Origin of the sequence: Pseudomonas sp. BGI-2, from assembly GCF_004310295.1 — a bacterium.
Lineage (GTDB): Bacteria > Pseudomonadota > Gammaproteobacteria > Pseudomonadales > Pseudomonadaceae > Aquipseudomonas.
The window spans coordinates 1-115,343 of the sequence record NZ_SISB01000002.1; the positions used below are offsets into that span (position 1 = coordinate 1).

Here is a 115,343-nt window from a genome sequence, read left to right on the forward strand (position 1 = left end):
CGGCGCCGGCATCGCGCACTTTGACGTGAATGCAGTCCAGATAGAGGATCGGGTACAGCGCGTCCAGCGGCCGCGCCTGCCAGAGTTTGACCTCATCACTCACCGCGTCGGTAATCGCCGAGATCAGGCTGGGAGAGACCTCGGTGCCGTACATTTCCTGCAAGTGCGCCTGAATTTCTCTGACACTCAAACCGCGAGCGTACAGCGAGATGACTTTGTCATCGAAGCCCGTCCAGCGGGTTTGATGCTTGGCCACCAACTGCGGCTCGAAGGACGCCTGCCGGTCGCGAGGGATGTCGAGCGGCAGTTCGCCGAAGTCGCCCTTCAGGGTTTTACCGCTGTGACCGTTGCGCGCATTGGCGGCGGTGTTGGTGATCGTCGCGCTTTTGTCGTGCCCCAGGTGTTCGGTCATCTCGGCTTCAAGGGCCCGCTCGACCAGCATCTTGGTGAGCTGTTTGAGCAGGCCGTTTTCGCCGATGAGATCTTCGGGCTTTTTGTAATTGGCCAACAGACTGTCGGCCAGTTTAACCAGCTCAGGATCAGGCTTGACTCGTTTGGCTCGCTTGGGTTTTGACTCGGTCATTGGATTTCCTTGGGGTAGGCAGTCTCCTGCCAAATGACCGTTTACACAAAACTAATTACACCCTCGTTTTCCAAAGGCCTCGATACTCCTACCCCGCGCATAACTGCCACCCCAGCCTGTAGGAGGGCTGATGGCAGTTCCTATTTACTGCCTCTGGAACTTGAAAATGAAAAATCTTCACCCCGATCCACCCTACGAAAAACCAATCCCCCACCCCGACAACCGCTTCATGGCCCTCACCGGCAACTGCACCGACATGCCCACGCTGTTCGTCGATACCCACGCACCGCTCGACGTTTTATACGACGCCGCCAGTTATCGAATTCGCGCCGTGACGCAGGTGCTTGAGAATCTGTCGATGCGCGGTTCGATCGAGTGTGAGTCGTTCATTCTTAGTGATTTTGCTTTGTTGTGTGCCATTCCGTTGCGGGATGGGTGTGATGTGCTGGATGTGTTGGGGCGGCGGTTGAGGGCTCGGCCTTCGGACTAAGGGCTGGATGGTTTTTGTGGCGAGGGAGCTTGCTCCCGTTCGGCTGCGTAGCAGTCGCTAAACCAAGCGCTGCGGTGTGCCTGACAAATCTGCGGTGCTGGGATTGGGGCTGCTACGCAGCCCAGCGGGAGCAAGCTCCCTCGCCACGGGGTTTGTGGTTGGCTGGGATGTTTTGGGGCTGCTGCGCAGCCCAACGGGGGCAAGCCCCCTCGCCACAGGGTTTTCGGGTTGGCGTGGGATTGTGTGGCGGCAACTGCCCGCTCGGCTGCGAACCCCTGACGTTCTGCGCCGTACAAGGTAAACTTCCCGGCCTTCGCAGGAGCAATCATGAATTATCGTCACGCCTTCCATGCCGGCAATCACGCCGATGTGTTCAAACACCTGACTTTGACCCGCCTCATCGCCTTGATGTCGCGCAAGGAGCAGCCGTTTGCCTATCTCGACACTCACGCCGGCATTGGTCTGTATGACTTGCAGGGTGATCAGGCGAGCCGTACCGGTGAGTACCTGGAAGGCATTGCGCGGTTGTGGGATCAGCCGGATCTGCCGGCGCTGACCGCCGATTACATGAAGGTGCTGCACGACATGAACCCGGATGGCCAGTTGCGCTATTACCCGGGTTCGCCGGAGCTGGCGCGGCGTCTGACGCGGCCGCAGGATCGGGTGATGCTCAACGAGAAGCACCCGGAGGACGGTGTGTTGCTCAAGGACAATATGGCTGGTGATCGTCGGGTGAAGGTGCATCTGGGCGAAGGCTGGCATGTGCCGCGTGCGATGTTGCCGGTGCAGGAGAAGCGGGCGGTGATGTTGATTGATCCGCCGTTCGAGCAGCTCGATGAGATGCAGCGCTGTGCGGCGTCGCTGAAAGAGGCGATTGGCCGGATGCGCCAAACCGTGGCGGCGATCTGGTACCCGGTGAAGGACCAGCGCATGTTGCGGCGGTTTTATCAGGATTTGGCGGGCTCGGGCGCGCCGAAGTTGTTGCGGGTGGAGTTGTTGGTGCATCCGCTGGATACGCCGAACAGTCTGAACGGGTCGGGGTTGGCGATTGCGAATCCGCCGTGGGGGCTGGAAGAGGAATTGCGTGAGTTGCTGCCGTGGTTGTCCAAGAAGCTTGGGCAGACCCAGGGTGGGTGGCAGATGGATTGGTTGATTGCTGAGAGTTGACCAGTGATCGTTCCCACGCTCCGCGTGGGAATGCAGCCCGGGACGCTCCGAGTCCCTGCCGAAGCGGACGCGGAGCGTCCATTGAGGCATTCCCACGCAGAGCGTGGGAACGATCAGTGCGGGGTTAGATCGGGCAGGTAACGCCTGTACCGCCAATCCCGCAATACCCTTCAGGATTCTTCGCCAGGTACTGCTGGTGATACGCCTCGGCGAAGTAGAACGTCGGCGCTTCGTCGATTTCAGTGGTGATTTCGCCTTTCCCTGCCTTGGTCAATTCAGCCTGGAACACTTTCTCGCTGGCCTTGGCCGCATCGAGCTGAGTCGGGTTGGTCGCGTAGATCACCGAGCGATACTGAGTGCCGATGTCGTTGCCCTGGCGCATGCCTTGCGTCGGGTTATGCAATTCCCAGAACATTTTCAGCAGCTCTTCGTAGCTGACTTTTGCCGGCTCGTAGACCACCAGTACCACTTCGCTGTGGCCGGTCAGGCCGGAGCAGACTTCTTCGTACGTCGGGTTCGGTGTAAAGCCGCCGGCGTAACCCACCGCGGTACTCACCACCCCTTCACGTTGCCAGAACGTGCGTTCCGCGCCCCAGAAACAGCCCAGGCCGAAGATCGCGAAATCCACGTCCATCGCAAACGGGCCCAGCAGCGGGGCGTCGTGGACGAAGTGTTTTTCCGGCACGGTCATTGGGGATTCGCGGCCAGGCAGAGCTTGTTCTTTGGTAGGGAGCACGTTTTTGTTCACCAGGATTTCCGAGCGCAGAACCATGATCAGTCCTCTCAGTCAGGTTGGGATGTAGGATCAGACCGCCAGTTTGCCCAATGCTGCCCGGTTACGCACTACCCCTGTAGGAGTGAGCCTGCTCGCGATAGCGGCGGGACATTTAACATTGATGGCGACAGACACACCGCAATCGCGAGCAGGCTCACTCCTACAGGGGATCGCGGTGTTATGTCAGACGAGCGGGCCGCGTGGGTAGCGTTTGAGCTTTTCGATCAGCTCGGCGCCCGGGATCGGTCGGTCGAACAGGTAGCCCTGGCCGACATCACAGCGGTGACGACGAAGGAAGGCCAGTTGCTCGGCGGTCTCGATGCCTTCAGCCACGACCTTGAGTTTCAGGTTGTGGGCCATGGCGATCACCGCGGAGGTGATTTCCATGTCGTCCTGGTTGTCCGGGATCTCGTGGATGAAGCTTCGATCGATCTTGATGATGTCGATCGGGAATTTTTTCAGGTAACTGAGCGACGAGTAACCGGTGCCGAAGTCATCCATGGCCAGGGTCAGGCCCAGGCGCTTGAGCTGATCGAGCTGCAAGTGGGTGTCTTCGGTGGCTTCCAGCAGCAGGCCTTCGGTCAGCTCAAGCTCCAGCAGGTTCGCCGGCAGCGCTTCTTCCTTGAGGATGTTGGCGATGGACGCTACCAGGTCCGGGTCCGAGAACTGCTTGGGCGACAAGTTGATCGCCACCTGGAGATTGCCCAGGCCAGCGGCGGTCAGGTCTTTGCTCATGCGGCAGGCCTGGCGGGCGATCCATTTGCCGATCGGGATGATCAACCCGGTTTCTTCGGCGACGCTGATGAACTGGTCCGGACGGATCATGCCTTTTTCCGGATGGTTCCAGCGCAGCAGCGCTTCCATGCCCAGCAGGCGACCGCTGCGCAGGCACAGTTTGGGCTGATAGAACACGTCCAGCTCGTTCTGGGTCAGGGCCCGGCGCAGGTTGTTCTCGACGAACAGTTTGTAGCTGGCCTCGGCATTTAGCGCTTCGGTAAACACCTGAACCTGATGTTTGCCGTTGGCCTTGGCCTTGTGCAGCGCCAGGCCGGCGTTGCGCATCAGGGTCTGTGGGTCGCGACCGTGCAGCGGTGCGCAGGCCAGGCCCACGGAGCCGGTGACGCTGATCAACTGGTTATCGACGAACATCGGCTTGTCGAGGGTCGCCAGCAACTGGTTGGCGACTTGCTGACCCATCGCGAGGTCGGTGTTGTCCAGCAGCACGGCGAATTCGTTACTGGCGAAACGCGCCAGGCTGCCGCTCGGGCTCAAGCTGTTACGCAGACGGCGGGCCAGACTGATCAGCAGTTTGTCGCCGGTCTGGTGGCCGAGGCTGTCGTTGATGCGCTTGAAGTTGTCGATGTCCACCAGCAGCAGGCTGATCGGCGTGTCGCTGTCTCGGGCGAAGCGTTCGTCGAGGTTACGGATGAACGCCGGGCGGTTGCCGAGGTTGGTCAGGTTGTCGGTGTAGGCCAGGCGCTCGATGCGCTGCTGGGCAAGTTTGGTCTGGGTGATGTCTTCGTAGATGCCGATGTAATGCGTCAGCTCACGGTTGTCGCCATACACCTTGGAAATCGACAACTGGCCCCAGTAGGGTTCGAGGTTTTTACGGCGGCTCTTGAACTCGCCCTGCCAGCTGTTGCTCTTGGCCAGCGCCGAGGGCGCGTCGAACAGCAGCTCGCTGAGGTTTTCCAGCGCCGGCAGTTCCGACAGCCGCTGGCCGTGGACTTCTTCGGTGCTGTATTGGGTGATCGCCGTGAAGCTCGGGTTGACGTATTCCACCACGCCATCGCAGTTGACCAGCAAAAAGGCGTTGGCACTTTGCTCGACCGCACGCTGGAACAAGTGCAAGGCGCTGGTGGCGGTGCGGCGATTGTGGTTGTTGATGACTTGGGCGAACTGGTCGGCCAACTCGCCGGCAAAGGCGATTTCGTCCGACTGCCAGGCGCGGGTTGCGCCGGTCTGTTCCAGGCAGAGGACGCCGACCACCTGGCCGTCGATGCGGATACTGGCGTCGAGCATCGCGTTCACATCGCGCGGGCGCAGGCTCTCGGCCATTTCCCGGGTGCGCGGGTCGCGCATCGCGTTGTGGGCGTCGATGGCGCGGCTGCAGTGCAAGGCGTCGAGGTAATCCGGGAAGCCGCTGACGTCGATCGGATCCGGCAGTAGGTATTCCCGGGAGGCGCGGTGATAGGCCGAAATCGGCACCAGCATCGAATTTTCGAGGTTCCACAGGCTGGCGCAGTCGATTTCGTAGATATCGCAGGCGCTGCGGGTGATCAGTTCAGCGGCTTCTTGCAGGGAATTGTTGGTGCTGTAGCGCTGGCGGGTCAGCAGCAGGATCAAATCTTGCTGGGCCCGTACTCGGTCCAGATGCTGCAGTTGTTCCAGCTGGGCGCGCTGGTTGAGTTCCAGGGCAATTTGCAGGCGCGAGTTCTGGGTTTCCAGGTCCAGCGACGGCAGCAGCGGTTCACCCTCGAACAAACCGTCCACGACCATCAGGTAGCCGCGCAGCAGGTGTCGATTGTGTTGGCGGTAGGCTTCGCCCAATTCGAGCAGGCTCAGGGAGCCTTTGGCGGTGTGCAGGTTGTAGCGGATCAGGTAATGCGGGCTGTCGCTGAGTTGCTGCTGAATCGCGTCGTGCAGTTGATAGCGCGCTTCGGGCTCCATCAGGCTGGCGTAAGGTGAATCGATCAGGGCACAAAGTTCCACGGCCGGCAGACCAAACTGTCGTTCGCAATTGGGATCGAGAAACAGGAGCGCCCAGCTAGCTTCATTCAGCCGTTCGAAACGCAGCATGCCGAGCCGCGAGGGCACAGGCAATTGCGTCACTACCTCGGCCACCATACGGCTGGCGGCATCGGGTTGGCTTTTCATTGAGGGAAACTCGCTTCGAATGTGCTGATCGCGCCGGGCTCTCGCCCTCTTTACTGTTGCCTTCGGCAAGGTTGCATCATTGCGACACTGACTGACAAGAGACATGAAGGCCAAGTGCTATAAGAATATGTCGGCAGGGGCGAAGATTTCTCCAGCAAGGGCCGAAAACTAATGCATTTGGCCTTCATCGCCTTAGCGCAACGGGATGTTGATCGATTGCAAAGGCTTGCCGTCCCGGTCGTGGTAATTGACCTGAATCTGCTCCCGATCAACCACCAGATGGGCGAAGTTGTCTTCGCTGACCACCTTGCTGGTCAATTCATGCCGGTAATCTCCCGCTGCGGTTAGCGCCAGTGCCTGATCGAGAATGAAGGTGGACGCGGAGGCGTACGGCAGCAGCTTGCTGTTGCACAGGGGTGACGACACGATAGTGTGCACTTCGAAGTCCGTATCCTCGCTGTGGGTCAGGCGACTGGTCATGGAACCGTGGACATCGCCGGAAACGAAGACGACATTCTTGATGCGATGCGTACGAATCGTCTCCAACAACCGTAGGCGTTGTTCTGGAAAGGCTTTCCAGGCGTCATCCCCGTTGAGTTTGCGGTCGGGGTAGAACATCACGCTGGTGACCACGAACTTGACCCGGGCCGGGCTGTGGATCAGCCATTTACACAGCGCCTGTTCCTGCTCATCGTCGAGGATGCGTCGATCATCGGCCGACAAGTTACGGCGGGTGCGGCTGTCGGTGATAAACCATTCAATATCGCCTTCGGCGAACTGATACCAATACTGTTCCAGCTGTCGGCTTACTTGACCGTTGGCCAATAAATGATGCGCCGGGCTGTGGCTGGCCTGGTATATCTCATAGGCTGTCATCGCGTTCTTATATAAATAAGCATCGTCCTTGCTCTCGTTGGCTGGCCAGTTATCTTCTATTTCATGATCGTCGAGGATCATGTAAGTCGACTGGTTGGCCATTAACCTGGCGATGTTCGGTTGGGAAAAAGCCGCGCGGTACTTAATGAGTATTTCCTTGTATTCCCGGTCAGGCGCAATAACGTTCAGGTCGTCCACATAAATTTGATCGCCCGTCATCAGCATCGCGCTGATGCGCGGTTCGGCGTGCTGCGCAAGATCGATGATCGACGCAAAAATCCGGTCACCGGCCTTTGGTGCGATGGCCACACCTGCAGTAAGGCGCAGGTAGCGGCATGAGCCAACGATATACGCCCGCGGCGTGTTGGCTTTGCCGGACTGGGTGCGAAAGCGATAAACCTCCCGTGGCCATTGCAGCGGCAGCTCCTGAACGGTCTCCACGGTATGCACCGGACTCATGGGGCTGAACCATCCGGCCTGGTATTCGTACTCAGTGTCGATGGCGAGGTCGTTGAGTGCAATCACATCGGCCATGTCGCGCAAGAAGGACAATTTGGCAAATACGCCATTGGACCAACGCTCTTCTCCATAACGCCGGTAGCGAATACCGGCAAAGGCCAATGAGTTGTCTTGAAGTTCGCCGCGCAGAAAAATGCGCACGTGGTTAGTTGTAGTGTGGCCAATAATAGGGCCGACAGTCGGTTTGAACATGTTCGAATCCATTCGAAATAACGCTAACTAAGCAAAAGAGGTTCGCAGTCTTCATAAGAAAATGCTGTCGAACTAAGCCTAGTTATTGAGCAGCAAAAAATATCGAGCGGAAGTGGACTTGAGTTGTGGGCGATGTAAGCCACGGCTGTAGGAAGATGCTTTATTCAAGGCAAAAAAAGCCCCGCCAAATTGGCGGGGTTGAGGTACGAGCGTGGCGCTCGGAAAACGTGGAGCGCGACAGGCCCTCCGGAGAAGGAGGGCCGGTCGGTGTTACAGCAAGATGGTGCGGATGTCTGCCAGCAGGTCGCTCAGACGCTTGGTGAAGCGTGCAGCAGCGGCGCCGTTGATCACACGGTGATCGTAGGACAGCGACAGGGGCAGCATCAGTTTCGGCTGGAAGGCTTTGCCGTCCCAGACTGGCTGGATGGTTGCCTTGGAAACACCGAGGATCGCCACTTCCGGCGCGTTGACGATCGGCGTGAAGCCGGTGCCGCCAATGTGGCCGAGGCTGGAAATGGTGAAGCAGGCGCCTTGCATGTCGTCAGCGGTGAGCTTTTTGTCGCGAGCTTTGGCGGCCAGTACGGCGGCTTCGGCTGCCAGTTGCAACAGGCTCTTCTGGTCGACGTTCTTGATGACCGGTACCAGCAGGCCTTCAGGGGTGTCGACCGCGAAGCCGATGTTCACGTACTTCTTGCGGATGATCGCTTTGCCGCTCGGTGCCAGCGAACTGTTGAAGTCCGGCAGTTCCTTGAGCAGGTGCGCGCACGACTTGAGCAACAGCGGCAGGATGGTCAGCTTGACGCCAGCCTTCTCTGCAACGGCTTTCTGAGCGATACGGAACGCTTCCAGGTCGGTGATATCAGCCGAATCGAACTGAGTCACGTGCGGAATGTTCAGCCAGCTGCGATGCAGGCTCGACGCGCCGATTTGCATCAGGCGGGTCATCGGCACTTCTTCGGTTTCACCGAAGCGGCTGAAGTCCACGACCGGAATCGGCGGGATGCCCGCGCCGCCGGTTGCGCCAGCAGCAGCGGCCGGTGCTTCCTTGGCCTTCTGCATCATGGCTTTGACGTAAACCTGCACGTCTTCTTTCAGCACACGACCGTGCGGGCCGCTTGCGCCGACCGCGCTCAGCTCGACGCCGAATTCACGGGCCAGTTGGCGTACAGCCGGGCCGGCGTGAACCTTCGCGCCCGGCTTGGCCGGAGCCGCCGCCGATGCGGCAGGCGCAGCGGCAGCTGGAGCAGCTTCAGCCTTGGCCGCCGCGGGTGCAGCAGCAGGAGCGGCGGCCGGAGCCGGTGCCGCAGCAGGCGCAGCACCTTTGACTTTCAGCTTCAGGATCAGGTCGCCAGTACCGACTTCGTCATCCAGCTTGACGGAAACGCTTTCCACCACGCCAGCGGCAGGCGATGGAATTTCCATGCTCGCCTTGTCGGATTCCAGGGTAATCAGCGACTGATCGGCGGTGACGGTGTCGCCAGCCTTGACCAGCACTTCGATGATCTTGGCCTTGCCCGACGAACCGATGTCCGGGACATGAATGTCCTGAACGCTGTCCGCAACCGGTGCAGCCGCCGGGGCCGCAGCGGCTGGCGCCGGAGCAGCGGCAGCAGGCGCAGCGGCCTGAGCTGGCGCGGCAGCAGCAGGGGCCGCAGCCCCCGCCACTTTCAGGACCAGAATCAGGTCGCCGGTGCCGACTTCGTCGTTGAGCTTGACGCTGATGCTTTCGACCACGCCAGCGGCGGGCGAAGGGATTTCCATGCTGGCCTTGTCGGATTCCAGAGTGATCAGCGACTGATCAGCCTCGACCGTGTCGCCGACCTTGACCTGGATCTCGATGATCTGAGCCTTGCCCGCCGAACCGATGTCCGGCACGTTCACTTGCTGGGAAGCGGCAGCAGCAGGTGCGGCAGCAGGCGCTGGAGCGGCGGCAGGAGCAGCAGCCGGTTTGGCTTCAGCTTTTGCAGCCGGCGCAGCGGCAGCCGCAGGGGCCGCAGTAGCGGCACCTTCGACTTCCAGCTCCAGCAGTTCGTCGCCTTCTTTCAGGCGATCGCCCAGCTTCACTTTCAGACTCTTGATGGTGCCGGCCTTCGGCGCAGGCACTTCCATGCTCGCCTTGTCCGACTCAAGCGTCAGGATGCTCTGGTCGGCTTCGATACGGTCGCCGACCTTCACAAACAGTTCAATTACTTCACCTTCACCGCTGCCGATGTCAGGTACGCGAATGAGTTCGCTCACAGAGTGTCTCCTCAGCAGTCCAGTGGGTTGCGTTTTTCCGGGTTGATCCCGAACTTGGCGATGGCTTCAGACACCACTTTAGGTTCGATATCACCACGGTCAGCCAGTGCTTCCAGGGCTGCCAACACCACGAATTGACGATCGACTTCGAAGAAGTGACGCAGCTTCTTGCGGCTGTCACTGCGGCCGAAACCGTCGGTGCCCAGGACTTTGAATTCCTTGGACGGGACCCACTGACGAATTTGCTCAGCGAACAGCTTCATGTAGTCGGTAGAGGCGATGACCGGACCTTTACGGCCATTCAGGCACTCTTCGACATAGCTCAGTTTAGGCTTCTGGCCCGGGTGCAGACGGTTGGTGCGCTCGACGGCCAGGCCATCGCGACGCAGTTCGTTGAAGCTGGTAACGCTCCAGACGTCGGCGGCAACGTTGAACTCTTCACGCAGGATCTTCGCCGCTTCACGGACTTCGCGCAGGATGGTGCCGGAGCCCATCAGCTGAACGTGGTGCGCCGCTTCGCGGGTGTCTTCTTCGAGCAGGTACATGCCCTTGATGATGCCTTCCTCGACACCGGCCGGCATGGCTGGCTGCTGGTAGGACTCGTTCATCACGGTGATGTAGTAGAAAACGTCCTGCTGCTCTTCGGTCATCTTCTTCATGCCGTCCTGGATGATCACCGCCAGCTCGTAGCCGTAGGTTGGATCAAAGGTGCGGCAGTTCGGGATGGTGCCAGCCAGGATGTGGCTGTGACCGTCTTCGTGTTGCAGGCCTTCGCCGTTCAGTGTGGTTCTGCCGGCGGTGCCGCCTATCAGGAAGCCACGGGTGCGGCTGTCGCCAGCGGCCCAGGCGAGGTCGCCGATACGCTGGAAGCCGAACATCGAGTAGAAGATGTAGAACGGCAGCATTGGCTGGTTGTGGCTGGAGTACGACGTACCGGCAGCGATGAAGGAGCTCATGGCGCCCGCTTCGTTGATGCCTTCTTCGAGGATCTGGCCCTTCTTGTCTTCCTTGTAGAACATCACCTGGTCTTTATCGACTGGCTCGTAGAGCTGGCCGACGGACGAGTAGATGCCCAACTGACGGAACATGCCTTCCATACCGAAGGTACGGGCTTCGTCCGGGATGATCGGGACGATGCGCGAGCCGATTTCCTTGTCCTTGACCAGCTGCGCCAGGATCCGCACGAAGGCCATGGTGGTGGAGATTTCACGGTCGCCCGAACCATCCAGGATTGCCTTGAGGGTATCCAGTGGCGGGGTCGGAATGTCGAAGCTTTTGGCACGACGCTGTGGCACGAAACCGCCCAGTGCAGTGCGACGCTCGCTCAGATAGCGGGCTTCGGCGCTGCCTTCTTCGGGTTTGAAGAACGGCAGGTTTTCCAGCTCGGAGTCTTTAACCGGAATGTCGAAACGATCGCGGAACAACTTCAGGCTTTCAACATCAACCTTCTTGGTGTTGTGCGCGGTGTTTTTCGCTTCGCCGGCACCAGTGCCATAACCTTTGATGGTCTTGGCCAGGATGACGGTCGGTTGTTCTTTGTGGTTGACCGCTTCGTGGTACGCCGCGTAGACCTTGTACGGGTCGTGGCCGCCACGGTTGAGCTTCCAGATCTCGTCGTCGGACAAGTCTGCAACCATCGCCTTGAGTTCTGGCGAGTTGAAGAAGTGTTCACGCACGAACGCGCCGTCTTTGGCTTTGTAGTTCTGGTACTCGCCGTCGATGACTTCGTCCATGCGACGTTGCAGGATGCCGTCGACGTCTTTGGCCAGCAGTGGGTCCCAGAAACGGCCCCAGATGACTTTGGTCACGTTCCACTGAGCACCGCGGAACACGCCTTCGAGTTCCTGAATGATCTTGCCGTTGCCGCGAACCGGGCCGTCGAGGCGCTGCAGGTTGCAGTTAATGACGAAGATCAGGTTGTCGAGCTTCTCGCGGCCAGCCAGCGAGATCGCGCCCAGGGATTCCGGCTCGTCGCACTCGCCGTCGCCCAGGAAGCACCAGACTTTTTGCTTACCTTCAGGGATGAAGCCACGGGCTTCCAGGTACTTCATGAAGCGTGCCTGGTAGATCGCCTGGATCGGGCCCAGACCCATGGATACGGTCGGGAACTGCCAGAAATCGGGCATCAGCCACGGGTGCGGATAGGACGACAAGCCCTGGCCGTCGACTTCCTGGCGGAAGTTGTTCATCTGGTCTTCGGTGATGCGGCCTTCCATGAACGCACGGGCGTAAACGCCTGGCGAGGTGTGACCCTGGAAGTAGATCAGGTCGCCGCCGTGTTCGTCGGTCGGGGCCTGGAAGAAATAGTTGAAGCCAATGTCATAGAGGGTGGCGCTGGAGGCGAAGCTGGAGATGTGACCGCCCAGGTCCGAATCTTTCAGGTTCGTACGCATCACCATGGCCATCGCGTTCCAGCGTACCAACGAGCGAATGCGGCGTTCCATGAACAGGTCGCCAGGCATGCGTGCTTCGTGGGTAACGGGGATGGTGTTGCGGTATGGCGTGGTGATGGCGTAAGGCAACTGCGAACCGCTGCGGGTTGCGAGTTCACCCATACGGGTCATCAGATAGTGAGCGCGGTCTTCGCCTTCTTTGTCGAGAACCGATTCCAGGGCGTCCAGCCATTCCTGGGTTTCGACGGGATCGAGGTCTTGCATGGCTTGCTCCAGGGCGGAAAGGCTTCCAGAATCGGTTGCCTGAGTTTGCGACTGGCCTTGTGGGCAGACGATATAAATTCTTGGATTGCCGAGAGGTTGTTCCGGCGGCGTGTAGTTTTACTACAAATCATCGGGCATTTCAGCCTTTCGAATGTATATACGAGTAGTAAAACTACAGATGAGCGGCTTGTGGCCTCCGGCTGCGTTGTGAGAATAATCGTTAAGGTTGGTCTTTTGCCAACCGAAAAAGGTGAAAGCTTGATGCTGTCTGCCAAAAAGAAACAGATTTCAGCTATTTCTAACCTTTGTTCGACAGTCGATCACGTAGTGCGATTTGAGAATTCACTACATGCCGCCCTCTACACGCCGATCAAGGATAGACCATGAGCCTTCCTCCGCTTGCCGAACTGCCCGGCATTCTCCTGCCGTTTGTCACCCGCGCCGAGCAGTCATTCCGCACCGCCGTTGGCGAGTTGGAAGACGACCATGGCCTGTCTGCCTGGACGCCTGAACGCTGGGCGCGCTTTGCCCGCGTCACCGCCGCCAGCGACTTCGTGACTGAACAGAGTGTGCGTGACCCTTTGATGTTGCTGGCACTGGTGCAGTCCGGCGAACTGGATCGCAGCTTTGCCCCCGGTGAGTTGTGCGGGCAGATCGCGGCGGCAGTGAATGCGGCCGAAACCGAAGACGAGCTCGGTCGTGCCTTGCGCCGTCAGCGAACCCGCCAACAAGTGCGCATCATCTGGCGCGACCTGACCCGCCAGGCTGATCTGGTTCAGACATGTCGCGACCTCTCGGACATGGCCGATGCCAGTATCGATCAGGCCTATCAGTGGTTGTACGCGCGTCATTGCCAGCAGTTCGGTGTGCCGACCAGCCGGCGCAGCGGCGAGCCGCAACAGATGGTCATCCTGGGCATGGGCAAGCTCGGCGCAGTGGAACTCAATCTGTCGTCGGACATCGACCTGATCTTTGCCTACCCCGAAGGCGGGGAGACCGTCGGCATGAAGCGCTCGCTGGATAACCAGGAATTTTTCATCCGGCTCGGCCAGCGCCTGATCAAGGCGCTGGACCCGATGACCGTCGACGGTTTTGTGTTTCGCGTCGACATGCGCCTGCGACCTTACGGCTCGGCCGGTGCCTTGGTGCTGAGCTTCAACGCGCTGGAGCAGTATTACCAGGATCAGGGCCGCGACTGGGAACGCTACGCGATGATCAAGTCGCGGGTGGTGGCTGGCGATCAAGTGGCCGGCGCGCAACTGCAAGAGATGCTGCGCCCGTTCGTTTACCGGCGTTACCTCGACTTCTCGGCGATCGAGGCGCTGCGCACCATGAAGCAGCTGATCCAGCAGGAAGTGCGGCGCAAAGGCATGGCCGACAACATCAAGCTTGGATCGGGTGGCATCCGCGAAGTGGAGTTTATCGCCCAGGCGTTTCAGCTGATCCACGGCGGCCGCGACCTGAGCCTGCAGCAACGCCCTCTATTAAAAGTACTGAACACCCTGGAAGGTCAGGGCTACCTGCCGCCGGCGGTGGTCAGCGAGTTGCGCGAAGGCTACGAATTCCTGCGTTACACCGAGCATGCGATCCAGGCGATTGCTGATCGTCAGACCCAAATGCTGCCAGACGGCGCGCAGGATCAGGCGCGCATTGCCTTTATGTTGGGCTTCGCTGACTGGGAGGCTTTCCATGAGCAGCTGATGTATTGGCGTGGTCGCGTGGCCTGGCACTTCGGTCAGGTGATTGCCGATCCCGATGAAGAGGAAGGCACTGAAAGCGAAGTGGTGGTCGGCGGTGAATGGCTGCCGCTTTGGGAAGAGGCCCAGGATGAAGAGGCCGCTTGCCGCCAGTTGGAAGAGGGCGGTTTTGCCGATGCCACCAAGGCCTTGAAGGCGTTGGCCGGTTTGCGCAGCAGCCCGCAGTTGCGCGCGATGCAACGCTTGGGGCGCGAACGCCTCGATGCGTTTATTCCGCGGTTGCTGGCTCAGGCTGTCGAGCATGCCAATCCGGATCTGGTGCTGGAACGTGTGCTGCCGCTGGTTGAAGCGGTGGCCCGTCGCTCCGCGTATCTGGTGTTGCTGACCGAGAACCCCGGCGCGCTGCGACGCTTGCTGACCTTGTGCGCCGCGAGCCCGTGGATCGCTGAGCAGATCACTCGCTTCCCGCTGCTGCTCGACGAATTGCTCAACGAAGGCCGGCTTTTCAAGCCGCCCCTGGCGCCGGAACTGGCCGCCGAATTGCGCGAGCGTCTGACGCGGATTCCCGAAGACGACCTCGAGCAACAAATGGAAGCCCTGCGCCATTTCAAACTGGCGCACCGCTTGCGGGTCGCCGCTTCGGAAATCGCCGGCAGCCTGCCGTTGATGAAAGTCAGCGATTACCTGACCTGGCTCGCCGAAGCGATTCTCGAACAAGTGCTGGCCCTGGCCTGGCGCCAGACCGTGGCCAAATACGGCGCGCCGCTGCGTACCGACGGCACTTTGTGCAATCCCGGCTTCATCATTGTCGGTTACGGGAAAGTCGGCGGGCTGGAACTGGGGCATGGTTCGGACCTGGACCTGGTGTTCATCCACGATGGCGATCCGCAGGCGGAAACCGACGGGCCGAAGCCTATCGACGGTGCGCAATTCTTCACCCGGCTGGGGCAACGGATCATTCATTTGATTACGACCCAGACCAACTCCGGCCAATTGTATGAAGTCGATATGCGCCTGCGACCTTCCGGTGCCTCGGGGTTGCTGGTGAGTTCGGTGGGGGCGTTTGCCCGGTATCAGGAAAACGAAGCCTGGACCTGGGAACACCAGGCGCTGGTACGGGCGCGGGTGCTGGTCGGCAGTCAGGATGTCGGCCTGGCGTTCGAGAAGGTCCGCGCGGCGATATTGGGCAAGTCGCGCGACCTCGCGACCTTGCGCCAGGAGGTGAGCGAGATGCGCGCCAAGATGCGCGATAACCTCGGTAGCAAGAGCACCGCGGCCGGCACCGCGGCAAACGCCTTCGAGGCCTCGGCGCCGTTCGATCTCAAGCAGGACGCCGGAGGTATCGTCGATATTGAATTTATGGTGCAATACGCGGCCCTGGCGTGGTCCGAAACACACCCGCCATTGCTGCGCTGGACGGACAACATCCGCATTCTGGAAGAGCTGGAGAACGAAGGGCTGATGCCTGCCGAAGACGCCAGCTTGCTGCGCGAGGCCTATAAAGCCTACCGCTCCGCCGCGCACCGGCAGGCCTTGCAGAAGGACGCGGGGGTGATACCGGGCGACCAGTTCGCGGACGAACGGCGGCAGGTATTACGGATCTGGCGCGAGCTGGGGCTAAGCTGAAACCGGACAGTGGCAGCACCGAATACCCCTGTAGGAGTGAGCCTGCTCGCGATAGCAGAGTGTCAGTCACCCTCGATGCTGGAGTGATGGCCTTATCGCGAGCAGGCTCGCTCCTACAGGTGATCTGCGTTGTTTTGTAGATTTTGGCAGCTAAGCTGCACCGCACTGGATGTGCACCAATACCCAATGTGGGAGCAAGCTTGCTCCCACAGTAGATCTGCAGTGTTTTGTAGAATTCTCGAGGCGGGGAGGCGTATGCCTCCCCGGTTCGTTTTTGGAAACCACATGAAAATTCTGATCGTTGGGCCCAGTTGGGTCGGTGACATGGTGATGGCGCAGACACTGTTTCAGTGTCTCAAGCAACGCCACCCGCAATGCGAAATCGACGTCCTGGCCCCCGAGTGGAGCCGGCCGATCCTGGAGCGCATGCCCGAAGTCCGTCAGGCCTTGAGCTTTCCGCTCGGCCACGGTGCCTTGGAGCTGGCGACGCGTCGGCGTATCGGCAAATCCCTGGCCGGCCAGTACGACCAGGCGATCCTGCTGCCTAACTCCTTGAAATCGGCGCTGGTGCCGTTCTTCGCCGGCATCCCGAAACGCACCGGCTGGCGTGGCGAGTTCCGCTACGGCCTGCTCAATGACGTGCGCACCCTGGATAAAGAACGTTATCCGCTGATGATCGAGCGCTTCATGGCGCTGGCTTATGAGCGCGGTACAGAGCTGCCGACACCGTATCCACGGCCGAGCCTGCAGATCGACCCGGTCACCCGCGAGGCGGCGCTGGCCAAGTTCGGTCTGGCCCTCGACCGCCCTGTGTTGGTCCTGTGCCCCGGCGCCGAGTTCGGCGAATCCAAACGCTGGCCGTCCGAGCACTACGCCAAGGTCGCCGAAGCGAAGATCCGCGAAGGCTGGCAAGTCTGGTTGTTCGGTTCGAAAAACGATCACGCGGTCGGCGAAGACATCCGCGCGCGGCTGATTCCCGGCCTGCGTGAAGAGTCGGTGAACCTCAGCGGCGGCACCTCTCTGGCCGAAGCCATCGACCTGATGTCCTGCGCCGATGCGGTGGTGTCCAACGACTCCGGCCTGATGCACGTCGCCGCCGCGCTCAACCGCCCGCTGGTGGCGGTTTACGGCTCGACGTCGCCGGGCTTCACGCCACCCTTGGCCGAGCACGTCGAGATCGTGCGCCTGGGCCTCGAATGCAGCCCTTGCTTCGATCGCACCTGCCGCTTCGGACATTACAACTGCCTGCGCCAGCTCATGCCGCAAGCGGTGAACGAAGCCTTGCAGCGGTTGCAGGGCACTGTGGTCGAGGTCAAATAGTTTGCGCGTTCTGTTGATCAAGACTTCTTCGCTGGGTGACGTGATTCACGCATTGCCAGCGTTGACCGACGCGGCGCGGGCGATTCCCGGCATCACGTTCGACTGGGTGGTGGAAGAAGGCTTCGCCGAAATCCCGACCTGGCACCCGGCCGTGGGCAAGGTGATTCCGGTGGCGATCCGTCGCTGGCGCAAAAACCTCTGGCAAACCATTAAAAGTGGCGAGTGGAAGCGCTTCAAGCAAAGCGTTCGCGCCACTCAATATGATCTGGTGATTGATGCCCAGGGCCTACTGAAAAGCGCCTGGTTGACGCGCTATGTCAAAGCGCCGGTCGCCGGACTCGACAAGGACTCGGCGCGCGAGCCAATCGCCTCGCGCTTTTATTCCCGTCGTCTGGCGGTGGGCCGTGGGCAACACGCGGTAGAGCGGGTCCGCCAATTGTTCGCCCTGGCGTTGGGCTACGACCTGCCCAAAGGCTTGGGCGATTACGGCCTGAACGTCGAACGCCTGGTGGAATTGCCGCGCAAGAATCCGTACGTGCTGTTCCTGCACGGCACCACGTGGGACACCAAACACTGGCCGGAAGCCTACTGGCGCGAACTGGCCGAGCGCGTGGGCTATCTCGGCGTCGCCGTGAAGCTACCGTGGGGCAATCCAGTCGAAAAAGCCCGGGCCGAGCGCATTGCCGCCGGGTTCAGGCATGTCGAAGTGCTGCCCAAACTGAACCTGGCCGGTGTCGGCAAAGTGCTGGCCGGCGCTCAAGCCTGCGTGGCAGTCGACACGGGACTCGGTCATCTGGCCGCCGCGCTCGACGTGCCGACCCTGTCGCTGTTCGGCCCGACCAACCCGGGCCTGACCGGCGCCTACGGCAAGGCACAGATTCACATCGCCAGCGACTTCCCCTGCGCGCCGTGCCTGCAAAAGAAATGCACCTATCAACCGACGGCCGAAGATGCCCGTCAGTTCGACCTGAAACGCGAGTGGCCCCTGTGCTTCACGCGTCTGAATCCCGAGCGTGTCGCGACCCGACTGAGCACGTTGTTACTGGCTGAGGAGCTGCGCTGATGCAATTGGCATTCGTCTTGTACAAGTACTTTCCGTTCGGGGGCTTGCAGCGCGACTTCATGCGCATCGCCCTGGAATGTCAGCAGCGCGGTCATCAGATTCGCGTCTACACGCTGATCTGGGAAGGCGATGTCCCGCCGGGTTTCGAAGTGCTGGTGGCGCCTGTCAAAGCGTTCTTCAATCATCGGCGTAACGAGAAGCTCAGCGAGTGGATGGAAGCGGACCTGGCCAAGCGTCCCGTGGACCGTCTGATCGGTTTCAACAAGATGCCGGGCCTGGACGTTTACTACGCCGCCGACGGCTGTTTCGAAGACAAGGCACAGAACCTGCGCAATTCGCTGTACCGCCGCTGGGGCCGCTACCGGCACTTCGCCGAGTACGAGCGCGCGGTGTTCGCCAAGGATGCAAAGACCGAAGTGCTGATGATTTCCGAGGTCCAGCAGCCGCTGTTCATCAAGCATTACGACACGCCGCTGGAACGCTTCCATTTGCTGCCGCCGGGTATCTCACAGGATCGTCGCGCGCCGCCAAATGCCGCCGAGATTCGGGCCGATTTCCGTCGCGAGTTCAACCTCAAGGACGATGATCTGCTGCTGGTGCAGATCGGCTCCGGGTTCAAGACCAAGGGCGTGGATCGCAGCCTCAAGGCGCTGGCCGCATTGCCCGCTGATCTGAAGAAACGCACCCGGCTGTTTGTAATTGGCCAGGATGACCCCAAATTATTCCAGATGCAGAGCGCCACCTCGGGGCTCGGCGACAACGTGACGTTTCTCAAGGGGCGCAGCGATATCCCGCGTTTCCTGCTGGGTGCCGACCTGTTGATCCACCCGGCGTATAACGAAAACACCGGGACCGTGCTGCTCGAAGCATTGGTCGCCGGGTTGCCGGTATTGGTGAGCGCGGTCTGTGGTTACGCCCATTACATCGCCGAGGCCGACGCTGGCCTGGTGTTGGACGAACCGTTCGATCAGGCTCAACTGACTCAGTACCTGACCGGCATGTTGAACGACGCTCAAGCACGGGCGGCCTGGAGCCGCAACGGTCTGGCCTTCGCTGAGACGGCCGACCTCTACAGCATGCCGCAACACGCGGCCGATGTGATTCTGGCGGAGCACGCTTAATGAAGTTGATGCTGGCTGAACCGTTCAAGAGCCTTTGGGCCGGGCGCGATGCGTTCACCGAAGTCGAAGGCTTGCAGGGCGAGGTTTACCGTGAACTGGAAGCGCGCCGGACGTTGCGCACTGAAGTGAACGGCAATGGTTTTTTCGTGAAGATCCACCGTGGCATCGGCTGGGGCGAGATCTTCAAGAACCTGCTGACGGCCAAGCTGCCGGTACTCGGCGCGGGCCAGGAGTGGAAGGCCATTCAGCGCCTGAAAGAAGTCGGCGTGCCGACCATGACGGCGGTTGCCTACGGCGAGAAGGGCAGCAACCCGGCGGATCAGCATTCGTTCATCGTCACCGAAGAACTGGCGCCCACCGTCAGCCTCGAAGACTTCAGCATCGACTGGATCAAGAACCCGCCCGAGCCCAAACTCAAGCGCGCACTGATCGCCGAAGTCGCACGCATGACCGGCATGATGCACCGCGCCGGAGTCAACCATCGTGACTGCTACATCTGCCACTTCCTGCTGCACACCGATAAACCGGTGACTGCCGACGACTTCAAACTCTCGGTGATCGACCTGCACCGCGCCCAGACCCGTCCGACGATCACTCAACGCTGGCGCAACAAGGATCTGGCGGCGCTGTACTTTTCGGCACTGGACATCGGCCTGACCAAACGCGACAAACTGCGATTCCTCAAAGGCTACTTCCAGCGGCCCTTGCGTCAGATTCTGGGCGAGGAAGCCGGATTGCTTGCCTGGCTCGAAGGCAAGGCCAACAAACTCTACGACCGTAAACAGCGATACGGGGATGCGCTCTGATGCCGGGTTGGAAACTGGAACCTGCTTACAGCGATCTGGCGGAAGATTTTGGCTGCCTGGAAGCGGTGTTCGCACTTCAGGGCGAGCGCCTGACCCGCGACCCGTTGTCCGAGGTCATCCGCGTCAATCGCAACGGCGTCAATTACTACGTCAAGCGCTACAGCGGCGCCGGCAAAGGCCTGCGCCGTTATCTGGGCAAGCCTCGGGTCAAGGCCGAATGGCAGAACCTCAAGCGCTTCGCCAAGTGGGGTATTCCCACCGCTGAAGTGGTTGCCTGGGGCCTGGAGCGGCGCGGCGCCGCGTATGCCCGTGGCGCGATGATTACCCGCGAACTGCCGAACACAGAAGACTTGTCGGCCCTCGCGGACCGGCACGATCCGAAGCTGGCGGACCGCGCCTGGGTCGATACCGTCAGTCGTCAATTGGCCGGTTACACCCGGACCATGCACGACCACCGTTTCACCCATAACGATTTGAAGTGGCGCAACCTGCTGGTCGACGATGAGGCCAAGCTGTTCCTGATCGATTGCCCCAATGGCGATTTCTGGCGCGGCTTCTGGCTCAAGTACCGGATCACCAAGGACCTGGCGTGTCTCGACAAGGTGGCCAAATATCACCTGTCGGCCACCCAGCGCCTGCGCTTTTACCTGCAATACCGCCAGCGTGACCGGCTGAATGCCGACGACAAAAAACGGATCCGGCACGTGGTGAGATTTTTCGAGGGACGCGAATGACTGATTTTCTGGCCGCTGAAGACCGTGCGCTGCTTGAGCGTCATGGCCTCGGCACGTTCGACGCACTCTGGGCCAAGCAGCTCGACGCGGTGGATGAACCCAACACCGTCGGTGGCGGCTGGAGCAGCGTGTTTCGGCTGGATCTGGAAGGTCATGGCTACTACCTCAAGCGCCAGAGCAACTACCTGACGCGCACCTTCCATGCGCCGTTTGGGGAGCCGAGTTTTGCCCGCGAGTTTCGCAACATCAGTCGTTATCAGAAGCTGGGCATTCCGGCGCTGCAGGCGGCGTTTTTCGGTGAGCGCAAAGTAGACGGGGAAGTGCGGGCGGTTCTGCTGACGCGTGCGCTGGATGGTTGGGATGACCTGGATTCGCTGTTGCAGCGCTGGTCGGACCTCAGCGAAGCGCAACATTCGGCCGTCATGAAAGCCTGTGGTGAACTGGCGCGGCGCCTGCACGGCGTACACCAGCTTCACGGTTGTTTTTACCCTAAACACATTTTTCTGCAGGCCACGGGCGACGGTTATCAGGCGCAGTTGATCGACCTGGAAAAGACCCGGCCGTTGCTGTTCGGTCAGCGTGACCGGATCAAGGACCTGGAGCCGTTGCTGCGTCGCGCGCCGGAGTGGACTGAAGCGCAGTTGCGCGAGTTGCTGGCGGTGTACGTGGATCAGCCGCAGGACAGTTCGCTGGTGGACAGTTGGGTTTCGCGCCTGACCGCGCGGCGCAGTCACAAGGAGACGCGCTGATGCGGTTGTCCGAACTGAAAAACGCCGGCCGCAGCCCGAGCCTGCCGATGAGCATTTCCCTGGCCGATGCCGCGGGTCCCGCCGAGTTGCAGCTGCTGAGTCTGCTGCGGGTTTTGCCGGGACAGCGTTACGTGGGTGCCGGCGTGTGGCGCGGCCGGCCGGTGCTGGCCAAGTTGTTGGTCGGCAGCAAGGCGGCGCGGCATTTCCAGCGTGAACTGGACGGCGTGCGTTTGCTCGCCGATCAGGGGCTGACCACGCCGCAGCTGCTGGTGGACGGCCTGAAAGAGGGCGAGGGTGGCTGGCTGTTGTTCGACTTCCTCGAAAGCGCCGAAAGCCTGGGGGATACCTGGAAAAAAGTCGAACACTTGCCGGTGTTGGCGGATATGCAAGGGGCCGTGCTGGCCGAGGCGTTGGGCGCCATTGGCCAAATGCATCGCAAGGGGCTCTGGCAGGAAGACCTGCATCTGGACAACCTGTTGCGTCAGCGAGGCCGGTTGTACCTGATCGATGGCGGCGGCGTCTGTGCTGAAACGCCGGGCCAGCCGCTGTCACGGCAGAAGGTCCTGGAAAACCTCGGCGTATTTTTTGCCCAGTTGCCCAAGTCGCTGGAACCGTTCACCGAAGAATTGCTGGTGTATTACCTGTTGAGCAACGGCGAGCACGCATTGCCGATGGAAGCGTTGCAGAAGCAGATCGACAAGGTTCGCAGCTGGCGCTTGAAGGATTACCTGATCAAGGTCGGCCGCGAGTGTTCGTTGTTCAGCGTTCAGCGCGGGGCGTTCGGTTTGCGTGCGATTCGCCGTGAAGAAGAAGCGGCGATGGTGCCGGTGCTGGAACAGGCCGATGCCTTGCTCGACCAGGGCCATCTGTACAAGACCGGCGGTGCGGCGAGCGTAGGAAAAGTCGAGGTTAATGGTCGGACGCTGGTAATCAAACGCTACAACATCAAAGGCTTTGCACACTGGCTCAAACGCTTCTGGCGCCCGAGCCGTGCCTGGCACTCGTGGCGCGAAGGCAATCGCCTCGCCTTCCTCGGCATCGCCACGCCCAAACCGTTGGCGTTGCTGGAGAAGCGTTTTCTGTGGCTGCGCAGTCGGGCGTATCTGGTGACCGAGTTTCTGCCGGGGCCGGACATCATCGAGCGCTTTGCGCCATACGTTGAACGGGGTGATGCGCCCGAGGCTGAACTGGTGGCGCTGGATCATTTGTTTGCCGAGCTGATTCGTGAGCGGATCAGTCATGGGGATTTCAAAGGCCACAACCTGTTCTGGCAGCAGGATCGCTGGGCGCTGATCGATCTGGATTCAATGTGTCAGCATGGCTCGACGAGCAGCTTTGCCCCGGCGTATGCGCGGGACCGGGCGCGATTCATGCGTAACTGGCCCGAAGAAAGCGCGCTCTACCAAGTCATCGATCAGCGTCTTCCCCGCAAGATTGATAGCGCCTCCTGAATCGGGTCTTCGACCCTATCGTCGGAACGCCGCCCGGAGCAAGCCCGCTCCCACACTGGCTCTGTGTTCACAGCAGATCAAATGTGGGAGCGGGCTTGCTCGCGAAGGGGCCAGAACAGTCACCCGCGATTAAGGGGACAAGTTCTTGTGAATCGTCCTACATGATCCACAGACCCCATGAACTGTGCCCTGAATAGCCACGATGCTAGTTTGCCTGACGTTCACGGAGGGCAAATTTTGACCATAAAAACGGCTGTTGCGATCGGTACCTTCTCACTGGCTTTATCGGGCTGCGGGACCGCGCTGACGGTGCTGCAAGATGACGAAGACGCCGCTCGCGGCCTGCGAAAGCAAAAAACCTACTGCCAGTCAATTCCCCGCATTTACAGCGGTCTGGCCTACGACTTCTGCATCTTGAATGCCCCGCCTGATCCCACCGGCTTCCTCGTCCCCTTCGTATTGCTGGACTTGACCCTGTCGGGTGTCATGGACACGGTTTCCTTGCCCTACACGATTTACCGCCAGGCTACAGACGGCAATCTCGGTATTTACTGGCGGGCAGGCCGCGGATAAGCAGGACGCCACGCTTTCGTCCAAGAGGGGTAATAAGCGCTGGGTCATTCCCGCCATGTTTACGCTATAATCCCGCCCTTTAGCTGTCTCTCGCCCCTTGCGAGGGGCACATTAATTTTTGAGGCGCTTGTCGCCTGCATGCAGACTAAAGAGGCTAGACCCCTGTGGCATTGACGATTCTTGGCCTGTCCGGCGCCCTTAGCCATGATCCTTCAGCAGCTTTGTACATCGACGGCAAGCTGGTCGCGGCGGCTGAAGAAGAGCGCTTTGTGCGCGATAAACATGCAAAGAACCGCATGCCATACGAATCGGCGAAGTTCTGCCTCGAGCAGGCGGGCATCAAGCCGTCCGACGTTGACGTGGTTGCGATTCCCTTCGCCCCGATCAGCCTGTTCGGCAAGGCGCGCTGGCACTACGCCAAACGTTACTGGTACGCACCGGACCGCGCCCTCGACGCGATCCTGATGGGTAACCGTCGCTACAAGCGCTATCGCAACAAGATTGTCTGGTGCCTCGAGCAACTGGGCTTCGATCCGAAGAAAATCAAGATCGAGCCAGTCGAGCATCACTTGGCCCACGCCTCCAGCGCTTACCACTGCTCCGGTTTCAAAGAGAAAACCGCGATCCTCGGGATCGACGGCAAGGGTGAGTACGCCACGACCTTCTTCGGTTACGGCGAAAACGGCAAGATCCACAAGATCAAGGAATTCTTCGATCCGGACTCCCTCGGCGGCCTGTACGGCGCGATCACCGAGTTCCTCGGTTTCGAGATGCTCGACGGCGAGTTCAAGGTCATGGGCATGGCGCCTTACGGCGATGCCAGCAAATACGATTTCTCGCGCCTGGCCTCGTTCGAAAATGGCGAATTGGTGATCAACACCGACTACGCCAACGTCATCGGCCTGCGTCGTTATAAAGAGAAGGGCAAGGGTTTCTACTTCTCGCCGAAGCTGATCGAGTGGCTGGGTCCCAAGCGCGAAGGCGATATCGCCGACGAGCCGTACATCCACTACGCCGCGAGCATGCAAGCGCTGTTCGAAAAGATCGCGCTGCAGATGATCGACTTCTACCTGGGCGACGTGCTCAAGGAAACCGGCAAGCTGGCCTACGCCGGCGGCTGTGCGTTGAACGTCAAGCTCAACCAGAAAATCATCGCTCGCGATGACGTCAAGGAACTGTTCGTCCAGCCTGCGTCTGGCGATGCCGGTACGGCGGTCGGCGCGGCGGCGTATGTGTCCCACGCTCGTGGCGTACCGGTCGAGAAGATGGAACACGTCTACCTCGGCCCGTCGTACAGCAACGAAGACGTTGTCGCAGCGTGCGCCCGTCACCCGAGCAAGCCGGTATGGCGCAAGCTTGAAAACATGCCGGAAAACATCGCCAAGATCATGGTCGATGGCAATCCTGTAGCCTGGTTCCAGGGGCGTATGGAGTTCGGTCCGCGTGCCTTGGGCGGTCGTTCGATCATCGGTTGCCCGAGCGCTGTCGGCGTGGCTGACCGGATCAACCACCAGATCAAGTTCCGCGAGCGCTGGAGGCCTTTCTGCCCGTCGATGCTCGACACCGTGGCCCCGCAGATGATCAAGATCGATCACCCTGCGCCGTTCATGACCTTCACCTTCGAAGTGGCTGAAGAGTGGAAAACCCGCGTGCCGGAAGTCGTCCACGAAGACGGCACCTCCCGGGCCCAGGTGCTCAAGCGCGAGTACAACCCGCGCTACTACGACATGATGAAGGCACTGGAAGTGCTGACCGGAAACGGCGTGTCGCTGAACACCTCGCTCAACCGTCGTGGCGAACCCATGATCTGCTCGCCGACCGACGCGCTGAACATGTTCTTCGGTTCCGATCTACAGTATCTGATCATGGAAGACATCCTGGTGGTCAAAGAGGGCGCCAACGCTTATGACACGCTCGGCTGAACGCCATGTGTTGCAGTTCTGCCACGGCTATGACGGGCCGTTTCTGGACTGCGCGCGGCAGTACGCCAGCCTGTTCGCGGGCACTGGCTATCGGGTGACCACGGTCTTTTTGACCGGGGCCGCCGATAGCGAGGTGGCCGCGAACTGCGCTTCCGATGAAGTGCTGTTCATGGAATACAGCTCCAAGGCCATTCGTGGCCTAAAGCTGGGCGCCATCAGCGATCTGCGCAAAATCGCCGCCTCGCGCAACTTCAGTTTCTGCATTGCGCACCGTTTCAAGCCGATCTACATCGCCTTGCTCGGCACCTCGCTGCCGGTGATCGGTGTGCATCACGCGTTTGACGATTACAAGCGCGGCACCCGTAAACTCTTCGCCCATCTTTTCCGCAAGCGCCTTAGCCTGCTCGGGGTCTCCGATGCGGTGCGAGACGACATGCGCCGTTGCCTGCCGAAATGGCCGGCCGGACGGATTCAGACGCTTTATAACCGTGTTGATGTGCCGGCGTTGCAGACCAGTCAGGTGTCAGTGCGTGAGGCTCGGGAAACCCTCGGTCTGTCGGCGGATGCCTGGATTGTCGGCAACGTCGGGCGGCTGCATCCGGACAAAGACCAGACCACGCTGTTGCACGGTTTTGCCGAAGCATTGCCGGGCTTGCCGGCCAACAGCCAATTGGTGATCCTCGGCAGCGGTCGACTGGAACAGGACCTCAAGGCCCTGGCCCGGGAATTGGGGATCGGCGATCGCGTGCTGTTTCTCGGTCAAGTGCCGGATGCCCGTCGCTACTTCCGTGCCTTCGATGTGTTTGCCCTGAGTTCTGATCACGAACCCTTCGGCATGGTGCTGCTGGAAGCCATGGCTGCCGGTGTACCGTTGCTCGCCACCGCGTGCGGTGGGGCGAAGGAAGTCGTTGAGGGCGTGGGCATTCTGTTCCCGCTGGGCGATGCCGAACACTTGGCCCAAGGGCTCAAACATCTGGCCGCGATGGACGACCAGCAACGTCACCAGTGTGCCGAGCTGATGCTCGATCGCCTGCGTGAGCGTTTCTCCGACCGCGCGGTACGCGATGCTTTCTGGCATTTGCCGCACGTCACCGAACTGGCACCGAGGGGCTGATGCTCAACCGATTTCAAGGCTGGCGCGAACGGGGCTGGGCGGTGGTCGACGCCTCGACTTATGCACAGGCCTGGCAACGATTTGGCGGCAGCGTCGCGACACATCCTCTGGTGGTTGAACGTCTGGCACAGCTGGCCGGGATCCCGGTGCGTTACCTGGCCTGGGAGCAAAACGGTGAAGTGAAAGCCGCTATTCCGACCTGGGGACGCGACCTGGCACTGTCCAAGGACGTGCTCAAACGCCGCGGCAAAAAGGGCTTGTTCGACCTCGGCAATGCCGAGTTGATCCTGCCGGCCGCCGCTGATGCACAAGCACCACTGCGCCATCGCGGACGTTATTTGTCGGCGCTCAGCGAAGGTCGTTTCATCGACATCAAGTTGCAGACCGAACAACTGGCCATGGCCCGCACGCCCGAAGAGTTGTCGAAGAAGTTTCGCTACAACCAGCGCCGTGAATTGCGTCTGCTGGAAGAGGCCGGCGGGGTGGTGCGGCCGGTCGCCGAGTTCTCCAGCACTGAGCTGGCCGCGATCTATTGCGACCTCTTTCAGCGCCGCTGGGGTTTCCCGGCCACTGGGGCCGAACGCATGGACGAGGTGATCGAACTGCTGCGGGACTTGCTGATCGGCTCAGTTATTTTCCTCAACGATGCACCTATTGCGATTCAACTGGTGTACCGCGTCGAGGCGCCTGAGTGGATCAGCGTCGAGTACATCAACGGCGGCGTCGATCCTGAAACGCGCGCGTTCAGCCCCGGTAGCGTGCTGAGTTTTCTCAACACACAAAGTGCCTGGGAGCATGCGCGAGCCCTGGATAAACCCTTGCGGTTTTCCTTCGGTCGCGCCGATCGAGAATACAAGGACCGCTGGTGCAATCCCGTGCCGGTCTTCACCGTGTGAGTGAACCCATGAGCCGCAAACAGCAACTGCTCAAGCGCCATCGGCGCAACAAACGGATCGGCCTGTTGATCGCGCTGGTGCTGTTGATTGCCATCGGCGTGTTGGTGGCCTGGTGGTTGCCGCTGATGCTCGCGGTGCTGGGCTGGATTGCCCACGAGGCATGGTTTGCCGACCATTTGTTCTATTCGACGAAAGACGATTACCAATACAGTTTTCCGCCGTACACCCAAAAGCCCAAGGTTCACCTGGACGGGGAGCGTTTGCGGCTGGACGAGGGGGTCATGCTGGTCGACGACGCCACGCTGGTGTTGGCGCTGCGGGTAAAAAGCACCTGGCTGGGTCGCTTTATCGACCCGGTGGTCGAGTTGGCGGGTGGCGAGAATCCCGACCGGCAAACGTTCGAGCGTGGCGTAAACGGCCTGCGTTATCTGAACCTCAGTGGTCAGTCGCAAGTGCTGTCGCGGGGTGAGTTGCGGCTGCGCGGGCGTTTCTGCCGGCTGCTCGGTGAGCCCGTGCTGTGGGCGTTCGAGCAACCGGATTATCGCCGCCAGCGAGTGATGGTGATCGCGCCTCACGCCGACGACGCCGAACTGGCCGCCTATGGTTTGTACAGCCAGGCCGATGAAGCCTGGATCGTCACCCTGACGGCTGGCGAAATCGAAGCCGAACATTATCAGCAGATCGGCCTGAACAAGGTCGAGGCCGCCCGACTCAAAGGCCGTTTGCGCGCCTGGGACAGCATCGCTGTGCCGCGTTGGGCGGGTGTGCCCGAAGCGCATTGCGTGCAACTGGGGTATTTCTGCCTGCAACTGGCGGCGATGCAGGCCGCACCGGCGCAGCCGATGGGTTCGCGTGAAGCCGAGTTGAGCGACACCCGCGCCTATCGCCAATTGAATCCATTTACTCTGCCGGGCGACATCGACGGCGCGCCGACCTGGAACAACCTGCTGGCCGATCTGCGTGAACTGTTGTTGCGCGCGCGCCCTGAAGTGATCGTGCTGCCGCATCCGACGCTCGATCCGCATCCGGATCATCTCTGCGCCCAGCAAGCGGTCCTCGAAGCCTTGAAAGGCCTTGAATGGCAGCCGACCACCTTGCTCGGCTACGCCAATCATCTGCACGATAACGATCGCTGGCCGATGGGCGATGCGGGGCATGGCATCGCACTGCCGCCGGCCTTTGACCCGGCGACGCCGATGCAGCCTTGCTGCCTGCCGCTGTCGCTGGACCTTCAGCGTGATAAGGCCATGGCGCTGGGCATGATGCACGACCTGCAACCGCGCATGCCGTTCAAGCGACGTTTGCGTCGGTCGATACAGCGGCTGTTGGCCCGTAGAGTGCCGCCCCTTTATGGCGAGAACGAATTTTTTCGCAAAGCGGTCAGGCGTCATGAATTGTTATGGCTGTTGAAGCATGGTGAAACATCTCGACAGCAGAAATGAAGCACTTCGGGGCCTAGCATGGCCGCGTCTTAAACAACTGCAGTGATTTTTCTGTGATCAACCCACGCCCGCGTATTGTTTTCCTGATTCCATATTTCGGCCAATGGCCGTTCTGGATGCCGTTTTTCCTGGAGAGTTGTCGTCGCAACGCCGATATCGACTGGTTGCTGTTCAGCGACTGCGGCACGCCCGAGAACCTGCCACCCAACGTCACCGTCGAGTGCATGACGTTCAGTGATTACTGCGCGCTTGTGTCGCAACGGTTGGATATCGACTTTGCACCGGAGGCGGCTTACAAGCTCTGTGACATCAAGCCGGCGCTGGGGCATATTCATGTCGACCGCCTGCAAGGCTATGATTTCTGGGCGTTCGGCGATATTGATCTGGTGTACGGTGACCTGCGAAGTTACTTCACCCCTGATCGGCTGGCCGGTTATGACCTGTTCTCGACTCACGAGCGACGGGTCGCAGGGCATCTTTGCCTGATGCGCAACAACGCCCGCAAGCGTGAGTTGTTCATGCAGATGAAGGACTGGCGCAAACGCTTTACCGATCAGGCGCATCACGCGCTGGACGAGGGCGCATTCAGTCGGATCTTCCTCTGGCGCAAGAATTTCCCCGAGCCTTTGTTCACCTTGGTGGGCAAGTTCAATCCGTGGCGTCGTCGCAGTGAGTTCACCGAGGCGTTCAGCACCCCGGGTGGCTGCATCAAGTGGCACGACGGCACGGATGATTTTCCGCATCGCTGGTATTGGCGCAATGGCTGTTTGAGTAATGATCGCGATGGCGATCGCCGGTTTCCGTATTTCCACTTCGTTTGCTGGAAACGCAACGAGTGGTCACGGTTGCCTCCACCCGATCCAGCCGAGGTCAGGCGTATTGCCGCCGAACCGGACTGGGTCATCGATGCGACAGGTTTCCACCGGGGAGAGTTATGAGTCAACGGTCAAAGGTTCTGCAATTGCAGCCTGACTACAACGTCAAAGCCCATGATTTTGCCGACCTCGCGGAGCAGATCGTCAAGGCGCTGCCGAGTGATCGCTATGAGGTCACTGCGGCATTCCTGCGTGGCAAGCCTGGGCCAGGCGAGGCTGTGAGCCGGGCCGACCGTTCGGTGTATTTCGAGTTTTCCGACAAGTCCCTCAAGGGCATGCGCCTGCGCGCGATGTGGCAGCTGTACAAGTTTTGCCGCGCGGAAAAGTTCGACGTGGTGATCTGTAACCGCTTCAAACCGGTGAACATGATGCTGACACTCAACCGCTGGTTGAAGGTCCCCCTGTGCATCGGCATTTCCCACGGTTTTGGCGAGTACGACCGGTTTTACCGACGCCGCCAGACCCAGCGCCTGATCGATCGTCACTGGCGCTTCGTCGGTGTGTCGCCGGCGGTCAAACAGTACCTGCTGGACTGTGACTGCGGTTTCACCGACCAGAATACCTACGCCATTACCAACGCTATCGACATCGAGCAGGCTGAAGGCTTGCAGCACAGTCGTGAGCGTGCCCGCGAATTGTTGGGCATCGATCCGTCGGTGCGCTTGATCGGGGCGCTGGGTCGCCTGGTGCCGGTCAAGGGCCATACTTATCTGTTGCAGGCGTTTGCTGCGCTCAAGGACAAGTACCCGAACACCCAATTGGCGATCATCGGTGCCGGTCGCGAAGAGTCGCGCCTGAAAGCCGAAATCGAAAGCCTGGGCCTGACCGGTCGTGCGCACCTGCTGGGCTTCAAGGAAATCGCCTTGCAGTACATTCGCGCGTTCGACGTCTGGACCATGCCATCCCTGGCTGAAGGCCTGGGGCTGGCATTGCTCGAAGGCATGAGCGGGCATCTGCCGGTGATCGCCTCCAACGTGCCGGCCATGCTGCCGCTGATCGAAGGCGCAGGAGGGCTGGCGATTACACCAAAGGACGTGCCGAGCCTGGTCGCGGCGCTGGATAACTACCTCGGGCTGTCAGATGACGAGCTCAATGCCAAGGGCGAACAGTCCTACCGTTATCTACAGCAAGAACATGACATCGAGGTGTTCCGCCAGGAGTACCTGAACTTGATCGAATCCGGCCTGGATCAGGCCCGCAAGGAACAACCATGAGCGACGCGCAACCTCTAGTAACCGTCATCATCGCGTCGTATAACCACGCTCGCTACATCGAAGAAAGCATTCTCAGCGTCCTCAACCAGACCTATAAGAACATCGAGTTCCTGGTGGTCGACGACGGTTCAAAGGATGACAGCGTCGAGCGGATCAAGGTCTTGCAGGCGCAGCACGGTTTCGATTTCCGGGTTCAGCAGAATCAGGGGCTGACCAACACGCTCAATGGCGCTATCGCGCGCTCCAAGGGTAGCCTGATCGTGCCGTTCGGTTCTGACGACATCATGCTGCCGGAGCGCATCGCGACGCAGGTGGCGTACATGGATGGCAAGCCCGAGGTGGGTATCTGCGCGGGCAACATCGAGCTGATCGACGCCGACGGCAATCTTTATCCGGAGAAGCGTCAACGCCGTGATGTGCCGTTCCGTCGTCTGGATTTCGATGACATGTTCCTGGAGCGCAAACCTTATCCACCCGCGCCAACCCTGATGATCCGCCGGGAAGCGTTGGACAAGGTGGGTGGGTTCGATCCGAGCATCCGACTGGAAGACTTGCTGATCGAGCTGAAGGTGACCCGTGCCGGATACTTTATCGATGGCCTGAATGTGCTGATGGCGCGCTATCGCAAGCACCCCACCAACTCTTACAAGAACCACCGCTTCATGGTCGACAACATCCTGCGCTCCTACGCGCTGTTCAGCGATCATCCGCTGTACGACGAGGTGCGTTACAAGTTCCTCAGTTCGATGTTCCTCAAGACCGCCAACCGAGATCGCAAGCTGGCCCGCGAGCTGCTGGCGCAGATCCCGTTCAAGGCCTGGAACAAGAAGACCTGGCGCGGTCTGGGGCGACTGTACTTCTCGCCGCTGGAAAAAGACTAAGGCCGTAACGCGATCTCTGTAGCAGCCTGCGTCCGGCTGCGAAGCAGTCGTAAACCCTGAATGCACGGTCTACCTGATACACCGCGTGCTCTGGTTTTACGACTGCTTCGTCCGAACGCGGCCCGAGCCGGACGCAGGCTGCGCCAGCTGCGACAGGGGAGGGTTGAAAGCTTCAGCGAGCGATCTTCTCCGCCAGGCTCTTGTCAGCCATCTTGCCCTGGCGCAGCCACTGCAAGACGTTCTTGCCGGCCGTCATGCCCGGTTTCTCTACGTACAGGAACGTAAAGCTGCTGATGACGATCAGCAGGCAACTGCATACGGCCAGCAGCGACAGATAGGTCCAGGTGTCACGAGCGTCCAGGTGCAGCACCAGCGGCAGGCGCTGGACCATCACCCAAAGCACGAAGCCGTGCAGCAAATAAGTGCTGTAACTGATTTCCCCGAGCCAGCGGATGCTGCGCGGTTTGAGAGCGCCGAACAGGGTGTTTCCTGAGGCCACGATCACAAAAAACAAGGAAAGCAGCAGCAGCGGCAGCAGGTTGAACGCGCGGTTGAATGCCGTAAAGGCAATCGCCAGCGCCAGCAACGCGATAATTCCCGCCAGTCGCGTCTGACCCCAGGCCATCAAGTGTGGCCGGCGTATCCAGTACGCCGCACCAATGCCGCCAAGGAAGCTCGCCAGAAAGTGCTTCTTCAGTGAGTGCTCCCAGCCGACCAATTGGTACAGGGCATAAATGCCGATCAGGCACAGCACCACTTGCAGCCAGCTACCACGATAAATGAAGACCATGCCGGCCAATGGCAGCGCCAGATAGAAAAATACCTCGTAGCCCAGGGTCCAGGTGACATTGGAGATCAGCATGCCGGTTTGGTGGTACTGATTGACGTCCGGTCGGTCGAAGGTCAGCCAGGCCAGGATCTGCCCTACGAGTCGGATGCCGGGCTCTTTGAGCTCCCAGTTCTGCAGGTAGAACACTGTGAGAAATACAATCAGCATCAGCGGCAAGTACAACGGGTATAGGCGAAATACCCGAGAGACTGCGAAGGCCAGCCAGTCGTGTTGACGTCCCTGGGTGAGCAATCGGTTCCAGAACAGAAAACCGGTGATCATGAAAAACAGCGCGACGCTGCCTTGGCCAAGCTGCAAGTAAAAGTTGCTCGGCGGGAACTCAATAACGCCGGTGCGCAGGAAGATCCAGGTAATCACCGAATGGTGCACGAACACACCGAACGCCAGATAGCCGCGTAGCCCATCAATGCTGGCATTCCGGCTTTCGCCCGAATGTTTCAGGTGGCGGGCGATTTTCGGAACTGCGCGCAGCAACAGGGCGGCGGTTACGATGGCCAGCAGATAGGCTGCCAGCGCAATGAGTGGGTTGGTTTCAGTCATCAATGAGTCCGGACCGGGGAACTCCCGGACAGCACTTGCCTGTGCAGGTTATCAACAGCGGATTTCGACGCCGTCATGGCGTATCCCTGGAGCAACGCTTCGAAGTGTTCTTCGAACAACCAGCGCTTATCCACCGTGTAGCGCTGCATATGGCGCAGATTCCGCTGCCGCAGGGACAGGCTCAGCGACGAAGGATAGATGCGCATGTCGGCCACATCGATCAGGCCGAACTCGCCATCCTCCAGCACCAGCACGTTACCCAGGTGCAGCGAGCGGAAATAGACACCTTGCTCATGCAGTTGAGCCATGAATTTGCCGAAACGCTCCACCAGTGCCTGACGCACCGCTGGCGCAGTAATGCCTTGCAGGACCTGACGCAGCGTGTTGCCCGGCAGCGGCGAATAATGGACGGCGCTACTGCCGTCTTCGTGCCGGTACAGATCAAGTATCTGCGGCGTTGGAATACCCAGGTTGCGCAGTTGAATGCTGTTGGTGGCGAAACGCTCGGAATAGGGGTTGAAACTGCCCGAGGTGTACCAGCGGCGGCGACGGAACAGCTTGAGGAAGCTGCCATCGACCAGGCGCAGGACTTTGGGGCCCAGACCATCCTCTTCTATCACCTGCGCATTGGCGGACATTTGGTGCATGACGGTCGATTTTAGTGACTTGACCGGTATCGCCAATAAACGTTTGGCGCGCTGATTGATGCTCAGCGCGGCGATGAACGCCAAAGGAATCCACAGAAGGAACCAGTGTTCTTTCGGTCGGGAAATGATTCCGCCACCTTCGGTCAAACCGGCACCGATACCAAATATCAGCCAGGTCGAGGCAATGATGAACAGCGGTTGAAGGCGATTACGCCAACTGCTCAATAATCCCCAGACCTGGAAAAACAACCACGGCAACAAACCGAAGATACCCACGTAATAGAGCACGCCAAGGGCAAAACTGTGGGGCTCCTGCAAGGAGTAGCCAACGCCGGGGTCGAGGGTCAGGTCAGCGTTGTAACCATGGCCGATCCAAGGGTGATCGGCAATTTTGTGCAGGGCCAACTGCCAGATTTCCAGGCGATAGGAGTCGCCGCGTTCGATGATCATCTGTGAAAACAATACGGTCACAGATGCTCCGCTGACGAACAGGGCGCCGAGCAAGACAACGGAGCGGCGGTTCCAGCAGATGAAAGCCAGCCACAGCGCGGCCATTGTCAGAGCAACCAGAGGGGTTCTGGAGCCGGTGGAGATTACTGCGGCGAACATTATTGCCATCGCAGGGATGCTCAGCCAGAGCATCTGCCGGCGCTTGCAAATCATGCTCAGACTCAGCCAGTAAGCACAAAAAAAGCCGTACATGTGGGAGGCAAGCAGCGGGTTATCGAACGCACCTCCGCCGATAAGGCGCAAGCCTGGCTCGTAGATGCGGGCGTATATGAACAGGTTACAGACCGTTCCGATCAGCCCGACCATCGCGGCGGTGAACAACAAAGGCTGGACGATTTCGCTGCGATAACGCACCAGCAAGTAGCAGCCGGCGAACAGCAGCAAGGTATGTAGTGGCGGTTTGAACTGGGCGGCGATGCGATCACTGCCAGGCCCCCAGCACAAACTGATCAGCGCCCAGGCGGCAAACAGCAGCACCGCAATGAAGATCGGCTCTCGGAGCAACTCCTTGAATTCGCGAGGCCGCAAGCAAAGGGCAATCAGTGCTGGAATGCTGAACAGTCCATAAAAAAGCTTGTGATGCAAACTTCGGCCCGGCAGGAAAAACAGCGCACAGAGGAGCAGGAGGTAGCCGACTGGAAGAATCCAGAGGCAGATAAAATCGAAGACTCGATTGGACACGCTATTGAAACCGCTGAGTTGCATGCTGAGAGATTCAATCCTGAAGTTGATCGGCCATTTCGGGTTGATGGCTATTTGATGCTGAATTTGATGCCTAACAATAACAGCCTTTATGCGATTGCCAGAACACTGAGGAAGCTGTGCTAAAGTCAGCGTCCTTTTTATCGACATTCGCGTGATATGACCGACTCCAGTCTCTCCGCAAGCCCATCGAGCTTGAAAATCTACTTCCGCCTGCTCGGCTATGTCCGGCCGTACATCAGTCTGTTTCTGATCAGCATCGTCGGTTTTCTGATTTTCGCTTCGACGCAGCCAATGCTCGGCTACATCCTCAAATACTTCGTCGACGGCCTGTCCAACCCCGAGGCGGTGCTGTTTCCAACCGTGCCTTACCTGCGCGACCTGCAACTGCTGCAGGCGGTACCGTTGCTGATCATCCTGATCGCCGCATGGCAGGGGCTGGGATCTTATCTGGGCAACTACTTTCTGGCCAAGGTTTCCCTCGGGCTGGTCCATGATTTACGTGTGCAACTGTTTAATAACCTGCTGGTTTTGCCTAATCGGTATTTCGACAAGCATAACTCGGGTCATCTGATTTCGCGTATCACCTTCAACGTGACGATGGTCACCGGGGCGGCCACGGATGCGATCAAGGTCGTAATCCGTGAAGGCATGACGGTGATCTTCCTGTTTGCCTCGCTGCTGTTCATGAACTGGAAACTGACACTGGTCATGGTCGCGATCCTGCCGCTGATTGCGGTAATGGTCAGTACCGCGAGCAAGAAATTCCGCAAGCAGAGCAAGAAGATCCAGGCGGCGATGGGTGACGTGACGCACGTGGCGTCGGAAACCATCCAGGGCTATCGCGTGGTGCGCAGCTTCGGCGGCGAAATCTACGAAGAAAAACGCTTCCACGAAGCCAGTCAAGGCAACACCGACAAGCAACTGCGCATGACCCGTACCGGCGCCATCTACACGCCGTTGCTGCAACTGGTGATCTACAGCGCCATGGCGGTGCTGATGTTCCTGGTGCTGTACCTGCGCGGCGATGCGTCGGCCGGTGACATGGTCGCCTACATCACCCTGGCCGGCCTGCTGCCCAAGCCGATCCGTCAATTGTCCGAAGTCAGCTCGACCATCCAGAAAGGCGTGGCCGGTGCCGAGAGCATTTTCGAGCAACTGGACGTCGCGCCTGAAATCGATACGGGCACCGTCGAACGCGATGCCGTCAGCGGTCGTCTGGACGTGCGCCACCTCAGCTTCACCTACCCCGATACCGATCGCCAGGTACTCGACGACATCAGTTTCTCGGTAGAGCCGGGGCAAATGGTGGCGCTGGTCGGGCGTTCGGGCAGCGGCAAGTCGACGCTGGCCAACCTGATCCCACGCTTCTATCACCACGACAAGGGCGAGATCCTGATCGATGGCGTTGAAGTGGAGCAGTACAAGCTGCTGAACCTGCGCAAGCACATCGCCCAGGTGACCCAGCACGTGACCCTGTTCAGCGACACCGTGGCCAACAACATTGCCTATGGCGATCTGGCGGGGGCGCCCCGTGAAGACATCGAAAAAGCGGCGAGAGACGCCTATGCGATGGACTTCATCGCGCAGTTGCCCGAAGGCCTGGACACCCAGGTCGGCGAGAACGGGGTGTTGCTGTCCGGCGGTCAGCGCCAGCGTCTGGCGATTGCCCGTGCGCTATTGAAGAACGCTCCGTTGCTGATTCTCGACGAAGCCACGTCGGCCCTCGATACCGAGTCCGAGCGGCATATTCAGGCGGCGCTGGACCAGGTCATGAAAGGCAGGACCACCCTGGTGATCGCTCACCGGTTGTCGACCATCGAGAAGGCTGACCTGATTCTGGTGATGGATCAGGGCCGGATCGTCGAGCGCGGTACCCATGCCGAACTCCTGGCGCACAACGGTTACTACGCCCGACTGAATGCCATGGGCCTTGATGCACCGGCGGAAGACATCGCCTGACCCTTGTTCACCGGGCGTGCAATGCGCCCGGTGATTTGTATCAGTTGTCGGCATTTCTGCTCAAAAAACGACCAGTTTTGATTGTCGAATCATCCCATTGCAGCCGTCGCACAAGCCAGCGCCAACCCTGTGGTAATATCGCGCCCCTGTTCATTTTGTATGTGGGTTGCTCCATGAAGTTGTCCATGCCGCGATTCGATCAAGCCCCTGTCTTGGTGGTCGGCGATGTCATGCTCGACCGTTACTGGCATGGTGGTACCTCACGGATTTCCCCTGAGGCGCCGGTACCGGTAGTCAAGGTCGAGCAAATCGAGGACCGCCCGGGCGGTGCCGCCAACGTTGCGTTGAACATTGCCGCCCTCGGCGCACCGGCCTCGCTGGTCGGCGTGACCGGCGATGACGAAGCGGCCGACAGCCTGGCCAATAGCCTCAAGGGCGCTGGCGTGCGCGCGTTGTTCCAGCGCATCGCGCACCAGCCGACCATCGTCAAGCTGCGGGTCATGAGCCGTCACCAGCAACTGCTGCGTATCGACTTCGAAGAACCCTTCGCCACCGACGCCCTGGCGCTTGGCGAGCAAGTCGACGAGTTGCTCGAAGGCATCAAGGTGCTGGTGCTGTCCGACTACGGCAAAGGCGCACTGAAAAACCATCAGGTGCTGATCCAGGCCGCCCGTGCCCGTGGCATTCCGGTGCTGGCCGATCCCAAGGGCAAGGATTTCTCGATCTACCGGGGTGCGAGCCTGATCACGCCGAACCTCAGCGAATTCGAAACCATCGTCGGCGGTTGCGCCGATGAGCATGAGCTGGTGAGCAAAGGCGCGCAGCTGATGCACGACCTGGACCTCGGTGCGCTGCTGGTGACCCGTGGTGAGCACGGCATGACCTTGCTGCGCCCTGATCATCCGGCGCTGCACTTGCCTGCCCGTGCCCGTGAAGTATTCGACGTGACCGGTGCCGGTGACACGGTGATTTCCACGCTGGCGGCCGCGATTGCCGCGGGCGAAGAACTGCCACACGCGGTGGCCCTGGCCAACCTGGCGGCGGGCATCGTCGTCGGCAAACTCGGTACGGCGGCGATCAGCGCCCCGGAACTGCGTCGCGCCATCCAGCGTGAGGAAGGTTCCGAACGCGGTGTGCTGGGCCTTGAGCAGTTGTTGCTGGCGGTCGACGATGCGCGTGCGCACAAAGAGAAGATCGTTTTCACCAACGGCTGCTTCGACATCCTGCACGCCGGCCACGTGACCTACCTCGAGCAGGCGCGCGCCCAAGGCGATCGTCTGATCGTTGCGGTCAACGACGATGCATCGGTCAGCCGCTTGAAAGGGCCGGGTCGGCCGATCAACAGCGTCGACCGTCGCATGGCTGTATTGGCCGGTCTGGGCGCAGTGGATTGGGTCATCAGCTTCCCTGAAGGCACCCCGGAAAACCTGCTGCGTGAGGTCAAGCCAGACGTGTTGGTCAAGGGCGGGGATTACGGGATCGACCAGGTGGTCGGCGCGGACATCGTGACCGCTTACGGCGGGACCGTGAAAGTCTTGGGGCTGGTGGCAAACAGCTCGACTACCGCGATTGTCGAGAAGATCCGCAAGTCCGAGTGAAGCCATAAAAGATCGCAGCCTCGTTTCACTCGACAGCTCCTACAGGGAATCGCATTTCAATGTAGGAACTGTCGAGTGAAACGAGGCTGCGATCTTTTGCTTTTAAGAGCTGACCTTCTTGCGCGGCACGATCTTCTTCAGTAATTGCTTTGCCTTGCCACGTAACCGGGCCAGGCCCGAGTCCTTCCCTGGCGGGCTCAACCCCTGCTGCCGCACCCAGTCCTTCCAGCGAATCCGCTCATCGCGCACCAGCCAGCCTTCCTGTCGGGCAAAACTCTCTGCCAGGTACAACCCGCGCGTACTCGCCGGGTACAGCTGATCCTTTTTCAAGGTATACAACTCGGCCATCGGCTGGCCGTCCTGCAGGGGCATCAAATACAAATCGGGGCGCTTGCGATCAAGCCGGGCGACCAGTTGATCGCCTTCCAATCGTTCGTCGACATGGAACAGGCTCAGGGATTTGGCTTCCTTGGGCACGTCCAGGCGCAAGTCATAAATCAATTGCAATGAGGCTGTCGGCAAGTGCACGTAAGCCCGTGGACGTTCGATCAACTGCATTTTGGCGCAGCGCACTGGCCGAGCCGAGCCGGAAAACGGCGTAAGGCGAAAGGGCAAAGCCTCGCGATAATGCAGCGCGGAAGAGTAGGGCGCCGGCAGCCAGGTTTCATTGAACTTCCCACCGAGCCAGCCTTCCGGGGTTTCCAGCAGGCACTCTTCGGCAATCTCCTGGATCGCCGTGTGCAGGGGCAGGTTCAGCTCATGGGCCGGCACGTAACCGGAGATCAACTTGAGCACCACATCGCCGCGGTCTTGGCGGCGCTGACGCACCAACACCCAGTAATCGCGATTCTGCCAATGCAGGGTCAGGCGCACCGAGACCCCGAGGTTGGCCAGTTCCAGAGCGAACCGCTCGGTGTCGGGTACCGTCACCGGGCGGCGACGTTGCAGGGTCTGGGAGAAATTGAGCGGCATCCCGACGCTCAGATAGCTCAAGCCTTCGGGAGTCGCTTCGACGTACAACGGCAGGGTCTTGAAGTTGCTCGGGTTCTTTCTTATGAGCGTACGCGGCATGTCGGCTCCTGCTTAAGGCCGCGTGGGCGGCATCAGTTTCTACGTAGGACCTGGGCAACGGTCGCGACGTTGTGGGCGAGGTGCAGCGGATTGATGGTCCCGACAATAGCACTGGCAACACCCGGGTGCCCAAACAACAACTCAAAGCTGGCACGCACCGGGTCCACGCCCGGACTCAGGCAGACGTGACCGCTGGCGAGGGCTTTTTTGACCAGAATGGCTTTACCGTGAGCAGCAGCATAGTCAATGACTGGCTTCTCGCTCTGTTCGTTCAGATTGTAGGTGACCATGGCGCAATCACCTTGTTCCAGAGCCTTCAAGCCACCCTCAACGGTTTTGCCGGAAAAACCGAAGCCGCGAATCTTGCCTTCTGCCTTGAGCGCGGCGAGGGTCGCGTAGACCTCGCTGTCATTGAGGATCGCCAGGTCGTTGCCGTCGGAGTGCACCAGCACCAGGTCGATAAAATCCGTTTCCAGGCGTTGCAGGCTGCGTTCCACTGAGCGGCGGGTGTGGGCGGCGCTGAAATCGTGGCTCGACTGGCCGTCGGCAAACTCTTCGCCGACCTTGCTCACGATCACCCACTCCTGACGCTGACCCCGCAGCATTGGCCCGAGCCGCTCTTCGCTACGGCCATAGGCCGGGGCGGTGTCGATCAGGTTGATGCCCATGCTGTGCGCGAGTTTGAGCAACATGCGCGCTTCGTCATCACCGGGAATCTGGAAACCGTTGGGGTATTTCACCCCTTGATCGCGGCCAAGCTTGACCGTGCCCAGGCCCAGCGGCGACACCAGCAGGCCGGTGCTGCCCAAGGGGCGATGCAGTTCATGCAGGGTCGGTTGGCTCATGGCAGCAGTTGCTCCCAGGCTGGAATGCAAATCGGTGGTTTTGGCAGGTCGGGCAGCGGCGCCGGATGGCTCGGCTGGATGCCATCGCGCTGCAAAGACGTGATGACCCGGTCGGCGAAGTCCGGTGCCAGCGCCAGTTTTGTCGGCCAGCCGACCAGCAGTCGGCCTTCTTCGGCAAGGAATGCATTGTCAGGGCGAGTCAGCCCCGATTGCAGCGGTTCGGCCCGATCCACGCGCAAGGTGGCCCATTGCGCGGTGCTCAGGTCGATCCATGGCAGCAACTGCCCAAGCTCTTTCTGCGCGGTGGCGATTTGCTCGGCAGGTTCGCGGGCAACCCCTTCGGCTTCGGCGATGTCGCCGCCCATGTACCAGACCCATTGGCCATCGCTGGCCGGATGGGTGGTCACGGTGATGCGCGGTTTGGTGCCGCCGCCCAGGCAATGGGCATACAGCGGTTTGAGGCTTGGGCCTTTGGCGATGATCATGTGCAATGGCCGGCGCTGCATGGCGGGCTGGCTCAGCCCCAGTGCTTCAAGCAGCGCCGCTGTGCCGGCACCGGCGCTGAGCACGATGCGCTGGGCGCGGATCTCGCGCTCGTCGACCTTCAGGCCCACCAGAACACCGCCTTCCAGCAACGGTTCGATCTTCTGACCGGCGAGCAGGCCATCACCGGCCAGATCGGCCAGGCGCTGGATCAGGCTCGGCACGTCGATCACCAGTTCCGCCAATCGGTACACCTTGCCCTTGAAGCGCTTGTCTTGCAGGGCCGGCGGCAGTTGGTCGCCCTTGACCTGATCGACACGGCCGCGCACCGCTTTGCTGGCGAAGAAGCTGGTGAGGTTGCCGGCGAGGGTGCCAGGGGACCAGAGGTAATGGGCCTCGGACAGCAGGCGCACGCCGGACAGATCCAGCTCGCCGTCGCCGGCCAAGGCTTCACGCCAGCGGCGCGGCATGTCGGCGATGGCTTCCGAGGCACCGGTCAGGGCGCCATGCAACGCGTACTTGGCGCCGCCGTGGATGATGCCCTGGGACTTCACACTCTGCCCGCCGCCGAGGCTGGCGCTTTCCACCAGCACGGTCGAAAAACCCTGGCGGCGCAGGCGCGCATTCAGCCAGAGGCCGGCGACACCAGCGCCGACAATCAGAACGTCGGTGGAAATAACGGATGGCATGCAGCGACCTCAGTGTTCAAGACGAGGGCGCAGTATACAGACTCGAAGAAGAGGCGATTTGTTGGTGATCAATAGGGCGGATGCAAAACCCTGTGGGAGCGGGCTTGCTCGCGAAAGCGGTGTGTCAGGCAACTTTTGTGTCGACTGGCACACCGCATTCGCGAGCAAGCCCGCTCCCACAATGAATCGTGTTTCAGGTCTTAGTGGCCGGCGGTTTTGGAGAACAGTTGAATCACCACCACTCCCAACACAATCAGCGCCATCCCCAGCATTGCCGGCACATCCAGTTTCTGCCCGTAGATAAACAGCGCCGCAATGCTGACCATCACGATCCCCATGCCGGCCCACACCGCGTAAGCCACGCCCACGGGAACGCTGCGCACCACCAGGGTCAGCATCCAGAAGGCAATGCCGTAACCCACAATCACCAGAATCAGCGGCAGCGGGGTGCTGAAGCCTTTGACGGCTTTCATCGAAACGGTCGCGATCACTTCGGCGCAGATGGCAATGGCCAGGTAGTAATAAGCGGTCATAGGTGCATCCTCGTGTGAAGTGTTGCTGTCTGAGTTCGGCATTTTAGAGATTCTCCAGATGCGGTAAAGTCATTACCTATCTGTTCTTAAGATGGGTTGATCCATGAATATGCAATGGAATCTGGAGCAACTGCGCTTGTTTGTCAGCGTAGCGGAGCAGCGTTCGTTTTCGGCTGTGGCGCGGGATCAGCGCAAGGCGCAGTCGGCGGTCAGCAGTTCGATTGCGCTGCTCGAAGAGGACCTCGGCGTCAGCCTGTTCGACCGCAGCAGCGGTCGTCAGCCGAAACTCACCGAGGCCGGCAATGCCTTGCTGGAAGAAGCGCGCGAAGTCTTGCGTCAGTGCGAACGCCTGAACGGTCGGGCGCTGGCGATGATGCGTGGTCAGGAGGCGCGTTTGCGGGTGGCTCAGGATGAGGCGATGCCTTATCAGCCGATCATCGAAAGCTTTGCAGCCCTGGCCGAAAAATTTCCCAGCCTTGAAGTGCAGCTGACCAGTGCTGCCCAAGGTGATGTGGCGCGCAAACTGGTGGAGCGCCGTGCCGATCTGGGGCTGCTGTTTTATCACGACCAGATTTCCGAAGCGCTGGAGCGTCGGGTACTCGGGAGCGTCGAAATGGTCACCGTGTGCGGCGTCAATCATCCACTGGCGAAACAGGCGCAGGTCGATTGTCAGCAACTGGCGCGGCATCGCCAGTTGCTGATGTCGACCCAGTCCAGCGTCTACCCCGGCAGCGAGCCGGCCAGCCCGCAGGTCTGGCGTGCCGACAGTTTCTACGTGATGGCTGAATGGCTGGTGCGCGGCCTTGGTTGGGCCTGGCTGCCGCGACACGTGGTGCAATACCCGGCGTATCAGGATCTGATGGTCGAACTGGACAGCGAATGGACCCCGCCGGCGCTGGTCGTGGAACTGGTCTGGCGCCGCGACGAGCCCCTCGGCCCGGCGGCTCGCTGGCTGGCAGAACGTTTTGCCGTGCACTTGCAGGCGATCGGCGAAAAAACCGATAAACTCCGCCGCCATGAATAGAACTCTCTACACCGCGCTGTTTTACCTGGGGCTGCCATTGGTAGCGATTCGGCTGTGGCTGCGTTCGCGCAAGGCACCGGCATATGCCAAACGCATTGGCGAACGTTTTTCCCTTGGCTTGCCGGCGATGAAGCCGGGCGGCATTTGGGTGCACGCGGTGTCCGTGGGTGAAAGCATTGCCGCGGCGCCGATGATTCGCGCCTTGCTGCAACGTTATCCACAGTTGCCCATTACCGTGACCTGCATGACCCCGACCGGGTCCGAGCGAATCCAGGCGTTGTTCGCCAACGAGCCGCGAATCCAGCACTGCTATTTGCCTTACGACTTGCCTTGCGCAGCGAAGCGATTTCTTGATCGGGTCCAGCCGAAACTGGCGGTGATCATGGAGACCGAGCTCTGGCCGAACCATATCCATCAGTGCGCCAGGCGCGGGATTCCCGTGGCACTGGCCAATGCGCGACTGTCCGAACGTTCGGCCAAGGGCTATGGCCGCTTCGGCAAACTGACTCAGCCGATGCTCGCGGAGATGAGCCTGTTCGCGGTTCAGACCGAGGCCGAGGCCCAGCGCTTCCGCGATTTGGGGGCGCGGTCGCAAACCGTGGAAGTGACCGGTTCGATAAAATTCGACCTGACCATTGACCCGAAACTGCTGCAGCGTGCCGCCGAGTTGCGTACGCAATGGCAGGCTCAGGAACGTCCGGTGTGGATCGCTGCCAGTACCCACGAAGGCGAAGACGAAGTGGTGCTGGCGGCTCATCGCCAGTTGCTGGCGAATCATCCCGACGCTTTGCTGATTCTGGTGCCGCGTCATCCTGAGCGTTTCAACTCGGTGTACGAGTTGTGCCAGCAGCAGGGGTTCGCCACGGTGCGTCGTTCCTCCGGCGAGCCGGTCACGGCCAGTACCTCGGTGTTGCTGGGCGACACCATGGGTGAGTTGCTGTTTCTCTACGCCCTGGCAGACAGCGCGTTTGTCGGCGGCAGCCTGGTGCCTAACGGCGGGCATAACTTGCTGGAACCGGCGGCGCTGGCCAAACCGGTGCTGAGCGGACCGCACCTGTTCAACTTCCTCGAAATCGCCGCGCAATTGCGCAGCGCCGGGGCGTTGCAGGAAGTGGAAAATGCCGAAGGCCTGGCGCAGGCGGTGCAGCGGCTGTTCGAATTGCCGCGTGATGCGCAACGGATGGCGGAAGCGGGATTGAAAGTGATGCGCACCAATCAGGGCGCGTTGCAGCGGTTGCTGGATGGGTTGGGGCGGTTGATCGATCGTTAGATCGCGTCGTCTGCATTCGCGAGCAAGCCCGCTCCCACATTTGATCTCCTGTGAACACAAAACTTGTGCGCGACGGAGATCAAATGTGGGAGCGGGCTTGCTCGCGAAGCTTTTGCTTTTTATTGGGGTGGATTCGCCTTCAACTGCGCCGCCGCAGCCTTGGCCAGATCCGGCGGCAGGAAGTCTTTATCCGGGTTGTAGTCAGCCTTGAGATAACGCGCCAGGTCCTGCAAATCCCCCGGGTTCAAGGTGCCGGCGGCCTGCTTCAAGCGCAGGTTGTCGAGGATGTAGTCGTAGCGAGTGTTGTTGTAGTCGCGCACCGAGGTGTACAGCTGGCGCTGCGCATCCAGCACGTCGACGATATTGCGCGTCCCCACCTGATAACCGATTTCGGTCGCTTCCACTGCGCTCTGGTTGGAGATGATCGATTGCTTGCGCGCCTGTACCTGCTCGACGTCGGTGTTCACCGCGCGGTGCAGGTTGCGCGTGCTCTCGACGATTTGGCGGCGCAGGGATTCACGTTGCTGCTCGGACTGGTCCAGTTGTGCATACGATTGCCGCACCTGGGAGTTGATCAGGCCGCCACTGTAGATCGGGATGTTCAGTTGCAGCCCAACCGTCGTCTGCTCGACGTTGCCTTTGTACGGTTGACCGAACGCGTTCGGGTTGCTGAACCCCAGCGCATCGTTGTCACCTTTCTCGTACTTCGCCACGGCATCGAAGGTCGGCGCATGGCCGGCCTTGCGTTGCTTGAGGGTTTCTTCGGCGGCGCTGACGGCGTAGTTGCTGGCCAGCAGATTGAGGTTCTGTCTGGCGGCCGTATCGACCCAGGCCTTGGCGTCGTTCGGGGCGGGGGGCAGGATCGGCAAGGTATGGGAAATGCCCCAGATCGAATTGTACTGACGGTTGGTCAGGGTGATCAGGGCTTCGAAAGCATCATCCACCTGGCGCTGCGCGACGATGCGATTGGCCCGTGCGGTGTCGTAACTGGCTTGCGACTGCAGCACGTCGGTCTTGTCCGAGAGGCCGACGTCGAAGCGTTCGTTGGACTGATCGAGCTGGCGTTTGAAGGCGGCTTCCTCAGCCTTGGTCGAGGCCAGGTTGTCCTGGGTACGCAAGACGTTGAAGTAGCTGTCGGCGGTTTGCAGGATCAGGTTTTGCTCGGTCGCCGAGAGTTGCAGTGCGGCCTGCTCGTTGACGTCTTTGGCGGCCTGGAACTGGAACCAGCGATCGGCACGGAACAAGGGTTGAGCCAACGTCGCTTGATAGGAGTGAGCATTACGGGTGGCGGTGGCCGATGGCTGATCGATTGCAGTGCGCACGTTGGCCAGCTCAGCGCCGCCCGAGAGATTGGGCAGCAGCCCGGCGCGGGCCTGAGGCACCACTTCTTTCTGGGCGCCATATTGAGCGCGGGCAGCCGCCAGGTCGGCGTTGTTGTCCACCGCTTCCTGGTAGACGCTGACCAGATCGGTTTTGGTCGATAAGGGCGCTTCTGCTGCCCAGGCCATTCCATTGGACGCACAAGACACGGCAAGGGCCAGTGAGAGTTTGCGCAGCATGTGGCCATCCCTAAAAAATTACGCTGATAATTTGAGCGCCAAGGCTACGGCGCGGCCCATACAGCGTCAAGGCGCAGCATGGCTTGGCGAGTGTAGTGGCGCCCACGCGCGGCAACAATCCTGTAATTGCGCCATTCATCATGTGTTTACCGCAGTGTTGGCGTTCTTTGCCAGTTGTGTCTAGACTGGTCTGGTTCTTGTCGGGGTGCCTTGCTATGAGGCTGAGATCGAATAATTTCGGATCCCGTTGAACCTGATCAGGTTAGCGCCTGCGTAGGGAACAAGATTTCTCGTCACCCGGCGAGTCCTCTTGTGCTTCGTCCGGGATGTTGTTCGACAATCGAACACCCCTCGAGCATTGAGCACAGCACCAACGGCTTCGTTATGGCTGATTGGTCGCGTCCATTCGTTACAGGTTCGCTCCGACAAAATTCCACTGCCTGGATGCTGTCTGGAGAGCCCGTGATGACGATAAAACTAAAAAACACTACGAACCTGAGTGACTCGGCCCAAGTCGATCAACAATCGGTTCAGCCGTTTACCCGCTCGCAAAAAGTCTATGTTCAGGGCTCCCGTCCGGACATTCTCGTGCCGATGCGCGAAATCAGCCTCGACGTGACCCCGACCGACTTCGGCGGTGAGATCAACGCGCCGGTGGTTGTGTACGACACCTCCGGCCCGTACACCGATCCCAACGTCATCATCGACGTGCGCAAAGGCCTGGCTGATGTGCGTTCGCCGTGGATCGAATCCCGTGGCGACACTGAGCGTCTGCCGGGTCTGAGTTCCAACTTCGGCCAGGAACGCCTCGCTGATGCGGAACTGACCAAGCTGCGTTTCGCTCACGTGAACAACCCGCGCCGGGCCAAGGCCGGTGCCAACGTCAGCCAGATGCACTACGCCCGCAAAGGCATCATCACCGCCGAGATGGAATACGTTGCCATCCGCGAGAACATGAAGCTTGAAGTGGCTCGCGCCGCTGGCTTGCTGGACCAGCAACACGCCGGTTACAGCTTCGGTGCCAGCGTGCCGAAAATCATCACTCCTGAGTTCGTCCGTGACGAGATCGCCCGTGGTCGCGCGATCATTCCGGCCAACATCAACCACACCGAACTGGAACCGATGATCATCGGCCGTAACTTCCTGGTGAAGATCAACGGCAACATCGGCAACAGTGCTTTGGGTTCGTCCATCGAAGAAGAAGTGGCGAAACTGACCTGGGGCATTCGCTGGGGTTCGGACACGGTCATGGACCTGTCCACCGGCAAACACATTCACGAAACCCGTGAGTGGATCATCCGCAACTCGCCGGTGCCGATCGGTACGGTGCCGATCTACCAGGCCCTGGAAAAAGTCGGCGGCGCTGCCGAAGACCTGACCTGGGAGCTGTTCCGCGACACGCTGATCGAACAGGCCGAGCAGGGTGTCGATTACTTCACCATCCACGCCGGCGTGCTGCTGCGTTACGTGCCGCTGACCGCTAAACGCGTGACCGGCATCGTCTCCCGTGGCGGTTCGATCATGGCCAAGTGGTGCCTGGCGCACCACAAGGAAAACTTCCTCTACACCCATTTCGAAGACATCTGCGAAATCATGAAGGCCTACGACGTCAGCTTCTCGCTGGGCGATGGTCTGCGTCCGGGCTCGATTGCCGACGCCAACGACGCGGCACAATTCGGTGAGCTGGAAACCCTCGGCGAGCTGACCAAGATCGCCTGGAAGCACGACGTGCAATGCATGATCGAAGGCCCGGGCCACGTGCCGATGCAGTTGATCAAAGAGAACATGGACAAGCAGCTGGAATGCTGTGACGAGGCGCCGTTTTACACCCTCGGCCCGCTGACCACCGACATCGCGCCGGGCTACGATCACATCACCTCCGGTATCGGTGCGGCGATGATCGGCTGGTTCGGTTGCGCCATGCTCTGCTACGTCACGCCGAAGGAACACCTGGGCCTGCCGAACAAGGATGACGTGAAGACCGGGATCATCACGTACAAGATCGCCGCGCATGCCGCCGATCTGGCCAAGGGGCATCCGGGCGCGCAGATTCGCGACAATGCCTTGAGCAAGGCGCGCTTTGAATTCCGTTGGGAAGACCAGTTCAACCTGGGCCTTGATCCGGACACCGCGCGTTCGTATCACGATGAAACCCTGCCGAAGGATTCGGCCAAGGTCGCGCACTTCTGCTCCATGTGCGGGCCGAAATTCTGCTCGATGAAAATCACTCAGGAAGTTCGCGAGTACGCGGCCAACCAACGCATCGAAACCGTCGATGCCGAAGTCGCCCAGGGATTGGCGGAACAGGCGGAGCGGTTCAAGCAGGAGGGCAGTCAGCTGTACAAAAAGGTTTGATCTGACCTGCAACGCCAGTCTCTCAAGGCTGGCGAAGTCCCTGTAGGAGCGAGGCTTGCCCGCGAAGGTGTTTTGTCTAACACACCGCTTTCGCGGGCAAGCCTCGCTCCTACAGGGGGCGGGTACAAAAATAATGTCCCTCTGAGATAACACCTTGAGCATCCAACCCAGCACTTATTCCCCTGATATCGCGGTGCCCACCGACAAACGTGTCTTCGGCGGTCGCGATCTGTTTTCCCTGTGGTTCTCCCTCGGCATCGGCCTGATGGTGCTGCAGACCGGTGCATTGCTCGCGCCAGGCCTGGGCCTGTCGGGCTCGCTGTTGGCCATCTTCCTCGGCACGCTGGTCGGCGTTCTGCTGCTGGCCGCTGTCGGCGTGATTGGCAGCGACACCGGCCTGTCGTCGATGGCCGCGCTAAAACTGAGCCTCGGCAAACGCGGCGCGAGCCTGCCGGCCGTGCTGAACCTGCTGCAACTGATCGGTTGGGGTTCGTTCGAAATCATCGTGATGCGCGACGCGGCCAGCCTGCTCGGTACACGTGCCTTCAGCGAAGGCAGCCTGCTGTCGAATCCGCTGCTCTGGACCTTGTTCTTCGGTGCATTGGCGACCTTGCTGGCCGTCAGCGGTCCGTTGACGTTCGTGCGGCAGATCCTGCGCAAATGGGGCATCTGGCTGCTGCTGGCCGCGTGCATCTGGCTGACCTGGAACCTGTTCGCCAAAGCGGATCTGGCAGCATTGTGGGCGCAGGCCGGTGACGGTTCGATGCCGTTCGCCGTGGGCTTCGACATTGCGATTGCGATGCCGCTGTCGTGGCTGCCACTGATTGCCGACTACTCACGCTTCGGCAAGCGTGCGAAAAACGTCTTTGGCGGTACAGCGATTGGCTTCTTTATCGGCAACTTTTGGCTGATGAGCCTGGGCGTGGCGTACACCCTGGCGTTCGCGCCGAGCGGTGAAGTGAATGCCTTGCTGTTGGCATTGGCGGGTGCCGGTCTGGGGATTCCGCTGTTGCTGATTTTGTTGGACGAGTCGGAAAACGCCTTCGCCGACATTCACTCGGCGGCGGTTTCCAGCGGGATTCTGTTGCGCTTGAAAGTAGAGCACCTGGCGCTGGCCATCGGCGTGATCTGCACCCTGATCGCGTGCCTGGCGCCGTTGGCCCAGTATCAAAACTTTCTGCTGTTGATCGGTTCGGTGTTTGCGCCGCTGTTCGGCGTGGTGCTGGTGGATCACTTCATCCTGCGCAAACGCAGTAGCCAGGTGGCGTCAGCCGCATTGCGCTGGCCGGCGTTGCTCGCCTGGTTGGGCGGGGTGAGCACTTATCACTTGCTGGCCAATCTGTATCCGGACATCGGCGCAACCCTGCCGTCGTTGATTCTGGCAGGGTTGCTCCAGCTGGTGCTGGGCCGGGCCTTCAGTTACGGCCAGGAAACAGCTCGGGCTTGAGAGTGCCGTTCAAACGAGGGTAAGGGATCTTCAGTTCGACGTGACCCAGCGCGTAAGGCGCGATGGTGCTCACTTCGTACTTGAGGATCACCCCGCCGTAGGTCAGCGCCACGTTCTGGGTTTTCTGGAACTGCCAGTTCTTCAGGAACTCCGGTTCCTGATCGAGCTTGGTGCTGATCAGCCAGCTGTTGTGCGCCACTTGCGCGGCTTTCCAGAATGCTTCTTCCTGCCCCGGCACCAACATGTCCGGCAGGGTCAGCACTTTATGCTGCTGGCGCGAATAGTTGATGAAGCTGCGGCCCGGTGTGCCATGCGCGCCGCCGGTGTCCAGGTAGCTGGAAAACTCGACGATCACCAAGCCGTCATGCTGCTCACGTACTTTGGCTTGCAGGTAGCTGCTATTGCGCGGACCGGCGGTGCGCAAAAACTCATCGCGATAGGCCGCCAGCGTCGGTGCCGCTGGGGCGTCGGGCGAGGTGCGGGTCATTTGCAGCAGGCGTTTTTCGATAATGCCGTCGAGCTGAGGCTCGGCGGGGAAGCGCAGCGTATCGATGTTCACCAGCGGGCATTCAGGTGTCGTGCAACCCGGTTTCAGTGTTTCGGTGGCGTCGCGGGTGGTTTCCAGCGGTGCCCGGAAGTTGGGTTGAAACAAACTCTGGCAGGCGCCCAGGGTCAGGGCGATTGCGGCCACGGAGGCGATTTTAAAAAGTGACATGGGTGTCCTTCATAAAACTGGGAAAGGCAAAAAGTTATCCGCTTCGACTCTCAACGAAGCAGTCAGTTCGCCACTAAGCTAATTAGAGTTGGTTTCGCCCTCACCGTCTATCTCGCTGACGGGAAAGGGGCTGCATCAAACGCCGCGAGCGCGTTAGGATGGCGCGAAGTCGAGGTTGCAAGTAACAAAAAGGAGCCTCATAACGGATTTGCAGTAAAGAGGATTGTCATGACTGATTTTGCCAACGCCATTCCGACCGCCGTTGATATCGTTCGGCGCGAAAAGTGCTACGAGGGCTTCTACAAGCTCGATCGTGTGCACTTGCGTCATGAATTGTTTGCCGGTGGCATGAGTCGCGAGATCAATCGTGAAGTGTTTGTCCGTCACGATGCGGTGTGCGTGCTGCCGTACGATCCGCAGCGCGATGAAGTGGTGCTGATCGAGCAGTTTCGCGTCGGCGCCATGGGCAAGACCGACAATCCGTGGCTGATCGAGCTGGTCGCCGGTCTGATCGACAAGGATGAAGTACCGGAAGAAGTTGCTCACCGCGAAGCGCAGGAGGAAGCTGGGCTTGTGTTCGGGGCGCTCTGGCCGATGACCAAATACTTTCCATCGCCGGGCGGCAGCAACGAATTTGTACATTTGTACCTGGGGCGTTGCGACAGCACCGGAGTCGGCGGCCTGCATGGGCTGGAGGAAGAAGCAGAAGATATCCGCGTCACGGTCTGGGCGTTCGAAGATGCCCTGCAGGCCGTACGCGACGGACGAATTGCCAACGCGGCCAGCATCATTGCCTTGCAATGGTTAGCTTTGAACCGCGCTGAAGTGAGGGGGCTATGGTCGTAAACAAGTTGCGCGATCGCTATCGGGTGGACCTCGTCGGGCTGCAAGCCGCTTGCGAGGCCAACTACGCGCGCCTGATGCGACTGTTGCCGGACATGCGCAACGAACCGGAGGCACGGCGCATTGCCGTGACCCACGGCGATCAGATGCTCGGCGTGCTGGCCCTTGAGGTGCTGCAGGTCTGTCCGTATACCACGACCCTGCAAGTGCGCCAGGAACACAGCCTGCCGTGGCTGCCGGTGCCGCAGCTGGAAGTGCAGGTCTATCACGATGCGTGCATGGCCGAAGTGGTCAGCGCCGAACATGCGCGACGCTTTCGCGGCGTCTATCCTTACCCGAATGCCTCAATGCATCAGCCGGATGAAAAGGCCCAGTTGAACATGTTCCTGGGTGAATGGCTGAGCCATTGTCTGGCGTGTGGGCATGAGTACGCCGTCGTTCGATAGATGTGAACTGCGTCAGGTTCACAGGTTTCCCCTTTTGATCGTCCCCCAGCATAATTGCGGCACTCATCCAATCCCGTGATTCAGCCTGGGAGAACGCCTTGCCGAGCGTATCCACATTGACCACCGCCGATTCGGCGTTGCTGGTGCAACTGTCCGACAGTCATCTGTTTGCCGAAGCGGACGGGACGTTGCTGGGCATGAATACCCGGGACAGTCTGCAAAAGGTCATTGAGTTGGTGCGCCTTCAGCAGCCGCAGATTGATCTGATCGTTGCCAGCGGTGATCTGTCTCAGGACGGGACGCTGGAGTCTTATCAGTTGTTTCGCGACTTGACTCGACAGCTCGATGCGCCGGCGCGCTGGATTCCGGGCAATCACGATGAACCGCAGATCATGGCCGAGGCGGCTGTGCAAAGCGCGTTGCTGGAGCCGGTCGTGGATGTCGGTAACTGGCGGGTCACTTTGCTGGATTCGGCGGTGCCGGGGTCGGTGCCGGGGTATTTGCAGGATGAGCAGTTGCAGTTGCTGGCGCGTTCGCTGAGTGAGGCGCCTGAGCGGCATCATCTGGTGTGCTTTCATCATCATCCGGTGTCGATCGGCTGCTTGTGGATGGAGCCGATCGGGTTGCGTAATCCTGAGGCCTTGTTTGCCGTGCTGGATCGCTTTCCGCAGGTGCGTGCGGTGTTGTGGGGGCATGTGCATCAGGAGATTGATCAGGATCGCAATGGGGTGCGGTTGATTGCTTCGCCTTCGACTTGCATTCAGTTTGAGCCGGGGAGTGATGATTTCAAGGTTGGGGAGCAGGCGCCTGGGTATCGGTGGTTGCGGTTGTTGCCTGATGGTCAGCTGGAAACCGGTGTGGAACGCGTCACTGGGTTCGACTTTCAGATCGACTACGGTTCCAACGGTTACTGACGGTTGCGATCTTGGCGGCCTACGGGCCGACCAAGCTCTTGCTGGCCGAGTACATATCCATTCCTGCGGTAACGGCGGCTGGCGGTTTCGCCCTTACGGCAACTCACTTTTTTTTCAAACGCCAAAAAAAAGTAAGCAAAAAAAGGCTCGCCCCAAGCGTCCGGCCCCTCGCTTAGGCTCGGCGTTCCTTCGCTCCGGTATCCATCCGGGGACACTGCCCTCCGGTCTGCTTCGCGACGACCTACATGCAGCGTGTTCGACTGCGTCGAACGGCGCTGCGCGCCACTCCCCGGATGAACACCTCCACTCAGCCTCCCGAAGGGGCGGGTGGATCAAGATCAAGAGCTGCAGGCGAGCTAACGCTCGGCCTGTTGAGTGGTGAGAAGCGAAGCGAGTACGTCGACCCCTTGTAGGAGCGAGCGGTGCGGCGATCCGACTTGCACGCGATGGCGGCCTGACAGCCGACCTGCAATTTGCGGATATACCCCATCCCCTGTTGGAGCTGGCTTTCCTGCGATGGCGGCCTGACAGCCGACCTGCAGTTTGTGGATGTACCCTATCCCCTGTAGGAGCGAGGCTTGCCCGCGAAGGCGGCTTCGCCGACGACGCTGTTTAATGGTCAGTAAAAATTTCAGAACCTTCCCACGAAGTTTTCAGGTTGCCCGTCAGACGCGGCTTCTCTAGCCTTTTGCCTGTCGCTGACACATTCAGCGTTCTGGCTTCGCGGCCCGTTTTCTCAGGCATAATCGCCCCCCGCCTAACGACAGCGCTTTCGGCTGTCTGTCGTTTCGTGTCATGGCGGCTGTGCGCGGGATACCTTCGGGTATGCCGAGTTGCCAGAGGATCGGTCCGCGAACCTGCGTACAGCTGCCACCCAAATTGCGTCGCGGTAATTTGTAAGTGGCTCCACTCTTCCTCTGGAGTACTACTATGTTCAAACCAACCCCCAATCCCCCCGCCCGCAAACCCAGCATGATGTACATGATCGTCCCCGAAATGGACACGGAAAGCCTTTTGGCCCATTCCTGTGAGTCCCTGGCGTCGGCGAGTGTCATGGCCAGTGATTTTGCCGCGCGCCTGCATGGGCCGGACCGGCATACAGCGATGGCGATTCAACAGATAGTCATGCTGGCCGAACGGGCGGTAAATCGGGCGCTGGATAATGTTGATCCAGCATAATTTTTTCAGATAAACCGCGTTATCGTTCATCGCGAGCAAACTCGCTCCCACATAGGGCCGCGTCCGCTTGGACATCTCGGTCACTTGTGGGAGTGAGCTTGCTCGCGATATGACGTCCGTTTGGGCAACCTGATTCTTGCCTTTATCCCCGATCCCCCCGACTCCCTGTAAACTGCGCCTCTTTACCCGACGCACAGGGAGTTCAAATGTCCGGTTCGATCCTTTATATCCACGGTTTCAACAGCGCGCCTTCGTCGAAAAAGGCCACGCAGCTGGTGCACGTGATGGAGCGGCTGGGTTTGAGCGATCAATTGCGCGTCCCGGCCTTGCATCATCATCCGCGCGAAGCCATCGGTCAGCTGGAGCAGGCGATTGAAGAGCTGGGGCGGCCACTGCTGGTCGGCAGCTCACTCGGCGGCTACTATGCGACTCACTTGGCTGAGCGCCATGGCCTCAAGGCCCTGTTGATCAACCCAGCTGTCAGTCCGCACCGGATGTTCGACGGGTTCCTGGGGACGCAGAAAAACCTGTATACCGATGAGGCCTGGGAATTGACCCACGACCACGTGACGGCCCTGGCCGAGCTGGAAGTGCCGGCGCCCCGGGATCCGCAGCGGTATCAGGTGTGGTTGCAGACCGGCGACGAAACGCTGGACTATCGCCTCGCCCAGCAGTATTACCGCGCCTGTGCCTTGCGCATCCAGGCCGGCGGCGACCATAGTTTCCAGGGTTTTGCCGCGCAACTTCCGGCAATGCTGAGTTTTGCCGGCATCGGCGCAGATTTGTATCAGGCGATCGATTTCACAGCACTGTGAGTCGTCGCCTCTTTTTCACAGAATACTCTTTTTCACAGAACACTTTTTACAGGCGGACGACGAGACCCCATGGCCACTCCCAGCGCTAGCTCTTATAACGCAGACGCCATCGAAGTCCTCTCGGGCCTCGACCCGGTGCGCAAACGCCCCGGCATGTACACCGACACCAGTCGGCCGAACCACCTCGCCCAGGAAGTCATCGACAACAGCGTCGACGAAGCCTTGGCCGGGCACGCGACGTCGGTGCAGGTCATCCTGCACGCCGACCACTCCCTGGAAGTCAGCGATGACGGCCGCGGCATGCCGGTGGACATTCACCCGGAAGAGGGCGTTTCCGGGGTCGAGCTGATCCTCACCAAGCTTCATGCTGGTGGCAAGTTTTCCAACAAGAACTACCAGTTCTCCGGCGGTCTGCACGGGGTGGGTATTTCGGTGGTCAACGCCTTGTCGACCGAAGTCCGGGTGCGCGTCAAGCGCGACGGCAATGAATACCAGATGACCTTTGGCGACGGGTACAAGAAAACCGATCTGGAAGTGATCGGCACCGTCGGCAAGCGCAACACCGGCACCAGCGTGTTCTTCGCGCCGGACCCGAAGTACTTCGATTCACCGAAATTCTCCATCAGCCGCCTCAAGCACGTGCTCAAGGCCAAGGCTGTTCTGTGCCCGGGGCTGCTGGTCAGTTTTGAAGACAAGGCCACCGGCGAAAAAGTCGAATGGCATTACGAAGACGGCCTGCGCTCCTATCTGGTCGACGCGGTCAACGGCTTCGAGCGCCTGCCGGACGAGCCGTTCTGCGGCAGCCTGGCCGGTAACAAGGAAGCGGTCGATTGGGCGCTGCTGTGGTTGCCTGAAGGTGGCGACAGCGTGCAGGAAAGCTACGTCAACCTGATCCCGACGGCGCAGGGCGGTACGCACGTCAACGGTTTGCGTCAGGGCTTGCTCGATGCGATGCGCGAGTTCTGCGAATTCCGCAGCCTGCTGCCGCGCGGTGTGAAGCTGGCACCGGAAGACGTCTGGGAGCGCATCGCTTTCGTGCTGTCGATGAAGATGCAGGAGCCGCAATTTTCCGGCCAGACCAAAGAACGTCTGTCGTCCCGTGAAGCGGCGGCTTTCGTTTCTGGCGTGGTCAAGGATGCGTTCAGCCTGTGGCTCAACGCCCACCCCGAAACCGGCATGCTGCTGGCGGAACTGGCGATCAACAACGCCGGCCGTCGTCTCAAGGCCAGCAAGAAGGTCGAGCGCAAGCGCATCACAGCGGGGCCGGCACTGCCAGGCAAGCTTGCCGACTGCGCCGGGCAGGACCCGATGCGTTCAGAGCTGTTCCTGGTGGAAGGTGATTCCGCAGGCGGTTCGGCCAAACAAGCGCGGGACAAAGAGTTCCAGGCGATCCTGCCGTTGCGCGGCAAAATTCTGAACACCTGGGAAGTCGACGGCGGCGAAGTGCTGGCCAGCCAGGAAGTGCACAACATCGCCGTGGCGATCGGTGTCGATCCGGGCTCGGCGGACATCGCCCAGCTGCGCTACGGCAAGATCTGCATCCTCGCCGACGCCGACTCCGACGGTCTGCACATCGCCACCTTGCTCTGCGCCTTGTTCGTCCAGCATTTCCGCCCGTTGGTGGATGCCGGTCACGTCTACGTCGCGATGCCGCCGCTGTACCGCATCGACCTTGGCAAAGAGATTTACTACGCCCTGGACGACGCCGAGCGCGATGGCATTCTGGATCGTCTGGTGGCCGAGAAAAAACGCGGCAAGCCGCAGGTCACCCGATTCAAAGGCCTGGGTGAAATGAACCCGCCGCAGCTGCGCGAAACCACCATGGACCCGAACACTCGGCGTCTGGTGCAACTGACGCTGGAAGATTACGACGCAACCGCAGAAATGATGGACATGTTGCTGGCGAAGAAACGCGCCGGTGATCGCAAGTCCTGGCTGGAATCCAAAGGCAACCTCGCCGAGGTTCTTGGCTGATGCGGGTTGGCTTTGCCCTGGCGTGTGCGTTACTTCTGACCTCCGTTTCGGCGTTTGCCGAACCGGCACCGGAGTTGCGCCTGTTGTCCGAGCATCCCGTCGACGGCATGCGCGGCGGCAACCTGTCGGGGCTGGCCCAGTGTGGCAAGGACCTGTGGACGATCTCCGACCGCGACGATGATCAGATCTACCGCCTCGATACCCGCGACACGGTCTGGCAGGCCGAAACCGTTGGCATCGGCGTCCCTCCGGTGCCTGACAGCGGTTTGCCCTGGGGGTTGCGTTCGCGGGCCTGGGTCGCATCGTTTGTACGGGGCGGGGACCTGGATTTTGAAGGCATCAGTTGCGACAGCGCCGGTAATCGCTACATCGTCAGCGAGTCCCATGCGGCGATCCTGCAAGTGCCGCCTGTTGGGCCTTCGTCCTGGCTGAAGATCTCGCCGATGCTGGTTCGCGAAGCGCGGGCCAGTGGCATGCTGTTGCAATTCAATGCGCTGTTCGAGGGCCTGGCGATCAACCCTTCGGGCGATCAATTGTGGCTCGCCGCCGAGCGTCAAAGCCGTGGCTTGCTGCTGATCAAGCGCAAACAGACGGTGTGGGATTGCGACGGTGGCTGCGTATTGCTGAGCGAAGCGGGTAAAGAAATGCAGCCGGCACAGTTTCCACGGGCCAAAGCCGTTACTCGGGACTTTGCCGACCTGTCGCTGTTCAACGGCAAGCTGTTTACCCTTGAACGCAACGCTTACCAGATCTGCCGCCGCGACCCGGTGACGGCCAAGGTCGAACGCTGCTGGTCGTTTGCCGATGAAGCCTTGCAGGAACACCGCCGCTATCAAAATCCGTTTGGTCTGACCGAAGCATTGATTGTCGACGCCGAGGGGGCCTGGGTCGGCACCGACAACAACAACGATGCCCGCGCCGATGGCGAGGCTCGCCCGGTTGTCTGGCGCTTCGCCGCGCCTGAAGGTGGCTGGAGTGCCAAGCCGTGAGCCAGCAAACACCGGGGAAACGCGCCGGCCGGGTGTTTATGGTGCTGGCCTGGTGCGCGGCGCTGTTCCTGGCAACGCGGTTTTTCGGCCAGTGGGAGGATCGACAGCAAAATCCCAATGTGGCCGTCACCTCGGAGCAGGGCGAAGGTTTTATTGAAGTGAAACTGGCCAGTAATACCCAGGGGCACTTTGTCGCCAGCGGCCAGATCAACGGCCAGCCGGTGGATTTCTTGCTGGATACCGGGGCGACCGATGTGGCGATCCCGGCCCAAATGGCCGAACGGCTGAAACTGGAAAAAGGCTTCGGGGTGACCCTGAGCACCGCCAACGGTCGCACCGAGGGTTATCGAACCCGCGTCGACCGGCTGCAACTGGGCGACATTGTGCTGCGTGACGTGCGCGCCATCGTCGTGCCAGGCCTGGATGGCAAGCAAGTGCTGCTCGGTATGAGCGCGCTGAACAAACTTGAATTTACCCAGCGCGGTGGCACCATGCTGCTGCGCCAGACAACGAACCGATGAGGCCCGCATGAGCGACTCCCTTGATCTCAGCCTGGACGGTGTAGAACGCCGGTCACTGGCTGACTTCACCGAAAATGCCTACCTCAACTACTCCATGTACGTGATCATGGACCGTGCCTTGCCGCATATCGGCGACGGCCTGAAACCGGTACAGCGGCGCATTATCTATGCGATGAGCGAGTTGGGGCTGGACGCCGATTCCAAGCACAAGAAATCGGCGCGTACCGTCGGTGACGTGCTCGGTAAATTCCACCCGCATGGCGATTCGGCCTGCTACGAAGCCATGGTCCTGATGGCCCAGCCGTTCAGCTACCGCTACACGCTGGTCGACGGCCAGGGTAACTGGGGTGCGCCGGATGATCCCAAGTCCTTCGCCGCCATGCGTTACACCGAGGCGCGGCTGTCGCGTTATTCCGAAGTGCTGCTCAGCGAACTGGGCCAGGGCACCGCGGACTGGGGCCCGAACTTCGACGGTACGCTCGACGAGCCGCTGGTGTTGCCGGCGCGTTTGCCGAACATCCTGCTCAACGGCACCACCGGCATCGCCGTGGGCATGGCCACCGACGTACCGCCGCACAACCTGCGCGAAGTCGCGACAGCGTGCGTGCGTTTGCTCGATGAGCCCAAAGCCACGGTCGAACAGCTCTGCGAACACATTCAGGGCCCGGATTACCCGACCGAAGCAGAAATCATCACGCCCCGCGCCGATCTGCTGAAAATGTACGAAACCGGCAAGGGTTCGGTGCGCATGCGCGCCGTGTACCACATTGAAGACGGCGACATCATCGTCACCGCACTGCCGCATCAGGTTTCCGGTGCCAAAGTGCTGGAGCAGATCGCTGCAATGATGCAGGCCAAGCCGTCCAAGGCCCCGCAGATCGCTGACTTGCGCGACGAATCCGACCACGAAAACCCGTGCCGGATCGTGATCATTCCGGGCGCGCGGAAAAACTTCGACCACGACGCGCTGATGCAACACCTGTTCGCCAGCACCGAGCTGGAGTCGAGCTACCGGGTCAACATCAACATCATCGGTCTGGACGGCAAGCCGCAGTTGAAAAACCTGCGTGCGTTGCTGGTGGAATGGCTGGAGTTCCGCGTCAACACCGTGCGTCGTCGTCTGCAATTCCGCCTGGACAAGGTCGAGCGTCGCCTGCACCTGTTGGACGGTTTGTTGATTGCCTACCTCAACCTGGATGAAGTGATTCACATCATCCGTACCGAGGAACACCCGAAAGCCGCACTGATCGCGCGTTTTGCCCTGAGCGAAATCCAGGCCGACTACATTCTCGACACCCGTTTGCGTCAGTTGGCGCGACTGGAAGAAATGAAGCTGCGCGCCGAGCAGGATGAACTGCTCAAGGAACAGGCCAAGCTGCAAGCCCTGCTGGGCAGTGAAGCCAAGCTGAAAAAACTGGTGCGTACCGAGCTGATCAAGGACGCCGAAACCTACGGCGACGACCGTCGCTCCCCGATTGTCGAGCGCACCGAAGCCAAGGCCCTGACCGAGCACGATCTGCTGCCGAACGAGAAAGTGACCGTCGTACTGTCGGAAAAAGGCTGGGTTCGTTCTGCCAAAGGCCACGAGATCGACGCCACGGGCCTTTCCTACAAGGCCGGGGATGGTTTCAAGGCCTTGGCGCCGGGTCGCTCCAACCAGTTCGCGGTGTTCATTGACTCCACCGGCCGCAGCTATTCGGTGCCTTCGCACACGCTGCCATCGGCCCGTGGCCAAGGCGAACCGCTGACCGGCCGTCTGACGCCGCCGCCAGGGGCGACCTTCGAATGCGTGCTGATGCCGGAAGACGATTCGCTGTACGTGATCGCCTCCGACGCCGGCTACGGCTTCGTGGTCAAGGGTGAAGACCTGCAAGCCAAGAACAAGGCCGGCAAGGCGCTGTTGAGCTTGCCGAACAACTCGAAGGTCATTCTTCCGCGCCCGGTAACGGACCGCGAGAACAATTGGCTGGCTTCGGTGACCACCGAAGGTCGCCTGCTGATCTTCAAGATCAGTGATCTGCCACAATTAGGTAAGGGCAAAGGCAACAAGATCATCGGGATCAACGGTGAGCGTGTGGCCAGTCGCGAAGAATATGTCACAGACATCGCCGTACTGCCGGATGGCGCCACGTTGGTGCTGCAGGCCGGAAAACGTACGTTGTCGCTGAAAGCGGACGACCTCGAACACTACAAAGGTGAGCGTGGGCGTCGTGGTAACAAACTGCCACGTGGCTTCCAGCGGGTTGATGCGCTGCTCGTCGAAAACCTCAATTAAGCGGCTAGGGGGCGTTATCGGCTCTTTCCCCACCGCGCCGGGTCTGCTGTTGTACAGGGCAAGGCGTGAGAAGCGAGGTTTGGTCATTCCAAATAAGCTTCGAGCAACGCAGCCCTGCACAACAGCAGGCCCGGCCCTTCGGGTTGTGCCTTAAAGCGGGCCAGGCTGCGTTGGAGGCCTTGGAAAGGGAAAAACCATTCCCAGCGGCCTCCGCCTTGCCTGGCCCGCTTCAAGGCGACAACGCGGTGGGGAAAGTAGTCGATAACGCCCCTAGAGGCCTCGATCTACGATTTAACGCGTAGATCGACGCATTGGCGCTGGAGTCGGAACGCATATTCACGGATGATATGGCCTTTCAAGCGCCGGCGTGGCCGAGCGTTCTTCATATTTATTGAGTATTTTCACTGTGGTTAGCCTTGTGGCAACCACCTGGATGGGACGATGACTGCTCTGCGCCTTCCTTTTATTTTGATGCTCGCCGGCGTTCTTGGCCTGGCGGGTTGCAGCGTTCACCAACCGGTGTCGCTGTACCAGCTGGACAGCGGAAGTCCGGCTCAGCCTGCGCAAAGCGCGGGCATGGCGGTTTTGCTGGGCCCGGTAACGGTTGCGGATTACCTGCAACGCGAAACCTTGTTGCAGCGACAGCCCGATGGCAGCCTGCTGGCATCGCTGGACGGTCGTTGGGCGGGTAGCTTGTCTTCCGACATCGATCAGCTATTGCTGCGTCAGGTAGCGGGTCATCTGGACAGCCAGCGCGTTGTGCTGGCGCCTGCGACCACTGGCTTTACACCGGATGTCCAGGTGCTGATGACGATTACTCGCCTGGACTCGGGCGAATCGCAACCGGCGATCCTGGATGCGCAATGGCGTTTGATCGACCGTCGTGGCCAGGTTCGCGATAACCGCATCATTCACCTGCAAGAGCAGCATGCCGGTGGCACGGCGGCTCAGGTTCAGGCTCAGGGTGTGTTGCTGCAGCGTCTGGCCGAGCAACTGTCGACGGCGCTCAAGCCACTGGCCAATCAACCACCGATCGCCGCAGCGCCGAAAAAGCCGGCAGCCAAGCCGGCGGCACCGGCGGCGGAAGCGGAAAAGCAACCGAAGATCCCGATGGCTTCGCCGATCCGGACCGATATGGAAGTGTTCAGGTTCTAAGCCTGGATTGATCCAAAGCAAAGCCCGCAGTGATGCGGGCTTTGTTGTTTCTGCGGGTTGTATCTCCATTGTTTGTCCCGACGTCTTCGCGGGCAAGCCTCGCTCCTACAGGTTTTGTGTCGTACACCTATCGCGCGAACGACGCAGGACCTGTAGGAGCGAGGCTTGCCCGCGAAGGCGTCAGGCCAGGCAACAAAAAGCCCGCAGACAATCACTCATCTGCGGGCTTCGTTATTGCGGGGCTAAGATTTAGGCCCGACGCTCATGCATCCGCGCCAGTTGCCGCTCAAGCATCGACGGATAAGGCTCCATCAACCGCTCAACACAGCAAGCACCCTCAGGGCTGGCAATCGGCCGGATCCGCGCACGCTGGCGGATCAGCGCGTCGTCACTGATCTTGCGCTCCACCAGCAGCAGGTTGCGGCTGTGTTGCGACAAGGCCAGGGCGTCCTGAGCGGCTTCGGTCAGCAGCAGGTCGATCTGGCTCATACCGAACAACTCGTCCCCCAGTGTCAGGCCCAACTGCAATTGCAGGGTGATGCCGCTGTCCGCGACTTCGATCTGCAATTGATGGCCCAGCGCACGCAACAGCTCACCACAGCAGATCGCGTTGGTCAGGTAGTCGTCGCCGCTGTCTTCGGTGTGGAACACCATCAGCGTGCTGCCATCGTTGAGGCTATGCAGTTCGCCCTCATAGAGCGACGCGGCCTGGTCGAGGCAATCGCGATAGCGTTTCAGCAGTTCTTCCAGGCGCGCTCGGGGCAGACGACGCAGTTGATCCTGAGCGCCCAGTTGCACGGCCAGCACCGCGCTGTGCTGTGGCACGTTCGAGATCACCTGTTTTGCTACCGGTTTAGGCGCAGCGTCGGCCGATTCATCACGCAAATCGGCAAACGCATCATCGTCATCGTCGTCTTCAACGGTGCTGACACTGCGCCGCAGCGCAGGCTTGAGGCCGGCCACAGGCTTGGTTTCGTCAAAGCTCGGATCACGCAGGTTGCGCACTTCGAAGGTCGGCTCTTTATCGTCGGCGTCTTCGTATTCGCTTTCGTCGTATTCCGGCTCGGGCACAGGTTCCGGTTCGGCCGGCTCCGGCGCGAAATTGGCGTGCAGCTGGCGGGCCAGGTCGCCGATCTCATCCTGGCGCTCGGTGGCCGGAGTGTATTCGTCGATATTGCGCAGCCACACGCGCAGTTGCAGCAGCGGCGTGGAGATATGCCGACCCAGGCGCAGGCTCAAGGCCAGGGACAGGGCCAGCAGAATCGCACTCAAAATGCCCATGCTTTGCAGGCTGATGGTCATCGGCTGCTGGAACTGATCCATGTCCAGGCTGATGCGCAGTTGCCCGGCCGTCACGTCCTGGAACGTGATTTTGCTCTGGTACATGCCTTCGGCTTCGCCCAACAGGCTGTGCTTGGGACGCTGACCGGCTTCGGCGAGGATGCGGTTATCCACGCTATAGATGGCGGCGTGGGCCACCAACTTGTTTTTGGTCAGGTTGTTGAGCAGCACGTTGAGGCTGAGGATGTCGTTGGACACCAACAGCTCCGTGGCGGAGGTGGCGGTCTGCGTGGTCAGGCTTTCGCCCAGCGCATCGGCCTGCTCGTGCATGGCCTGCTTGAACTGCAAACCCATCACGCAGGCGTAGATCACCAGGGCCAGAGCGACCAGGATCACGTTATGGCTAGCGATGCGCAATGCAATCGGTACACGGCGATGGCGCAGTGCACGGAAGATCAGCAGAAAGAAGTTATCGGTTTTTACTGGCGTGGGCCGGTTCACTTGAGCTCGGCTCTTTTGTCCGTGAAGTTGACGCGCAGTATAGCGACAGGCCCTAGACCGGCAAAGCGCTGACGGTGCCCGATGGTCACTGAAAGTGGGTAGAATGCGGTTTTTTTCCACTTGCGGGGGTGCGCCTTGCGCGAAATCGTCCTGATAAACATCACGGGAGTCGACCGTCCGGGTCTGACTGCGGCCATTACCGGCGTTCTGGCCCAGGGTGGTGTGAACATTCTCGACATCGGTCAGGCGGTGATCCACGACACCCTGTCGTTCGGCATCCTGGTTGAAATTCCTGATACCGAGCAAGGCAAGTCGGTGCTCAAGGACATCCTGTTCAAGGGTTACGAGCTCGATCAGCAGGTGCGTTTCACGCCGGTATCCGAACAGGATTACCAGCAGTGGGTCGGTAACCAGGGTAAAAAACGCCACATCGTGACGCTGTTGACCCGCAAAGTGACCGCCGGGCAATTGCAGGCCGTGAGTTCGATCACCGCCAAATATGGCCTGAACATCGATCACATCGATCGCTTGTCCGGGCGTATGCCGCTGGACACCCCGGCCGACAAAGGCAAGGGCTGCATCGAGTTTTCCGTGCGTGGCGAAGCGGCTGATCCGCAGGCGCTGCGGGCCGAGTTCCTCAGCGTCGCCCAGGAACTGAACGTCGACATCGCCTTCCAGGAAGATTCGCTGTTCCGCCGTAACCGCCGCCTGGCGGTGTTTGACATGGACTCAACGCTGATCGAGGCCGAAGTCATCGACGAACTGGCCAAGGCAGCGGGCGTGGGCGACCAAGTGTCTGAAATCACCGAGCGAGCGATGGCCGGTGAACTGGATTTCCGCGCGAGCTTCAAGGAACGCCTGGCCTTGCTCAAGGGGCTGGACGTCAGTGTGCTGGACTCGATCGGTGCTTCATTGCGTCTGACCGAAGGCGCCGAAACCCTGTTCGCCGAACTCAAGCGTCTGGGCTACAAAACGGCGATCCTGTCGGGCGGCTTCACCTACTTCGCCAAGCAACTACAGGCCAAGTTGGGCATCGACTACGTGTTTGCCAACGAACTGGAAGTGGTCGACGGCAAGGTTACCGGCGTGGCGGTCGAGCCGATTGTTGATGCACAGCGCAAGGCGGATCTGCTGAAAGAACTGGCGCATAAGGAAGGCTTGCGTCTGGAACAGACCATCGCGGTCGGCGACGGTGCCAACGATTTGCCGATGCTGGCGATTGCCGGTCTGGGCGTGGCGTTCCGCGCCAAACCGCTGGTGAAACAGTCGGCCAAACAGGCGATTTCCACCCTTGGGCTGGATGGCGTGCTGTATCTGCTGGGCTTCCGGGATCGTGACGGGCAGCTCTGAGTCTTGTATTGACTAAACTAGCCTCTTCGCGGGCAAGCCTCGCTCCTACAGGTTTGGTGTCGTACACCTATCGCGCGAACGACGCAGAACCTGTAGGAGCGAGGCTTGCCCGCGAAAGGGGCGCCACGGTCTTACAGATTCACCCTCAAAGCAACTTCCACAACGAATCAAAATCCTCCTCAACGCCGCTCACTGCGGCGTTGTCGTTTCTGGCCGCCTCCAGCGAGCGATAAGCAAACTGATTAAAACTGTTGGTACTCGCCACCCGTCGATCCAGCCCGGCGCGGCGCTCCTGGCCGTTGGTGTTGATCAGCACTTTGCTGCCTTCCTGAAAGGGCAGGCGCGGTGCGAGCAACGTAGCGGGCAGGTCGATGGCGCTGATTTCCGGCAGCAACAGGCCACGCAAATATTGACTGTGGTCGTCCCGCGTTCGCACCAGTTGCAGCCCGCACGGCTCGGCGTAAGGCGCGACCTGTTCGATCCCCATTTGCGTACCACCGCCACGTACCTGACGAATCCAGCGCACCACTGCAATACTCCAGCCCTGATTGGCGGAGTCCTCGATTCCGACCATTTCACCAGCTTGTAGCTCGGCCGGCACTGCGCCAGGCCATGCAAGGCAATAGCCGCCGGGGCTGTGATTGATGACCGGCAGGGCGTATGTCGGAAAATGCCGATTGCTATCAGCCGCCTCGTGGCCGTCGTTGTTCTGAAGTTGCGGGTATTCAATCTCTTCGTAGGGCAGCAAGGCATCGGCGCTGCCGTGGGGAGCGGCGTCGAACGCCTGGCCCCATTGGTCGCTCTCCCGGCCTGCCGGGGACGTTGCCGAAAACTGCGCTAGGCGGGTGCCGGGGTTTTTCAGAATATCGCTGAACGAACGTTGCCCGCCCAGATAGAAGTGCAGCGCGCTCATGCCCACGCACAGGGTCAGCGTGCCTTGGCCAGCGGTGCGTTGAAAACTGCGCTCGGCAGCCTGGCCCCACGCGGCGTGCAGGTGTTGCAGTGTATCCAGGCTGAGCCCGGTCGGTACCGGCAGCGGCGGAGTGCCGATATTGCCTTGCAAATGCGCTTCGATGGCGGCGACCAGTGGCTGCGGATCAATCCCCAGCAAACCGGCCTGCTGCTCGGCCCTGAACTTCGAACGGTAGCGCGGACCGGTGTCGAGGTCCGGCGCGACGGCAAACAATCCGTCAGCAGGTTGGCCGGATTGCAACTTGATCCATTGGCTCCAGGGCTCCAGCACCTCGGCGAGCCGTGCAATCTGATTCTGGCGCAGTTGATTGCAGCGGGAAGCGCCCAGCAGCAGGGCCGTCACGTAAGTCTGTTCGATGCTCAGGGTTTTCGTCTGGCTGGCCAGTTCATCGCGCAGGCTCAGATGCTGGAGTTTGTGTGCGCAGGCGATCCGATACAGCTGATGCAGCTCCAGCCACAGGCCTTCCGGCACCGGGCAATACAACTGAGTAGAGCGAATCAGCGGGCCGTTCAGGCAATGGATCGCCCGCTGCAGCGCCTGGGTCAGCAGAGGGGCTCGATCCTTGCTGAAGCGCGGGGTGATGCGCACGACGATCTGTTTGTAGCCAATCGCCAGGTGACTTTGCAGTGCCTGGCAAAGGTTGGCGATCTTGCGCGAACGCTCGTCGAGCACAATCGCTTGATGCAGGAAATGCCGTTCCAGGTGTTTGCAGACGTAATACACCTCGGGGCGCAACAGTTCGAGCAGTTGCAGGCGATTGTCGCTGGGGGTGAGCAGTTGGTTGAGTTCGCTCAAGCCTTGATAGAGCAAGCGGGCGGTTTCGCCGATGTTGGCTTTGGGCAGGTTGGCGATCCAGCGCTTGAGGTCGCGTGGCGTCGGTTCACAGAACGACAGGCGCAGTTGCGTCGGGATCGGTGCACGTAGCAGCAGGTGGGGACTGGTCTCATTCATGCCGTGGAAAACTCCAACCGGGAAATGGGCGTGAATGACCTGACTGTAGCACCTACGGATGTCTACCGTTTGTCTGTCAGCCGAGTGCTGCTCGGGTGTACTACTAATCTGACACACGTGCGACTGGATACGCACAGTCGTACGGCCTGCTGCCTACGCAGGGCAGGTCTCTTGTAACTTCAAGGAGATGAGGTTCATGTCTAAATACGTAGTGGCAAATCAATGGGGCGGCAGTTCGGCACCCTGGCATCCGGGCGGAGACTGGGTGTTAGGCGCGCGGGATAACCAGAACGTGGTCGCGATCGAGATCAAATCGGGCGATGGCGGGAAGAGCTTCACCGGCACCATGACTTACGCGGGTGAAGGTCCCATTGGCTTCAAGGCTCAGCGCACGGGCCAGAACCAGTACAACGTGGAAAATCAGTGGGGCGGCAACGACGCTCCATGGCATCCGGGTGGCAAGTGGGTCATCGGCGGCCGTGATAATCAGAACGTTGTGGCGTTGAGCTTCACCTCCAATGACGGAGGGAAAAACCTCAGTGGCACCAATACCTACGCCAACGAGGGGCCGATCGGCTTTCGTGGACAGATAGAGTAACGGCGCTACCGAAATGTCCGCCCCTTCGAAGACGTTCGACGGGGCGGATCAGCCAAATCAGGCGTTTGGCAGGCCCATGCCCTGGCCCATCTGTACCGGAGAACCGGCCGCCAACTCTTCAGCCCATTTCACTTGATCCGGCCCGAACAGCACGACAGCGGTCGAACCCAGCTTGAAGCGACCCAGTTCCGCACCTTTTTCCAGATGGATCGGCGCACGGGCGGCTTCGTCGTAACGGAAGGTTTTCAGCTCGCGTTTCGGCGGCGTCACCAGCCCGGCCCACACGGTTTCAATCGAGGCCACGATCATCGCGCCCACCAGCACCACGGCCATCGGCCCGCGTTCGGTGTCGAAAATGCACGCCACACGCTCGTTGCGGGCAAACAGTTCCGGCACGTTTTCGGCGGTGGTCTGGTTGACCGAGAAAATCCGGCCCGGGATGTAGACCATCTCGCGCAGGGTGCCAGCCAGAGGCATGTGCACGCGGTGGTAGTCTTTCGGCGACAGGTAAATCGTCGCGAAATCGCCACCCATGAACGGCGCAGCATTCGCGGCATCACCGCCCAGCAATTCCAGCACGCTGAAGCTGTGCCCCTTGGCCTGGAACACGCGACCGTGTTCGATCGGGCCGAGTTGGCTGACCGCACCGTCGGCCGGGCTGAGGATCGCGCCCGGAGTTTCATCGAGCGGGCGAGCGCCGTCTTTCAGTGCTCGGGTGAAGAATGCGTTGAAGTGCTCGTAAGCTGTCAGGTCTTCGACCAGCGCCTGGGACATGTCCACCTGATAACGCTTGGCGAACCAGGCGGTAAAGGCGTTCTTGAACCAGCGCACGCGGCATTCGGCAATGCAGCCGGCCAGTCGCGAGAGCAAGTGGTGAGGCAGCAGGTATTGGCTGAGGATAAACAAACGCTTATTCATTAACTGTCCTTAAAAACCTTAAATCTCTACGGGCGTATCGGGGTGGTTGCCCCATTCGCCCCAGGAGCCGGCGTAGCCTTTGACCCGCGGATAACCGAGGGATTTGGCCACCAGATAAGTGAAGCCAGAGCGATGGTGAGTCTGGCAGTGGGTGATGATTTCTTTGTCTTTGGTGATGCCGAGTTGGTCGAGAATCTGCGGCATGTCCGTGCGGATGCGCAAGTTGCGCGACTTATCCATGCCGGCCGTCCATTCGAAATTCACCGCGCCGGGAATGTGCCCGGCCTTGGCTGCCAGGACCTTCTCGCCGGAATACTCCAGCGGGCCGCGCGCGTCCCATACCGCCAGGTCGGCGGCGCCGAGACGGCTTTGCAGGTACTCGCGGGTGGCGGTGGGTTCGTCGTGCAGGGTCAGCGCAACCGGGCCGCCAACGTGGGCCGGGATCTGGATCGACATGGGCATGCCTTCTGCCAGCCACGCCGTCAGGCCACCGTCTATATAGTGGTAATTGCGGTGGCCGATGACATCGAGCAGCCAGATAAAGCGCCCGGCCCAACCGCCACCTTCGTCGTCGTACACCACGTAGACCGCATCGGGGTTGTGTCCCAGCTCACCGAACAACGCTTCGAGCGCCGCTTGCGGCGGCATCAGCCCCGGCGCAGGTGCCTGACCGAGTTGCGTTCGTTTGGGGTCGACAAAGCGCGCGCCGGGAATATGCCCTTCGGCATAGCGGGCGCTGCTGGTCAGGTCCACCAGAATCAGTTCGCGGGACTCGAGACGCGGGAGCAAGTCGCTCGGCTCGATGACCAGCGCCAAGCCAGAGAAGTCAGACATGTGAGGTCTCCAGAGCACAAAGGGGAGGATTGTAGCGCAGCATTCATTGACCGCGTTGGCTAAAGCTATGGAGTGCCTTTTCAATGCACTGCGCGGTTTTACCGAAAGCTTGCACGGTGATTTCCGAAAATGGCCCGCCGCCCTGATCCGCTACAACGACCATGATCACCCGGCCATTATTGACCAGTGAGCGCAGCAGCAAATGTTCGCCGCGAAATTGCGCGCGCAGGTTGGCAGGTAACAGGGCCGAGAACTGGGCGTTGTTGGCCGGGGTTAATCGCACTTGGGCCTGTTGCGAGAGCAGACGCTGCAGCACGGTGCTCTGGCTGACCGCCAGGTTCAGGCCTGCCGCTTCTTTCTCCAGCCCGGCCGTTTGATGCGCACGCAAATTGGCGTGGGTGCGGTCGGCCATCAAAATCATCACTCGACGCATGCCGCACGCGACCAGCGCGTCCCGGGCAGAGGTGGTCAAGTGCATCGCATTGGTGAAGCGGCTCGGCTCGACCAGCAATTCGGCACATTGTTTACGCCACGCCGTCAGGTCTTCGGTGGTCGGCGCTGGCGCCGGCAGCAAACCTGCGTGAATGCGATTCACGCCCGATGGCCAGATCAGCGATATAGCGGGGTGCCAGAGGTCCGGCATGGCGTGCTGGTGCGCGCTGTTGACGGCCTGTTGATGCAATTGCTGCTGCACGTCGTTCATCGGCATTTGCAGGTAAAGGCTGGTCAGGTATTGCCAGCGCTCGCTGTGCGGACTGTCCCAGGCTTGTTGCGCCGACAGGGCCAGACCATTGGCCAGCAGCACGGTATTGGCCGGCTGATTGAGCCAGCGACGCAGGGTCGGATCGTCATCGAGACGGTTTTGCTGGCGCAAAGGGTGCTCGCTGTCGCGGGCGATGCGCAGGACTTTGACCAGTTCTCGCTGCTCGTTGAGTAGCAGTCGATAACCTTGCTGCACCCAGATCGGCAGACGCCAGATGTCCACCAGTGCCTGACAGATGTCCAGCAGGCGAACGCCGAACAATTGCTTTTCGACTTTGCGCGCTGACTCGCCTTTATAAATGACCCGCAGCTCCCACTCTTCGAGCAACTGCGGATGAGTCAACGCCATCGGCCACAGCGGCGAGAGAAACAGCAGGCTGCCCCAGTGGATGTCCTGCCAGAGCCGCGCCAGGCGACCGGCGAAAAAGCCGTTGGCCTGTTGGGTCGCATGCTGGCTGATCAACTGCAACTGACGCAACGCCACTGGTATGTGTGATTGGGGTTCGGCTGGCAACCGGGCGAGCAATTCTTCGGTGCGTTTCAACCCGAGGCGATTGATGGCCACCTCAAGGTTTTCAGCCGGTTCGGTCATGCTGCCGTGGGTGTGGCGATTGGCTTCGCGAATCACGCTCAAGGCCAGGGCCGGGCTGTCTTGCAACAGTTCGGCAATGTCGCGAAGTGAACTGCGGTTATCGGCGAGGGCCTTGCAGACACGGTCGTGACTGGCTTGCGGAACGGGCAGGCGCACGCCATCGAGCAGCTTGACCCAGCCTTCGAGAGTGGTCGGTTTTGGAATTGGAACGTTCGTTTCGTTAGCCATGGTTGGACGCGATCATCGTCTGCATTACCTATGCCCGGAGCGGGCCAAATTGGCTTTTCGCCTGAACTGGCTATAGTCTGGCGCAGTTTTGCCGATAAGTAGAAGAAGAGATTTTTTAACTTCCGAATATGACCTTGAACCCGACTCAGTAAGTGCTCTCCTACCTATGGCTAAAATTATCGGCATCATCGTCGTATTCGCGAGCGTGCTCGGCGGATACGTGCTTTCCCACGGCAAAATTGCCGCCCTCATCCAGCCTTTTGAGGTGATGATTATCGGTGGCGCGGCCCTTGGCGCATTCCTGCAGGCCAACCCCGGTTACATGACGATGCACGTGCTCAAGAAATCCTTGGGCATGTTCAGTTCGCGCTTCAGCCACACGTTCTATCTGGAAGTGCTGGGCCTGGTCTACGAGATCCTCAACAAGAGCCGCCGCGAAGGCATGATGGCCATCGAAGGCGACATCGAAGATGCCGCTGCGAGCCCGATTTTTGCCAAGTACCCGGTCGTGCTCAAAGATGAACGCATGACCGCGTTCATCTGCGATTACCTGCGCATCATGTCCTCCGGCAACATGGCTCCCCATGAGCTTGAAGGCCTGTTCGACATGGAGCTGTACAGCCTCAAGGAAGACCTCGAGCATCCGTCCCACGCGGTGAATGGTATTGCCGACGCCATGCCCGGTTTCGGTATCGTCGCGGCGGTACTCGGTATCGTGGTGACCATGGCTTCCCTGGGTGAGGGCGACCAGGCCTCCATCGGTCTGCACGTGGGCGCGGCACTCGTCGGTACCTTCTTCGGTATTCTCGCGGCATACGGCTTCTTCGGCCCATTGGCCACTTCCCTGGCCCACGATGCCAAGGAAGAACTGAACGTCTACGAAGCCATCAAGGCCTCGCTGGTCGCTTCCGCTTCCGGCATGCCGCCGTCGCTGGCGGTAGAGTTCGGCCGCAAGGTGCTGTACCCGGCGCACCGTCCTAGCTTTGCTGAGCTGGAACAAGCGGTTCGCGGTCGCTAAGTCATGGAAAATAACCAGCCGATAATCATCAAGCGCGTCAAGCGCATCGCCGGCGGGCATCACGGGGGCGCCTGGAAAATCGCCTTCGCGGACTTCGCGACGGCGATGATGGCGTTCTTCCTGGTGCTGTGGCTGCTGTCCACCGCAACACCGGAACAGAAGATCGCCATCGCCGGTTACTTCAAGGACCCGGTCGGCTTTACCGAAAGCGGCACGCCGTACATCATTGACTTGGGCGGCTCGCCGACCCTGGCGCCGGAGAACACCCTCAACCCCGAGGTGAAATCTCAGCCGCAGCCAGACAAGGTGACTATCGACACCGAGCAGGTTGAAGGCATGGCCGAACAGGTCGAGAAAGAACGCCTGGAACTGTTGCTGCAAGAATTGCAGAACAAGGTCGATGAGAACCCGCAGCTGCAAAAATTCAAGGACCAGATCCTGTTCGAGATCACTCAGGACGGCTTGCGCATCCAGATCATGGACGCGGAAAACCGGCCGATGTTCGACTCAGGCTCAGCGCGTCTGAAACCGTATTTCGAAGACATCTTGCTGGCCATGGCCGACACCATCAAAGCGGTGCCGAACAAGATCAGCATCAGCGGTCATACCGATGCCAAGCCGTATTCGGGCACCGGTGATTTCGGCAACTGGGAACTCTCGGCCAACCGTGCCAACGCCGCCCGCCGTGCGCTGGTCGCTGGCAGTTATCCGGATCAGCAAGTGGCGCGGGTGGTCGGTTACGCCTCGTCGGCGCTGTTCGACCGCGAGAACCCGTTCAACCCGGTCAACCGCCGGATCGACATTGTGGTGCTGACCAAGAAGGCCCAGCGCGCCATCGAAGGTTCGCAAGGTGCTGAACCGGGTCCTACACCTGCGCCAACGCAAGGGCAGGGTGGTCCGGGCGAAGTGCCGGCCACGCCAGTCGATCCGAATGCATTGCCGGCGGATAAACAACCGCTGCCGGCCCATGAGCTTCGCGAGCGACTGAATATCTTCGAAGACCCGGCACCGAAACCGGCGGAAGCGCCGAAGCAGTGATCCACAAAAAAGCCGCGAGATGATCGCGGCTTTTTTGTGCCTGTCAGAAGCCGCGACGGATGCGGTTTTTGAGCTGGTCGTGGAATAGATCGGCATCACTCTTGTAGGTGCCGCGGACGGATTCGCTGAAGGACTCCATTCCTATTGAACGTTTGGACATGGACTCCTTGCGGTAGGCATCGATGAAAAAGCTGAGGTCGACATCGTTGCTCAGTTTCGGCCATTTATCGAGGTACAGCGGCAGCGCGCTGGCCCCGATCTTGTAGGAGCAGATCCTTCGATCACTAATGGTCGCTTCACCGATTTCGAACGGCACCCACCAGGACATGGCAGTCTCCTGCGAGACCACCGCCAGCAAGTGCGTGCATTCGGTAATGTTGCGGGTGATGACGGTAGTAATGTCGTCGGTTTGCTGGGATTCGGTGTCCAGCACATCGAGATAGGTTTTGATGTTCGCCTGTTTCAGGCGCGCATTGATGACCACTGCCTGGGCGCGGTCGGTGTGGCGGTAACTGATAAATACCGGCATTAGAAATGTCCCTTGATCGCGAGTTCGCGGTAATAGGCGCCGAGGGCGGTGAGGCGGCAACCGGTGGAGTTCAGGGCGGCGTAATACATGTGCTCGGCGTCCACCGGTTCGATCAGGCTGTGTCTGTTGCACTTTTGCAGCTGGGCGAAGACTTCGCCGTGGTCCGGGTCGAACGATTTTTCGGTGGGTTCGTAGCTGGGGTCGAGCGCAAACACCGATTCTGCCTCGGCGAACCAGTCGGGGAGTTTGCGCAGTATTTCCTTGGGGATCAGTGGCGAGACCTCACGCAATGAAATGAACTGCGACACATTGGTCTTGAATACCGGCCGCTGTTCCCAGGCATCGAGCGCGTTGTCGACAAAGGAATAGAGACTGCCGGGAGTGATTTTCCCCAGAATATTGGCGGCGCCACCGTGCAATGCCTGAAGCAGCAGCCCGGTGAAGACGCCGTGACCTGAACCTTCCATTGCCGCTTGTTCTTTTTTACAGGCCGTGAGAATGGTCATGCCCTCGCCGATTACACTGCTTTCGCTACGCAAGGCCCGCATTTCCCCGGCAGCGCCGCCCTGACAGCAATCGAGAATGATGACTTTGTTTTTGATTTTCGTCGCTTTGGTGGCCCAGTTCAGAATGTCACTGAGCCGGATCCCGTCCTTGGCCGACTTGTAGTCCTGGGGCAGCAGCATGCCTTCGTCGGTATCGGTGTCGAAATTGCCGTGGCCGGCGAAATACAACAGGGCCACATCACAGTCCCCGGAAAACAAATCCTGTATGTGGCCTTCGAGTACCTCGCGGCCCAGGTAACCTTCGGCTGAGGTCAGCACGATATTCTTGAAATTCGGGTCGCCGTCGGCGTCGGTTTTCAGCACCGAGGCCATGGCCATTGCATCGTTGTTGCAGCCACTCAATTGGGAAACATGGTTGTAGTTGTTGATCCCGATGAACAATCCCTTGCGCATGGTTCAACCCGCCGCGTGAGTGCGAATGGCACTGATGATGCTGTTGGTGTTCCAGGCGCATTCGGCATGTGCGGCCTGGCGTACTACAGCAGAAATCCGCTCCGCACCAAATGGTTTGACCGCAATGATCACCTTGCCCATTCGTTTGGCGATCTCGATTTCCTTGTTGATCCACTTGCTGTAGGTCGAATACATCCCCGCCATGATCAGTACCGCCGAGCAAGGCCTGATCTTGTTTTCGATGGCTTCCTCCAACTGTTTGTCGGTCTGGGCACCGATGATCGGGTTATGCGGCGGTACGGAGAAATTCTTGAAGGTGAACGTTGGGTGCGCGGTCAGCAGCTTCACCAGATTGTCGTGGGCATCGGAGTAGTTCCACGAGTGGCTGATGAATAAATGATAGGTTTGCATGGATGTCCCTCGGTATCGCCGGAGTGCGAAGAGGGCTTGAATGTATGCACTTGGATGGCCGCAACAAGGGCTACGCGGTTAAAGAGACGGATCCTTCAAGCAGCCGCGCACATGCCCTACAGAGATGTCTGACGTTTAATCGGCGGGGGATTTGCAGGGCGCAACGAACAACCAGCCGCCCCGTCTGCATCGGAGCGGCTGGCGCATCTGTTTAGTAGCTGGTTTCCGGCAGGCTGGCGATGATCGAGCGGTAGCTGTTCATCCGTTGCTGCTGTACGCGACCTTCTTCCAGGGCCTTGAGCAGGGCGCAACCCGGCTCGCGGTCGTGCTTGCAGTCGCGGAAGCGGCAGGTGCCGATCAGGTCGTTGAACTCGATGAAGCCGGCTTCGACGTCGGCACGGCTGACGTGGCCCAGACCGAATTCGCGGATACCCGGGGAGTCGATCAACTCACCGCCACCGGGGAAGTGGAACAACCGCGCGGTGGTGGTGGTGTGAGTGCCCTGGCCGGACAACTCGGATAACGGACCGACCCGCGCTTCGACTTCCGGCAGCAGGCTGTTGACCAGCGAGGACTTGCCGACGCCGGACTGGCCGACGAATACGCTGATGCGTCCGTCCAGCTGCTTCTGCAGTTGCTCCATGCCGTTGCCGTGGTGCGCCGAGACTTCCAGCACCGGGTAACCCAGCGTGCGGTAAACCGCCAGCAAGGCATTCAGCGCCGGGGCGTTCTGCTCGTCGATCAGGTCGAACTTGTTGAGCAGTAGCAGCGGCCGGATGCCGGCGTGCTCTGCAGCAACCAGATAACGGTCGATCAGGTTCGCGTGAGGTTCAGGCAACGGGGCGAAAACGATGACGATCATGTCGACGTTGGCCGCTACAGGCTTGAGCTGGCCACGGCTGTCCGGACGGCAGAGTTCGGTTTTACGCGGCAGTTGCGCCACGATCACACCGATGCCCTGGTTGCCGGCACGCCAGACCACCTGATCGCCGGTCACCAGCGCAGGCAGGTTCGCGCGCAAGTGACAACGGAACACTTCGCCGGCCAGTTCGCCCTCAAGGGCTTCGACTTCGACCTGCACACCGAAGTGCGCGATCACCAGGCCGGTCTGTTCCGGACCCAGGTCGCCCCCCTCAAGTGCCTCGACAGCCGAGGACTCGCGTTTGGCGGCGCGGGCAGCGCGCTCGCCCTGAATCTTTTCGATGCGCCAGTTTTGACGACGATTGAGTTGGCGTTTGGCCATGGGTGTTCCGTATCAAGAATGCAGCGATTAGGTAAAACGGCCGCGAGTTTAGCACGCCCGGCCACCGGCCTAGGCTAAACTGCGCAGCATTGCCTAGGAGCCGACTCATGCAAAACCCGCAGAATCTGATCTGGATCGACCTGGAAATGACCGGTCTGAACCCTGATACCGACGTCATCATCGAGATGGCCACCATCGTCACCGACAGTGACCTGAACACCTTGGCCGAAGGTCCGGTGATCGCTATCCACCACAGCGACGAGATCCTCGCCGGCATGGACGAGTGGAACACCCGTCAACACGGCGGCTCCGGGCTGACCCAACGGGTGCGCGACAGCCGTATCAGCATGGCTGAAGCCGAAGCCGAAACCATCGCCTTCCTGGAAAAGTGGGTGCCGAAGGGCAAGTCGCCGATCTGTGGCAACAGCATCTGCCAGGACCGTCGCTTCCTTTATACCCACATGAAATCCCTGGAAAGCTTCTTCCACTACCGCAATCTCGACGTCTCGACGCTGAAAGAGTTGGCCGCACGCTGGGCGCCCGATGTGCGCGACAGCTTCAAAAAGGGCAGCACGCACCTGGCCCTGGACGATATCCGCGAATCGATCGCCGAGCTACAGCACTACCGCAAGAATTTCATCAAGTTCTGATTCCGTGGTGCCTGCTCTGGCCCCTTCGCGGGCAAGCCTCGCTCCTACAGTTAGTCGAGTACCCGTAGGAGCGAGGCTTGCCCGCGAAGGGCGCGATGCGGTCTATCTGCTTGAACGCCCTCTTTTGGTGCCGCACCGAAGTGGCTAGACTGCGCGCCTTCCTGCAAGGACCGCCACCATGTTGCTGATGCTTTACCTGATCGCCATCACCGCCGAAGCCATGACCGGTGCCCTGTCCGCCGGCCGTCGCGGGATGGACTGGTTTGGTGTGGTGCTGATCGCGTGCATTACGGCGCTCGGCGGTGGTTCGGTGCGTGACGTGCTGCTCGGTCACTATCCGCTGACTTGGGTCAAACACCCGGAATACCTGGTGCTGACTTCGATCGCGGCGATGTTCACCGTCTTCGCTGCACGCTGGATGCGCCACCTGCGCTCGCTGTTTCTGGTGCTCGACGCCGTGGGTCTGGTGGCATTCACCCTGATCGGCTGCATGACCGCCCTGGAAATGGGCCACGGCATGTTGGTGGCGTCGGTCAGCGGCGTGATCACCGGGGTTTTCGGCGGCATCCTGCGCGACATCTTCTGCAACGACATCCCGCTGATCTTCCGTCGCGAGCTCTACGCCAGCGTCTCGTTCGCAGCGGCGTGGTGCTACATGCTTTGCATTTACCTGCAATTACCCGGTGAACAGGCGATTTTGATCACGCTGTTTGGCGGTTTTCTGCTGCGGTTGCTGGCAATTCGTTTCCATTGGGAAATGCCGAAGTTCGTCTATAACGACGAAGCCTGATCGATACACGGTCCCTGTAGCAGTTGCCGAGCAGCGCGAGGCGGCGTTCGGCTGCGCAGCAGTCGTAATCCTGCAAAGCGAGTCCTGCGGCCTCGAACGCAGCCTTCGGCAGCTGCTACAGAAGTCCGTGTTGTTTCAGGGCCCACTCGACGTGTTCGCGAACCAGCTCTGACGGATAGTCGCGGCGCGCCTTCAACGCTTCCAGCACAGGAATGCTCGACGGCGCATTGCCCAGGCCTACCGCCAGGTTTCTCAGCCAGCGTTCGTACCCCGCGCGACGCAGCGGTGAACCTTCGGTGCTGCTGAGGAACTTGTCCTCATCCCACATGAACAATTCAGCCAGTTCGGCGTTGTCCAGGTTGTGCCGGGGCTTGAAGTCGCTTTCGCCGGACGGGCGGGCGAAGCGATTCCATGGGCAGACAATCTGGCAGTCATCGCAGCCGAACACCCGATTGCCGATCAGCGGGCGCAAGTCTTCGGGGATCGCGCTTTTCAGTTCGATGGTCAGGTAAGAAATGCAGCGCCGGGCGTCCAGTACATACGGGCCGACGAAGGCGTTGGTCGGACAGATGTCGAGGCACGCGGTGCAGCGGCCGCAATGTTCGGTGCTATGCGGCGGGTCTACGGGCAGCGGCAGATCAACAAAGAGTTCGCTGAGGAAGAAGTAACTGCCGGCCTTGCGATTCAAGACCAGGGTGTTTTTGCCGATCCAGCCCAGGCCGGCCTTTTCCGCAATGGCCTTTTCCAGCACCGGTGCGCTGTCGACGAAGGCGCGGTAACCGAACGGCCCGATGACCGCCTGAATTTTTTCTGCCAGGTGTTGCACACGTTTACGGATCAATTTGTGGTAATCGCGGCCCAAGGCATAACGCGATACGTAGGCTTTTTCCGGTTGGGCCAGCAACTGCGCCATTTGGGTATCGCCGGGCAGGTAGTCCATGCGCAGGGAAACCACGCGCAAGGTACCGGGGACGAGTTCTTCCGGGTGTGAGCGTTTGCTGCCGTGGGTGCCCATGTAGTCCATTTCGCCGTGGTAGCCGGCCGCCAGCCAGCGCTCCAGGTGCTGCTCATGCTCGGCCAGGTCCAGGCCGCTGATGCCGACTTGCTGAAAGCCCAGCTCGCGGCCCCAGTCCTTGATGGATTGGGCGAGGGCGGGCAGGTCTGTGGTAATAGCGGGCATGAGGCGAGAGAAACCGGAGCTGAGGTGCGTATAATTCTGCCAGACATCGGAGCCCGAAGACGCATGACGCACACTAAAGATGATTTACCCGACGCGCTGTACAGCGCCGCGCACGTGCGAGCCCTCGATGCGAACCTGATCGCGGCCGGTACGCCGGGCTTCGAATTGATGCAGCGCGCAGCGCGGGCGACCTGGCGTGCGCTGGTCCGTCAGTGGCCGTCGGCGAATGAATTGAGCGTGGTGGCCGGTCACGGCAATAACGCTGGCGACGGTTATCTGGTGGCGGTGCTGGCCCGGCGTGCCGGTTGGCATGTGCGGGTGCTGGCGGCCGGTGATCCCCTGCATTTGCGGGGGGATGCGGCACTGGCCCATGCCGAGGCGGTGTCCGAAGGCGTCGCGGTTCAAACCTTCACGATGCAGTCAGAGTTGCGCGGTATCGTACTGGACGCCCTGCTCGGCACCGGTTTGACGGGGGAGGTACGAGAGCCCTACGCCAGCGTGATCACCGCGATCAATGCCAGTGGCCTGCCGGTGGCGGCGGTGGATATCCCTTCGGGTTTGTGCGCCGATACGGGGCGCTTGCTCGGCACGGCTGTTCGCGCTGATCTGACAGTGACTTTCATTGGCTTGAAGGTGGGATTGTTCACGGGCGACGCTGCGGATGTGGTCGGCGAGCTGGTGTTCAACGATCTGCAAGCCAGCGCCGAGTCGTTTAACGGGGTCGCCGTTGATGTACGTCGCCTGACGGCCGGCAATTTGCCGCGTCTGGCGGGTCGAGCGCCAACCGCCCATAAAGGCAAATTCGGCCATGTATTGCTGATTGGCGGTGATCGGGGGTTTGGCGGTGCCATTCTGCTGAGTGCTCAAAGTGCCCTGCGCAGTGGTGCGGGCATGGTATCGGTGGCCACGCGCAGTGAACATGTTCCGGCGGCGTTGGCGAGAATTCCTGAAGCGATGGTGTTGGGGACTTCGTCGGCCAATCAACTGATGGAACTGCTTCAAAAGGTTTCCGTACTGGTGGTCGGCCCGGGCCTGGGTCAGGCTTCCTGGGGTCGCAGTCTGTTGTCGGCGGCGGCCAATGCGCCGCTGCCACAAGTGTGGGACGCCGATGCGCTGAATTTGCTGGCTTCAAGGCACGTGAGCTTGCCCAAGGACTGCGTGATCACGCCGCATCCGGGTGAAGCGGCGCGGTTGCTGGGGATAAGCACTGCCGAAGTTCAGGCTGACCGTCCGGCCGCCGCTCACGCATTGAGCAAAAAATATACAGCTATTGTGATTCTCAAGGGCGCCGGCAGTCTCATCGCCAGCCCCGATGGGCGCCTCTCGTTGTGTCATCAGGGCCATCCGGCCATGGCCACCGCCGGTTTGGGTGATGTGTTGGCCGGCCTGATCGGCGCGTTGCTGGCCCAGGGCATGGACGCGTTCGACGCGGCCTGCCTGGCGGTCTGGCTGCACGCCAATGCTGGCGCGCAAGAAGGTAAATCGGGCCGTGGGCTGGCGGCCAGTGATCTGATCCCAGCCATTCGTCAGTTGTTGGAGGAGCAAGCACCGTGTCTGAAGTAACCCTGTACCTGGCCGATGAAGAGGCGATGACCGCATTTGGCGCACGTATCGCACAAACCACCCAAGGGCACGGTCTGATTTTTCTTGAAGGTGATCTGGGAGCGGGGAAAACCACGCTGTCACGGGGCATCATCCGTGGCCTGGGGCATGTCGGGGCGGTAAAGAGCCCGACGTTTACCCTGGTCGAACCTTACGAGATCGGCGACATTCGGGCTTTCCATTTCGACCTGTATCGACTGGTCGATCCTGAAGAGCTGGAGTACCTCGGCATCCGCGACTACTTCGAAGACGACGCGTTATGCCTGATCGAATGGCCCCGCAAGGGTGCAGGCTTTTTGCCAAAGCCCGACCTGACCATTACCATTAGCCCGCAAGACAGCGGGCGTTCGCTGAAAATTTTGTTCCAAGGCTCGCGCGGCGAGTCCTGGTGTGCCGCTTTGGCATTGGAAACCAATTAAATGATGGGGTCAGGTATGCGCTTTCGCGCGATGGTAGCTGCCGTAGGGATGTTGTTTTTGGCGGTGACCGTCGACGCTGTGGCCGAGACTAAGGTCAACAGCGTTCGCCTGTGGCGGGCGCCGGACAACACACGGCTGGTGTTCGACTTGACCGGGCCGGTGCAACACAGCGTGTTCACCCTGACCTCCCCGGATCGGCTGGTGATCGACATCAATGGCGCCACCCTTGGCGCGCCGTTGAACGTCAACAGCGCCAATAGCCCGATCACTGCCATGCGCTCGGCTCAACGCACGCCGACCGATCTGCGGGTGGTCATCGACCTGAAAAAAGCCGTCACGCCAAAAAGTTTTACCCTGGCGCCAAACGCCCAGTACGGCAATCGGCTGGTGGTCGATTTGTTCGATAACGCCGCCGATGCCGCGCCAATACCGGCGCCGACCAACGTCGCGACGGTGGCCCCGGTGCCGGTCACTCCGGTGGAACCAGCGGTGAAACTGCCGCCTGCGCCTGCGGGTAAGCGCGACATCATCGTGGTCATCGACGCCGGCCACGGCGGCGAAGACCCGGGTGCCTCGGGCTCTCGCGGTCAGCGTGAAAAAGACGTGGTGCTGGCCATCGCCCGCGAATTGCAGCGCCAGGTCAACGGCATGAAAGGTTTCCGCGCCGAACTTACGCGTACCGGCGACTACTTCATTCCGTTACGCGGCCGTACTGAAATCGCCCGCAAAAAAGGCGCTGACCTGTTCGTGTCGATCCACGCCGATGCCGCGCCTTCGGCCGCTGCTTTCGGTGCGTCGGTGTTCGCCTTGTCTGATCGCGGCGCCACTTCGGAGACGGCCCGTTGGCTGGCCGACAGCGAAAACCGTTCCGACTTGATCGGCGGTGCCGGCAACGTCAGCCTCGACGACAAGGACCGCATGCTCGCGGGCGTGCTCCTCGATTTGTCGATGACCGCCTCCCTGACGTCCAGCCTGAACGTCGGCCAAAAAGTCTTGAGCAACATCGGTCGCGTCACGCCGCTGCACAAACAGCGCGTGGAGCAGGCCGGGTTCATGGTGCTGAAGTCGCCGGACATTCCATCAATCCTGGTGGAAACCGGGTTCATCTCCAACGCCAACGAAGCGTCCAAGCTGGCCGCAGCAAACCACCAGCAGGCGCTGGCGCGTTCGATCAGCAGCGGCGTGCGCCAGTTCTTCCAGCAGAACCCTCCGCCAGGCACCTACATCGCCTGGTTGCGTGATTCCGGCAAAATCGCCCAGGGCCCACGCGACCACCGGGTAAACCCGGGTGAAACGCTGGCGATGATTGCCGTGCGATATCAAGTGTCTCCGGCCACCTTGCGCAGCGCCAATAACCTGAAAAGCGACGAGCTGAAAATCGGTCAGACCCTGACCATTCCCGGCACCGAACTGGCGTCCAAAGAATGAACCAGGTGTTGACCAATGCGGCTCGCATCGAGCTGCTCAGCCCGCGACTGGCGAACCAGATTGCCGCCGGTGAGGTGGTCGAACGCCCGGCTTCGGTGATCAAGGAGTTGCTGGAAAACAGCCTCGATTCCGGCGCCAGGCGTATCGATGTCGATGTGGAACAGGGCGGCGTCAAGCTGCTGCGGGTGCGCGATGACGGCAGCGGCATTTCTGCCGATGACCTGCCGCTGGCCCTGGCGCGACACGCTACCAGCAAGATCCGCAACCTCGAAGACCTCGAACAGGTCATGAGCCTCGGGTTTCGCGGTGAAGCCCTTGCCTCGATCAGCTCCGTGGCGCGCCTGACCCTGACATCCCGCACCAAGGATGCCGATCAGGCCTGGCAGGTCGAGACCGAAGGCCGGGACATGGCGCCTCGGGTTCAACCCGCAGCCCATCCGGTGGGCACTTCGGTTGAAGTGCGCGACCTGTTCTTCAACACCCCGGCACGGCGCAAATTCCTCAAGACCGAAAAAACCGAATTCGATCACCTGCAAGAAGTGATCAAGCGTCTGGCGTTGGCGCGTTTCGACGTGGCGTTCCATTTGCGTCACAACGGCAAAACCATTCTCAGCCTGCACGAAGCCCATGACGATGCGGCCCGCGCGCGGCGAGTGGCGGCCATCTGCGGTTCGGGTTTCCTCGAGCAGGCGCTGCCGATCGAAATCGAGCGCAACGGCCTGCACTTGTGGGGTTGGGTCGGGTTGCCGACCTTCAACCGTAGCCAGGCGGATTTGCAGTATTTCTTTGTGAACGGCCGTGCCGTGCGCGACAAACTGGTGGCTCACGCGGTGCGCCAGGCGTATCGCGACGTGCTGTTCAACGGTCGGCACCCGACGTTCGTGCTGTTTTTCGAAGTCGATCCGGCCGGTGTCGACGTCAACGTGCACCCGACCAAGCACGAAGTGCGCTTCCGTGACGGGCGCATGGTTCACGATTTCCTCTACGGCACCTTGCACCGGGCCTTGGGCGATGTTCGACCGGATGATCATTTGGCGGCGCCGGTGGCGACGGCGATTGTTCGCCCGTCCGGTATCGATGCCGGCGAGTTCGGTCCGCAGGGCGAAATGCGCCTGGCGGCCAATGCGTTGCTGGAGCAGCCGCAGGCCCAACCTTCGTTCAACACCGCGGCGGGCTCGGGCTCGGGCGCAGGCGCTGGTTATCAGTATCAGTACACGCCGCGTCCTCAGTCCGGCGTGCCTGCGGCTGAGGCTCAGGCTGCGTACAAGGAGTTTTTTGCGCCGCTGCCAGAAGCTAACGCTGCTGCACTTCCAGCCGGGCAGGACGATATTCCACCGCTGGGTTACGCTTTGGCGCAACTCAAAGGCATCTACATTCTTTCGGAAAACGCCCAGGGCCTGGTGCTGGTCGACATGCACGCCGCCCACGAGCGGATCATGTACGAACGCTTGAAGATCGCCATGGCCAGCGAAGGCCTGAGCGGCCAGCCGCTGTTGGTGCCGGAATCGTTGGCGGTGAGCGAGCGCGAAGGCGATTGCGCCGAAGAGAACGTCGCATGGTTCCAGCGCCTGGGCTTTGAATTACAGCGTCTGGGCCCGGAAACGCTGGCGATTCGGCAAATTCCGGCCTTGCTCAAGCAGGCAGAAGCCAACCGCTTGGTCAGTGATGTTCTGGCCGATCTGATGGAATATGGCACCAGCGACCGCATTCAGGCACACCTGAACGAATTGCTCGGCACCATGGCCTGTCACGGTGCGATTCGGGCGAATCGGCGTCTGGCGCTGCCGGAAATGAACGGTCTGCTGCGGGACATGGAAAACACCGAGCGCAGCGGTCAATGCAACCATGGCCGACCGACCTGGACCCAGCTGGGCCTGGACGATCTGGACAAACTGTTCTTGCGCGGTCGCTGATGAGCCAGCTCCCTCCTGCGATTTTCCTGATGGGCCCGACTGCAGCGGGCAAGACCGACTTGGCCATCGAGCTGACCAAGGTCCTGCCTTGCGAGCTGATCAGCGTTGATTCGGCGCTGGTCTATCGTGGCATGGACATCGGCACCGCCAAACCCTCGAAAGAGATTCTGGCCGAGTTTCCGCACCGCTTGATCGATATTCTCGACCCGGCCGAGAGCTATTCGGCCGCCGATTTCCGTCGCGATGCGCTGGAAGCCATGGCCGAGATCACTTCGCGAGGCAAAATTCCGCTGCTTGTAGGCGGCACGATGCTCTACTACAAGGCTTTGGTCGAAGGGCTGGCAGAAATGCCGGCGGCCGATCCCGAGGTTCGCGCGCAGATTGAAGAAGAGGCTGCACGCCTTGGTTGGCAAGCCCTGCACGAACAGTTGGCGGTCATCGATCCGGTTTCTGCGGCGCGGATTCATCCGAACGATCCGCAACGACTCAGTCGAGCGCTGGAAGTTTATCGCGTCAGCGGTCAGAGCATGACCGAGCTGCGACTGAGACAAAGTGCGCAAAGTACTGAAGCAGCCGCTTCGGGACGGCAACAATTGCCCTATACTGTCGCGAACTTGGCCATTGCTCCGGCAAATCGCCAGGTACTGCACGAGCGAATTAAACAAAGATTCACAGTTATGTTGGAACAGGGATTCATTGACGAGGTCGTAGCCCTGCGTAGACGGAGTGACCTGCATTCAGGGTTGCCGTCTATACGTGCGGTAGGCTACCGACAAGTCTGGGACTACCTGGGTGGCAAGCTGACACAAGCCGAGATGCAGGAGCGTGGAATCATTGCCACGCGCCAATTGGCAAAGCGTCAGTTCACCTGGCTGCGCAGTTGGGCTGATTTACACTGGCTGGACAGCCTGGATTGCGACAATCTGCCGCGCGCCTTGAAATACCTGGGGACCATCTCCATATTGAGCTGAGTCCTTGCAATTGCCGTCTATCCTTGGGGGTGTGACGGCCACAAGCCATCTGTTTACCTATTTTTTATATTGAATCCTTAAAGGAGTGCGGCACATGTCAAAAGGGCATTCGCTACAAGACCCTTACTTGAATACTTTACGTAAAGAGAAAGTTGGGGTGTCCATCTACCTGGTCAACGGGATCAAACTGCAAGGTACGATCGAGTCTTTCGACCAGTTCGTTATCCTGCTGAAGAACACCGTCAGCCAGATGGTTTACAAACACGCTATCTCTACAGTGGTGCCGGTGCGTCCAATTCGTCTGCCTAGCGCAACCGAATCCGAAGCAGGTGACGCTGAGCCAGGTAACGCCTGATAGGAGTCTCCTTTGTTCTTTGAGCGCCACGGTGGTGGTGAGCGAGTAATCCTCGTTCACTTGGATGGACAGGACCCTGAGGCGCGCGAAGATCCGCAGGAGTTTCAGGAGTTGGCTAATTCGGCCGGCGCCGAGACCGTTGCGTTTTTTAACGTGCCGCGTCATCGGCCAACCGCCAAATTCCTGATTGGCAGCGGCAAGGTCGAGGAACTGCGCGACCTGGTCCATGCCGAAAAGGCCGATCTGGTGATCTTCAATCACATCCTCACGCCCAGTCAGGAACGTAACCTCGAACGTGTTTTCGAGTGTCGCGTGATCGACCGCACCGGTCTGATTCTCGATATTTTCGCCCAACGTGCCCGTACCCATGAAGGCAAGCTCCAGGTCGAACTGGCCCAGCTTGACCACATGAGCACCCGGCTGGTTCGTGGCTGGACTCACCTTGAGCGTCAAGGTGGCGGTATCGGCATGCGTGGCCCGGGTGAAACCCAACTGGAAACCGACCGCCGTTTGCTGCGGGTTCGCCTGCGACAGATCAAGGGCCGGTTGGAAAAAGTGCGCAGCCAGCGCGAACAGTCGCGACGTGGCCGTTCGCGTGCGGATATCCCTACCGTGTCTTTGGTGGGGTATACCAACGCCGGTAAATCCACGCTCTTCAATAACGTGACGAAATCAGACGTGTACGCCGCTGACCAGTTGTTTGCCACGCTGGACCCGACCTTGCGCCGTCTGGAACTGGACGACCTGGGGCCGATTGTCCTGGCTGACACTGTGGGTTTCATACGCCACTTGCCCCACAAGCTGGTCGAGGCATTTCGGTCTACGCTCGAAGAGTCGAGCAACTCCGACCTGCTGTTGCACGTGATTGACGCGGCCGAACCGGATCGCATGTTGCAGATCGAGCAGGTAATGGTGGTGCTGGGCGAGATCGGTGCCCAGGACTTGCCGATCCTCGAGGTCTATAACAAACTCGATTTGCTTGAAGGCGTGGAGCCACAAATTCAGCGCGATGAAAACGGCAAGCCTCAGCGGGTCTGGTTGTCGGCGCGTGATGGCAGCGGTCTGGAATTGCTTGAGCAAGTCATTGCCGAGTTGCTGGGCGGTGATTTGTTTATCGGTACCTTGCGCTTGCCTCAGCGTTTTGCGCGACTGCGTGCACAGTTTTTCGAACTGGGCGTGGTACAGAAAGAAGAACACGACGAAGAAGGTGTCAGCTTGCTGGCCGTTAGATTGCCGCGCTCGGAGCTCAATCGACTGGTCAGCCGTGAAGGCGTTGTGCCGACGGAGTTTATCGAGCAACACACTTTGCAATAAAAGCCTGAGAAAGCGGTTGTGCCGCGGTGACAGGCATTCTGTAGCATTGGTCGGCGCGCCGTGGGTGCGTCTTTGCTTTATCAGATGGAGAGCGCTATGGCTTGGAATGAGCCGGGTGGCAACTCGAATAATCAGGATCCTTGGGGTGGCAAGCGCCGCAATAACGGCGACCGCAAGGGACCACCGGATCTCGACGAGGCCTTCCGAAAGCTGCAGGAAAGCCTGAACGGGTTGTTCGGTGGTGGTAAGAAACGTGGTGATGACGGCGGTGGTTCGGGCAAGAGTGGCGGCTTCGGCGGCATTCTTGGCATCGGCCTTGTCGTGCTGGCCGCTGTTTGGCTGTACAGCGCGGTCTACGTAGTCGACGAGCAGGAGCAAGCCGTTGTGCTGCGCTTCGGCAAGTACTACGAAACCGTCGGCCCGGGCCTGAACATCTATTTTCCGCCGCTTGATCGCAAGTACCTGGAAAACGTCACGCGTGAGCGTGCCTATACCAAGCAGGGTCAAATGCTGACTGAAGACGAGAACATCGTCGAAGTGCCGCTGACCGTGCAGTACAAGATCAGCAACCTGCAGGACTTCGTGCTGAGCGTCGACCAGCCGGAAATCAGCCTGCAGCACGCGACCGAAAGTGCCTTGCGCCATGTGGTGGGTTCCACCGCGATGGATCAGGTGCTGACCGAAGGTCGTGAATTGATGGCCAGCGAAATCAAGGAGCGTCTGCAACGCTTCATGGATACCTATCGCACCGGTATCACCGTCACTCAGGTCAACGTACAGAGCGCAGCGGCACCGCGTGAAGTACAGGAAGCCTTCGATGATGTGATCCGCGCCCGTGAAGACGAGCAGCGTTCGCGCAACCAGGCTGAAACCTATGCCAACGGCGTCGTGCCGGAAGCCCGTGGTCAGGCCCAGCGCATCATTGAAGATGCCAATGGTTACCGTGACGAAACCGTCTCGCGCGCCAAGGGTGAGGCTGATCGCTTCACCAAGCTGGTCGCCGAGTACCGCAAGGCACCTGAAGTCACCCGCGAGCGTCTGTACCTGGACACCATGCAGGAAGTCTTCAGCAACACCAGCAAGGTTCTCGTGACCGGCAACAAGAATGGCCAGAGCAATCTGCTGTACTTGCCGCTGGACAAAATGGTCGAGAGTGGCCGTAGCACCGGCACTTCTGTGACCGGCGCGGCAGCCACCAGCAATGAAGCGAGCGCGCGTGCGGCAGCTGATCTGCAGCAACAGCCAGCACGTACCAGGGAGAGTCGCTGATGAGCAATAAATCGCTGATCGCCCTTATTGTCGGCGTCGTCGTGGCCATCGCTGCCTGGAACTGCTTCTACATCGTGGCTCAGACCGAGCGTGCGGTGCTGCTGCAGTTCGGTCGCGTGGTTCAGGCTGATGTCCAGCCAGGCCTGCATGTGAAAGTGCCTTACGTTAACCAGGTGCGTAAATTCGACGCACGCCTGATGACGCTGGATGCACCGACACAACGCTTCCTGACGCTGGAAAAGAAAGCCGTGATGGTCGATGCCTACGCCAAGTGGCGCGTGAAGGACGCTGAGCGTTACTACACCGCGACTTCCGGCCTCAAGCAGATAGCCGACGAGCGTCTTTCCCGTCGTCTGGAATCGGGCCTGCGTGACCAGTTCGGTAAGCGCACGCTGCACGAAGTGGTGTCCGGTGAGCGCGATGCGCTGATGACCGATATCACCGCTTCGCTGAACAAGATGGCGGAAAAAGAGCTGGGCATCGAAGTGGTCGATGTTCGGGTCAAGGCCATCGATCTGCCGAAAGAAGTGAACCGCAGTGTGTTCGAGCGTATGAGCTCCGAACGTGAGCGTGAAGCTCGCGAGCACCGCGCCAAGGGTAACGAGCTGGCAGAAGGCATCCGTGCCGACGCCGATCGTCAACGCCGCGTGCTGCTGGCTGAAGCCTATCGTGAATCTGAAGAGGTTCGCGGTGACGGTGATGCTCAGGCCGCTGCGATCTACTCCAAGGCCTACGGCCAGGATCAGGAGTTCTACGGTTTCTACCGTAGCCTGCGCGCCTACCGTGAAAGCTTCGCGAACAAATCCGACGTCATGGTCCTGGACCCAAGCAGTGACTTCTTCCGTTACCTGGAAAAAGCCAAGCCTTGATACGACGTTGACCTGAATCATCCCCCGCCTGGCGGCTAAAGCCTCGGGCGGGGTGATCCTTTGGGAAAACGTGTGTATGATGCGGCAGCCGGGAAATTCCCGGCTTTTTTGCGTCTGCACGTTTGATTGCGGTTTTTAAGCGGGCGCCCGAGTTGAATGACTCGACAGGTTTTTCGAGGAAAGTGGTTGGCGAAGCCGGTTTCAGGCTTTTCGCCACGTTGTTTATGCGCGTGGTTTGCACATGAGCCGATCATTTTCTGCTTCACTCAAGGCTCGCCCAACGGCTGGCCGCCCGGATCATAGGGGAATGGCGTAATGGCAACGGTAGACCGCTGGCTGCTGCCAGATGGCATCGAAGAAGTACTGCCACCAGAGGCGGCGCGCATTGAAGTCGCGCGTCGTCAGGTGTTGGATCTGTTCCAGAGCTGGGGTTACGAGTTTGTCGTGACTCCCCATATCGAGTACCTGGAGTCCCTGCTGACCGGCGCGGGCTCGGACCTCGATCTGCGTACCTTCAAGGTCATCGACCCGCAATCGGGCCGGCAGATGGGCTTTCGTGCCGACATCACGCCGCAAGTGGCGCGCATCGATGCGCACACCCTGCGTCGCGAAGGTCCGAGCCGTCTGTGCTATGCCGGCAGCGTGCTGCATGCCCAGCCACGTGCCTTGTCGTCCTCGCGCAGCCCGATCCAGCTGGGCGCCGAGTTGTACGGCGATGCCAGCCCGAGCAGCGACGTGGAAGTCATCAGCCTGATGCTGGCCATGCTGCAACTGGCCGATGTGCCGGATGTGCACATGGACCTCGGTCATGTCGGCATCTACCGCGGCCTGGCCCGTGCGGCCGGTTTGTCCGGTGAAGTTGAACAGCAGTTGTTCGATGCGTTGCAACGCAAGGCGATCGACGAGGTCATTACCTTGACCGAAGGCTTGCCTGCCGATCTGTCGGGCATGCTGCGAGCGTTGGTCGATTTGTGTGGCGGTCGTGAAGTATTGGACGCTGCCCGCGAGCGTCTGGCGAAAGCGCCGGCGCCTGTTCTGGCGGCGCTGGACGATTTGCTGGCGATTGCCGAGCGTCTGTCCACGCGTTTTCCGCAATTACCGCTTTACTTCGATCTGGGCGAGTTGCGCGGCTACCACTACCACACTGGTGTAGTGTTCGCGGTGTTCGTACCGGGCGTGGGCCAGTCCATTGCTCAGGGCGGTCGTTACGACGACATCGGCGCCGACTTCGGTCGCGCACGTCCGGCAACCGGCTTCTCTACCGATTTGAAAACCCTGGTGACCCTGGGGCGTGCTGAGATCGAGCTACCGTCTGGCGGTATCTGGATGCCTGACAGTACGGATGCGGCACTCTGGCAGCAGGTTTGTCAGTTGCGCAGTGAGGGTCAGCGTGTCGTTCAGGCATTGCCTGGACAACCTTTGGCCGCCGCCCGTGAAGCGGACTGCGACCGGCAATTGATTCAGCAGAACGGGCTTTGGCAAGTATCGCCACTGGCTTCTTGAGTTTTCCCGCCGGCTGCGGCCGGCACCAAGTTTGCGCGAATGAGGACAAGTGTTATGGGTAAGAATGTCGTAGTCCTGGGCACCCAATGGGGTGATGAGGGCAAAGGCAAGATCGTTGATCTGCTGACCGAACATGCTGCCGCCGTAGTGCGCTACCAGGGTGGCCACAACGCTGGTCACACCTTGGTGATCGATGGCGAAAAAACCGTCTTGCACCTGATCCCGTCGGGCGTGCTGCGCGAAGGCGTACAGTGCCTGATCGGCAACGGCGTGGTGGTTGCACCCGACGCTCTGCTGCGGGAAATCATCAAGCTGGAAGAGAAAGGCGTACCGGTGCGCGAGCGCCTGCGTATCAGCCCGTCCTGCCCGCTGATCCTGTCCTACCACGTAGCGCTGGACCAGGCGCGTGAAAAGGCCCGTGGCGAGCTGAAGATCGGTACAACCGGTCGCGGCATCGGCCCGGCTTACGAAGACAAGGTTGCTCGTCGCGGCCTGCGTATCGGTGACCTGTTCCACCGTGAGCGTTTCGCCGCCAAGCTGGGCGAGTTGCTGGATTACCACAACTTCGTTCTGGTCAATTACTACAAAGAGCCGGCAATCGACTTCCAGAAGACTCTGGACGAGTGCATGGAATACGCCGAGCTGTTGAAGCCGATGATGCTCGACGTCACCGCCGAGCTGCACGAACTGCGTCGCGCTGGCAAAGACATCATGTTCGAAGGCGCCCAAGGCTCCTTGCTGGACATCGACCACGGTACCTACCCGTACGTCACCAGTTCCAACACCACCGCGGGCGGCATTGCCACCGGTTCGGGTTTTGGCCCGATGTACCTGGATTACATCCTCGGCATCACCAAGGCTTACACCACTCGCGTCGGTTCGGGTCCGTTCCCGACTGAGCTGTTCGACGACGTTGGCGCCTTCCTGGCCAAGCGTGGCCACGAGTTCGGCGCGACCACCGGCCGCGCCCGTCGTTGCGGCTGGTTCGATGCCGTCATCCTGCGTCGCGCTATCGACGTCAACAGCATCTCGGGCCTGTGCCTGACCAAGCTGGACGTGTTGGACGGTCTGGAAACCATCAACATCTGCGTTGGCTACAAGAACCAGGATGGTGCAGTGATCGACGCACCGACTGACGCCGACAGCTACATCGGCCTGGAGCCGGTGTACGAAGAGATGCCAGGCTGGACCGAATCCACCGTCGGTGCCAAGACCCTGGAAGCGCTGCCGCAAGCTGCTCGCAACTACATCAAGCGCGTCGAAGAGTTGGTCGGTGCGCCGATTGACATTATTTCGACGGGCCCGGACCGCAACGAAACCATCGTTTTGCGTCACCCGTTCGCTTAATAAGTCGTTGATGTAAAAAGCAAAGGGTCCTTAATTGGACCCTTTGTCGTTTCTGCCTGCCGGACGGCATGACCTTTGCTGTGATGTTGAATAAAAGCATCGCTTCCAGCGCGCCATCAATCTAATGGCGCCAAAGCAGAGGGATTCCAAGTGTCGGCCGTTCTCTCATTGTTACAAAGCCGTTTATTGCGGCCTGTGTTCGTTACCCTTGGTATCGCCCTTTTGGTGCAGGTGCTGGTGGCTGTCGCCCTGACTCGGAGCACAGTGACTGCGCTTGAGGCCGATCTCGGCGTGCGCCTGGGTGCCGACAGTCAAAAACTGTCTGGCGAACTTGAGCAGGCCGGGCGTGAAGTCACGTCGAGCCTGGACAGTCTATCCACCAGTACCCGTCAGCGACTCACCGCCGGCCTGTCTACGCGATTGAAAGACGAGCAGATGCAACTGCGTGCAACGTTGGAGAAGGATCTGAAAGATTCGGCCAACGACATGGCGCAACTGCTGGCCTCCGTCGCGCCTCGCGCCATGTGGGACAGCGACGTACCAACCCTGTCCGAATTCGCCCGCCGGGCCCAGCGCAATCCCAACGTGTTGTTCGTGGTGTATGACGATGCGACGGGTCAGCACCTGACGCGTTACCTCAACCGCGAAAACCCGATCAACAAGGCATTGCTGGAGAAAGGCCAGGGCGAGCGTGCGCTGGACAAGGTGCTGGATGCGGCGAAGAACGATCCGTCGGTCTACTACCTCGAAGCCTCGATCAACCCCAACGGCGTGGAAATCGGTAAGGTCTTGATGGGCGTCTCTACCGCTTCGGTGGAAACCGATCTGGCCGCCCTGGATAAACGTTTTGCAGCGCTGATCGCCAGTGGTGATCAGCTGGTCGGCGACAGTCTCAAAGGCGCAGCTGCGGACAGCGCCACTGCGATGCGTGCGCGTCTGACGTCCGCGCAGGCCACGGCGTCGGAAATGAAAGCCAACACCACCAGCACCGTGCAGGAAGCGGCGGCGACGTTGCGCTGGCGCATCGGGATGTTCCTGGCGCTGGTCGGTTGCGGTGTGCTGCTGTTGCTCGCTGTTGTGCTGGGCCGTCGAGTGGTCAATCGCTTGAAAATGCTCATCGCCGCGATGGATGACCTGGCGGCGGGCGAGGGCGACCTGACTAAGCGTGTGCAGATCAACAGCAAAGACGAAATCGGCGACATGGCCGCGGCGGTCAACCGTTTTGTGGATAAGTTGCAGCCGATCGTGCGCGAGGCGGGCGATGTGGCTCAGCGCACCGGCGTGGAAATCGGCGCCATGACCCTGCGCAATGCTGGAGCCGACAGGGCGGCGGGCATGCAGCGCGATGAAGTGGCCGAGAGCTTGCGCGCGTTGTCGCAGATGGCGGATGAAGCGCAGTCAGAAAGCCACGCCATGCAGGCAGCGTTGCAGCAGGTGGTGGACATTCGTTCGGCCACCGATGAAAACACCCGGACCTCGGCAAAAGTCGGCAGCCTGATCGAGGCGTTGGCCGGGCAGGTCGATACCGGGTCGAAAGTCATCGAGCGGCTGGCGCAGCAGAGCGAGCAGATTGAGGTGGTGCTGACGGTGATTCACGGGATCGCCGAACAGACCAACCTGCTGGCGCTGAACGCCGCCATCGAAGCGGCGCGTGCCGGTGAGACTGGTCGCGGCTTTGCGGTGGTGGCGGACGAAGTCCGGGCGCTGGCAAGCAAGACCCAGAGCTCTACCGGCGACATCCAGGCGCACATCGTCGCCTTGCAGCAAGGTGCGCGTGAGGCGGTGGCAGCGATTGGCCAGGCCGGGCGTCAGGCCAATGAAGGTTTGCTGGTGTTGCGTGACAGTGCGCGGTTGCAGCAGTCGGTGCAGGCGTCGGTCGAGCAGGTGCATGCGGCGATTGGTCTGGCGACTCAGGCGGCAGCCCATCAGGCGCAAGGCGCGCAAGCGGTGCGGGGTCGGGTTGAGACCATTCATGCACAGGCTGAGAAAGCGGCTCAGGCGGTGGTGGAAACCACGGCCAGTGGCAAAGTGCTGGATGGATTGGCGGCGCAACTGAAGGCTAGCCTGGGGCAGTTCAGGGCGTAGGATTTGTATTGCCTGGTCTGACGCCTTCGCGGGCAAGTCGGATCGCCGCACCGCTCGCTCCTACAAGGGATCGCGCATTCCCTGTAGGAGCGAGGCTTGCCCGCGAAGCTTTTCAGCGGCTCAAATACATCCGGGTTGTTAACAGGTACACGGGTAACCCCGACACCAAAATCAATAACGCCGCATAAGGCGCCGCCGCCGCAAACTCCACATTCGCGGTATGCGCCCACACCTCAGTCGCCAACGTATTGAGCCCGGTCGGACTCAACAACAGCGTCGCCGTCAGTTCCTTCATCGCATCCAGAAACACCAGCGCGAACGCCGCGCCCAGCGCCGGGAAGATGATCGGCAGCGTCACCCGACAAAACGCACTGAAAGACGACGCCCCCAGCGTGCGTGCCGCCTCTTCCAGTTGCGGCGCGGCCTTGTTCAGCGCCGTGCGAATCGGTGCCTGAGCCAGTGGCAAAAACAGCAGAGCATAAGCGATCAGCAACAGTGCCGAAGTCTGGTACAGCACCGGCACGTAATGCAGGGCGAAATACACCAGCGTCAGCGCAATTACCAAGCCTGGCAGCGCGTGCAGCAGATAGGGCAAGCGCTCGGCCCAGATCGCCAATCGGCCTTTATGACGCACCACCAGCAGTCCCACCGGCACCGCCAGCACCAGGCACAGCGCAGCGCCGCCCAGGGACAGCGCCAAGGAAGACAGCAGCGCCTCGCTGATCGCCGCCACCGGGAATGCCGCCGACGAACCTACCGCCAGCCAATACGCAAGCATCCCCAGCGGAATGCCGCTGCCGATAATCGCCAGTGCCAGGCAGTAAACCTGTCCGGCAATCGTCCACGGCCCCAGTCGAACCTGTTCTGCCTGCCGTGCTGCGCCCTGTCCGGTACGCACGTGCCGACCTTTGCCGCGGACGCGCAGCTCCAGCCACAACAGCACCAGGCAAAGCGCCAGAAGCACCGCCGACAGCATCGCCGCGTTGGCGTTGCTGAACTCCAGTTCGAACTGCTGATAGATTGCGGTGGTGAAAGTTTGCAGGCCGATGATCGACAGGGCGCCAAACTCCACAAGCATGTGCAGCGCGATCAGCAGCGAGCCGGCCAGCAATGACGGCCAGAGCAGCGGCAGGGTGATTCTGAAAAACACGCCCCAGCGATTCTGCCCAAGGGTCCGTGCGGACTCCTCAAGAGAAGGGTCGAGATTGCGCAGGGTCGCTGCGACTGGGAGAAATATCAGTGGGTACTTCGACAGGGTCATCACCAGGATCGCCCCACCCAAACCTTCGAAATGCGCGCTCAGGGACACCCAGGTAAAACTGCTGACGAACGCCGGCACGGCGAACGGCAAGCACAGGATCACACCCCACAAACGTCGTCCCGGCAGATTGCTGCGTTCCAGCAGCCAGGCAAGGGACAAGCCGATCACGCCGCAAGCGACTGTCACGCCGACCATCAGCGCCAGCGTATTGCGCAGCAGCCCGAACACATAAGGCCGCCACAGCAGATGCAGCGCCTCGGCCCAGCCGGCCTGCCAGGTCTTGAGCCCGACATACACCAGCGGCAAAAGGCTGAGCACCACCAACAGCAAAACCGGCAGCAGCAGCCAGATTGACGGCCGCCTGCGCCGGGGCACGTAACCCCCGCGCGAGGCGGGGGCGGATAACGATGCGCTCATCAGTTCAAGCCAACGTCACGTTCCAGGTCCAGGGCTTCTTCGGCGTTGCCGAGGTCAGCCGGGGTGACTTTCGGTGCCTCGAGTTCGCTGAACGGCTTGAGCCCGCGATCGGATTGCATGCCTTTGTGCAGCGGGTATTCGGCGGTGGTCTGGGTGATCACGCGCTGACCTTCTTCGCTCGCCATGTAGGCGAGGAATTGTTGGGCTTCTTTCGGATGCCTGCTGGATTTCAGCACGGCGGCGCTGGAAACGGTGATCAATCCGCCAACGTCACCGCCAGTGAAGTAATGCAGTTTCGAATCGAGCTGGCCTTTTTCACGCTGCAAGGCGAACCAGTAGTAGTTGTTGACCAGCACGGTGGCGACTTCGCCGTTTTCAACGGCCTTCAGCGCAACCATGTTGTTGCTGTAAGTCTTGCCGAACGCGCGCAGGCCGGTCAGCCATTCTTCGGCCGCGTCCGTGCCGTGCACTTTGATGATTGCCACGGCCTGCTCCTGGAACGCGCCGCTGGTAGGCACGAAGCCGACCTTGCCTTGCCATTTCGGATCGGAGAATTCCATGACCGACTTGGGCAGGTTTTTCTCATCGATCAGTTTCGGGTTGTAGGCGACTACGCGGACTCGAGCGGTGATGCCGATCCAGGTGCCATTGCCGGCGACGTAGTCTTTCGGCAGAACGGAAAGGGTGGCGGTATCGGTAAGCGCCAACAGGCCTTGTTCGCCGAGTTTGTTCAGCGGTGGCGACTCTTCGGTGTAGATCACATCGGCAGGGGAGCGATCACCTTCTTCAACGACCTGGCTGGCGAGCTGGTTGCTGCTGCCTTTGCGCACGTTGACGTGAATGCCGGTCTTGGCTTCGAAGGCTTTGGCGATGGCGTCGCCGACTTCCTTGTGTTGGCCGTTGTAGAGAGTCAGGGAAACTGGGTCAGCAGCCTGGGTGAGGGGGGTGGCGAGTGCCAGGCCGAGCAGGGTGAAGGTCAAGCCGCGGCGCAGGGTATTTCTAAACATCATTCGCAGGGTTCCTCACTGTCGCATTGCAAAAACTTGAAACAATAATAAACGATATTGTTTCTCAAGTGCGCCTTGCGAGGCGGAGAGGGTTTTGCTGGAGGGCTGGTGGCGATCTCCGTGGCGAGGGGATTTATCCCCGTTGGGTTGCGAAGCAGCCCCGAAACCTGCACCGCCAATGTGACAGGACACAACACACACATGCACTGGTTTACGACTGCTGCGCAGCCGAACGGGGATAAATCCCCTCGCCACAAGAACCCTTTTGCAAAGGGGGGTTGTCTTTCAGGAAGGCAGAAACGCAAAAACCCGCTTTCGCGGGTTTTTGTGAAATTCAAGATCGTGACCTTGAATTTGAATTGGTGCCCAGAAGAAGACTCGAACTTCCACGACCTTGCGGTCACCAGCACCTGAAGCTGGCGTGTCTACCAATTTCACCATCTGGGCATAATCATCAGCGTTGCCGCTGTTGATGTGGCGCACTATACGGAGAGCATTTTGATCTGTAAACCCCTGATTTGGTTTTAATAAATCAGGACCCTGGAATGCAAAAAACCCGCTTTCGCAGGTTTTTGTTTGAGCCTTGAAATTGATCTAATCTCAAGCTCTAAATTGGTGCCCAGAAGAAGACTCGAACTTCCACGACCTTGCGGTCACCAGCACCTGAAGCTGGCGTGTCTACCAATTTCACCATCTGGGCAGTATCGGCAACGCTAGCGCGTCGTCGATGGCGCGCACTATACGGAGCGTTTTTTTAACTGTAAACCCCCAGCATCAAAAAAACCTGGAAAATTTCACCAGCGGCATTTAAATCAGCTTTGCGCTGTCGATATAAGGCTTTAGATGGGCTGTCACAGCTTGAAATTTCCCGTTTCATTACGCCTATGCCAAACTAACCCGCATATAGACAAGGTGAAAACTCTCTAATGGCCGATTGGCAGTCCCTCGATCCCGAGGCCGCTCGTGAAGCGGAAAAATATGAAAACCCTATTCCTAGCCGCGAACTGATCCTTCAGCATCTTGCTGATCGGGGTTCGCCTGCTAACCGCGAGCAACTGGTCGAAGAGTTTGGTCTGACCACAGAAGACCAGATCGAAGCCCTGCGCCGCCGTCTGCGCGCCATGGAGCGCGATGCTCAGCTGATTTACACTCGTCGCGGCACGTATGCGCCGGTGGACAAGCTCGACCTGATCCTCGGCCGCATCAGCGGTCACCGTGACGGCTTCGGCTTCCTGGTCCCGGACGACGGCAGTGACGACCTGTTCATGAGCCCGGCGCAAATGCGTCTGGTGTTCGATGGCGACCGTGCCTTGGCCCGTGTTTCCGGCCTCGACCGTCGTGGTCGCCGCGAAGGCATGATCGTCGAAGTGGTCTCCCGTGCCCACGAGACCATCGTCGGCCGCTACTTTGAAGAAGGCGGTATCGGCTTCGTGGTTGCGGACAATCCGAAGATCCAGCAAGAAGTGCTGGTCACCCCGGGTCGCAACGCCAATGCCAAGGTCGGTCAGTTCGTCGAAGTGAAGATCACTCACTGGCCGACGCCACGCTTCCAGCCGCAAGGCGACGTGGTCGAAGTCGTGGGCAACTACATGGCGCCGGGCATGGAAATCGATGTCGCCCTGCGCGCGTACGATATCCCACACGTCTGGCCTGAAGCGGTCTTGAAAGAAGCCGCCAAGCTCAAGCCTGAAGTCGAAGAGAAAGACAAAGAGAAGCGCATTGACCTGCGTCACCTGCCGTTCGTAACCATTGACGGTGAAGACGCGCGTGACTTCGATGACGCCGTTTACTGTGAAGCCAAACCGGGCAAGCTGCGCCTGTTCTCCGGTGGCTGGAAGTTGTACGTGGCGATCGCCGACGTCTCCAGCTACGTGAAAATCGGTTCGGCCCTGGACAACGAATCCCAGGTTCGCGGCAACTCGGTGTACTTCCCTGAGCGCGTAGTGCCGATGCTGCCGGAGCAGCTGTCCAACGGACTGTGCTCGTTGAACCCGCACGTCGATCGCCTGGCCATGGTCTGCGAGATGACCATCTCGAAAACCGGCGAGATGACTGATTACTGCTTCTACGAAGCGGTGATCCACTCCCACGCGCGCCTGACCTACAACAAGGTCAGCTCGATGCTGGAGACGCCGAAACTCACCGAGGCGCGTCAGCTTCGCGGCGAGTACAACGATGTTCTGCCGCACCTGAAGCAGCTTTACGCACTGTACAAAGTGCTGCTGGGCGCTCGTCACGTGCGTGGCGCGATCGATTTCGAAACTCAGGAAACCCGGATCATCTTCGGCACCGAGCGCAAGATTGCCGAAATCCGTCCGACTGTTCGTAACGATGCGCACAAACTAATCGAGGAATGCATGCTGGCGGCCAACGTGGCCACCGCTGAATTCCTGAAGAAACACGAAATACCCGCTTTGTATCGCGTTCACAACGGCCCGCCACCGGAGCGTCTGGAAAAACTGCGCGCCTTCCTCGGCGAGCTCGGCCTGTCCCTGCACAAAGGCAAGGACGGCCCGTCGCCGAAGGATTACCAGGCATTGCTGGCCAGCATCAAGGACCGTCCGGATTTCCATCTGATCCAGACCGTCATGCTGCGCTCGTTGAGCCAGGCGGTGTACAGCGCCGATAACCAGGGCCACTTCGGCCTGAATTACGAAGCCTATACCCACTTCACCTCGCCGATCCGCCGCTACCCGGACTTGCTCACGCACCGGGCGATCCGCAGTGTCATCCATTCCAAGCAGGACACGCCGCACGTTCGCCGTGCCGGCGCGATGACCATTCCGAAAGCGCGCATCTATCCGTACGACGAAGCGGCGCTGGAACAGCTCGGCGAGCAATGCTCGATGAGCGAGCGCCGTGCCGACGAAGCGACCCGCGACGTGGTGAACTGGCTCAAGTGCGAGTTCATGAAAGACCGCGTGGGCGAATCGTTCCCGGGTGTGATCACCGCCGTGACCGGTTTTGGCCTGTTCGTCGAGCTGACCGATATCTACGTCGAAGGCCTGGTGCACGTCACCGCGCTGCCAGGCGATTACTACCACTTCGATCCAGTGCACCACCGCCTCGCCGGTGAGCGTACAGGTCGCAGCTTCCGTCTTGGTGACACCGTTGAAGTGCGCGTGATGCGCGTTGACCTCGACGAACGCAAGATCGACTTCGAGATGGCGGAAAAAACCATCAGCGCACCGATCGGTCGCAAGAAGCGCGGCACTGAAAAGGCTGAACCAGCCGCCAAGACTGCTGCGAAAACCGCTGCCGAGCCGGCACCGGCGAAAACCGGTCGTCGTCCTGCCAAGGAAAAGGCTGTCGAAGCCTATCGCCCAAGCGATGCCGCGGCGAAAAATGCCGAACTGCGTAAAAGCCGTGAATTGAAACAGGCGTTGCTGTCTGAAGCGAAAAGCGGCGGTAAAGCGGCGTCTGGGGGAAAGGCCGGACGGTCGGCGCCTGACAAGGCTCCCGGCAGCAAGCCAAGCAAACACCGTAAAGGCCCGCCGAAAGCGGGTTCGGCTCCAGCCAAAAGCGGCGGGGCGCGTAAACCTAAGGCCAAGTCATGAGTCAGTTGGAAAAGATCTACGGCGTGCACGCGGTAGAAGCGTTGCTGCGTCACCACCCGAAACGCGTCAAGCAGATCTGGCTGGCTGAAGGCCGCAGTGATCCGCGCGTTCAGACGCTGATCGCGCTGGCGGCGGAAAATCGCGTAGCCGTCGGCCAGGCAGAGCGTCGTGAGCTGGATGCCTGGGTTGAGGGCGTGCACCAGGGCGTGGTGGCGGAAGTGAGTCCGAGCCAGGTCTGGGGCGAGGCAATGCTCGACGAACTGCTCGATCGCACCGAAGGCGCACCGTTGCTGCTGGTGCTCGACGGCGTGACCGATCCGCACAACCTTGGCGCTTGCCTGCGTTCGGCCGATGCGGCCGGCGCGCTGGCGGTGATCGTGCCGAAGGACAAGTCAGCCACCCTGACCCCGACGGTACGAAAGGTCGCTTGTGGCGCGGCGGAAGTGATTCCGTTGGTCGCCGTGACCAACCTGGCGCGCACCCTGGAAAAACTCAAGCAGCGTGGCTTGTGGGTCGTCGGTACGGCGGGCGAGGCTGAACAGAGTCTGTATCAGCAGGACATGACCGGCCCGACCATCCTGATCATGGGCGCGGAAGGCAGCGGCATGCGTCGCCTGACCCGCGATCTTTGCGACTACCTGGTGCACCTGCCGATGACCGGCAGCGTCAGCAGTCTCAACGTCTCAGTGGCGACCGGCGTCTGCCTGTTTGAGGCCCAGCGCCAGCGCAGCGTCAAAGCCGCCGGAACCGCCAAGAAGTCCTGAATCATCGCGGCAGCCTTGCTTCTGTAGGAGCGAGGCTCGCCCGCGAAGAACGATAAGGCGGTATTCCTGAAAGATCGCGGAGCTCCGATCGCGGGCAAGCCTCGCTCCTACAGGGATGATGCGGTGGTTGTTCAAATAATCACCAATTGCCTTGCACCTCTCCTGTCCCTTCTCTACAATTGCGCCCCTTGCTGTGACGGCAGGCACGCATGTGTCTATCGCAAGCAAGTCCATAAGTGTCATTCACTCCTTGTCTGACCGCTTTTGAGCGGCAGGCTACAACCCGTAAGGAGCATTCATGCGTCATTACGAAATCATCTTTTTGGTCCACCCGGATCAAAGCGAGCAAGTCGGCGGCATGGTAGAGCGTTACACCAAGCTGATCGAAGAAGACGGCGGCAAAATCCACCGTCTGGAAGATTGGGGCCGTCGTCAACTGGCCTATGCAATCAACAATGTTCACAAGGCTCACTACGTGATGCTGAACGTTGAGTGCACTGGCAAGGCCCTGGCCGAGCTGGAAGACAACTTCCGCTACAACGATGCAGTGATCCGTAACCTGGTCATCCGTCGCGAAGAAGCCGTTACCGGCCAATCCGAGATGCTCAAGGCTGAAGAAAACCGCAGTGAGCGCCGTGAGCGTCGCGACCGTCCTGAGCACGAAGGCGCTGAAAGCGCTGATAGTGATGACAGCGACAACAGCGATAACGCTGACGAGTAATCCACGGACCTTTTAAGGAGCCTATCAAATGGCACGTTTCTTCCGTCGTCGTAAATTCTGCCGCTTCACCGCTGAAGACGTGAAAGAGATCGATTACAAAGATCTCAACACTCTGAAAGCTTATGTATCCGAGACCGGCAAAATCGTTCCAAGCCGTATCACCGGTACCAAAGCACGTTATCAGCGTCAGCTGGCCACCGCTATCAAGCGCGCCCGCTTCCTGGCCCTGCTGGCCTACACCGACAGCCACGGCCGCTGAGACCGGGCAGTCGACACGTAGCAAAGGATTGAATGCATGCGAGCCATAGCTGAGTTCATCATGCGCGGCCGTATGCAGGCCACTCTGGTAGTGGCTGGATGCGCTGCATTGCCGTTGTTGTATTGGTTGGGTGCTGCCGCTGGATGCTTTGTGCTCCTGCGGCGCGGATTGAAGGACGCCATTGGCGTACTTGCTCTCGGACTGCTGCCAGCGTTGATCTGGTGGTTTTACTCCGATGACCCACGCGCACTTCTGGTGCTGCTGGGGTCTTGGAGCCTTGCGTTGGTTTTGCGCGCAAGTGAGTCCTGGAACCGCGTGCTGCTGGTCAGCATAGCGATGGGAGTGGTGTTTGCAGTGGTGCTGGGGACAGTTTTTGCTCCCCAAATCGAGATGCTGGCGCAGGCCTTGATAAAGGTCATGCCGTCGCTACTCGGTGATGTCTACCAGAAGTTGTCGGTAGACGAGCAAGCGCATTTTGCGTCCCTGATTGCACCGGTCCTGACCGGCCTGATTGCGGCCTTGTTGCAAATCGTCAGTGTGCTGAGCCTGATTGTCGGGCGCTACTGGCAGGCGTTGTTGTACAACCCGGGTGGTTTTGGTCGCGAGTTTCGCGCCATCCGATTCCCGCTTTTACCAGCGATGTTGCTGCTGGCGTTCATGCTTCTGGGGCCGAACATCGGTCCACAGATGGCCATGTTGACGCCGTTGTGCAGCGTGCCGCTGGTGTTCGCCGGGCTGGCCCTGATTCACGGGCTAGTGGCGCAAAAGCGACTGGCCAGATTCTGGCTGGTGGGGTTGTACGTCACGCTGTTGCTGTTCATGCAGCTGATCTATCCGTTGCTGGTGGTCTTGGCCATCGTCGACAGCCTGATTGATTTTCGCGGTCGTTCGGCGCCGAAAGACGCCGATAGCGCGAACGGTGAAGGTTAAAAGTTAAGAGGATTTTCACATGCAACTGATCCTTCTGGAAAAAGTCACCAACCTGGGCAACCTGGGTGACAAAGTAAACGTTAAGGCTGGTTACGGTCGTAACTACCTGCTGCCTTACGGTAAAGCTACCGCTGCGACCGCTGCCAACCTGGCTGCGTTCGAAGAGCGTCGCGCTGAGCTGGAAAAAGCCGCAGCAGACCGTAAAACTTCGGCTGAAAGCCGTGCCGCCCAACTGGCTGAGCTGGAAGTGACTATCACTGCCACCGCTGGTGACGAAGGCAAGCTGTTCGGTTCGATCGGTACTCACGACATCGCTGATGCACTGACCGCCTCTGGCGTTGAAGTTGCAAAAAGCGAAGTTCGTCTGCCGAACGGCACCATCCGCAACGTAGGCGAATTCGACGTAGCCGTGCACCTGCACGCCGAAGTTGAAGCCACCGTACGCGTTGTCGTGGTAGCAGCTTAAGCAGCACTTGATCGGCTGGCACCCTTGGGTGCTTGCCGGTAACATCGGGCACGATCCTGTTTACAGGTCGTGCTCTTTGTCTTTCTGCAGTTCCTGTTTTTCACACCCTGCTTTTCTAATATAACCAAGTGGCCATGAACGATATCTCCGCTCCCGAGCAATACGATCTGCAAACCGCTTCCCTGAAGGTGCCTCCGCATTCCATCGAGGCCGAACAGGCCGTGCTCGGTGGTCTGATGCTGGACAACAACGCCTGGGAACGCGTGCTGGATCAAGTGTCGGACGGCGATTTCTATCGACATGACCACCGTTTGATCTTCCGCGCGATCGCCAAGCTCGCCGACCAGAACTCCCCCATCGACGTCGTGACCCTTGCCGAGCAATTGGACAAGGAAGGTCAGACCTCGCAGGTCGGCGGCCTTGGTTACCTTGGTGAGCTGGCGAAAAATACGCCGTCCGTCGCCAACATCAAGGCCTATGCGCAGATCGTCCGTGCACGGGCAACGCTGCGGCAGCTGATCGGTATCGCCACCGAAATTGCCGATAGTGCTTTCAACCCGGAAGGCCGCACGGCTGAAGAGATTCTCGACGAAGCCGAACGGCAGATCTTCCAGATCGCCGAGGCCCGGCCAAAAACCGGCGGCCCGGTGAGCGTGAATGACCTGCTGACCAAGGCCATCGACCGCATCGACACCTTGTTCAACACCGACAACGCCATCACTGGCCTGTCCACCGGCTACACCGACCTCGACGGGATGACCAGCGGCCTGCAGCCGTCCGACCTGATCATCGTCGCCGGTCGTCCTTCGATGGGTAAAACCACTTTTGCGATGAACCTGGTGGAAAACGCCGTGTTGCGCAGCGACAAGTGCGTACTGGTCTACTCGCTGGAGATGCCAGGCGAATCGCTGATCATGCGTATGTTGTCGTCGCTGGGCCGTATCGACCAGACCAAGGTCCGTGCCGGTCGCCTGGAAGACGACGATTGGCCGCGCCTGACCTCGGCGGTCAACCTGCTCAACGATCGCAAGCTGTTCATCGACGATACGGCGGGCATCAGCCCTTCGGAAATGCGCGCGCGGACCCGGCGTCTGGTTCGTGAGCACGGCGATGTCGGCCTGATCATGATCGACTACCTGCAGTTGATGCAGATCCCGGGTTCGGGCGGCGACAATCGGACCAACGAGATTTCCGAGATCTCCCGTTCCTTGAAAGCCCTGGCCAAGGAATTCAACTGCCCGGTGGTGGCGCTGTCTCAGCTCAACCGCTCCCTGGAGCAACGACCGAACAAACGCCCGATCAACTCCGACCTCCGGGAATCCGGAGCGATCGAGCAAGATGCTGACGTGATCATGTTCGTGTACCGGGACGAGGTGTACCACCCGGAAACCGAGCACAAAGGCATCGCCGAGATCATCATCGGCAAACAGCGGAACGGCCCGATCGGCACGTCGCGGCTGGCGTTCATCGGTAAGTACACCCGCTTCGAAAACCTCGCGCCGGGCAGCTACAACTTCGACGACGAATAGTTAGTTGGTGTCTGGTCGGGCCTCTTCGCGGGCAAGCCTCGCTCCTACAGGTTGCGTAGAACCTGTAGGAGCGAGGCTTGCCCGCGAATGGGGTCGACACCAATTTCCGACCATAGCCGTCGGAATTGGTTGTTTTTTGTGCTATATTCCGCGCCCGCGATTTTTCATCTCAACACCGGTCATCGTCATGCAAACAGCCAAGCCGTTATTTGACTATCCCAAGTACTGGGCCGAATGTTTCGGTCCAGCGCCATTCCTGCCGATGAGCAGGGAGGAGATGGATCAGCTTGGCTGGGATTCCTGCGACATCATCATCGTCACCGGTGATGCGTACGTCGACCACCCGTCTTTCGGTATGGCAATCATTGGCCGGCTGCTAGAGTCGCAAGGCTTCCGCGTCGGGATCATTGCCCAGCCAAACTGGCAGTCCAAAGACGACTTCATGAAGCTCGGCGAGCCGAACCTGTTTTTCGGCGTCGCGGCCGGCAACATGGATTCGATGATCAACCGCTACACCGCCGACAAGAAAATCCGTTCCGACGACGCCTACACCCCCGGTGGCATGGCGGGCAAACGTCCGGACCGCGCGAGCCTGGTTTACAGCCAGCGCTGCAAGGAAGCCTACAAGGACGTGCCGATCGTGCTCGGTGGCATCGAAGCTTCCCTGCGCCGCATCGCCCACTACGATTACTGGCAGGACCGGGTTCGCAACTCGATCCTGATCGACGCCTGCGCCGACATCCTGCTCTACGGCAACGCCGAGCGTGCGATCGTCGAAGTCGCCCAGCGTCTGTCCTACGGTCACAAGATCGAAGACATCACCGATGTGCGTGGCACCGCGTTCATCCGTCGCGATACGCCGAAAGACTGGTACGAAGTCGATTCCACGCGTATCGACCGTCCGGGCAAGGTCGACAAGATCATCAACCCGTACGTGAATACTCAAGACACCCAGGCCTGCGCCATCGAGCAGGAGAAGGGTCCGGTTGAAGACCCGAGCGAAGCCAAGGTCGTGCAGATCCTGGCCAGCCCACGGATGACCCGCGACAAGACCGTCATTCGTCTGCCGTCGGTTGAGAAAGTCCGTGGCGACGCGGTGCTTTATGCTCACGCCAACCGCGTGCTTCACCTGGAAACCAACCCGGGCAACGCCCGTGCATTGGTTCAGAAGCACGGCGAAGTCGATGTATGGTTCAACCCGCCTCCGATTCCGATGACCACCGAAGAAATGGACTACGTGTTTGGCATGCCCTATGCGCGCATTCCGCACCCGGCGTACGGCAAGGAAAAGATCCCTGCCTACGACATGATCCGTTTCTCGGTGAACATCATGCGTGGCTGCTTCGGTGGCTGCACGTTCTGCTCGATCACTGAGCACGAAGGCCGGATCATCCAGAACCGTTCCGAAGAGTCGATCATTCGCGAAATCGAAGAGATCCGCGACAAGGTTCCAGGCTTTACCGGCGTCATTTCCGACCTCGGCGGTCCGACCGCGAACATGTACCGCATCGCCTGCAAGACCCCGGAAATCGAATCCGCGTGCCGCAAGCCTTCGTGCGTATTCCCTGGCATTTGCCCGAACCTGAATACCGACCACTCGTCGCTGATCCAGCTGTATCGCAGCGCCCGTGCGTTGCCGGGTGTGAAGAAGATCCTGATCGCGTCCGGCCTGCGTTACGACCTCGCGGTCGAGTCGCCGGAATACGTTAAGGAACTGGTGACTCACCACGTCGGTGGTTACCTGAAGATCGCCCCGGAACATACCGAGGAAGGTCCGCTCAACCAGATGATGAAGCCGGGCATTGGCAGCTATGACAAGTTCAAGCGCATGTTCGAGAAGTACTCCAAGGAAGCCGGGAAAGAGCAGTACCTGATTCCGTACTTCATCGCCGCGCACCCGGGCACCACCGACGAAGACATGATGAACCTGGCCTTGTGGCTCAAGGGCAACGGCTTCCGTGCCGACCAGGTGCAGGCGTTCTACCCGTCGCCAATGGCCACCGCCACCGCGATGTACCACTCGGGCAAGAACCCGCTGCGTAAGGTCACTTACAAGAGCGACGCCGTGACCATCGTCAAGAGCGAAGAGCAGCGTCGCCTGCACAAGGCGTTCTTGCGATATCACGACCCGAAAGGCTGGCCGATGCTGCGTGAAGCGCTGACCCGCATGGGCCGCGCCGACCTGATCGGGCCGGGCAAGAACCAGTTGATCCCGCTGCACCAGCCGGCGACCGACAGCTACCAGAGCGCCCGTCGCAAGAACTCGACGCCGGCTGGCAGCCATAAAGTGGCAGGCGAGAAGACCACCAAGATCCTGACCCAGCACACTGGCTTGCCACCGCGCGCCAGCGATGGCGGCAACCCCTGGGACAAGCGTGAACAGGCCAAGGCTGCGGCGTTTGCCCGCAACCAGCAGGCGGCCAAGGAGCGCAAGGATGCGGCCAAAGGCAAAGGGCCAAAGCCTGCGCGTAAGCCGGTAGTGCCGCGCTAAGCCACGTTTGAGCTGAACAGAACGCCAACCTTCGGGTTGGCGTGATCGTTCCCACGCTCTGCGTGGGAACGCCTCAAGGGACGCTCCGCGTCCAGTGACGCGGAGCGTCACGGACTGCATTCCCACGCAGAGCGTGGGAACGATCAAACGATCCTGGGTCGCCTCGCAACATTTCCGTGCAACTCCTCCCAACCAATTTCCCGCATCGCCCGATTTTGGTGCTGTACTGCCTCAAGCAACCGAAGAAAGCGCCAGCGCCGCTGGATGGCATAAGTCTTGCGCGCTTTCCAATACGCTTAGGGCTCGCAGGAGGCACGCCGTGTCGATTCATGTCGCATTGCACCACGTCACGCATTACCGCTACGACCGCGCCGTCGAGCTCGGTCCGCAGATCGTTCGCCTGCGCCCGGCCGCCCACAGTCGCACGCGGATTCTGTCCTATGCGCTGAAAGTTTCCCCCGAGCAGCATTTCATCAACTGGCAGCAAGACCCCCAGGGCAATTACCTGGCGCGGTTGGTGTTCCCGGAGAAAACCGATGAGCTGCGGATCGAGGTCGATTTGCTGGCGGAGATGGCGGTCTTCAATCCGTTCGACTTTTTCCTTGAGCCCTACGCGGAAAAGATCCCTTTCGCCTACGCCGCGGACGAGCGCAAGGAACTGGCGCCGTACCTGGAAACCTTGCCCCTGACGCCGAAGTTCAAGGCCTATCTGGACGGCATCGACCGCACGCCGCTGCCGAGCGTGGATTTCCTGGTGGCACTCAATCAGCGCCTGAGCGAAGACATCGGCTACCTGATCCGCATGGAGCCGGGGGTGCAAACGCCCGAGCACACCCTTGAACAGGCTTCCGGTTCCTGCCGCGATTCAGCTTGGTTGCTGGTGCAGCTGCTGCGCAACCTCGGGCTGGCGGCGCGTTTCGTCTCCGGCTACCTGATCCAATTGACCGCCGACGTCAAAAGCCTCGACGGCCCCTCGGGCACGGAAGTGGACTTCACCGACCTGCACGCGTGGTGCGAGGTCTATTTGCCCGGCGCCGGCTGGATCGGCCTGGATGCGACCTCGGGGCTGTTTGCCGGTGAAGGACACATTCCGTTGGCGTGCAGTCCCGATCCGGGCTCTGCGGCACCGATCAGTGGTCTGGTGGAACCGTGCGAGTGCGAATTCACCCACGAAATGTATGTGGAGCGGATTTGGGAAGCACCACGGGTCACCAAGCCCTACACCGAAGATCAGTGGCTGGCGATCCAGGCGCTGGGCCGGCAAATCGATGCCGACCTGCTGGAAGGCGACGTGCGCCTGACCATGGGCGGCGAGCCGACCTTCGTTTCCATCGATGACCCGGACGGTGACGAGTGGAACACCGCCGCGCTCGGGCCGGACAAGCGTCGGTTATCCGCTGAGCTGTTCCAGCGCATGCGCAAACGCTACGCGCCCAAAGGCCTGGTGCATTTCGGTCAGGGCAAGTGGTACCCCGGCGAGCAACTGCCACGCTGGTCGCTCAATTGCTACTGGCGCCGCGATGGCGTGCCGATCTGGCACAACAGCGCGCTGATCGCCGATGAGCAGGAAGACTACGGCGCCGATGGCGAGCTGGCCGGGCGTTTTCTGGCGAGTGTCGCCGAACGCCTGAACATTCCGATACGTTTTGTTTTCTCTGCCTACGAAGACAATTTCTATTACCTCTGGCGCGAAGGCACGTTGCCGCAGAACGTCAGCGCCGAAGACTCACGTCTTGAAGAACCGTTGGAGCGGGCGCGCCTGCGTAAAGTCTTCAGCCAGGGCCTGGACAAGGTGATCGGCCAGGTCCTGCCGCTTGCGCGCACCGCCAAGGGTGATCAATGGCAAAGCGGTCGCTGGTATCTGCGTGACGAGCATTGTCGATTGGTGCCGGGGGATTCGCCGCTGGGTTATCGCTTGCCGCTGGGCTCGCAGCCTTGGGTGAAGGCGGCCGAGTATCCGTTCATCTACCCGAACGACCCGAATCAGGAATTCCCCGCGCTTCCAGACACTCAGCAGTTGAACAGTCCGGGCGCGCCGGCCGAAGCGGTCGAGCGGGATCTGGAGGTCGATGAATCCGCCGATTGGCTGACCCGCACCGCGTTCTGCGCCGAGGCTCGGGAGGGCCGGCTGTACCTGTTCATGCCGCCGCTGGAACGGGTCGAGGACTATTTGGAACTGGTCACCGCGATCGAGGCCACGGCGCAGGAACTGCATTGCCCGGTGTTGCTGGAAGGCTACGAGCCGCCGAGCGATCCTCGCCTGAGCAACTTCCGCATCACCCCCGATCCAGGCGTGATCGAGGTCAACGTTCAGCCGTCCGCCACGTGGGATGAGCTGGTCGAGCGCACCGAGTTTTTGTACGAAGAAGCACGCCAGACGCGGCTGACCACCGAGAAATTCATGATCGACGGCCGGCACACCGGCACCGGCGGCGGTAACCATTTCGTACTGGGTGGCGCGACGCCGGCTGACTCACCATTTCTGCGACGTCCCGATCTGCTGCGCAGCCTGATCAGCTACTGGCATAACCATCCGTCCTTGTCCTACCTGTTTTCCGGATTGTTCATCGGCCCGACATCTCAGGCGCCGCGTGTTGATGAAGCGCGCAACGATGCGTTGTACGAGTTGGAAATCGCCTTCGCCCAAATGCCGGAACCGGGCGAGGAGTGCACGCCATGGCTGGTCGACCGGTTGCTGCGCAACTTGCTGACCGACGTGACCGGCAACACGCACCGCGCCGAGTTCTGCATCGACAAACTTTATTCACCCGATGGCGCGACGGGGCGTCTTGGACTGCTCGAGTTGCGAGCCTTTGAAATGCCGCCGCATGCACGCATGAGTCTGGCGCAGCAGTTGCTGCTGCGGGCACTGGTGGCGAGGTTCTGGCGCGAGCCTTACGCGCCGCCGAAACTGGCGCGCTGGGGCACAGAGCTGCATGACCGATTCCTGCTGCCGCACTTTATCGAGCAGGACTTCGCGGATGTGATCGTCGATCTCAATGCCGCCGGCTATCCCGTGCGGGCGGAGTGGTTTGCCGCGCACCTGGAATTTCGCTTTCCCAAGGTCGGCGATTACGCCGTCAGTGGCGTCGAACTGGAAGTGCGTCAGGCGCTGGAGCCTTGGCATGTGCTGGGCGAGGAGGGTGCGGTCGGCGGCACGGTGCGCTACGTGGATTCGTCCCTGGAGCGCTTGCAAGTGAAACTCAACGGCCTGGCGCCGCAGCGTTATTTGCTGACGTGCAACGGCGTCCCAGTGCCTTTGCAGCCGACCGGACGCGTCGGCGAGTACGTCGCTGGTGTGCGCTTCCGCGCCTGGCAACCGGCCAACTGCCTGCAACCGACCATCCCGGTCCATGCACCGTTGGTGTTCGACCTGCTCGACACCTGGATGCAGCGCTCGCTGGGTGGCTGTCAGTACCACGTCGCCCATCCTGGCGGGCGCAACTACGACAGTTTGCCGGTGAATGCCAATGAGGCCGAGAGTCGGCGTATGGCGCGTTTCTTCCGCATCGGACACAGCCCGGGGAAACTGCCTGTACCGATTCTAGAAATTAACGACGAACTGCCGATGACGCTCGATTTGCGACGTTTCTAAACCGTACGCGACGCTCGGATTTTTCGTATATCCGGGCGTCATGAGCCTGCGTTAGTCTGACCGTTCTTTGCTGTCTGCCGAGCTTTCCATGCCTGACCTGCTTGACCGCTACCCGCTGACGGCGGGCACTTATCACGAACTGCTCGACGACAGCGGCGCCGTGCGCCCGCACTGGCGTCGGTTGTTCGACCAATTGCAACGCAGCACGCCAGCGCAATTGGTGCAGCGTCAGGCCCTGTTGACCCGGCAGATCCAGGAAAACGGCGTGACCTACAACGTCTACGCCGACCCCAAGGGCGCCGATCGGCCGTGGGAACTGGACCTGCTGCCGCATGTGATTGCTGCGGATGAATGGCAGCATTTATCGGCCGGGATCGCTCAGCGAGCTCGGTTGTTGAACGCCGTGTTGGCTGACCTTTACGGCCCTCAGCGGTTGATTGCCGAAGGACTGCTGCCGGTGGAACTGGTGTTCGGTCACAACAATTTCCTCTGGCCCTGTCAGGGCATTTCGCCGCCGGACGGGGCCTTTCTGCATTTGTATGCCGTCGATCTGGCGCGCACACCGGACGGCCGCTGGTGGGTGACGGCGGATCGGACTCAAGCGCCATCCGGTGCAGGATATGCGCTGGAAAACCGCACCATCGTGTCTCGGGCCTTTCCCGAGTTGTACCGCGACCTGAAGGTGCAGCATCTGGCCGGGTTCTTCCGCACGCTTCAGGAAACCCTCGCTCGTCAGGCGCCAGGCGATGATGACGTGCCGCTGATCGTGCTGCTGACGCCGGGGCGTTTCAACGAAAGCTATTTCGAACATCTTTATCTGGCGCGCCAGCTCGGTTATCCACTGGTGGAAGGCGGCGATCTCACGGTGCGCGATGCCACGGTGTACCTGAAAACCCTCAGTGGCTTGCGCCGGGTTCACGCGATCATGCGTCGGCTCGATGACGACTTCTGCGATCCGCTGGAGCTGCGGACCGACTCGGCCCTTGGCGTACCGGGCTTGCTCGAAGCTGTGCGGCAGGGGCGGGTGTTGGTGGCCAATGCCCTCGGTAGCGGTGTGTTGGAGTCGCCGGGGCTGCTGGGCTTTCTGCCGAAGATCAATCAATTCCTGTTCGGCGAAGAACTGATCCTTCCGTCCATTGCGACGTGGTGGTGTGGCGAAGCGCCGGTGCTGGCCCAGGCATTGGAAAAACTGCCGGAATTGCTGATCAAACCTGCGTTTCCGTCACAGAGCTTCGCACCTGTATTTGGCCGCGATCTGAGTGAAAAACAGCGTCGGGCCTTGGCCGAGCGCATGCAAGCACGGCCTTACGCGTATGTTGCGCAAGAATTGGCGCAGTTGTCCCAGGCACCGATCTGGCAGGCCGAGGACGGTCAACTGCAACCACGGGCCATCGGAATGCGTGTTTATGCGGTAGCCAGTCGCGACGGCTATCGAGTGCTGCCCGGCGGTTTGACGCGGGTTGCCGCCGAAGCAGACGCCGAAGTGGTGTCGATGCAGCGCGGCGGTGCGAGCAAGGACACCTGGGTATTGGGGGATCGTCCTCCCAGCGGCGAGCAATGGAAAACCCAGCGCACGATCGGTGTGCATGACCTGGTTCGACGGGATCCGTACCTGCCGTCGCGGGTGGTCGAGAACCTGTTCTGGTTTGGCCGTTATTGCGAGCGTTGTGATGACAGCGCGCGACTGCTGCGGATCATGCTGGCGCGCTACGTCGATGGCGATGATCCGCAGGCCCTGGAAGCGGCGGTCGATCTAGGGGAGCGGCTGAATCTGTTGCCAGACGAAGGCGAGTTGCCCGAGCGGTTGTTGGCCGCGCTACTGGGCGATGATTGGCCCTTCAGCCTGCGCTCCAACCTGCAGCGTTTGCAGTGGGCGGCCTCGCAAGTGCGCGGCAAGCTCTCGCGGGAAAACTGGCAGGCGCTGGTGGAGTTGCAGCGCGAAGCCATGGAGCTGGAAACCGAAGAGCCGGATTTCGGCGAGTTGCTGGATTTCCTCAACCGGCTGGTGATGTCCCTGGCGGCGCTGTCCGGTTTTGCCTTGGACGACATGACCCGGGATGAAGGCTGGCGTTTCCTGATGATTGGCCGGCGGATCGAGCGATTGCAATTTCTCAGCGCCAGCCTGGCGGCGTTTCTGCGCGGTGCTGGCGCTTTCGATCAGGCCGGACTGGAATGGCTGCTGGAACTGGGTAACAGCAGCATCACCTATCGTTCGCGGTACTTGGCAGTGGCGCAGTTGATTCCGGTGCTTGATCTTTTGCTGCTCGACGAGCAGAACCCTCACGCGGTGCTGTTCCAGTTGAAACTGGTGACCCGCACCCTGAAACGCTTGAACGACGATTTTGGTGCGCCTCGCGAAGCGGGTCTGCCACAACTGGTGGAGCGCTTGGCGCGCTTCGATCTGGGGTGCCTGGAGAATTCGCTGTTCGGCGAAGCCAGCGTTCGCGCGGCCATCAACGGTCTGGCGGATTTGCTGCAAGAAATCGCCGATGCCAGCGGGCAAGTGTCGGATCGTCTGGCCTTGCGCCATTTCGCCCATGTCGATGATGTCAGCCAGCGCACGGTGTCTGTCTGATGAGTGCCCATTACCAGATTCTCCACGACACCCATTATCACTACGACAGCCCGGTGTCCCTGGCCCAGCAACTCGCGCACCTGTGGCCACGGGCATGCGCCTGGCAGCGCTGCACCGAGCAGCAATTACAGATCAGTCCCGACCCGACCTCGCGCCGGGATGAGCTGGATGTGTTTGGCAATCCGCTCACCCGGTTGGCGTTTGAGCGGCCGCACGTAGAATTGCTGGTCAACGCCCGGCTCACCGTCGAGGTGCTGGCCCGGCCAACGCTGAATTTCAATCAATCCCCCGCGTGGGAAGAAACCCGCAACGCGCTGACCTACAGCAGCCAGCCGCTTTCCCCTGAGTTGCTGGAAGCGTGCCGTTACCGGTTCGAATCGCCCTACGTGCATTTGAAACGCAACTTTGTCGAATTCTCGGAAAGCTGTTTTCCATCGGGGCGACCTTTGTTGGTGGGCGTCCAGGCATTGATGGAGAAAATTTTCAGCGAATTCACCTTCGACGCAGAAGCGACCCAAGTGGCAACGCCGCTGGTGGAGGTGCTGGAACGTCGGCGCGGGGTTTGTCAGGACTTTGCCCATCTGATGCTCGCTTGCGTGCGCTCCCGTGGACTGGCGGCGCGTTACATCAGCGGCTATCTGCTGACCCAGCCACCACCCGGCCAGCCGCGACTGATCGGCGCCGATGCGTCGCATGCCTGGGTTTCAGTGTTTTGCCCGGTACTGGGCTGGGTCGATTTCGATCCGACCAACAATGTGCAACCGGCGCTGGAACACATCACCCTGGCTTGGGGCCGGGATTTCTCCGATGTTTCGCCGTTGCGTGGGGTGATTCTGGGGGGCGGCAATCACGACCCCGAGGTCCGCGTCACCGTGATGCCATTGGAGTAAGTAATACAGAACCCATGTGAGAGCGGGCGTGCTCGCGAAAGCGGTGTGACAGGCGATATTAATATTGAATGACACACTGCTTTCGCGAGCAAGCCCGCTCCCACAGGGGATTTGGTATAAATTCTGGAGGGGTATTTCAGAGGGGACTGTGAGGGTCAGCAAGGAACTGCTGACCCTGGACACAGATCCGGTGGGCCTGATCAGATCATCGGGCCCTGAGGGTCTCAGGCGTCGGGCGCCTGATCTTTCGGTGCTTCAGTTTCTTCTGTAGCCACTTCGCCTTCGGCATCCGGGTTCAGTGCTGCTGCTTCTTCTTCAGCTGTAGCTTTCTTGCGCTGAAGCTTTTCCTCTTTCTTCTGCTCCTTGGCCAAGTCTCTCTGACGTTTGGCGAAGGAATAATTAGGTTTAGCCATGGGCGATCCTCTGGGGTCGAAGGTGAGGTTGAGCGGCGCATATTCTGCCCTGTATCGGTGCCGAGCCGTTAGCTGGGTTTTTGCTCTGTCCACTTCGGCACCACTGTCGGCTGCCAAGCGTCGAGGGCATCGAGCAGGGTTTGCGGCGATTCGCTCACTTGCAGCATGTCACGGTGCGCATCGCGAACGAAGCCTTCGCCGACGATATGATCAAGAAAACCGGTCAATTTACTGTAGAAACCGTTCACTTCCAGCAGACCGAGCGGTTTGCCGTGGTAGCCGAGCTGGCCCCAGGTCCAGACTTCGAACAGTTCTTCCAGTGTGCCCAGGCCGCCGGGCAGCGCGATGAATGCGTCGCTGAGCTCGGCCATCCGCGCCTTGCGCGCATGCATGCCGTCGACCACTTCCAGGCGAGTCAGGCCACTGTGGCCGATTTCCTTGTCTTTGAGGCTTTGCGGGATGATCCCGATCACTTCACCGCCGGCCGCCAGTGCCGCATCGGCGACGATGCCCATCAGCCCGACGGCGCCGCCGCCATAGACCAGTGTCAGCTTGCGTTCAGCCAGTGCTCGCCCCAGGGCGACAGCCGCTTCACGATAAGCCGGGTTGGTGCCGGTGCTGGCACCGCAAAATACACAAACGGACGCTAAAGACATGCCTTACTCCATGGTCAGGATGGCCACAGAGTAAAGGCAGGCGCGCGGCGCTCCAAGGTCTAAACTTCGCGTTCAGGTGTTTCACAGGTGCCGCTGGCGCCACAGGCATAAGCGGCGAGCAAACTGCGCAACAGACTATTAAAGGACATGACAGGCGCTCCA

General features: G+C 60.2%; 92 protein-coding genes, 2 tRNA genes, 1 pseudogene and 1 riboswitch. Of the genes and pseudogenes, 65 read left to right on the forward strand and 30 right to left on the reverse strand.

Annotated elements, in window-relative coordinates:
* On the reverse strand, window positions 1-583 hold a 583-nt coding region (locus tag EYC95_RS01285; protein ID WP_178083810.1), incomplete at its 3' end, for a transposase.
* A 166-nt stretch (window positions 584-749) separates the two neighbouring features.
* Here EYC95_RS01285 and EYC95_RS01290 point away from each other — a divergent pair.
* On the forward strand, window positions 750-1,073 hold the full coding sequence (locus EYC95_RS01290) for a hypothetical protein (RefSeq protein ID WP_131058744.1): 324 nt from the start codon (window positions 750-752) through the stop codon (window positions 1,071-1,073).
* A gap of 327 nt (window positions 1,074-1,400) precedes the next feature.
* Window positions 1,401-2,240, forward strand: coding sequence for a 23S rRNA (adenine(2030)-N(6))-methyltransferase RlmJ (locus tag EYC95_RS01300; RefSeq protein WP_131058746.1), 840 nt, complete (start codon window positions 1,401-1,403; stop codon window positions 2,238-2,240).
* A 124-nt stretch (window positions 2,241-2,364) separates the two neighbouring features.
* Here the strand turns inward: EYC95_RS01300 and msrA are convergent, their stop codons facing one another.
* From msrA to aceE, 5 genes are all read right to left on the reverse strand, one after another.
* Window positions 2,365-3,012, reverse strand: coding sequence for a peptide-methionine (S)-S-oxide reductase MsrA (gene msrA / locus EYC95_RS01305; protein WP_131058747.1), 648 nt, complete (start codon window positions 3,010-3,012; stop codon window positions 2,365-2,367).
* 186 nt (window positions 3,013-3,198) lie between these two features.
* Window positions 3,199-5,892, reverse strand: a complete 2,694-nt coding sequence (locus tag EYC95_RS01310) for an EAL domain-containing protein (protein ID WP_131058748.1) — start codon at window positions 5,890-5,892, stop codon at window positions 3,199-3,201.
* Window positions 5,893-6,084: 192 nt separating this feature from the next.
* Window positions 6,085-7,479, reverse strand: a complete 1,395-nt coding sequence (locus tag EYC95_RS01315) for an alkaline phosphatase D family protein (protein WP_131058749.1) — start codon at window positions 7,477-7,479, stop codon at window positions 6,085-6,087.
* A 270-nt stretch (window positions 7,480-7,749) separates the two neighbouring features.
* Window positions 7,750-9,717: a dihydrolipoyllysine-residue acetyltransferase gene (gene aceF / locus EYC95_RS01320; RefSeq protein ID WP_131058750.1), complete on the reverse strand. Its 1,968-nt coding sequence runs from the start codon at window positions 9,715-9,717 to the stop codon at window positions 7,750-7,752.
* 11 nt (window positions 9,718-9,728) lie between these two features.
* Entirely contained in the window at window positions 9,729-12,374 is a 2,646-nt protein-coding gene (gene aceE / locus EYC95_RS01325; protein ID WP_131058751.1) for a pyruvate dehydrogenase (acetyl-transferring), homodimeric type, read from the reverse strand.
* On the opposite strand from aceE, the gene EYC95_RS01330 reads away from it, so the two are divergent.
* From EYC95_RS01330 to EYC95_RS01410, 17 genes are all read left to right on the forward strand, one after another.
* Window positions 12,369-12,761, forward strand: coding sequence for a hypothetical protein (locus tag EYC95_RS01330; protein WP_131058752.1), 393 nt, complete (start codon window positions 12,369-12,371; stop codon window positions 12,759-12,761). The genes aceE and EYC95_RS01330 overlap by 6 nt on opposite strands.
* Entirely contained in the window at window positions 12,758-15,697 is a 2,940-nt protein-coding gene (gene glnE, locus EYC95_RS01335) for a bifunctional [glutamate--ammonia ligase]-adenylyl-L-tyrosine phosphorylase/[glutamate--ammonia-ligase] adenylyltransferase (protein WP_131058753.1), read from the forward strand. The genes EYC95_RS01330 and glnE overlap by 4 nt, the downstream gene beginning before the upstream one ends.
* A gap of 285 nt (window positions 15,698-15,982) precedes the next feature.
* Entirely contained in the window at window positions 15,983-17,017 is a 1,035-nt protein-coding gene (gene waaF / locus EYC95_RS01340) for a lipopolysaccharide heptosyltransferase II (RefSeq protein ID WP_131058754.1), read from the forward strand.
* A gap of 1 nt (window position 17,018) precedes the next feature.
* Window positions 17,019-18,080 (forward strand): lipopolysaccharide heptosyltransferase I, encoded by a 1,062-nt coding sequence (gene waaC, locus EYC95_RS01345; RefSeq protein ID WP_131058755.1) that lies wholly within the window; start codon window positions 17,019-17,021, stop codon window positions 18,078-18,080.
* The gene (locus EYC95_RS01350; RefSeq protein ID WP_131058756.1) at window positions 18,080-19,201 is read left to right on the forward strand and encodes a glycosyltransferase family 4 protein; all 1,122 of its coding nucleotides are present in this window, start codon (window positions 18,080-18,082) and stop codon (window positions 19,199-19,201) included. Before waaC ends, EYC95_RS01350 begins: the two co-directional genes overlap by 1 nt.
* Window positions 19,201-20,007, forward strand: a complete 807-nt coding sequence (gene rfaP / locus EYC95_RS01355; protein ID WP_131058757.1) for a lipopolysaccharide core heptose(I) kinase RfaP — start codon at window positions 19,201-19,203, stop codon at window positions 20,005-20,007. Before EYC95_RS01350 ends, rfaP begins: the two co-directional genes overlap by 1 nt.
* Window positions 20,007-20,741: a lipopolysaccharide kinase InaA family protein gene (locus tag EYC95_RS01360; protein WP_131058758.1), complete on the forward strand. Its 735-nt coding sequence runs from the start codon at window positions 20,007-20,009 to the stop codon at window positions 20,739-20,741. Before rfaP ends, EYC95_RS01360 begins: the two co-directional genes overlap by 1 nt.
* The gene (locus EYC95_RS01365) at window positions 20,738-21,490 is read left to right on the forward strand and encodes a lipopolysaccharide kinase InaA family protein (RefSeq protein WP_131058759.1); all 753 of its coding nucleotides are present in this window, start codon (window positions 20,738-20,740) and stop codon (window positions 21,488-21,490) included. Before EYC95_RS01360 ends, EYC95_RS01365 begins: the two co-directional genes overlap by 4 nt.
* Window positions 21,490-22,941 carry a lipopolysaccharide kinase InaA family protein gene (locus EYC95_RS01370; protein ID WP_131058760.1) on the forward strand — a complete coding sequence of 484 codons (1,452 nt, stop codon included), beginning with the start codon at window positions 21,490-21,492 and terminating at the stop codon, window positions 22,939-22,941. The genes EYC95_RS01365 and EYC95_RS01370 overlap by 1 nt, the downstream gene beginning before the upstream one ends.
* A 237-nt stretch (window positions 22,942-23,178) precedes the next feature.
* Window positions 23,179-23,514 (forward strand): YceK/YidQ family lipoprotein, encoded by a 336-nt coding sequence (locus EYC95_RS01375; RefSeq protein ID WP_042932434.1) that lies wholly within the window; start codon window positions 23,179-23,181, stop codon window positions 23,512-23,514.
* A gap of 164 nt (window positions 23,515-23,678) precedes the next feature.
* The gene (locus tag EYC95_RS01380; protein ID WP_131058761.1) at window positions 23,679-25,436 is read left to right on the forward strand and encodes a carbamoyltransferase; all 1,758 of its coding nucleotides are present in this window, start codon (window positions 23,679-23,681) and stop codon (window positions 25,434-25,436) included.
* Window positions 25,420-26,550: a glycosyltransferase gene (locus EYC95_RS01385; RefSeq protein WP_131058762.1), complete on the forward strand. Its 1,131-nt coding sequence runs from the start codon at window positions 25,420-25,422 to the stop codon at window positions 26,548-26,550. The genes EYC95_RS01380 and EYC95_RS01385 overlap by 17 nt, the downstream gene beginning before the upstream one ends.
* Window positions 26,550-27,446, forward strand: a complete 897-nt coding sequence (locus EYC95_RS01390; RefSeq protein WP_131058763.1) for an antimicrobial resistance protein Mig-14 — start codon at window positions 26,550-26,552, stop codon at window positions 27,444-27,446. The genes EYC95_RS01385 and EYC95_RS01390 overlap by 1 nt, the downstream gene beginning before the upstream one ends.
* Before the next feature lie 8 nt (window positions 27,447-27,454).
* Entirely contained in the window at window positions 27,455-28,888 is a 1,434-nt protein-coding gene (locus tag EYC95_RS01395) for a PIG-L family deacetylase (protein WP_131058764.1), read from the forward strand.
* 53 nt (window positions 28,889-28,941) lie between these two features.
* Window positions 28,942-29,826: a DUF6625 family protein gene (locus EYC95_RS01400; RefSeq protein WP_131058765.1), complete on the forward strand. Its 885-nt coding sequence runs from the start codon at window positions 28,942-28,944 to the stop codon at window positions 29,824-29,826.
* Window positions 29,823-30,977 carry a glycosyltransferase family 4 protein gene (locus EYC95_RS01405; RefSeq protein ID WP_131058766.1) on the forward strand — a complete coding sequence of 385 codons (1,155 nt, stop codon included), beginning with the start codon at window positions 29,823-29,825 and terminating at the stop codon, window positions 30,975-30,977. The genes EYC95_RS01400 and EYC95_RS01405 overlap by 4 nt, the downstream gene beginning before the upstream one ends.
* Window positions 30,974-31,858 carry a glycosyltransferase gene (locus EYC95_RS01410; protein ID WP_131058767.1) on the forward strand — a complete coding sequence of 295 codons (885 nt, stop codon included), beginning with the start codon at window positions 30,974-30,976 and terminating at the stop codon, window positions 31,856-31,858. Before EYC95_RS01405 ends, EYC95_RS01410 begins: the two co-directional genes overlap by 4 nt.
* Before the next feature lie 172 nt (window positions 31,859-32,030).
* Here the strand turns inward: EYC95_RS01410 and EYC95_RS01415 are convergent, their stop codons facing one another.
* Both EYC95_RS01415 and EYC95_RS01420 read right to left on the reverse strand, forming a co-directional pair.
* The gene (locus tag EYC95_RS01415; protein ID WP_131058768.1) at window positions 32,031-33,248 is read right to left on the reverse strand and encodes an acyltransferase; all 1,218 of its coding nucleotides are present in this window, start codon (window positions 33,246-33,248) and stop codon (window positions 32,031-32,033) included.
* Window positions 33,248-34,933 carry a bifunctional O-antigen ligase/aminoglycoside phosphotransferase family protein gene (locus EYC95_RS01420; RefSeq protein WP_256656895.1) on the reverse strand — a complete coding sequence of 562 codons (1,686 nt, stop codon included), beginning with the start codon at window positions 34,931-34,933 and terminating at the stop codon, window positions 33,248-33,250. The genes EYC95_RS01415 and EYC95_RS01420 overlap by 1 nt, the downstream gene beginning before the upstream one ends.
* Window positions 34,934-34,984: 51 nt before the next feature.
* Here EYC95_RS01420 and EYC95_RS30430 point away from each other — a divergent pair, with 51 nt between their 5' ends.
* The 3 genes from EYC95_RS30430 to hldE all read left to right on the forward strand — a co-directional run bounded on the left by EYC95_RS30430 (window position 34,985) and on the right by hldE (window position 38,667).
* Window positions 34,985-35,233 (forward strand): hypothetical protein, encoded by a 249-nt coding sequence (locus tag EYC95_RS30430; protein WP_256656896.1) that lies wholly within the window; start codon window positions 34,985-34,987, stop codon window positions 35,231-35,233.
* Between the two features lie 33 nt (window positions 35,234-35,266).
* Window positions 35,267-37,069 (forward strand): lipid A export permease/ATP-binding protein MsbA, encoded by a 1,803-nt coding sequence (gene msbA / locus EYC95_RS01425; RefSeq protein ID WP_131058770.1) that lies wholly within the window; start codon window positions 35,267-35,269, stop codon window positions 37,067-37,069.
* Window positions 37,070-37,242: 173 nt separating this feature from the next.
* Window positions 37,243-38,667, forward strand: a complete 1,425-nt coding sequence (gene hldE, locus EYC95_RS01430; RefSeq protein ID WP_131058771.1) for a bifunctional D-glycero-beta-D-manno-heptose-7-phosphate kinase/D-glycero-beta-D-manno-heptose 1-phosphate adenylyltransferase HldE — start codon at window positions 37,243-37,245, stop codon at window positions 38,665-38,667.
* Between the two features lie 102 nt (window positions 38,668-38,769).
* Here the strand turns inward: hldE and EYC95_RS01435 are convergent, their stop codons facing one another.
* From EYC95_RS01435 to EYC95_RS01450, 4 genes are all read right to left on the reverse strand, one after another.
* Entirely contained in the window at window positions 38,770-39,738 is a 969-nt protein-coding gene (locus EYC95_RS01435) for a metal ABC transporter ATPase (protein ID WP_131058772.1), read from the reverse strand.
* Window positions 39,739-39,770: 32 nt separating this feature from the next.
* Window positions 39,771-40,583, reverse strand: a complete 813-nt coding sequence (locus tag EYC95_RS01440) for an aldo/keto reductase (protein WP_131058773.1) — start codon at window positions 40,581-40,583, stop codon at window positions 39,771-39,773.
* On the reverse strand, window positions 40,580-41,755 hold the full coding sequence (locus EYC95_RS01445; RefSeq protein ID WP_131058774.1) for an FAD-binding oxidoreductase: 1,176 nt from the start codon (window positions 41,753-41,755) through the stop codon (window positions 40,580-40,582). The genes EYC95_RS01440 and EYC95_RS01445 overlap by 4 nt, the downstream gene beginning before the upstream one ends.
* A 200-nt stretch (window positions 41,756-41,955) precedes the next feature.
* Window positions 41,956-42,288 (reverse strand): multidrug efflux SMR transporter, encoded by a 333-nt coding sequence (locus EYC95_RS01450; RefSeq protein ID WP_131058775.1) that lies wholly within the window; start codon window positions 42,286-42,288, stop codon window positions 41,956-41,958.
* Window positions 42,289-42,391: 103 nt separating this feature from the next.
* On the opposite strand from EYC95_RS01450, the gene EYC95_RS01455 reads away from it, so the two are divergent.
* A complete protein-coding gene (locus tag EYC95_RS01455; RefSeq protein WP_131058776.1) occupies window positions 42,392-43,312 on the forward strand; it encodes a LysR family transcriptional regulator in 921 nt (306 codons plus the stop codon).
* A complete protein-coding gene (gene waaA, locus EYC95_RS01460; RefSeq protein WP_131058777.1) occupies window positions 43,305-44,582 on the forward strand; it encodes a lipid IV(A) 3-deoxy-D-manno-octulosonic acid transferase in 1,278 nt (425 codons plus the stop codon). Before EYC95_RS01455 ends, waaA begins: the two co-directional genes overlap by 8 nt.
* Window positions 44,583-44,701: 119 nt before the next feature.
* On the opposite strand, the gene EYC95_RS01465 is transcribed toward waaA, so the two are convergent.
* Complete coding sequence (locus EYC95_RS01465; protein WP_131058778.1) at window positions 44,702-46,141, reverse strand: TolC family outer membrane protein; 1,440 nt, start codon at window positions 46,139-46,141, stop codon at window positions 44,702-44,704.
* Window positions 46,142-46,332: 191 nt separating this feature from the next.
* Window positions 46,333-46,438: riboswitch (TPP riboswitch) on the forward strand.
* A 168-nt stretch (window positions 46,439-46,606) separates the two neighbouring features.
* Here EYC95_RS01465 and thiC point away from each other — a divergent pair.
* Entirely contained in the window at window positions 46,607-48,496 is a 1,890-nt protein-coding gene (gene thiC / locus EYC95_RS01470) for a phosphomethylpyrimidine synthase ThiC (RefSeq protein WP_131058779.1), read from the forward strand.
* Between the two features lie 154 nt (window positions 48,497-48,650).
* The gene (gene cytX / locus EYC95_RS01475; protein ID WP_131058780.1) at window positions 48,651-49,943 is read left to right on the forward strand and encodes a putative hydroxymethylpyrimidine transporter CytX; all 1,293 of its coding nucleotides are present in this window, start codon (window positions 48,651-48,653) and stop codon (window positions 49,941-49,943) included.
* Here cytX and EYC95_RS01480 read toward each other — a convergent pair.
* Complete coding sequence (locus EYC95_RS01480) at window positions 49,912-50,658, reverse strand: RsiV family protein (protein WP_131058781.1); 747 nt, start codon at window positions 50,656-50,658, stop codon at window positions 49,912-49,914. The genes cytX and EYC95_RS01480 overlap by 32 nt on opposite strands.
* A 228-nt stretch (window positions 50,659-50,886) precedes the next feature.
* Here EYC95_RS01480 and EYC95_RS01485 point away from each other — a divergent pair, with 228 nt between their 5' ends.
* The 10 genes and pseudogenes from EYC95_RS01485 to EYC95_RS01540 all read left to right on the forward strand — a co-directional run bounded on the left by EYC95_RS01485 (window position 50,887) and on the right by EYC95_RS01540 (window position 61,769).
* Window positions 50,887-51,504, forward strand: coding sequence for an NUDIX domain-containing protein (locus EYC95_RS01485; RefSeq protein WP_131058782.1), 618 nt, complete (start codon window positions 50,887-50,889; stop codon window positions 51,502-51,504).
* Window positions 51,495-51,947: a DUF1249 domain-containing protein gene (locus EYC95_RS01490; RefSeq protein WP_131058783.1), complete on the forward strand. Its 453-nt coding sequence runs from the start codon at window positions 51,495-51,497 to the stop codon at window positions 51,945-51,947. The genes EYC95_RS01485 and EYC95_RS01490 overlap by 10 nt, the downstream gene beginning before the upstream one ends.
* Window positions 51,948-52,045: 98 nt before the next feature.
* Window positions 52,046-52,861, forward strand: coding sequence for a 3',5'-cyclic-AMP phosphodiesterase (gene cpdA / locus EYC95_RS01495; protein ID WP_131058784.1), 816 nt, complete (start codon window positions 52,046-52,048; stop codon window positions 52,859-52,861).
* 960 nt (window positions 52,862-53,821) lie between these two features.
* Window positions 53,822-54,040: pseudogene (locus tag EYC95_RS01505) on the forward strand (DUF6124 family protein); the annotation flags it as partial.
* A 206-nt stretch (window positions 54,041-54,246) separates the two neighbouring features.
* The gene (locus tag EYC95_RS01510; protein ID WP_131058786.1) at window positions 54,247-54,855 is read left to right on the forward strand and encodes a YqiA/YcfP family alpha/beta fold hydrolase; all 609 of its coding nucleotides are present in this window, start codon (window positions 54,247-54,249) and stop codon (window positions 54,853-54,855) included.
* Between the two features lie 69 nt (window positions 54,856-54,924).
* Complete coding sequence (gene parE / locus EYC95_RS01515) at window positions 54,925-56,829, forward strand: DNA topoisomerase IV subunit B (protein WP_131058787.1); 1,905 nt, start codon at window positions 54,925-54,927, stop codon at window positions 56,827-56,829.
* On the forward strand, window positions 56,829-57,818 hold the full coding sequence (locus tag EYC95_RS01520) for an esterase-like activity of phytase family protein (protein WP_131058788.1): 990 nt from the start codon (window positions 56,829-56,831) through the stop codon (window positions 57,816-57,818). Before parE ends, EYC95_RS01520 begins: the two co-directional genes overlap by 1 nt.
* Window positions 57,815-58,339, forward strand: coding sequence for a TIGR02281 family clan AA aspartic protease (locus EYC95_RS01525; protein WP_131058789.1), 525 nt, complete (start codon window positions 57,815-57,817; stop codon window positions 58,337-58,339). The genes EYC95_RS01520 and EYC95_RS01525 overlap by 4 nt, the downstream gene beginning before the upstream one ends.
* Before the next feature lie 7 nt (window positions 58,340-58,346).
* Complete coding sequence (gene parC, locus EYC95_RS01530; protein ID WP_131058790.1) at window positions 58,347-60,614, forward strand: DNA topoisomerase IV subunit A; 2,268 nt, start codon at window positions 58,347-58,349, stop codon at window positions 60,612-60,614.
* 441 nt (window positions 60,615-61,055) lie between these two features.
* A complete protein-coding gene (locus tag EYC95_RS01540; RefSeq protein ID WP_131058791.1) occupies window positions 61,056-61,769 on the forward strand; it encodes a membrane integrity-associated transporter subunit PqiC in 714 nt (237 codons plus the stop codon).
* Window positions 61,770-62,018: 249 nt separating this feature from the next.
* Here EYC95_RS01540 and EYC95_RS01545 read toward each other — a convergent pair whose 3' ends face one another.
* Window positions 62,019-63,551 carry an AhpA/YtjB family protein gene (locus EYC95_RS01545; RefSeq protein WP_131058792.1) on the reverse strand — a complete coding sequence of 511 codons (1,533 nt, stop codon included), beginning with the start codon at window positions 63,549-63,551 and terminating at the stop codon, window positions 62,019-62,021.
* Window positions 63,552-63,686: 135 nt separating this feature from the next.
* On the opposite strand from EYC95_RS01545, the gene serB reads away from it, so the two are divergent.
* Window positions 63,687-64,901 (forward strand): phosphoserine phosphatase SerB, encoded by a 1,215-nt coding sequence (gene serB, locus EYC95_RS01550; RefSeq protein ID WP_131058793.1) that lies wholly within the window; start codon window positions 63,687-63,689, stop codon window positions 64,899-64,901.
* A gap of 145 nt (window positions 64,902-65,046) precedes the next feature.
* Here the strand turns inward: serB and EYC95_RS01555 are convergent, their stop codons facing one another.
* Window positions 65,047-66,825, reverse strand: a complete 1,779-nt coding sequence (locus EYC95_RS01555; RefSeq protein WP_131058794.1) for a molecular chaperone — start codon at window positions 66,823-66,825, stop codon at window positions 65,047-65,049.
* A gap of 196 nt (window positions 66,826-67,021) precedes the next feature.
* Between EYC95_RS01555 and EYC95_RS01560 the strand changes: the two genes are divergently transcribed.
* Entirely contained in the window at window positions 67,022-67,423 is a 402-nt protein-coding gene (locus tag EYC95_RS01560) for a lectin OAA (protein WP_131058795.1), read from the forward strand.
* A gap of 57 nt (window positions 67,424-67,480) precedes the next feature.
* On the opposite strand, the gene asd is transcribed toward EYC95_RS01560, so the two are convergent.
* The 3 genes from asd to EYC95_RS01575 are packed head-to-tail and all read right to left on the reverse strand — an operon-like array spanning window position 67,481 to window position 70,757.
* The gene (asd, locus tag EYC95_RS01565; RefSeq protein ID WP_131058796.1) at window positions 67,481-68,341 is read right to left on the reverse strand and encodes an archaetidylserine decarboxylase; all 861 of its coding nucleotides are present in this window, start codon (window positions 68,339-68,341) and stop codon (window positions 67,481-67,483) included.
* Between the two features lie 18 nt (window positions 68,342-68,359).
* The gene (locus EYC95_RS01570) at window positions 68,360-69,175 is read right to left on the reverse strand and encodes a rhodanese-like domain-containing protein (protein WP_131058797.1); all 816 of its coding nucleotides are present in this window, start codon (window positions 69,173-69,175) and stop codon (window positions 68,360-68,362) included.
* 43 nt (window positions 69,176-69,218) lie between these two features.
* On the reverse strand, window positions 69,219-70,757 hold the full coding sequence (locus EYC95_RS01575; protein WP_131058798.1) for an HDOD domain-containing protein: 1,539 nt from the start codon (window positions 70,755-70,757) through the stop codon (window positions 69,219-69,221).
* A 166-nt stretch (window positions 70,758-70,923) separates the two neighbouring features.
* Between EYC95_RS01575 and motA the strand changes: the two genes are divergently transcribed.
* Both motA and motB read left to right on the forward strand, forming a co-directional pair.
* Entirely contained in the window at window positions 70,924-71,775 is an 852-nt protein-coding gene (gene motA, locus EYC95_RS01580) for a flagellar motor stator protein MotA (protein ID WP_131058799.1), read from the forward strand.
* A gap of 3 nt (window positions 71,776-71,778) precedes the next feature.
* Complete coding sequence (gene motB / locus EYC95_RS01585) at window positions 71,779-72,813, forward strand: flagellar motor protein MotB (RefSeq protein WP_131058800.1); 1,035 nt, start codon at window positions 71,779-71,781, stop codon at window positions 72,811-72,813.
* 43 nt (window positions 72,814-72,856) lie between these two features.
* Here motB and EYC95_RS01590 read toward each other — a convergent pair whose 3' ends face one another.
* From EYC95_RS01590 to rsgA, 4 genes are all read right to left on the reverse strand, one after another.
* Window positions 72,857-73,342, reverse strand: a complete 486-nt coding sequence (locus tag EYC95_RS01590; protein WP_131058801.1) for a toll/interleukin-1 receptor domain-containing protein — start codon at window positions 73,340-73,342, stop codon at window positions 72,857-72,859.
* Complete coding sequence (locus EYC95_RS01595) at window positions 73,342-74,301, reverse strand: caspase family protein (protein WP_131058802.1); 960 nt, start codon at window positions 74,299-74,301, stop codon at window positions 73,342-73,344. The genes EYC95_RS01590 and EYC95_RS01595 overlap by 1 nt, the downstream gene beginning before the upstream one ends.
* A 3-nt stretch (window positions 74,302-74,304) precedes the next feature.
* Complete coding sequence (locus EYC95_RS01600) at window positions 74,305-74,712, reverse strand: TIR domain-containing protein (protein WP_131058803.1); 408 nt, start codon at window positions 74,710-74,712, stop codon at window positions 74,305-74,307.
* Window positions 74,713-74,923: 211 nt separating this feature from the next.
* Window positions 74,924-75,955, reverse strand: a complete 1,032-nt coding sequence (gene rsgA / locus EYC95_RS01610; protein ID WP_010464204.1) for a small ribosomal subunit biogenesis GTPase RsgA — start codon at window positions 75,953-75,955, stop codon at window positions 74,924-74,926.
* A 107-nt stretch (window positions 75,956-76,062) separates the two neighbouring features.
* Here rsgA and orn point away from each other — a divergent pair, with 107 nt between their 5' ends.
* Both orn and EYC95_RS01620 read left to right on the forward strand, forming a co-directional pair.
* Window positions 76,063-76,605 carry an oligoribonuclease gene (gene orn, locus EYC95_RS01615; protein ID WP_008153265.1) on the forward strand — a complete coding sequence of 181 codons (543 nt, stop codon included), beginning with the start codon at window positions 76,063-76,065 and terminating at the stop codon, window positions 76,603-76,605.
* A gap of 178 nt (window positions 76,606-76,783) precedes the next feature.
* Window positions 76,784-77,395, forward strand: coding sequence for a trimeric intracellular cation channel family protein (locus EYC95_RS01620; RefSeq protein ID WP_007945604.1), 612 nt, complete (start codon window positions 76,784-76,786; stop codon window positions 77,393-77,395).
* Window positions 77,396-77,510: 115 nt separating this feature from the next.
* Here the strand turns inward: EYC95_RS01620 and queG are convergent, their stop codons facing one another.
* Entirely contained in the window at window positions 77,511-78,575 is a 1,065-nt protein-coding gene (gene queG, locus EYC95_RS01625; RefSeq protein ID WP_131058805.1) for a tRNA epoxyqueuosine(34) reductase QueG, read from the reverse strand.
* 63 nt (window positions 78,576-78,638) lie between these two features.
* On the opposite strand from queG, the gene EYC95_RS01630 reads away from it, so the two are divergent.
* From EYC95_RS01630 to EYC95_RS01685, 12 genes are all read left to right on the forward strand, one after another.
* Window positions 78,639-80,138, forward strand: coding sequence for an NAD(P)H-hydrate dehydratase (locus EYC95_RS01630; protein WP_131058806.1), 1,500 nt, complete (start codon window positions 78,639-78,641; stop codon window positions 80,136-80,138).
* Complete coding sequence (tsaE, locus tag EYC95_RS01635; RefSeq protein ID WP_131058807.1) at window positions 80,126-80,596, forward strand: tRNA (adenosine(37)-N6)-threonylcarbamoyltransferase complex ATPase subunit type 1 TsaE; 471 nt, start codon at window positions 80,126-80,128, stop codon at window positions 80,594-80,596. The genes EYC95_RS01630 and tsaE overlap by 13 nt, the downstream gene beginning before the upstream one ends.
* A 48-nt stretch (window positions 80,597-80,644) precedes the next feature.
* Entirely contained in the window at window positions 80,645-82,024 is a 1,380-nt protein-coding gene (locus EYC95_RS01640; protein ID WP_371928401.1) for an N-acetylmuramoyl-L-alanine amidase, read from the forward strand.
* 8 nt (window positions 82,025-82,032) lie between these two features.
* Window positions 82,033-83,937 (forward strand): DNA mismatch repair endonuclease MutL, encoded by a 1,905-nt coding sequence (gene mutL / locus EYC95_RS01645; protein ID WP_165557416.1) that lies wholly within the window; start codon window positions 82,033-82,035, stop codon window positions 83,935-83,937.
* Window positions 83,937-84,908, forward strand: a complete 972-nt coding sequence (gene miaA, locus EYC95_RS01650; protein ID WP_131058810.1) for a tRNA (adenosine(37)-N6)-dimethylallyltransferase MiaA — start codon at window positions 83,937-83,939, stop codon at window positions 84,906-84,908. The genes mutL and miaA overlap by 1 nt, the downstream gene beginning before the upstream one ends.
* Window positions 84,909-85,002: 94 nt before the next feature.
* Window positions 85,003-85,263, forward strand: coding sequence for an RNA chaperone Hfq (hfq, locus tag EYC95_RS01655; RefSeq protein ID WP_007902656.1), 261 nt, complete (start codon window positions 85,003-85,005; stop codon window positions 85,261-85,263).
* A gap of 12 nt (window positions 85,264-85,275) precedes the next feature.
* Complete coding sequence (gene hflX, locus EYC95_RS01660) at window positions 85,276-86,577, forward strand: ribosome rescue GTPase HflX (protein WP_131058811.1); 1,302 nt, start codon at window positions 85,276-85,278, stop codon at window positions 86,575-86,577.
* A 96-nt stretch (window positions 86,578-86,673) separates the two neighbouring features.
* Window positions 86,674-87,846 (forward strand): FtsH protease activity modulator HflK, encoded by a 1,173-nt coding sequence (gene hflK / locus EYC95_RS01665; protein ID WP_131058812.1) that lies wholly within the window; start codon window positions 86,674-86,676, stop codon window positions 87,844-87,846.
* Window positions 87,846-88,715 carry a protease modulator HflC gene (hflC, locus tag EYC95_RS01670; protein ID WP_131058813.1) on the forward strand — a complete coding sequence of 290 codons (870 nt, stop codon included), beginning with the start codon at window positions 87,846-87,848 and terminating at the stop codon, window positions 88,713-88,715. The genes hflK and hflC overlap by 1 nt, the downstream gene beginning before the upstream one ends.
* A 315-nt stretch (window positions 88,716-89,030) precedes the next feature.
* Window positions 89,031-90,218, forward strand: a complete 1,188-nt coding sequence (locus EYC95_RS01675; RefSeq protein WP_131058814.1) for an ATP phosphoribosyltransferase regulatory subunit — start codon at window positions 89,031-89,033, stop codon at window positions 90,216-90,218.
* A gap of 54 nt (window positions 90,219-90,272) precedes the next feature.
* Window positions 90,273-91,565, forward strand: a complete 1,293-nt coding sequence (locus tag EYC95_RS01680) for an adenylosuccinate synthase (RefSeq protein WP_131058815.1) — start codon at window positions 90,273-90,275, stop codon at window positions 91,563-91,565.
* A 150-nt stretch (window positions 91,566-91,715) separates the two neighbouring features.
* The gene (locus EYC95_RS01685) at window positions 91,716-93,650 is read left to right on the forward strand and encodes a methyl-accepting chemotaxis protein (RefSeq protein WP_131058816.1); all 1,935 of its coding nucleotides are present in this window, start codon (window positions 91,716-91,718) and stop codon (window positions 93,648-93,650) included.
* 112 nt (window positions 93,651-93,762) lie between these two features.
* Here EYC95_RS01685 and EYC95_RS01690 read toward each other — a convergent pair whose 3' ends face one another.
* The 4 genes from EYC95_RS01690 to EYC95_RS01705 form a co-directional block, all read right to left on the reverse strand.
* Complete coding sequence (locus EYC95_RS01690) at window positions 93,763-95,328, reverse strand: iron ABC transporter permease (protein WP_131058817.1); 1,566 nt, start codon at window positions 95,326-95,328, stop codon at window positions 93,763-93,765.
* Window positions 95,328-96,338, reverse strand: coding sequence for an extracellular solute-binding protein (locus tag EYC95_RS01695; RefSeq protein ID WP_131058818.1), 1,011 nt, complete (start codon window positions 96,336-96,338; stop codon window positions 95,328-95,330). Before EYC95_RS01695 ends, EYC95_RS01690 begins: the two co-directional genes overlap by 1 nt.
* A 357-nt stretch (window positions 96,339-96,695) precedes the next feature.
* Window positions 96,696-96,782: transfer RNA gene (locus EYC95_RS01700), tRNA-Leu, on the reverse strand.
* 166 nt (window positions 96,783-96,948) lie between these two features.
* Window positions 96,949-97,035: transfer RNA gene (locus EYC95_RS01705), tRNA-Leu, on the reverse strand.
* Between the two features lie 226 nt (window positions 97,036-97,261).
* Here EYC95_RS01705 and rnr point away from each other — a divergent pair.
* The 11 genes from rnr to EYC95_RS01760 all read left to right on the forward strand — a co-directional run bounded on the left by rnr (window position 97,262) and on the right by EYC95_RS01760 (window position 114,112).
* Window positions 97,262-99,892, forward strand: coding sequence for a ribonuclease R (gene rnr, locus EYC95_RS01710; RefSeq protein WP_131058819.1), 2,631 nt, complete (start codon window positions 97,262-97,264; stop codon window positions 99,890-99,892).
* Window positions 99,889-100,656: a 23S rRNA (guanosine(2251)-2'-O)-methyltransferase RlmB gene (gene rlmB / locus EYC95_RS01715; RefSeq protein WP_131058820.1), complete on the forward strand. Its 768-nt coding sequence runs from the start codon at window positions 99,889-99,891 to the stop codon at window positions 100,654-100,656. The genes rnr and rlmB overlap by 4 nt, the downstream gene beginning before the upstream one ends.
* A gap of 298 nt (window positions 100,657-100,954) precedes the next feature.
* Window positions 100,955-101,377, forward strand: coding sequence for a 30S ribosomal protein S6 (gene rpsF / locus EYC95_RS01720; protein WP_003217491.1), 423 nt, complete (start codon window positions 100,955-100,957; stop codon window positions 101,375-101,377).
* 28 nt (window positions 101,378-101,405) lie between these two features.
* Complete coding sequence (gene rpsR / locus EYC95_RS01725; RefSeq protein WP_002551829.1) at window positions 101,406-101,636, forward strand: 30S ribosomal protein S18; 231 nt, start codon at window positions 101,406-101,408, stop codon at window positions 101,634-101,636.
* Between the two features lie 36 nt (window positions 101,637-101,672).
* Complete coding sequence (locus tag EYC95_RS01730; RefSeq protein WP_131058821.1) at window positions 101,673-102,566, forward strand: hypothetical protein; 894 nt, start codon at window positions 101,673-101,675, stop codon at window positions 102,564-102,566.
* A 19-nt stretch (window positions 102,567-102,585) separates the two neighbouring features.
* Window positions 102,586-103,032 carry a 50S ribosomal protein L9 gene (gene rplI, locus EYC95_RS01735; RefSeq protein WP_003197251.1) on the forward strand — a complete coding sequence of 149 codons (447 nt, stop codon included), beginning with the start codon at window positions 102,586-102,588 and terminating at the stop codon, window positions 103,030-103,032.
* A 134-nt stretch (window positions 103,033-103,166) separates the two neighbouring features.
* The gene (gene dnaB / locus EYC95_RS01740) at window positions 103,167-104,561 is read left to right on the forward strand and encodes a replicative DNA helicase (protein ID WP_131058822.1); all 1,395 of its coding nucleotides are present in this window, start codon (window positions 103,167-103,169) and stop codon (window positions 104,559-104,561) included.
* A gap of 187 nt (window positions 104,562-104,748) precedes the next feature.
* A complete protein-coding gene (locus EYC95_RS01745) occupies window positions 104,749-107,052 on the forward strand; it encodes a YgiQ family radical SAM protein (protein ID WP_131058823.1) in 2,304 nt (767 codons plus the stop codon).
* Window positions 107,053-107,371: 319 nt separating this feature from the next.
* Entirely contained in the window at window positions 107,372-110,647 is a 3,276-nt protein-coding gene (locus EYC95_RS01750) for a DUF2126 domain-containing protein (RefSeq protein ID WP_131058824.1), read from the forward strand.
* 88 nt (window positions 110,648-110,735) lie between these two features.
* Window positions 110,736-113,222: a circularly permuted type 2 ATP-grasp protein gene (locus tag EYC95_RS01755; RefSeq protein WP_131058825.1), complete on the forward strand. Its 2,487-nt coding sequence runs from the start codon at window positions 110,736-110,738 to the stop codon at window positions 113,220-113,222.
* Window positions 113,222-114,112, forward strand: coding sequence for a transglutaminase family protein (locus EYC95_RS01760; protein WP_131058826.1), 891 nt, complete (start codon window positions 113,222-113,224; stop codon window positions 114,110-114,112). The genes EYC95_RS01755 and EYC95_RS01760 overlap by 1 nt, the downstream gene beginning before the upstream one ends.
* A 224-nt stretch (window positions 114,113-114,336) precedes the next feature.
* Here EYC95_RS01760 and EYC95_RS01765 read toward each other — a convergent pair whose 3' ends face one another.
* Window positions 114,337-114,525 (reverse strand): hypothetical protein, encoded by a 189-nt coding sequence (locus EYC95_RS01765; protein ID WP_131058827.1) that lies wholly within the window; start codon window positions 114,523-114,525, stop codon window positions 114,337-114,339.
* 68 nt (window positions 114,526-114,593) lie between these two features.
* Window positions 114,594-115,181, reverse strand: coding sequence for a TIGR00730 family Rossman fold protein (locus tag EYC95_RS01770; RefSeq protein WP_131058828.1), 588 nt, complete (start codon window positions 115,179-115,181; stop codon window positions 114,594-114,596).
* Window positions 115,182-115,343: the final 162 nt, after the last annotated feature.

What these genes read in the sequence shown, in the direction of transcription:
- EYC95_RS01290 (WP_131058744.1), top strand. Translation starts at nt 750, where the DNA reads ATGAAAAATCTTCACCCCGATCCACCCTACGAAAAACCAATCCCCCAC.
- EYC95_RS01300 (WP_131058746.1), top strand. Translation starts at nt 1,401, where the DNA reads ATGAATTATCGTCACGCCTTCCATGCCGGCAATCACGCCGATGTGTTC.
- msrA (WP_131058747.1), bottom strand. Translation starts at nt 3,012, where the DNA reads ATGGTTCTGCGCTCGGAAATCCTGGTGAACAAAAACGTGCTCCCTACC.
- EYC95_RS01310 (WP_131058748.1), bottom strand. Translation starts at nt 5,892, where the DNA reads ATGAAAAGCCAACCCGATGCCGCCAGCCGTATGGTGGCCGAGGTAGTG.
- EYC95_RS01315 (WP_131058749.1), bottom strand. Translation starts at nt 7,479, where the DNA reads ATGTTCAAACCGACTGTCGGCCCTATTATTGGCCACACTACAACTAAC.
- aceE (WP_131058751.1), bottom strand. Translation starts at nt 12,374, where the DNA reads ATGCAAGACCTCGATCCCGTCGAAACCCAGGAATGGCTGGACGCCCTG.
- glnE (WP_131058753.1), top strand. Translation starts at nt 12,758, where the DNA reads ATGAGCCTTCCTCCGCTTGCCGAACTGCCCGGCATTCTCCTGCCGTTT.
- waaF (WP_131058754.1), top strand. Translation starts at nt 15,983, where the DNA reads ATGAAAATTCTGATCGTTGGGCCCAGTTGGGTCGGTGACATGGTGATG.
- EYC95_RS01350 (WP_131058756.1), top strand. Translation starts at nt 18,080, where the DNA reads ATGCAATTGGCATTCGTCTTGTACAAGTACTTTCCGTTCGGGGGCTTG.
- rfaP (WP_131058757.1), top strand. Translation starts at nt 19,201, where the DNA reads ATGAAGTTGATGCTGGCTGAACCGTTCAAGAGCCTTTGGGCCGGGCGC.
- EYC95_RS01360 (WP_131058758.1), top strand. Translation starts at nt 20,007, where the DNA reads ATGCCGGGTTGGAAACTGGAACCTGCTTACAGCGATCTGGCGGAAGAT.
- EYC95_RS01365 (WP_131058759.1), top strand. Translation starts at nt 20,738, where the DNA reads ATGACTGATTTTCTGGCCGCTGAAGACCGTGCGCTGCTTGAGCGTCAT.
- EYC95_RS01370 (WP_131058760.1), top strand. Translation starts at nt 21,490, where the DNA reads ATGCGGTTGTCCGAACTGAAAAACGCCGGCCGCAGCCCGAGCCTGCCG.
- EYC95_RS01385 (WP_131058762.1), top strand. Translation starts at nt 25,420, where the DNA reads ATGACACGCTCGGCTGAACGCCATGTGTTGCAGTTCTGCCACGGCTAT.
- EYC95_RS01390 (WP_131058763.1), top strand. Translation starts at nt 26,550, where the DNA reads ATGCTCAACCGATTTCAAGGCTGGCGCGAACGGGGCTGGGCGGTGGTC.
- EYC95_RS01395 (WP_131058764.1), top strand. Translation starts at nt 27,455, where the DNA reads ATGAGCCGCAAACAGCAACTGCTCAAGCGCCATCGGCGCAACAAACGG.
- EYC95_RS01405 (WP_131058766.1), top strand. Translation starts at nt 29,823, where the DNA reads ATGAGTCAACGGTCAAAGGTTCTGCAATTGCAGCCTGACTACAACGTC.
- EYC95_RS01410 (WP_131058767.1), top strand. Translation starts at nt 30,974, where the DNA reads ATGAGCGACGCGCAACCTCTAGTAACCGTCATCATCGCGTCGTATAAC.
- EYC95_RS01415 (WP_131058768.1), bottom strand. Translation starts at nt 33,248, where the DNA reads ATGACTGAAACCAACCCACTCATTGCGCTGGCAGCCTATCTGCTGGCC.
- EYC95_RS30430 (WP_256656896.1), top strand. Translation starts at nt 34,985, where the DNA reads ATGCAAACTTCGGCCCGGCAGGAAAAACAGCGCACAGAGGAGCAGGAG.
- msbA (WP_131058770.1), top strand. Translation starts at nt 35,267, where the DNA reads ATGACCGACTCCAGTCTCTCCGCAAGCCCATCGAGCTTGAAAATCTAC.
- hldE (WP_131058771.1), top strand. Translation starts at nt 37,243, where the DNA reads ATGAAGTTGTCCATGCCGCGATTCGATCAAGCCCCTGTCTTGGTGGTC.
- EYC95_RS01435 (WP_131058772.1), bottom strand. Translation starts at nt 39,738, where the DNA reads ATGCCGCGTACGCTCATAAGAAAGAACCCGAGCAACTTCAAGACCCTG.
- EYC95_RS01440 (WP_131058773.1), bottom strand. Translation starts at nt 40,583, where the DNA reads ATGAGCCAACCGACCCTGCATGAACTGCATCGCCCCTTGGGCAGCACC.
- EYC95_RS01445 (WP_131058774.1), bottom strand. Translation starts at nt 41,755, where the DNA reads ATGCCATCCGTTATTTCCACCGACGTTCTGATTGTCGGCGCTGGTGTC.
- EYC95_RS01450 (WP_131058775.1), bottom strand. Translation starts at nt 42,288, where the DNA reads ATGACCGCTTATTACTACCTGGCCATTGCCATCTGCGCCGAAGTGATC.
- EYC95_RS01455 (WP_131058776.1), top strand. Translation starts at nt 42,392, where the DNA reads ATGAATATGCAATGGAATCTGGAGCAACTGCGCTTGTTTGTCAGCGTA.
- waaA (WP_131058777.1), top strand. Translation starts at nt 43,305, where the DNA reads ATGAATAGAACTCTCTACACCGCGCTGTTTTACCTGGGGCTGCCATTG.
- EYC95_RS01465 (WP_131058778.1), bottom strand. Translation starts at nt 46,141, where the DNA reads ATGCTGCGCAAACTCTCACTGGCCCTTGCCGTGTCTTGTGCGTCCAAT.
- thiC (WP_131058779.1), top strand. Translation starts at nt 46,607, where the DNA reads ATGACGATAAAACTAAAAAACACTACGAACCTGAGTGACTCGGCCCAA.
- EYC95_RS01480 (WP_131058781.1), bottom strand. Translation starts at nt 50,658, where the DNA reads ATGTCACTTTTTAAAATCGCCTCCGTGGCCGCAATCGCCCTGACCCTG.
- EYC95_RS01485 (WP_131058782.1), top strand. Translation starts at nt 50,887, where the DNA reads ATGACTGATTTTGCCAACGCCATTCCGACCGCCGTTGATATCGTTCGG.
- EYC95_RS01490 (WP_131058783.1), top strand. Translation starts at nt 51,495, where the DNA reads ATGGTCGTAAACAAGTTGCGCGATCGCTATCGGGTGGACCTCGTCGGG.
- EYC95_RS01510 (WP_131058786.1), top strand. Translation starts at nt 54,247, where the DNA reads ATGTCCGGTTCGATCCTTTATATCCACGGTTTCAACAGCGCGCCTTCG.
- parE (WP_131058787.1), top strand. Translation starts at nt 54,925, where the DNA reads ATGGCCACTCCCAGCGCTAGCTCTTATAACGCAGACGCCATCGAAGTC.
- EYC95_RS01520 (WP_131058788.1), top strand. Translation starts at nt 56,829, where the DNA reads ATGCGGGTTGGCTTTGCCCTGGCGTGTGCGTTACTTCTGACCTCCGTT.
- parC (WP_131058790.1), top strand. Translation starts at nt 58,347, where the DNA reads ATGAGCGACTCCCTTGATCTCAGCCTGGACGGTGTAGAACGCCGGTCA.
- EYC95_RS01540 (WP_131058791.1), top strand. Translation starts at nt 61,056, where the DNA reads ATGACTGCTCTGCGCCTTCCTTTTATTTTGATGCTCGCCGGCGTTCTT.
- EYC95_RS01555 (WP_131058794.1), bottom strand. Translation starts at nt 66,825, where the DNA reads ATGAATGAGACCAGTCCCCACCTGCTGCTACGTGCACCGATCCCGACG.
- EYC95_RS01560 (WP_131058795.1), top strand. Translation starts at nt 67,022, where the DNA reads ATGTCTAAATACGTAGTGGCAAATCAATGGGGCGGCAGTTCGGCACCC.
- asd (WP_131058796.1), bottom strand. Translation starts at nt 68,341, where the DNA reads ATGAATAAGCGTTTGTTTATCCTCAGCCAATACCTGCTGCCTCACCAC.
- EYC95_RS01570 (WP_131058797.1), bottom strand. Translation starts at nt 69,175, where the DNA reads ATGTCTGACTTCTCTGGCTTGGCGCTGGTCATCGAGCCGAGCGACTTG.
- EYC95_RS01575 (WP_131058798.1), bottom strand. Translation starts at nt 70,757, where the DNA reads ATGGCTAACGAAACGAACGTTCCAATTCCAAAACCGACCACTCTCGAA.
- motA (WP_131058799.1), top strand. Translation starts at nt 70,924, where the DNA reads ATGGCTAAAATTATCGGCATCATCGTCGTATTCGCGAGCGTGCTCGGC.
- motB (WP_131058800.1), top strand. Translation starts at nt 71,779, where the DNA reads ATGGAAAATAACCAGCCGATAATCATCAAGCGCGTCAAGCGCATCGCC.
- EYC95_RS01590 (WP_131058801.1), bottom strand. Translation starts at nt 73,342, where the DNA reads ATGCCGGTATTTATCAGTTACCGCCACACCGACCGCGCCCAGGCAGTG.
- EYC95_RS01595 (WP_131058802.1), bottom strand. Translation starts at nt 74,301, where the DNA reads ATGCGCAAGGGATTGTTCATCGGGATCAACAACTACAACCATGTTTCC.
- EYC95_RS01600 (WP_131058803.1), bottom strand. Translation starts at nt 74,712, where the DNA reads ATGCAAACCTATCATTTATTCATCAGCCACTCGTGGAACTACTCCGAT.
- rsgA (WP_010464204.1), bottom strand. Translation starts at nt 75,955, where the DNA reads ATGGCCAAACGCCAACTCAATCGTCGTCAAAACTGGCGCATCGAAAAG.
- orn (WP_008153265.1), top strand. Translation starts at nt 76,063, where the DNA reads ATGCAAAACCCGCAGAATCTGATCTGGATCGACCTGGAAATGACCGGT.
- EYC95_RS01620 (WP_007945604.1), top strand. Translation starts at nt 76,784, where the DNA reads ATGTTGCTGATGCTTTACCTGATCGCCATCACCGCCGAAGCCATGACC.
- queG (WP_131058805.1), bottom strand. Translation starts at nt 78,575, where the DNA reads ATGCCCGCTATTACCACAGACCTGCCCGCCCTCGCCCAATCCATCAAG.
- EYC95_RS01630 (WP_131058806.1), top strand. Translation starts at nt 78,639, where the DNA reads ATGACGCACACTAAAGATGATTTACCCGACGCGCTGTACAGCGCCGCG.
- EYC95_RS01640 (WP_371928401.1), top strand. Translation starts at nt 80,645, where the DNA reads ATGTTGTTTTTGGCGGTGACCGTCGACGCTGTGGCCGAGACTAAGGTC.
- miaA (WP_131058810.1), top strand. Translation starts at nt 83,937, where the DNA reads ATGAGCCAGCTCCCTCCTGCGATTTTCCTGATGGGCCCGACTGCAGCG.
- hfq (WP_007902656.1), top strand. Translation starts at nt 85,003, where the DNA reads ATGTCAAAAGGGCATTCGCTACAAGACCCTTACTTGAATACTTTACGT.
- hflK (WP_131058812.1), top strand. Translation starts at nt 86,674, where the DNA reads ATGGCTTGGAATGAGCCGGGTGGCAACTCGAATAATCAGGATCCTTGG.
- hflC (WP_131058813.1), top strand. Translation starts at nt 87,846, where the DNA reads ATGAGCAATAAATCGCTGATCGCCCTTATTGTCGGCGTCGTCGTGGCC.
- EYC95_RS01675 (WP_131058814.1), top strand. Translation starts at nt 89,031, where the DNA reads ATGGCAACGGTAGACCGCTGGCTGCTGCCAGATGGCATCGAAGAAGTA.
- EYC95_RS01680 (WP_131058815.1), top strand. Translation starts at nt 90,273, where the DNA reads ATGGGTAAGAATGTCGTAGTCCTGGGCACCCAATGGGGTGATGAGGGC.
- EYC95_RS01690 (WP_131058817.1), bottom strand. Translation starts at nt 95,328, where the DNA reads ATGAGCGCATCGTTATCCGCCCCCGCCTCGCGCGGGGGTTACGTGCCC.
- EYC95_RS01695 (WP_131058818.1), bottom strand. Translation starts at nt 96,338, where the DNA reads ATGATGTTTAGAAATACCCTGCGCCGCGGCTTGACCTTCACCCTGCTC.
- rnr (WP_131058819.1), top strand. Translation starts at nt 97,262, where the DNA reads ATGGCCGATTGGCAGTCCCTCGATCCCGAGGCCGCTCGTGAAGCGGAA.
- rlmB (WP_131058820.1), top strand. Translation starts at nt 99,889, where the DNA reads ATGAGTCAGTTGGAAAAGATCTACGGCGTGCACGCGGTAGAAGCGTTG.
- rpsF (WP_003217491.1), top strand. Translation starts at nt 100,955, where the DNA reads ATGCGTCATTACGAAATCATCTTTTTGGTCCACCCGGATCAAAGCGAG.
- rpsR (WP_002551829.1), top strand. Translation starts at nt 101,406, where the DNA reads ATGGCACGTTTCTTCCGTCGTCGTAAATTCTGCCGCTTCACCGCTGAA.
- EYC95_RS01730 (WP_131058821.1), top strand. Translation starts at nt 101,673, where the DNA reads ATGCGAGCCATAGCTGAGTTCATCATGCGCGGCCGTATGCAGGCCACT.
- rplI (WP_003197251.1), top strand. Translation starts at nt 102,586, where the DNA reads ATGCAACTGATCCTTCTGGAAAAAGTCACCAACCTGGGCAACCTGGGT.
- dnaB (WP_131058822.1), top strand. Translation starts at nt 103,167, where the DNA reads ATGAACGATATCTCCGCTCCCGAGCAATACGATCTGCAAACCGCTTCC.
- EYC95_RS01745 (WP_131058823.1), top strand. Translation starts at nt 104,749, where the DNA reads ATGCAAACAGCCAAGCCGTTATTTGACTATCCCAAGTACTGGGCCGAA.
- EYC95_RS01755 (WP_131058825.1), top strand. Translation starts at nt 110,736, where the DNA reads ATGCCTGACCTGCTTGACCGCTACCCGCTGACGGCGGGCACTTATCAC.
- EYC95_RS01760 (WP_131058826.1), top strand. Translation starts at nt 113,222, where the DNA reads ATGAGTGCCCATTACCAGATTCTCCACGACACCCATTATCACTACGAC.
- EYC95_RS01765 (WP_131058827.1), bottom strand. Translation starts at nt 114,525, where the DNA reads ATGGCTAAACCTAATTATTCCTTCGCCAAACGTCAGAGAGACTTGGCC.
- EYC95_RS01770 (WP_131058828.1), bottom strand. Translation starts at nt 115,181, where the DNA reads ATGTCTTTAGCGTCCGTTTGTGTATTTTGCGGTGCCAGCACCGGCACC.